At 64.2% G+C, this 113,965-nt stretch carries 101 protein-coding genes, 1 tRNA gene and 1 pseudogene (2 of these 103 only partly in view); 63 read left to right on the top strand and 40 right to left on the bottom strand.

Annotation, left to right across the window (positions count from 1 at the left end; genetic code table 11):
* The 8 genes from ACQY9S_RS01035 to ACQY9S_RS01000 all read right to left on the bottom strand — a co-directional run.
* On the bottom strand, window positions 1-320 hold the 5' portion of the coding sequence (locus tag ACQY9S_RS01035; RefSeq protein WP_428422718.1) for a VOC family protein. The gene continues 142 nt to the left of window position 1, outside the view; 320 of the gene's 462 nt are visible here — the first part of the coding sequence; the start codon lies at window positions 318-320; the stop codon falls past the left edge of the window.
* 21 nt (window positions 321-341) lie between these two features.
* Window positions 342-2,765, bottom strand: a complete 2,424-nt coding sequence (locus ACQY9S_RS01030; RefSeq protein ID WP_428425543.1) for an efflux RND transporter permease subunit — start codon at window positions 2,763-2,765, stop codon at window positions 342-344.
* Window positions 2,765-3,757 carry a WD40/YVTN/BNR-like repeat-containing protein gene (locus ACQY9S_RS01025; protein WP_428422717.1) on the bottom strand — a complete coding sequence of 331 codons (993 nt, stop codon included), beginning with the start codon at window positions 3,755-3,757 and terminating at the stop codon, window positions 2,765-2,767. Before ACQY9S_RS01025 ends, ACQY9S_RS01030 begins: the two co-directional genes overlap by 1 nt.
* Before the next feature lie 30 nt (window positions 3,758-3,787).
* Window positions 3,788-5,134: a DUF1329 domain-containing protein gene (locus ACQY9S_RS01020; RefSeq protein WP_428422716.1), complete on the bottom strand. Its 1,347-nt coding sequence runs from the start codon at window positions 5,132-5,134 to the stop codon at window positions 3,788-3,790.
* A 35-nt stretch (window positions 5,135-5,169) separates the two neighbouring features.
* Window positions 5,170-7,071 (bottom strand): DUF1302 domain-containing protein, encoded by a 1,902-nt coding sequence (locus ACQY9S_RS01015; RefSeq protein WP_428422715.1) that lies wholly within the window; start codon window positions 7,069-7,071, stop codon window positions 5,170-5,172.
* A 67-nt stretch (window positions 7,072-7,138) separates the two neighbouring features.
* Window positions 7,139-8,548: a coniferyl aldehyde dehydrogenase gene (locus ACQY9S_RS01010; protein ID WP_428422714.1), complete on the bottom strand. Its 1,410-nt coding sequence runs from the start codon at window positions 8,546-8,548 to the stop codon at window positions 7,139-7,141.
* Between the two features lie 62 nt (window positions 8,549-8,610).
* Complete coding sequence (locus tag ACQY9S_RS01005; RefSeq protein ID WP_428422713.1) at window positions 8,611-9,033, bottom strand: ester cyclase; 423 nt, start codon at window positions 9,031-9,033, stop codon at window positions 8,611-8,613.
* Between the two features lie 128 nt (window positions 9,034-9,161).
* Window positions 9,162-10,052, bottom strand: coding sequence for an NAD-dependent epimerase/dehydratase family protein (locus tag ACQY9S_RS01000; protein WP_428422712.1), 891 nt, complete (start codon window positions 10,050-10,052; stop codon window positions 9,162-9,164).
* Between the two features lie 130 nt (window positions 10,053-10,182).
* Between ACQY9S_RS01000 and ACQY9S_RS00995 the strand changes: the two genes are divergently transcribed.
* Window positions 10,183-10,869 (top strand): TetR/AcrR family transcriptional regulator, encoded by a 687-nt coding sequence (locus tag ACQY9S_RS00995; RefSeq protein WP_428422711.1) that lies wholly within the window; start codon window positions 10,183-10,185, stop codon window positions 10,867-10,869.
* A gap of 198 nt (window positions 10,870-11,067) precedes the next feature.
* Here ACQY9S_RS00995 and ACQY9S_RS00990 read toward each other — a convergent pair whose 3' ends face one another.
* Together ACQY9S_RS00990 and ACQY9S_RS00985 are read right to left on the bottom strand one after the other, a co-directional pair.
* Window positions 11,068-11,559: an ATP-binding cassette domain-containing protein gene (locus tag ACQY9S_RS00990; protein WP_428422710.1), complete on the bottom strand. Its 492-nt coding sequence runs from the start codon at window positions 11,557-11,559 to the stop codon at window positions 11,068-11,070.
* Window positions 11,556-11,915: an ATP-binding cassette domain-containing protein gene (locus ACQY9S_RS00985; RefSeq protein WP_428425541.1), complete on the bottom strand. Its 360-nt coding sequence runs from the start codon at window positions 11,913-11,915 to the stop codon at window positions 11,556-11,558. The genes ACQY9S_RS00990 and ACQY9S_RS00985 overlap by 4 nt, the downstream gene beginning before the upstream one ends.
* 319 nt (window positions 11,916-12,234) lie before the next feature.
* Here ACQY9S_RS00985 and ACQY9S_RS00980 point away from each other — a divergent pair, with 319 nt between their 5' ends.
* From ACQY9S_RS00980 to ACQY9S_RS00965, 4 genes are all read left to right on the top strand, one after another.
* A complete protein-coding gene (locus ACQY9S_RS00980) occupies window positions 12,235-12,585 on the top strand; it encodes an ArsR/SmtB family transcription factor (protein ID WP_428422709.1) in 351 nt (116 codons plus the stop codon).
* 13 nt (window positions 12,586-12,598) lie between these two features.
* Window positions 12,599-13,093, top strand: a complete 495-nt coding sequence (locus ACQY9S_RS00975) for an SRPBCC family protein (RefSeq protein ID WP_428422708.1) — start codon at window positions 12,599-12,601, stop codon at window positions 13,091-13,093.
* A gap of 131 nt (window positions 13,094-13,224) precedes the next feature.
* Window positions 13,225-13,680, top strand: coding sequence for an SRPBCC family protein (locus ACQY9S_RS00970; protein ID WP_428422707.1), 456 nt, complete (start codon window positions 13,225-13,227; stop codon window positions 13,678-13,680).
* A 25-nt stretch (window positions 13,681-13,705) separates the two neighbouring features.
* Window positions 13,706-14,011: a YciI family protein gene (locus ACQY9S_RS00965; RefSeq protein WP_428422706.1), complete on the top strand. Its 306-nt coding sequence runs from the start codon at window positions 13,706-13,708 to the stop codon at window positions 14,009-14,011.
* 447 nt (window positions 14,012-14,458) lie between these two features.
* Here the strand turns inward: ACQY9S_RS00965 and ACQY9S_RS00960 are convergent, their stop codons facing one another.
* Window positions 14,459-14,716 (bottom strand): helix-turn-helix transcriptional regulator, encoded by a 258-nt coding sequence (locus tag ACQY9S_RS00960; protein ID WP_428422705.1) that lies wholly within the window; start codon window positions 14,714-14,716, stop codon window positions 14,459-14,461.
* Window positions 14,717-15,211: 495 nt separating this feature from the next.
* Window positions 15,212-15,922, bottom strand: a complete 711-nt coding sequence (locus ACQY9S_RS00955; protein ID WP_428422704.1) for a DUF1845 domain-containing protein — start codon at window positions 15,920-15,922, stop codon at window positions 15,212-15,214.
* A 518-nt stretch (window positions 15,923-16,440) separates the two neighbouring features.
* Between ACQY9S_RS00955 and ACQY9S_RS00950 the strand changes: the two genes are divergently transcribed.
* The 6 genes from ACQY9S_RS00950 (at window position 16,441) to ACQY9S_RS00925 (ending at window position 21,718) form a co-directional block, all read left to right on the top strand.
* On the top strand, window positions 16,441-17,019 hold the full coding sequence (locus tag ACQY9S_RS00950; RefSeq protein WP_428422703.1) for a hypothetical protein: 579 nt from the start codon (window positions 16,441-16,443) through the stop codon (window positions 17,017-17,019).
* A gap of 66 nt (window positions 17,020-17,085) precedes the next feature.
* Window positions 17,086-17,346, top strand: a complete 261-nt coding sequence (locus ACQY9S_RS00945; RefSeq protein WP_428422702.1) for a hypothetical protein — start codon at window positions 17,086-17,088, stop codon at window positions 17,344-17,346.
* Window positions 17,347-17,356: 10 nt separating this feature from the next.
* A complete protein-coding gene (locus ACQY9S_RS00940; RefSeq protein ID WP_428422701.1) occupies window positions 17,357-17,674 on the top strand; it encodes a hypothetical protein in 318 nt (105 codons plus the stop codon).
* A 68-nt stretch (window positions 17,675-17,742) separates the two neighbouring features.
* Window positions 17,743-19,392, top strand: a complete 1,650-nt coding sequence (locus tag ACQY9S_RS00935) for an ATP-binding protein (RefSeq protein ID WP_428422700.1) — start codon at window positions 17,743-17,745, stop codon at window positions 19,390-19,392.
* 22 nt (window positions 19,393-19,414) lie between these two features.
* Window positions 19,415-20,386 carry a DUF7146 domain-containing protein gene (locus tag ACQY9S_RS00930; protein ID WP_428422699.1) on the top strand — a complete coding sequence of 324 codons (972 nt, stop codon included), beginning with the start codon at window positions 19,415-19,417 and terminating at the stop codon, window positions 20,384-20,386.
* A gap of 267 nt (window positions 20,387-20,653) precedes the next feature.
* A complete protein-coding gene (locus ACQY9S_RS00925) occupies window positions 20,654-21,718 on the top strand; it encodes a DUF932 domain-containing protein (protein WP_428422698.1) in 1,065 nt (354 codons plus the stop codon).
* A gap of 315 nt (window positions 21,719-22,033) precedes the next feature.
* Here ACQY9S_RS00925 and ACQY9S_RS00920 read toward each other — a convergent pair whose 3' ends face one another.
* On the bottom strand, window positions 22,034-22,192 hold the full coding sequence (locus tag ACQY9S_RS00920; protein WP_428422697.1) for a hypothetical protein: 159 nt from the start codon (window positions 22,190-22,192) through the stop codon (window positions 22,034-22,036).
* 163 nt (window positions 22,193-22,355) lie between these two features.
* Here ACQY9S_RS00920 and ACQY9S_RS00915 point away from each other — a divergent pair, with 163 nt between their 5' ends.
* The 5 genes from ACQY9S_RS00915 (at window position 22,356) to ACQY9S_RS00895 (ending at window position 27,451) form a co-directional block, all read left to right on the top strand.
* Window positions 22,356-23,003 (top strand): FlhC family transcriptional regulator, encoded by a 648-nt coding sequence (locus tag ACQY9S_RS00915; RefSeq protein WP_428422696.1) that lies wholly within the window; start codon window positions 22,356-22,358, stop codon window positions 23,001-23,003.
* A gap of 66 nt (window positions 23,004-23,069) precedes the next feature.
* The gene (gene mobH, locus ACQY9S_RS00910) at window positions 23,070-24,734 is read left to right on the top strand and encodes a MobH family relaxase (RefSeq protein WP_428422695.1); all 1,665 of its coding nucleotides are present in this window, start codon (window positions 23,070-23,072) and stop codon (window positions 24,732-24,734) included.
* A gap of 1 nt (window position 24,735) precedes the next feature.
* Window positions 24,736-26,646 carry a conjugative transfer system coupling protein TraD gene (gene traD, locus ACQY9S_RS00905; protein ID WP_428422694.1) on the top strand — a complete coding sequence of 637 codons (1,911 nt, stop codon included), beginning with the start codon at window positions 24,736-24,738 and terminating at the stop codon, window positions 26,644-26,646.
* Complete coding sequence (locus tag ACQY9S_RS00900; RefSeq protein ID WP_428422693.1) at window positions 26,643-27,266, top strand: DUF4400 domain-containing protein; 624 nt, start codon at window positions 26,643-26,645, stop codon at window positions 27,264-27,266. The genes traD and ACQY9S_RS00900 overlap by 4 nt, the downstream gene beginning before the upstream one ends.
* A gap of 62 nt (window positions 27,267-27,328) precedes the next feature.
* Window positions 27,329-27,451, top strand: coding sequence for a hypothetical protein (locus ACQY9S_RS00895; RefSeq protein WP_428422692.1), 123 nt, complete (start codon window positions 27,329-27,331; stop codon window positions 27,449-27,451).
* A gap of 177 nt (window positions 27,452-27,628) precedes the next feature.
* Here ACQY9S_RS00895 and ACQY9S_RS00890 read toward each other — a convergent pair whose 3' ends face one another.
* From ACQY9S_RS00890 to ACQY9S_RS00875, 4 genes and pseudogenes are all read right to left on the bottom strand, one after another.
* Window positions 27,629-29,422 (bottom strand): UvrD-helicase domain-containing protein, encoded by a 1,794-nt coding sequence (locus tag ACQY9S_RS00890; RefSeq protein ID WP_428422691.1) that lies wholly within the window; start codon window positions 29,420-29,422, stop codon window positions 27,629-27,631.
* Window positions 29,422-31,560, bottom strand: a complete 2,139-nt coding sequence (locus ACQY9S_RS00885; RefSeq protein WP_428422690.1) for an AAA family ATPase — start codon at window positions 31,558-31,560, stop codon at window positions 29,422-29,424. The genes ACQY9S_RS00890 and ACQY9S_RS00885 overlap by 1 nt, the downstream gene beginning before the upstream one ends.
* A 340-nt stretch (window positions 31,561-31,900) precedes the next feature.
* Window positions 31,901-33,978: pseudogene (locus ACQY9S_RS00880) on the bottom strand (ATP-dependent helicase).
* Window positions 33,975-34,955, bottom strand: coding sequence for a DUF72 domain-containing protein (locus ACQY9S_RS00875; protein WP_428422689.1), 981 nt, complete (start codon window positions 34,953-34,955; stop codon window positions 33,975-33,977). The pseudogene ACQY9S_RS00880 and the gene ACQY9S_RS00875 overlap by 4 nt, the downstream one beginning before the upstream one ends.
* 60 nt (window positions 34,956-35,015) lie before the next feature.
* Between ACQY9S_RS00875 and ACQY9S_RS00870 the strand changes: the two genes are divergently transcribed.
* The 6 genes from ACQY9S_RS00870 to xseB are packed head-to-tail and all read left to right on the top strand — an operon-like array spanning window position 35,016 to window position 39,314.
* Entirely contained in the window at window positions 35,016-35,219 is a 204-nt protein-coding gene (locus tag ACQY9S_RS00870; protein ID WP_428422688.1) for a hypothetical protein, read from the top strand.
* A 6-nt stretch (window positions 35,220-35,225) separates the two neighbouring features.
* Window positions 35,226-35,666 (top strand): LexA family protein, encoded by a 441-nt coding sequence (locus ACQY9S_RS00865; protein ID WP_428422687.1) that lies wholly within the window; start codon window positions 35,226-35,228, stop codon window positions 35,664-35,666.
* Between the two features lie 8 nt (window positions 35,667-35,674).
* On the top strand, window positions 35,675-37,000 hold the full coding sequence (locus ACQY9S_RS00860; protein ID WP_428422686.1) for a Y-family DNA polymerase: 1,326 nt from the start codon (window positions 35,675-35,677) through the stop codon (window positions 36,998-37,000).
* Window positions 37,001-37,060: 60 nt separating this feature from the next.
* Window positions 37,061-37,405 (top strand): ATPase with chaperone activity, encoded by a 345-nt coding sequence (locus tag ACQY9S_RS00855; RefSeq protein WP_428422685.1) that lies wholly within the window; start codon window positions 37,061-37,063, stop codon window positions 37,403-37,405.
* A 29-nt stretch (window positions 37,406-37,434) separates the two neighbouring features.
* Entirely contained in the window at window positions 37,435-39,108 is a 1,674-nt protein-coding gene (gene xseA, locus ACQY9S_RS00850) for an exodeoxyribonuclease VII large subunit (protein ID WP_428422684.1), read from the top strand.
* Window positions 39,105-39,314, top strand: coding sequence for an exodeoxyribonuclease VII small subunit (gene xseB, locus ACQY9S_RS00845; protein ID WP_428422683.1), 210 nt, complete (start codon window positions 39,105-39,107; stop codon window positions 39,312-39,314). The genes xseA and xseB overlap by 4 nt, the downstream gene beginning before the upstream one ends.
* 153 nt (window positions 39,315-39,467) lie before the next feature.
* Here xseB and ACQY9S_RS00840 read toward each other — a convergent pair whose 3' ends face one another.
* Complete coding sequence (locus tag ACQY9S_RS00840) at window positions 39,468-39,767, bottom strand: hypothetical protein (protein ID WP_428422682.1); 300 nt, start codon at window positions 39,765-39,767, stop codon at window positions 39,468-39,470.
* 338 nt (window positions 39,768-40,105) lie between these two features.
* Between ACQY9S_RS00840 and ACQY9S_RS00835 the strand changes: the two genes are divergently transcribed.
* From ACQY9S_RS00835 to ACQY9S_RS00720, 24 genes are all read left to right on the top strand, one after another.
* The gene (locus tag ACQY9S_RS00835) at window positions 40,106-42,265 is read left to right on the top strand and encodes an SEC-C metal-binding domain-containing protein (protein WP_428422681.1); all 2,160 of its coding nucleotides are present in this window, start codon (window positions 40,106-40,108) and stop codon (window positions 42,263-42,265) included.
* 169 nt (window positions 42,266-42,434) lie between these two features.
* Window positions 42,435-46,250 (top strand): hypothetical protein, encoded by a 3,816-nt coding sequence (locus tag ACQY9S_RS00830; RefSeq protein ID WP_428422680.1) that lies wholly within the window; start codon window positions 42,435-42,437, stop codon window positions 46,248-46,250.
* Window positions 46,251-46,667: 417 nt separating this feature from the next.
* Complete coding sequence (locus tag ACQY9S_RS00825) at window positions 46,668-47,162, top strand: hypothetical protein (RefSeq protein ID WP_428422679.1); 495 nt, start codon at window positions 46,668-46,670, stop codon at window positions 47,160-47,162.
* 197 nt (window positions 47,163-47,359) lie between these two features.
* Complete coding sequence (locus tag ACQY9S_RS00820; RefSeq protein WP_428422678.1) at window positions 47,360-47,884, top strand: lytic transglycosylase domain-containing protein; 525 nt, start codon at window positions 47,360-47,362, stop codon at window positions 47,882-47,884.
* Complete coding sequence (locus ACQY9S_RS00815; protein WP_428422677.1) at window positions 47,881-48,579, top strand: OmpA family protein; 699 nt, start codon at window positions 47,881-47,883, stop codon at window positions 48,577-48,579. The genes ACQY9S_RS00820 and ACQY9S_RS00815 overlap by 4 nt, the downstream gene beginning before the upstream one ends.
* A 141-nt stretch (window positions 48,580-48,720) precedes the next feature.
* The gene (locus tag ACQY9S_RS00810) at window positions 48,721-49,065 is read left to right on the top strand and encodes a hypothetical protein (protein ID WP_428422676.1); all 345 of its coding nucleotides are present in this window, start codon (window positions 48,721-48,723) and stop codon (window positions 49,063-49,065) included.
* Between the two features lie 31 nt (window positions 49,066-49,096).
* Window positions 49,097-49,396, top strand: a complete 300-nt coding sequence (gene traL, locus ACQY9S_RS00805) for a type IV conjugative transfer system protein TraL (RefSeq protein WP_428422675.1) — start codon at window positions 49,097-49,099, stop codon at window positions 49,394-49,396.
* Between the two features lie 16 nt (window positions 49,397-49,412).
* Window positions 49,413-49,982, top strand: a complete 570-nt coding sequence (gene traE / locus ACQY9S_RS00800; RefSeq protein WP_428422674.1) for a type IV conjugative transfer system protein TraE — start codon at window positions 49,413-49,415, stop codon at window positions 49,980-49,982.
* Entirely contained in the window at window positions 49,966-50,829 is an 864-nt protein-coding gene (locus tag ACQY9S_RS00795) for a type-F conjugative transfer system secretin TraK (protein WP_428422673.1), read from the top strand. Before traE ends, ACQY9S_RS00795 begins: the two co-directional genes overlap by 17 nt.
* Window positions 50,826-52,250: a TraB/VirB10 family protein gene (locus tag ACQY9S_RS00790; RefSeq protein WP_428422672.1), complete on the top strand. Its 1,425-nt coding sequence runs from the start codon at window positions 50,826-50,828 to the stop codon at window positions 52,248-52,250. Before ACQY9S_RS00795 ends, ACQY9S_RS00790 begins: the two co-directional genes overlap by 4 nt.
* Entirely contained in the window at window positions 52,234-53,031 is a 798-nt protein-coding gene (locus ACQY9S_RS00785) for a DsbC family protein (protein ID WP_428422671.1), read from the top strand. The genes ACQY9S_RS00790 and ACQY9S_RS00785 overlap by 17 nt, the downstream gene beginning before the upstream one ends.
* Window positions 53,028-53,645 (top strand): TraV family lipoprotein, encoded by a 618-nt coding sequence (locus tag ACQY9S_RS00780; protein WP_428422670.1) that lies wholly within the window; start codon window positions 53,028-53,030, stop codon window positions 53,643-53,645. The genes ACQY9S_RS00785 and ACQY9S_RS00780 overlap by 4 nt, the downstream gene beginning before the upstream one ends.
* A 10-nt stretch (window positions 53,646-53,655) precedes the next feature.
* Entirely contained in the window at window positions 53,656-56,214 is a 2,559-nt protein-coding gene (gene traC / locus ACQY9S_RS00775) for a type IV secretion system protein TraC (protein ID WP_428422669.1), read from the top strand.
* 8 nt (window positions 56,215-56,222) lie between these two features.
* The gene (locus ACQY9S_RS00770; protein ID WP_428422668.1) at window positions 56,223-56,576 is read left to right on the top strand and encodes a hypothetical protein; all 354 of its coding nucleotides are present in this window, start codon (window positions 56,223-56,225) and stop codon (window positions 56,574-56,576) included.
* Complete coding sequence (gene traF, locus ACQY9S_RS00765) at window positions 56,573-57,124, top strand: conjugative transfer signal peptidase TraF (RefSeq protein ID WP_428422667.1); 552 nt, start codon at window positions 56,573-56,575, stop codon at window positions 57,122-57,124. Before ACQY9S_RS00770 ends, traF (ACQY9S_RS00765) begins: the two co-directional genes overlap by 4 nt.
* A gap of 10 nt (window positions 57,125-57,134) precedes the next feature.
* Window positions 57,135-57,476, top strand: a complete 342-nt coding sequence (locus tag ACQY9S_RS00760) for a hypothetical protein (protein WP_428422666.1) — start codon at window positions 57,135-57,137, stop codon at window positions 57,474-57,476.
* On the top strand, window positions 57,473-58,102 hold the full coding sequence (gene traW, locus ACQY9S_RS00755) for a type-F conjugative transfer system protein TraW (RefSeq protein WP_428422665.1): 630 nt from the start codon (window positions 57,473-57,475) through the stop codon (window positions 58,100-58,102). The genes ACQY9S_RS00760 and traW overlap by 4 nt, the downstream gene beginning before the upstream one ends.
* Before the next feature lie 41 nt (window positions 58,103-58,143).
* Window positions 58,144-59,121 carry a TraU family protein gene (locus ACQY9S_RS00750; RefSeq protein ID WP_428425539.1) on the top strand — a complete coding sequence of 326 codons (978 nt, stop codon included), beginning with the start codon at window positions 58,144-58,146 and terminating at the stop codon, window positions 59,119-59,121.
* Between the two features lie 31 nt (window positions 59,122-59,152).
* On the top strand, window positions 59,153-59,860 hold the full coding sequence (gene trbC, locus ACQY9S_RS00745; protein ID WP_428425537.1) for a type-F conjugative transfer system pilin assembly protein TrbC: 708 nt from the start codon (window positions 59,153-59,155) through the stop codon (window positions 59,858-59,860).
* 9 nt (window positions 59,861-59,869) lie between these two features.
* Entirely contained in the window at window positions 59,870-62,263 is a 2,394-nt protein-coding gene (gene traN, locus ACQY9S_RS00740; RefSeq protein WP_428422664.1) for a type-F conjugative transfer system mating-pair stabilization protein TraN, read from the top strand.
* A complete protein-coding gene (locus ACQY9S_RS00735; protein ID WP_428422663.1) occupies window positions 62,260-62,634 on the top strand; it encodes a hypothetical protein in 375 nt (124 codons plus the stop codon). The genes traN and ACQY9S_RS00735 overlap by 4 nt, the downstream gene beginning before the upstream one ends.
* Window positions 62,635-62,642: 8 nt before the next feature.
* Window positions 62,643-63,500, top strand: coding sequence for a conjugal transfer protein TraF (traF, locus tag ACQY9S_RS00730; protein ID WP_428422662.1), 858 nt, complete (start codon window positions 62,643-62,645; stop codon window positions 63,498-63,500).
* Window positions 63,501-63,517: 17 nt separating this feature from the next.
* Window positions 63,518-64,957: a conjugal transfer protein TraH gene (locus ACQY9S_RS00725; RefSeq protein WP_428422661.1), complete on the top strand. Its 1,440-nt coding sequence runs from the start codon at window positions 63,518-63,520 to the stop codon at window positions 64,955-64,957.
* Window positions 64,958-64,984: 27 nt separating this feature from the next.
* On the top strand, window positions 64,985-67,768 hold the full coding sequence (locus ACQY9S_RS00720) for a conjugal transfer protein TraG N-terminal domain-containing protein (protein WP_428422660.1): 2,784 nt from the start codon (window positions 64,985-64,987) through the stop codon (window positions 67,766-67,768).
* Here the strand turns inward: ACQY9S_RS00720 and ACQY9S_RS00715 are convergent, their stop codons facing one another.
* The gene (locus tag ACQY9S_RS00715) at window positions 67,769-68,104 is read right to left on the bottom strand and encodes a hypothetical protein (RefSeq protein ID WP_428422659.1); all 336 of its coding nucleotides are present in this window, start codon (window positions 68,102-68,104) and stop codon (window positions 67,769-67,771) included. It lies immediately after the preceding gene.
* Window positions 68,105-68,306: 202 nt separating this feature from the next.
* The gene (locus ACQY9S_RS00710; protein WP_428422658.1) at window positions 68,307-68,696 is read right to left on the bottom strand and encodes a hypothetical protein; all 390 of its coding nucleotides are present in this window, start codon (window positions 68,694-68,696) and stop codon (window positions 68,307-68,309) included.
* A 111-nt stretch (window positions 68,697-68,807) separates the two neighbouring features.
* Between ACQY9S_RS00710 and ACQY9S_RS00705 the strand changes: the two genes are divergently transcribed.
* Window positions 68,808-70,118: a hypothetical protein gene (locus ACQY9S_RS00705; RefSeq protein ID WP_428422657.1), complete on the top strand. Its 1,311-nt coding sequence runs from the start codon at window positions 68,808-68,810 to the stop codon at window positions 70,116-70,118.
* On the opposite strand, the gene ACQY9S_RS00700 is transcribed toward ACQY9S_RS00705, so the two are convergent.
* From ACQY9S_RS00700 to ACQY9S_RS00660, 9 genes are all read right to left on the bottom strand, one after another.
* Window positions 70,115-71,173 carry a hypothetical protein gene (locus ACQY9S_RS00700; protein ID WP_428422656.1) on the bottom strand — a complete coding sequence of 353 codons (1,059 nt, stop codon included), beginning with the start codon at window positions 71,171-71,173 and terminating at the stop codon, window positions 70,115-70,117. The two genes, ACQY9S_RS00705 and ACQY9S_RS00700, sit on opposite strands and share 4 nt — an antisense overlap.
* Entirely contained in the window at window positions 71,170-71,814 is a 645-nt protein-coding gene (locus tag ACQY9S_RS00695; RefSeq protein ID WP_428422655.1) for a hypothetical protein, read from the bottom strand. Before ACQY9S_RS00695 ends, ACQY9S_RS00700 begins: the two co-directional genes overlap by 4 nt.
* Window positions 71,804-73,819, bottom strand: coding sequence for an AAA family ATPase (locus ACQY9S_RS00690; protein WP_428422654.1), 2,016 nt, complete (start codon window positions 73,817-73,819; stop codon window positions 71,804-71,806). The genes ACQY9S_RS00695 and ACQY9S_RS00690 overlap by 11 nt, the downstream gene beginning before the upstream one ends.
* Before the next feature lie 210 nt (window positions 73,820-74,029).
* Window positions 74,030-75,121, bottom strand: a complete 1,092-nt coding sequence (locus ACQY9S_RS00685; protein WP_428422653.1) for a hypothetical protein — start codon at window positions 75,119-75,121, stop codon at window positions 74,030-74,032.
* Entirely contained in the window at window positions 75,118-75,786 is a 669-nt protein-coding gene (locus tag ACQY9S_RS00680; protein ID WP_428422652.1) for a hypothetical protein, read from the bottom strand. Before ACQY9S_RS00680 ends, ACQY9S_RS00685 begins: the two co-directional genes overlap by 4 nt.
* The gene (locus ACQY9S_RS00675) at window positions 75,783-77,702 is read right to left on the bottom strand and encodes a hypothetical protein (RefSeq protein WP_428425535.1); all 1,920 of its coding nucleotides are present in this window, start codon (window positions 77,700-77,702) and stop codon (window positions 75,783-75,785) included. The genes ACQY9S_RS00680 and ACQY9S_RS00675 overlap by 4 nt, the downstream gene beginning before the upstream one ends.
* 417 nt (window positions 77,703-78,119) lie before the next feature.
* Window positions 78,120-78,989, bottom strand: coding sequence for a hypothetical protein (locus ACQY9S_RS00670; protein ID WP_428422651.1), 870 nt, complete (start codon window positions 78,987-78,989; stop codon window positions 78,120-78,122).
* A complete protein-coding gene (locus ACQY9S_RS00665) occupies window positions 78,977-80,059 on the bottom strand; it encodes a type IV toxin-antitoxin system AbiEi family antitoxin (RefSeq protein ID WP_428422650.1) in 1,083 nt (360 codons plus the stop codon). Before ACQY9S_RS00665 ends, ACQY9S_RS00670 begins: the two co-directional genes overlap by 13 nt.
* A 283-nt stretch (window positions 80,060-80,342) precedes the next feature.
* On the bottom strand, window positions 80,343-84,320 hold the full coding sequence (locus ACQY9S_RS00660; protein WP_428422649.1) for a phosphoribosyltransferase-like protein: 3,978 nt from the start codon (window positions 84,318-84,320) through the stop codon (window positions 80,343-80,345).
* 741 nt (window positions 84,321-85,061) lie between these two features.
* Between ACQY9S_RS00660 and ACQY9S_RS00655 the strand changes: the two genes are divergently transcribed.
* Both ACQY9S_RS00655 and ACQY9S_RS00650 read left to right on the top strand, forming a co-directional pair.
* On the top strand, window positions 85,062-86,339 hold the full coding sequence (locus tag ACQY9S_RS00655) for a tyrosine-type recombinase/integrase (protein ID WP_428422648.1): 1,278 nt from the start codon (window positions 85,062-85,064) through the stop codon (window positions 86,337-86,339).
* Window positions 86,340-86,461: 122 nt separating this feature from the next.
* Window positions 86,462-86,749 (top strand): hypothetical protein, encoded by a 288-nt coding sequence (locus tag ACQY9S_RS00650; RefSeq protein ID WP_428422647.1) that lies wholly within the window; start codon window positions 86,462-86,464, stop codon window positions 86,747-86,749.
* Window positions 86,750-87,167: 418 nt separating this feature from the next.
* On the opposite strand, the gene ACQY9S_RS00645 is transcribed toward ACQY9S_RS00650, so the two are convergent.
* The 3 genes from ACQY9S_RS00645 to ACQY9S_RS00635 are packed head-to-tail and all read right to left on the bottom strand — an operon-like array spanning window position 87,168 to window position 91,007.
* The gene (locus ACQY9S_RS00645) at window positions 87,168-89,657 is read right to left on the bottom strand and encodes a S8 family peptidase (protein ID WP_428422646.1); all 2,490 of its coding nucleotides are present in this window, start codon (window positions 89,655-89,657) and stop codon (window positions 87,168-87,170) included.
* Window positions 89,635-90,663: an AAA family ATPase gene (locus ACQY9S_RS00640; protein ID WP_428422645.1), complete on the bottom strand. Its 1,029-nt coding sequence runs from the start codon at window positions 90,661-90,663 to the stop codon at window positions 89,635-89,637. Before ACQY9S_RS00640 ends, ACQY9S_RS00645 begins: the two co-directional genes overlap by 23 nt.
* Before the next feature lie 38 nt (window positions 90,664-90,701).
* Window positions 90,702-91,007 carry a helix-turn-helix domain-containing protein gene (locus ACQY9S_RS00635; RefSeq protein ID WP_428422644.1) on the bottom strand — a complete coding sequence of 102 codons (306 nt, stop codon included), beginning with the start codon at window positions 91,005-91,007 and terminating at the stop codon, window positions 90,702-90,704.
* Window positions 91,008-91,255: 248 nt separating this feature from the next.
* Between ACQY9S_RS00635 and ACQY9S_RS00630 the strand changes: the two genes are divergently transcribed.
* A complete protein-coding gene (locus ACQY9S_RS00630; RefSeq protein ID WP_428422643.1) occupies window positions 91,256-92,854 on the top strand; it encodes a hypothetical protein in 1,599 nt (532 codons plus the stop codon).
* Window positions 92,855-93,091: 237 nt separating this feature from the next.
* On the opposite strand, the gene ACQY9S_RS00625 is transcribed toward ACQY9S_RS00630, so the two are convergent.
* Entirely contained in the window at window positions 93,092-93,676 is a 585-nt protein-coding gene (locus ACQY9S_RS00625) for a hypothetical protein (RefSeq protein WP_428422642.1), read from the bottom strand.
* A gap of 50 nt (window positions 93,677-93,726) precedes the next feature.
* Between ACQY9S_RS00625 and ACQY9S_RS00620 the strand changes: the two genes are divergently transcribed.
* Together ACQY9S_RS00620 and ACQY9S_RS00615 are read left to right on the top strand one after the other, a co-directional pair.
* The gene (locus ACQY9S_RS00620) at window positions 93,727-94,710 is read left to right on the top strand and encodes an IS5 family transposase (protein WP_428422641.1); all 984 of its coding nucleotides are present in this window, start codon (window positions 93,727-93,729) and stop codon (window positions 94,708-94,710) included.
* 185 nt (window positions 94,711-94,895) lie between these two features.
* Window positions 94,896-95,978 carry an IS630 family transposase gene (locus tag ACQY9S_RS00615; protein WP_428421530.1) on the top strand — a complete coding sequence of 361 codons (1,083 nt, stop codon included), beginning with the start codon at window positions 94,896-94,898 and terminating at the stop codon, window positions 95,976-95,978.
* Between the two features lie 139 nt (window positions 95,979-96,117).
* Here the strand turns inward: ACQY9S_RS00615 and ACQY9S_RS00610 are convergent, their stop codons facing one another.
* The 3 genes from ACQY9S_RS00610 to ACQY9S_RS00600 all read right to left on the bottom strand — a co-directional run bounded on the left by ACQY9S_RS00610 (window position 96,118) and on the right by ACQY9S_RS00600 (window position 99,538).
* Window positions 96,118-96,363 (bottom strand): helix-turn-helix transcriptional regulator, encoded by a 246-nt coding sequence (locus tag ACQY9S_RS00610; protein WP_428422640.1) that lies wholly within the window; start codon window positions 96,361-96,363, stop codon window positions 96,118-96,120.
* A 518-nt stretch (window positions 96,364-96,881) separates the two neighbouring features.
* Entirely contained in the window at window positions 96,882-98,147 is a 1,266-nt protein-coding gene (locus ACQY9S_RS00605; RefSeq protein WP_428422639.1) for a hypothetical protein, read from the bottom strand.
* An 11-nt stretch (window positions 98,148-98,158) separates the two neighbouring features.
* Window positions 98,159-99,538 (bottom strand): hypothetical protein, encoded by a 1,380-nt coding sequence (locus ACQY9S_RS00600; RefSeq protein ID WP_428422638.1) that lies wholly within the window; start codon window positions 99,536-99,538, stop codon window positions 98,159-98,161.
* Window positions 99,539-99,600: 62 nt separating this feature from the next.
* On the opposite strand from ACQY9S_RS00600, the gene ACQY9S_RS00595 reads away from it, so the two are divergent.
* From ACQY9S_RS00595 to ACQY9S_RS00570, 6 genes are all read left to right on the top strand, one after another.
* On the top strand, window positions 99,601-100,257 hold the full coding sequence (locus tag ACQY9S_RS00595) for a type IV toxin-antitoxin system AbiEi family antitoxin domain-containing protein (protein WP_428422637.1): 657 nt from the start codon (window positions 99,601-99,603) through the stop codon (window positions 100,255-100,257).
* Window positions 100,254-101,126: a nucleotidyl transferase AbiEii/AbiGii toxin family protein gene (locus ACQY9S_RS00590; protein ID WP_428422636.1), complete on the top strand. Its 873-nt coding sequence runs from the start codon at window positions 100,254-100,256 to the stop codon at window positions 101,124-101,126. The genes ACQY9S_RS00595 and ACQY9S_RS00590 overlap by 4 nt, the downstream gene beginning before the upstream one ends.
* Window positions 101,127-101,335: 209 nt before the next feature.
* Window positions 101,336-101,956: a guanylate kinase gene (gmk, locus tag ACQY9S_RS00585; RefSeq protein ID WP_428422635.1), complete on the top strand. Its 621-nt coding sequence runs from the start codon at window positions 101,336-101,338 to the stop codon at window positions 101,954-101,956.
* 32 nt (window positions 101,957-101,988) lie between these two features.
* The gene (rpoZ, locus tag ACQY9S_RS00580; RefSeq protein WP_428422634.1) at window positions 101,989-102,192 is read left to right on the top strand and encodes a DNA-directed RNA polymerase subunit omega; all 204 of its coding nucleotides are present in this window, start codon (window positions 101,989-101,991) and stop codon (window positions 102,190-102,192) included.
* A 277-nt stretch (window positions 102,193-102,469) separates the two neighbouring features.
* Window positions 102,470-104,701 (top strand): RelA/SpoT family protein, encoded by a 2,232-nt coding sequence (locus ACQY9S_RS00575; protein WP_428425533.1) that lies wholly within the window; start codon window positions 102,470-102,472, stop codon window positions 104,699-104,701.
* A 64-nt stretch (window positions 104,702-104,765) separates the two neighbouring features.
* Window positions 104,766-105,956: a CaiB/BaiF CoA transferase family protein gene (locus ACQY9S_RS00570; protein ID WP_428422633.1), complete on the top strand. Its 1,191-nt coding sequence runs from the start codon at window positions 104,766-104,768 to the stop codon at window positions 105,954-105,956.
* 20 nt (window positions 105,957-105,976) lie between these two features.
* Here the strand turns inward: ACQY9S_RS00570 and greB are convergent, their stop codons facing one another.
* The gene (gene greB / locus ACQY9S_RS00565; protein WP_428422632.1) at window positions 105,977-106,537 is read right to left on the bottom strand and encodes a transcription elongation factor GreB; all 561 of its coding nucleotides are present in this window, start codon (window positions 106,535-106,537) and stop codon (window positions 105,977-105,979) included.
* 149 nt (window positions 106,538-106,686) lie between these two features.
* On the opposite strand from greB, the gene ACQY9S_RS00560 reads away from it, so the two are divergent.
* From ACQY9S_RS00560 to ACQY9S_RS00550, 3 genes are all read left to right on the top strand, one after another.
* Window positions 106,687-107,079 (top strand): DUF2946 domain-containing protein, encoded by a 393-nt coding sequence (locus ACQY9S_RS00560; RefSeq protein ID WP_428422631.1) that lies wholly within the window; start codon window positions 106,687-106,689, stop codon window positions 107,077-107,079.
* Window positions 107,080-107,209: 130 nt separating this feature from the next.
* Entirely contained in the window at window positions 107,210-107,752 is a 543-nt protein-coding gene (locus ACQY9S_RS00555) for a YcnI family protein (protein ID WP_428422630.1), read from the top strand.
* A gap of 101 nt (window positions 107,753-107,853) precedes the next feature.
* On the top strand, window positions 107,854-110,220 hold the full coding sequence (locus tag ACQY9S_RS00550) for a TonB-dependent receptor (protein ID WP_428422629.1): 2,367 nt from the start codon (window positions 107,854-107,856) through the stop codon (window positions 110,218-110,220).
* Between the two features lie 270 nt (window positions 110,221-110,490).
* On the opposite strand, the gene ACQY9S_RS00545 is transcribed toward ACQY9S_RS00550, so the two are convergent.
* On the bottom strand, window positions 110,491-111,279 hold the full coding sequence (locus ACQY9S_RS00545) for an SDR family NAD(P)-dependent oxidoreductase (protein ID WP_428422628.1): 789 nt from the start codon (window positions 111,277-111,279) through the stop codon (window positions 110,491-110,493).
* 168 nt (window positions 111,280-111,447) lie between these two features.
* A complete protein-coding gene (locus ACQY9S_RS00540) occupies window positions 111,448-112,776 on the bottom strand; it encodes a hemolysin family protein (RefSeq protein ID WP_428425531.1) in 1,329 nt (442 codons plus the stop codon).
* A gap of 62 nt (window positions 112,777-112,838) precedes the next feature.
* On the opposite strand from ACQY9S_RS00540, the gene ACQY9S_RS00535 reads away from it, so the two are divergent.
* Together ACQY9S_RS00535 and ACQY9S_RS00530 are read left to right on the top strand one after the other, a co-directional pair.
* Window positions 112,839-113,660, top strand: coding sequence for a symmetrical bis(5'-nucleosyl)-tetraphosphatase (locus ACQY9S_RS00535; RefSeq protein WP_428422627.1), 822 nt, complete (start codon window positions 112,839-112,841; stop codon window positions 113,658-113,660).
* Window positions 113,661-113,706: 46 nt separating this feature from the next.
* Window positions 113,707-113,796: transfer RNA gene (locus ACQY9S_RS00530), tRNA-Ser, on the top strand.
* Between the two features lie 59 nt (window positions 113,797-113,855).
* Here the strand turns inward: ACQY9S_RS00530 and ACQY9S_RS00525 are convergent.
* On the bottom strand, window positions 113,856-113,965 hold the 3' portion of the coding sequence (locus ACQY9S_RS00525; protein ID WP_428422626.1) for a hypothetical protein. The gene runs 121 nt beyond the window's last position; 110 of the gene's 231 nt are visible here — the last part of the coding sequence; its start codon lies beyond the right edge, outside the window; its stop codon occupies window positions 113,856-113,858.

The following is a 113,965-nucleotide window of genomic DNA, read 5'->3' as shown; positions in this document are numbered from 1 at the left end:
TGGCCGCGCAAGCGACGCTGCATCTGCCCCAGGTCTGTGGCGAAGAAGGCCAAGTGATCCACTGCGGCGCCGCCCCGCAGTTCCTGCGCACCGCGCGCGCCAAGGTACTCCGACAGGCCACTGGCGTGGCCGGGCTGCTGGCCGATGATGTGGACGATGCCGTACTCGGCCTCGTCGCCGCCGCGGTACAACCAAGCGCCGGGAAAATTGAACGGAGGACGATAGCCTTCAATGAAGCCAAGTACTTCGACATAGAAACGCTTGGACGCTTCGACATCGACGGTGCGGATTGAAAAGTGCGCCAGTTTGCAAATCGGCATTGATGCTCCCGAGATCAAAATTCATGCAGAGGACGCCGACGCCAGCCGTTGCCGCGTCGCCGGGTCGATGAGCCAGGCCGCGAGCGCCGGCACCAGCAAAATGGCGCCCAATAGGTTCACCAGGAACATGAAGGCCAACAGGATCCCCATGTCGCCCTGGAACTTCAGCGCCGACAGCGCCCAGGTGGCCACCGACAATGTCATCGTCACCGCCGTGAACACTGAAGCCGTGCCACGCTGCCGCAAGGCCTCGACAAAGGCGTCGCGCAGCGAAATGTCGGCGCGCTGGCGCATCGCGTGGGCCATGCTCTCGAACAGGTAGATGCCGTAGTCGACGCCCACGCCCACACCCAGCGCCACCACCGGCAGCGTGTTGACCTTGACGCCGATCCCCAGCGCCACCATCACGGCGTTGCACAGCAGCGTCACTAGCGCCAACGGCAGAATGATGCACAGCGTGACGCGCCAGGAACGGAACATCGCCAAGCACAGTAGGCTGACGGTGGCAAACAGCGCCAGGTTGACGTACTTGTCGGCGGCGGCCACCACCTCGTTGGTAGCCGCCATCACGCCCACGTTGCCTGCGGCCAGACGGAAGGTCACTCGGTCCGTGTCGCCGCCGCTCGCCTTGAACGCCTTGATGCGCTCGACGATGTGGGCGATGGTGGCCGCCTCGTGGTCGTTGGTGAAGATGGACACCACCATCGCCTTGCAGCCCGAACTGACGAACTCATTGCCCAGCCCATTGGCCACTCGCGCGCCCTGACCTAGTTGCGCCTTGTCTTCGGGGATCATGCGCCACTTGACGAAGGTCTCGCCGTAGGTCTGCTGAACCTTCTTCACCAGCCCAGCAATGCTGCGCACAGCAGCCACGCCATCGGTCTGGCGCATCTGGAATTCGAACTCCTCCAGTCGGTCGAGCACCGAGGGTTCGACACACGGCGCCTCGCTGTCCGGGCGGCCTTCGGCAATGACCTGCAGCACGTCCAGCCCGATGGCGTAGTCGTGCGCAATGGCTTGGAAGTCGCGGTTGTAGCGGGCATCAGGGCGAAGCTCGGGCACGCCCGTGCCCAAGTCACCAACCTTCAGGCCACTGGCCACCTGCCAGCCGGCCGCGGCCGCGAGCAGCGCCAGGACGACGGCCACGCCGGCCGGTTTGCGCTGGGCCAAGGCGCCGAGGCGCGGCCACAGGCCTTGGCCCGCAGAGCTGCGGCTCTGCAACTTGCTCACCTGCGCCTCGCTGAAGCTCTGGAAGGACAGCAAGATGGGCAGCAGGATCTTGTTGGTCAGGACCATGACCGTGACACCCAAAGTGGCAGTGATGGTGAGTTCCCTGACCATCTCAATGCGCACGAATGCGATCACCACGAAGCCCAGCGCATTGGCCAGCAGCGCCACCGCGCCGGGCACGAACAGACGCTCGAAGCTGCGCCGCGAAGCGCTCACGCCATCCTGTCCTGCCAGGGCCTCGGCCTTCCAGGCGTTGATCATCTGCACCGCGTGCGACACCGCGATCGCGAAGATCAGGAAAGGCACGAGGATGGACATCGGGTCCAGGGCCAGCCCGAGAAGCGGCAGCAGCCCCAGCAGCCAGACCACCGGGATGAGCGCGCAGACCAATGCGTATCCGCTGAGCATGGCCGAACCGCAATAGGCGTACAGCAGTGCCGCGGTGATGACGAAGGCGAGGGCGAAATACTTGACCACGCCCGAAGCGCCGTCGGCCACATCGCCAATAGCCTTGGCGAAGCCGATGATCTGCACCTGCATGTCGCCGTGTTCGTATCGGCGGCGGATGTCTTCGAGCTTGCGGCCCACGGCCTGCAGGTCCGGATGCTGGCCGGTTTCGGGGTCGCGCTCCTGCAGCGCGGCAACCACCATCGCCGCTGTCTGATCGGCAGCGACGATGCGGCCCACCCAGTCGGACTTCAGCGTGGCCGCGCGCACCTGCGCTAGGGCCGCAGGCGAACCGTCGTAGCTGGAGGGCACGAGCACGCCGCCTCGAAAGCCGTCTTCGACTACTTCGGTGTAGCGCACATTTGGAGTAACGAGCGACGTGACCGATCCACGTTCCACGCCCGGGATGAAGAACACCTCTTCGGTTAGCGCGCGCAGGGTCTTGATGAATTCGTCGGTATAGATGTCGCCGCGCCGCGTCTTCAGCGACAGCACGATCTTGTTGGCACCGCCAAAGGTGCCGGCGTACTCGCTGAAGGTACGCATGTACTCATGCTGCAGCGGAAGCATCTTCGAAAATCCAGCCGAGACCTGCAACCGCGCAGCGCTCACGCCCAGCAGTAGCGTCAGGGCGACGAAGGCCAGCAGCAGCGCCAAGCGGTGGCCGAAGATGAACTCGGCGCTGGTCCGCATCCAGGTGGAAACCGCGCCAGCGTGCGCACCGGAGTCGGCGTGGGTCTTGCCGAACTTACCTTGGGTCGTGGACATCACGGTGAAACCCTGCGTTCGCCGAGCGAAGCCACGCGCGCGCCCTGTTCGCCCACCATCAGCAGGCGATTCCCGCCCAAGGCCAAAACCTGCGCGAGGTCGCCGCCGCCGCCCACGCTTCCTTCGGGCTGAAAGCTGCGCCCGTCGTCACCGCTGACCTGCACCATGCCCGACGTGCCCACCAGCACGATGCGCCCGTCTTCCAGAACGCAGCCACCCATCACCGAGCGTTCGTCCACGAAGCCCGAGGCCACCCACGTGACGCCGCCATCTTCCGATCGGTAGACATGGCCACGCATGCCGTATAGAAGTACGGCCCCCGTCGGAGAAGCCAGCGCGCCGAACCATGAGCCTTGGTACGGCGAAGCCACGCGCTTCCACTGCACCCCATCGTCGGACAGCGCAAGCACCGAGGACTCACCCACCAACAGTTGCCTGCGGCCCACCGACTCCACCCTGGAGATGTGGCGGTCGAATTCGGCTTCGATGACCTGCTTGCGCTTCCAGGTCCGTCCCTCGTCGTCGCTCACCAGATACAGGCCGAAGGCGCCATAGGCCGCGACGCGCGACTCCGTAAGCCAGGTCACCCCCAGCAGAGAGTCCCGGCCAACGAAACTGGTCAGGTCGATAAGTTGCCAGTTGTCGCCGCCGTCGGCGCTGCGCAGCAGAGTTCCCCCGTGACCGACGGCCAGTCCAATACCGCCCTTGTTGAAGGCCAGCGCCGTGAGCGTGCGTGTGGTCGGCGTGCGGTGCGCGCTCCAGGTCGCGCCGCGATCGTTGGAAGACCAAACCATACCGCGCTCGCCCACCGCCACAAGGCGTGGACCCAGGCGAACCGCATCCATCAACAGGGTGCGATCTGCGCGCAGCGGCGATGGCCCACCGCTGCTCGACGTCGCAGGCCCGCCCGGCCCCTGGGCGCCAGCAATCTGTGCGCACGCCGCCAGCAGTGCCAGCGCCAAGCTCAGTGACTTCCACTTGCCCGTTTGCATGGTTGCATCCCTCCGAGGCAAAGCGCGGATCTATTGGCTGGCGCCGCTGCGGCGCATGGCGTCGGGCTGGAAGTCGGCCAGCTTGCCCTTGATGTTGAACCTGGGCGGTGCTTCCTGGCCGCCGAGCGCGGCGATGAAGTAACCCCCGTTCGACAGGTCGTGCCAGATATTGACCGCGTACCACATCACGTTGGCGTCGTAGAACTGCACCACCGGATGAACACCAACCCGCCATAGGCCGCCACGAGCATCGTATGCGTCCTCCCAGAGCACGCTCCAGCTGTCCTCGTCGACGTAGAAAGTCCGGCGGGAGAAGGCGTGCTTCTGGCCGGCCTTGAGCGTGGCATCGACCACCCAGACACGGTGCACCTCGTAGCGCATCAGTTCGGGGTTCGGCGAGCCGGGCTTGACGATGCTGGCGTAGGGAACCGACTTGTCCAGAAGCTTGTACGCGTTGTACGGCACCAGCATGGCCTTCTTGCCCACCAGCTTGAAGTCAAAGCGATCGGGCGCGCCGTTGAATGCGTCGTACTGGTCCACGAACCGCATGCCTTCCGTGTCGTCCGTGACCGAGTCGTATGCCAGATCAGGCGCCCGTCGCACCCTTCGCTGACCGGCGTTGTAGACCCAGGCCGAGCGCGCTTCCTTCACCTGATCCAGAGGCTCGTGGACCAACGTAGTGCCCCCCGTCATGGCCGCGGGCGCCACAATGCTCGAGACAAAGTACAGAAGCCGATTCGGCTCGGGCGCGTCCATGTTCTGGGAGAAGACTCGGCGCTCGACAACCTTGATGGCGTAGCTGTCGCCATTGGCCCGCACCGGGAACGACGCATAGGTTCGCTCGATCCCACCGCCGAGATAGCGCAGGTTGTGGTTCCAGATCACCTCCAACCCCGACTTCGGGAGCGGGAACGGCGTGGTCGAGCCTGCAACGTTGACGGGTCCAAACCCCTGGAGTTCGATCTTGGCAGCCTGCTCCTTGACCTTGTGGGCGATGGCAGCCGGCAGCGCCGCGGTGCGATGCGATGGATAGACCACCATCTTGAATGATTCGCCCCTGGCCAGCAGCGCCTGCGCTCCGAGCGGCAGCAACTCCTTGTACTGAGCAGCGTTCGCTTTGGTGATGGTGTAGAGCGGCTTGTCCGACGCAAACGGGTCAACGTAGCCCTTGCCTGAGACAAAGCCAGCCGGAGGGGAGGCCAGGCCACCGGTCCAGGCGGGCACGAGTCCGTCGGCGCTTGCTGCCGTCTCGGCGCCGGTCGGCGTGAGTTCGCCACCAAGCTTCGCAAGGTCGGCGGCAGCGGGGGCCGCCGAGACCGATCCCAAAGCCAGAAGGATTGCCGCGGTTGCGGAAACACGGAATGCGATGTTGTTCATGGTGACTTTCCTCTTGGAGCGCTGCGTGGTCCGCGTCAGAACTTGGTAGAAAGAGCGACGGAGTAGAAATCCCGATCGCGCATCGGATCGAATTTCGCCGAGTGGTTGAACGTCACGTAGCTGAGATCAAGCGCGAACCGTTTGCTGAAGTCCAGGCTCAGCCCTAGTGCAACCGTTCCGCGATCCTCGACGAACTGACCGTCGATGGAGTTGCCCTTCAGGTCGCGCTTGAGATAGAGTTTTCCGGTGGCTGTCACACCGCTTCCGAATACCTGGTTGTAGGTCAGCGCCATGAGCAGGTTGATGCCCGCAGCGAATCTTGTGATGTAGCCTTCGTTCTGGCAGCCATCCGGCTGCGGGTTGCCCGCGAAGCAGGTACCGCCCCCCAGAAGCGGATGCGCGCCGTTGCCGAAGATGAAGGCCCGGCCGTAGCGCAGGCCACCGTCACGGAAGTCCGGCACGTTGTTCCTCTGCATGGCGAACTCGCCCGCGACCGTCAGGTTCTGTGCGCCCAGAACCCCGGGGAACAGCCGCACGGCGTTCACCTGGAACTGCGTCACGTTGAACAGGTCGTAGCCGTGATAAAGGTTGCCGACGCCCTGAATCGCCGCTGCGTACCGTGGGTCTGCCACCAAAGGGCCTGCGCCCCCGACAAGACCCACGAGCAGGTCGTTGCCGTTGATCTGGGCTGGTACGTCCTTCTTGTAGCTCAGCTCGGCGCCCGTCGACCAACCACCGATCGTCGTCGTTGCGCTGACTCCGAAGATCTTCATGTGCCCGGGGTACTCCCAGACTGCTTCTCCGGAGGTCATGCCGAGGGGCTCAAAGGCCTTCACGGCCATCGCCAGACCGGCAGACTGCAGGATGGCCTGTTGGGCAGGGCTGCCGTTGGCTGTCGTCGTCCCGGTAATGGCGCTGATGATTGGCGTGCGAGGCACGACGCGCTGCGCATAGAGACCGAACTCGGTGTCGAGGGCCTTGACCGGGAATCGCATTGCCAGGCCAAACTGACCGCTCCTCTCCGGCTTCGATCCGTTGACCTGAGGCAGGTACAGGCCGTTCTGGATAGCGGCCGGATTGCTGCCGGCGATGGTCGCGCCCACGTTGCACCGCCCGACGTTCGGCGCGATGGCGTTTTCGTTGACACCGAAGTACTGCCCACAGCCAGGAACGGCGTAGCGCGCAGAGCCAAACTGCCAGAAGCCTTCGACCGACATGCCTCCGCTCAGCCCGAGGTTCGCGTACACCATCGGCACTGGCAGAAGGAATTCCTTAATTTCGGTGCCGGCGCCGCGATTTGCCGCCCCCAGGTCGATGGGCATGCTCTGGTTGATTCCCAGCGTGAACAGACTCTCACCCCAGTTCAAGACCTGATTGCCCACCTTCAATTGAAGAGGAAGCCCACCGACGTCGAAGCCCGAGTACACATACGCGTCCATCACCTGGATGGCCTTGAACCGGTCCGTCCTGTCCAGGCCCGAGTCGCTCAACTTGCCAGGTACGTATGGCGTTGGACGCTGCCCCTGGCTTCCGAAAGGAACATCGTTGTTGATGAGCGCGTTGTCGTACCAACCGCGGAGTCGGAGAAAGCCGCCTCTGTCCGCCTTCGCCAAGGACAGATCACTCGTGAACTTGGCGACTTGGGAGAAGGTGTCTCCCCTGTCGTAGTTCAGGTTGCCCGAGTCCGTTGTCGATCCACCCAGGCCCGCGCGATCTCCGGTGAGGCCACGGACAGCACCGTCTGCTGCGGAGTACAGGAGGCGATCAGCAGACCGAGCGCGCCAACTCTGACCGACCGCCAGGGTCGTGGTCAGGGTTCCGGACCACCCGTCAGGCAGTTCGAGGTCAGTGGCGTGCGCATGCCCAATGCACGCAAAGATCGCCATCGCGACGCAGGTGAACCTTGTGCCGGCAAACGTGTTATTTCTACTGGTCATGAATGTCTCCTGCTTGTGCTTGTCGCCTGGTCCATAGGACCGTGCTTTGTTTGGATCGAGCGCTGTGCTAGCGGGTCATGAAGTTCAGCACCCGGTCGGCCAACTTCCCGTAAGGCGGCATCAGCACGCTGAGACTCGACCACCGTGCCTGATGGAAGACCGGGCGCAGCTTCGAGAAGGTCAAGAAGCCCTCGTGGCCGTGGTAGTGCCCCATCCCCGATTCGCCAACGCCTCCGAAGGGCAGATCCTCCTGGGCCACGTGCAGCACGGCATCGTTGATTGAGACGCCACCTGACATCACACGCTCCAGGATCCGCGCCTGGGTGCTGCGCTGGTTGCTGAATGGATATAGCGCCAATGGCCGGGGCCGCGCGTTGATGTAGTTGATGACCTGATCCAAACTCTTGTAGGCAACAAGAGGAAGGATCGGCCCGAAGATTTCTCGGGTCATCAGCGTGCTGTTGTCAGGTGCTCCCAGAACGAGATGGGGTGCCATTCGGTGGCGCGCGTCGTCAAATGCTGGCCCTTCGAGCAGCGGAAGAACTTGCGCGCCCTGTTGTGCCGCCTCATCGAGCCAAGCCTTCAGGCGCTCGTACGCCTTGCGGTCAATGACCGATGTGTAGTCGTGCGAGTCGAGGCTCGGATAGCGTCGGCGCACGATTTCGTACGACAACTGGACGAAGCTCTCGACGCTACGCTCGGGTACGAACGCATAGTCCACCGTTGTGCAGACTTGGCCAGCGTTGAGATACTTCGCAAAGAGAATTCGCTCAGCCGCTGTTCGCAGGTCGAATTCATCCGTCACGATCGCCGGTGATTTCCCTCCCAGTTCTAGCGTCACCGGACAAAGGTTCTGCGCCGCCGCCGACATGACCGAGCGCCCAGTCGCGCTGGAGCCAGTGAACATGAGGTGGTCGAACGGAAGTTGGGCGAATGCGCTGCCCAGCCCCTTGGCGCCGGCGAAGAACTGCAGCTTGTGCGCGGGAAGGTACTTCGGCATCCGTTCGACAATGAGGCGCGACAAACCTGCAGAGTTCTCACTCATCTTCACCATGGCGCGGTTGCCCGCGGCGAGGACGCATGCCAGCGGGCCGAACGACAGGTTGAGCGGAAAGTTCCAGGGCACGATCACGCCGACGACACCAAGGGGCTGTGGAGTTACCCTGTTGCTCGCGAGTCCGTAGGCCAACCGGTCAACCCCGCGACGCTGGGTTCGCGTCCAACCCTTTAGCGACTTCAGCGCATGCTTGATCGCGGCGACCACCGGACCTATGTCAGTCAGAATCGTCTCGTGCCTCGACCGATGCCCGAAGTCCGCGCTGATTGCCGAGATGATCCCCTCGCGATGATCCTGAACGAAGGCCAGAAGACCTGTGAGGTCCGCCCTGCGCTCCGCGACGCTTGGATAGGGATGCTCCAGGAACGCTCTGCGTTGCACTTCAAGGGTTGCTTTGAGCATGCAACTGGTCTCTGTCATGTGAATGCCCGTTGGTTGTTCAATTGCCGGCGAACGCAGCGATCACGTCCTGACCACTCGGTTCAAACGAGGCCCAGTTGCTTGAGCAACCCAAACTTGTCGTAGATGATTTGCTGGTAGACGACCTTGCCGTCCTTGATCCGATAGTGAGAAGCGAACGCACCGGTGATGCGACGGTTCGTGGCCGGCAGCACGCTGCCGTCCGGCAGGGGCAGCGCACCGGTGTGCACGCCTCCCAGAGTGCAGAACTCCATGACCTCGTCGCCCTGTTCGACAAGGGCATGAACTTCGACGTAGTTGTCCGTGAATGCGCCCAGCCACGCCTGCTCGTCCCTGATCCGAGCCTCTTTGCCGACGACGTCGACATCAGGCGCCACATACCGGATGTCGTCGGCCCAGTACGCGGCAATGGCGTCCAGGTCTCTCGCGCGGAATGCTCTGTGCATCGCGTTGACGATGTCTGCGGGGCTGGCTGAGGCACTCATGTCTGTCTCCTTCTCTGCGAATCGATGTCCGGGATTCCGACGCTCAACACATTGCGGCTGCGTGGCTGTTGCTCCGCTATCGGCCGCCAAGCTGTTGGCGCTCATATCGGGTTGCGGCCGCGGCGCAACTAGCGCAGGCTCCGGAAGTAGTCGACCAGGGAGGGCCGACTGGGCACCCATCCCATCCGCCTTGCATTGCTCGCGCTGATGAGACTGTTTGAAGCAACCCCAAGGCGCCCGGCCTCGCCGTATTGCTTCAGGACATCTTCGACATCGAGGCCGACAGTCCCCTTGAGTCCCAATGCAGCGGAGATCAACTCCGCAATCTCCTTGAAGGAGTTGTGCCCGTTCTCTGCGAAGTAGATCGCCCCGCCCGGCGCGCGTACGTTGGCCAGCAGGTACAGATCTGCCAAGTCATCGACGTGCACATTGGAGTAGCGGTTCAGCCCCTTGCCGAAGTAGACCGCCGCACCGACCTGCTGCGACAGGGCCATGAGCTTCGGCAACTGGTCGCTGTGAGGATTGAGCCCTCGCCCCGTGCCGTAGATCATTCCCGGACAGATCACGATGGTTCGGACGCCTTTGTCGATCGCGGCTTGCCGGACGTATCGATTCAGGTCCACGCGCGCTCTTCTGTAGGGCACCGGCTCGAAGAAGTCGTCTTCGGTGTACCCGCCCGATTGACCGAACTCACCGTCCGCATGATCTGCCACGATGGATGAACCCGACGTGTGGATCAGGGTCTTGCCACTTCGCTCCAGGGCCGTGACCAACGTGACGACTGAAGCGGCGTGGTCAGCGCTGGCGGCGTTGACCACTAGGTCCGCCGCCTGCGCGCTTGCCGTCAAGAGTTCGGCGTCATCAAGCGACCCAGTGATGGGCGTGACTCCGCGTTCGCGCAGCGCGTTCGCCTTCTCTTCGGTCCGCACCAAGCCTGACACTTGGTACCCTGCGGCGAGCAAGGCGGTTGCTACGGTTCCGCCGATGTAGCCGGCCGCACCGGTGATGAACACTCTCATGAAGACCTCTCAGTTCCCGAACATGAAGCGCCCGCACCAAGCCGGCGCTCGATCGATGTACAGTAGATGATCGACCGATCAGTTACGGATTCTAAGTGATCGACCGATCAATTAAATAGGGGAAATACTGATGGCACCCGTCGAGCAACCGATCGCGCACGCCAGCGAGCCAGTCGAGCGGCAGGGGCGGCGCCGACTTTCCCCGGAAGACCGTGAGCACCAGATCGTGCAGAGAGCCATCGCGTTCTTCGCCGCGAACGGGTTCGAGGCCAGCACAAGAGATCTCGCCAAGGAACTGGGCGTTACCCAGTCTCTCCTCTACCGGTACTTTCCGAGCAAGGACGCGCTGGTCGATCGGGTCTATGAAGAAGTGTTCGTACGTCGCTGGAACCCCGAGTGGGAGGAGTGGCTCTCGGACTCAAGCACCCCCCTTGATGCCCGCCTGAAGCGCTACTTCAAGGACTACGCGCGCTTCGTTCTCCGGGGCGAGTGGGTCCGGATATTCATGTACGCGGGCCTTTCGAAGCGGGGAATCAACCGCAAGTACTTGGCCAGGCTCCGCGAGCGGCATTGGCTTGTCATCGCCCAGGAGATGAGGCGCGAGTACGACATACCTGAGCCAGCGACCGAAGATGATCTAGAAGAAGAGATAGAGTTGGTCTGGGCCACGCACGCCTCGATCTTCTATGTCGGCGTGCGCAAGTGGATCTACGACCTCCCGACCCCGAAGCGCCTGGACCACATCATCGACATGCGCGTCGACGCGTTTCTGGCAGGCGCGCCGACCGTATTGCGCGCGGCCCGCACGACGAAGTAGCTGCCGAGCCTCCGGCAGATTCGAACCCGGGGCTCGATTCTCAATTTACCACTTGATCACTTACCGAAAGGCAGCGGAACGCGCGAGGCCGACGAGCCCGCCCCTGCCGTTCGAACAACAGATGGGGCCTTTGGCGCCGCGCGGCCACTCACGCGATCACTCGCTGCGAGTCCCGATGTTGCTTGACGGCGCACTAGGCTAGGTGCCGAGCGCCCCCGCCCCGATCAGGGTCATGGGTGCCGCCAGGCCCAGCGAGCGGGCGAACGACAACAGCTTGCGTTCGCCACCGCTCAGGTTGCCGGAGCGCTGCGTCAGTCGCTTGACCAGGAGCGGAAACTTCGCGAATGCGTCGGCGTACCGCGCGGGGTTGCGGTCAGGCAGGTGTAGCCAAAGGTTGTCGGCGACGCTCAACTCGCCGAACACGACGTTCTCCTGTAGTGCGTAGGCGATGCCCAGCCCGAGGCGGCGGTGGGATTCAACCCCTGCGAGATCTCGGCCCTGCCATGTCGCTCGGCCGCCCGCCAAGGGCAAGAATCCGGAGAGCGCACGCATCAACGTGGTCTTCCCGACCCCGTTTCGCCCAAGCACGCCCAAGACCCGCCCCGGGTCCACCCGGCCGCTGATGCCTCGGACCACCATCGTGTCGCCAGAACCGCAGACCACCTGCTCGAACGCGAACGCACCCATCATTTGTGTTCCCCGGCGTAGACCGCCCGTACCACGGGGTCGGCCTGGACCTGAGCGAGCGGGCCCTGCGCAAGACTTCGCCCCTGGTGGAAGACGAACACCTCGCCGCCCATCGCAGCCACCGCGCTGATGTCGTGTTCGATCAACAGCGCCGCGGCGCCGATGCGGCGCACAGCCTCCTGGATAGCCTTGATCATGTGGTGTGTCTCGGCAGGCGAGAGACCGGCACAGGGTTCATCAAGCAGCAGCAGCCGCGGCTCCGGCAACACGGTCATCACCAGTTCCAGCGCCTGGCGGTGCCCCTGTGACAGGCGGCCGGCCGGCGCATCCCGCTCACGCTCGAGATCCGGGAAATGCACCAGCAACTCGTCCAGCAGACCACTGTGCCATCGATGCGGTGCGCTGCTCAGCGCGCTCGCTCCGTGCAAGCGACCGGCCCAGAGTCCATGGTCGTTGGCACCGAGTTCAGGGGTGGGCCGTGCGTACCGCTTCAGAGTCGGGTACCGCCGGTTTCTGCAACAGCGTGCCGCTGCACGCGCTAGATGCCTGCTGCGGCGGGCACGTATCTGCAGTCAGGAGTCCGAGCGACTGAGCCGCGGCGTGCGGCCTAAAGCTCTGCGGGCTCTCCTCTTGCAATCCGCCGTTGCGAGCGCTATAGTGAACCACATGGTTCAGTATATGAGTACCCACCTGGATACCTCCTTTGCCGCGCTCTCTGACGCCACCCGACGTGGCGTTCTGGAGCAGCTCGGGCGCGCTGACGCTTCCATCACGGACCTGGCAGGGAAGTTCCGCATGACCCTCACGGGCATGAAGAAGCACGTCGGCGTCTTGGAGCAGGCGGGGCTCGTCACCACGGAGAAGGTCGGGCGCGTGCGGACCTGCAAGCTTGGTCTGCGTCGACTGGAGGAAGAGGCGATGTGGATTGAGAGGTACCGCCAGCTCTGGGACGCACGCTTCGACGAGTTGGACAAGGTTGTCGAGGAATTGAAACTCAAGGAGAGAGTCGATGGACGCAGAAAGAAGTAGTCAGCCAAGCCCCATGAAGAATCGAACGTCGGTGGAGCGGAAGTCCCAGCGTGAGCTCGTCGTCACGCGAACCATCAATGCCCCGCCGCGCATCGTGTTCGAGGCGTGGACCAAGGCCGAGCTGTTCCAACGTTGGTGGGTCCCGAAGTCGTTTGGCCTGACGCTGCTTTCCTGCGAGCTCGATGTTCGCGTGGGCGGCGTGTACCGCCTCGTGTTCCGCCACCCTGCTGCCCCGGAGCCCATGGCATTCCACGGCAGATACCTCGAAGTAGTGCCGCCTTCGCGCCTCGTCTGGACCAATGAGGAAGCGGGCGGCAACGGGCAGGTCACCACGGTCACGTTCGAGGAAAGAGCCGACAAGACGCTGCTCGTCATGCACGACCTCTATCCCTCGAAGGAAGCGCTCGACGAAGCCATTGGCTCCGGGAGCACGAGTGGGATGGACGAGACGTTCAACCAACTCGACGAACTCCTCGCCGCCATGGGCGCGAGCCAGGGTCGGTCATAAGTCGCCGATCGGGCTCCGGCACCTGCGATCGCGCGCACGGATGATTTCGATTCTGTTGCAGCTCGCTCGTCGTGAAGTCGAAGCCCCTCGGGCCCCTTAGTGCGTCTTCAGCAAGCCGAACGGAGCAACTCATGCCAGCACTCAAGCGACTTCAGTGGTCGATAGACATTGCCGCACCGGCATCCAAGGTCTACCAAGTGTTGGTCGGCCCCGAGAGCTACAGGCAGTGGACGTCGGCCTTCGGCGAGGGCCTGTACTTCGAAGGCTCGTGGCAAAAGGGCCAGCGAATTCGCTTCTTGACTCCGCAGGGGCATGGAGTGACCTCGGAGATCGCCGAGAGCAGACCGAACGAGTTCATCTCGATCCGACATCTCGGCTACATCGCCGACAACGGCGTTGAAGACACGAGCAGCGAAGCCACCCGCGCTTGGGCGCCAGCCTACGAGAACTACACCCTCACGGACGCGCCGCAGGGAACGAAGCTGACTGCCGACCAGGACATCACGGAGGACTTCGAAAGCATGCCGGAAGCCTGGCCGAAGGCACTGGAAAAACTGAAGGCGCTGTGCGAGAACCGCGCTCAGTGACGCCTAGAGGCTGCACACATGCCTCATGACCGACATCAAGTTTCAAAAGAGAAGGGGCGCCTTGGCTAAGTACCTGATCTCCTTTCCCAGTGCGGCAATGGTCGTGCCCGACGGCGATTGGGAGGCGGTGGGCCGCGACTCGCACGCCGTGATCGACGAGGCAAAGGCCGCCGGCGTCTACGTCTTCGGCGGCGGCATCGACGAAGCCGTGCCGCCCGCGCTCGTTTCGGCCGACGGCGCAGTCGCCGAGGGTGGCTACCCGTGGGCGCCCCGGCTCGACGGCGGCTTTACCGTGCTCGAACTACCCTCGCGTGAGGAGGCGGTCGCATGAGCCGCGCGGATCGCGAAGGCTTGCCGCTGCGACCAGGAACTGCGCGTCTTTCAATTCGACTCACAGTCCTGAAGGCTGCGGGTTCGCCGGCATAGCGGTGGCTACCTGTTCAATCGCCGTTTCGATTTGCGGCGAATCCTCCTGCGTCTGACACAAGCTGCCTGTTATTCCGTCGCTCACCCATTGCACCTCATCCGCACGGCTGAACCATCTTGCTGATCGGGACACCAGTTGAGCAGACCACGCCGCAAAAGTGAGCGCGGCATGGGCAACAAGCTTCGCCTAGTGACGCTCCGCCGGGCGCGCGGCGCTTTGTTCCTCGCATTCGTAGCATCGCCCGCGCGGACGACTGGACTCACTGCAGTTCAAGATGGGGAGGGCCACAGTTCACGAAGGACGCGGTGCCGGCCTGCGCCGTCTGCTACGCACTGAAGGCGAACTCGACGCTCAAGAGGCGATCGACTGCTGCGCGATCCATTGCCGAATGTCCTCGGCCCGCCAGACGGTGACTCGCTCGGAGAGTTTCACAGGCTCGGGAAAAGTTCGTGCCTGGATGCGCCGCCACAGCGTGGACTTAGAAATGGGCACGAAGGCCAGCACCTGCGGCTGGCGCAGGAATCCCGTCTCCGGCAGCACGGAGGGGGCGCGGGATACGGGAAGCACCACCTTGGCATCGGTGGCAGGAATAGAAGTAGTCTTAGGCATGATCTGGTCTCGGCGCGGCTTTCACCGATGAAAGACATGACCTGCTCTTTCGCGGCCGCATAGGTCAGAAGTGCGCGAGCCGCCAGGAACGCGAAACACCAGAGCGCACCGTCGGCGTTCCGGGCACGCGGTGCTGGGATGAGCGATCGGATGCAGCCACCCGCAGCATGGCGAGGGCTCATCCGAAGGTACAGGGAGCGGCGGCAACACGATCCGCGGGCACGTCGCAATGCGCAGAATGCACGTGGAACCGTTCAACGCAAGGCAGGTATCGACTGCGACGCCGCTGCGGGAGCAGCGGAGGTGCGCGCGGACTGCGCGAGCCGCCACGCCGGACGACTTCTTGACACCTTAGTCGAAGTGGTGGGCCAGCTCAAGACAGCCGGCGCCGAAAATCCCGCAAGCGCCTGGAAGGTGCCGCCGTTGTGCATGGCGAATGCTGCGGCGCCATTCCATGCGGTGGGCACACGCTGCTATTCGCTGGATTCAATCACGTCAAGGCGCTTGGCCGAACTGCGCGCCGCAGTCTCCTGCACCATCAGCGGTCGCATCAAGGGCTGGGGTGTCCAACGTTGCCTGCTCCAACGTCACCTCGCCCTCTTCAGCTTCCGCATACTCATGAGCTGCCAGCGCATTCATCCGCCGCCGCAGACCCATCGCGAAATTGCGCGTGCCGTTGGCCACGTCGCGCACCTGGCGCTTCAGCGCGGCGCGCTGGATGTCTACCTGCTGCGTGGAGAGCACTTCGTGGATCTCGAGCGTCTGCAGCAACGGCATCAGCTGATCCAGTTTGCCCAGCACCTCCAGGAAGCGCCGGCCGCTCGACGACAGCACGCCCACTTCGACGTCCAGCGGCACGGTGTCGTAAGTCGCCGCACTGGTGATGCCGTGCGCCTTGAACAAAGCCTCGGCACCATCAATCGCCAGATTGAGCTTCTCGCTCACAGCCTCCGTCTGTGCGCGTATCGCCGCCTCGACCTGCGCGATGTCGTCTGCTCCCAGTCGCGTACGCGCGATCACGGAGATGAAGTGAGCATTGAGCTGCTGGGTGTTGAACAGCCGCACGAAGAAGCGCTTGCCCTCGGCGCTGGTGAAGCGCGTCGGCATCTTCAGGCTGGCGGCCTCTACACGCCGAAAGTCGGCCTTGGTCTCCTTGGCGAGGATGCGCGCATTCACGCCGCCCTGGTCCACCTTGACGATCTGCATGTCCGTCATGTTCAAATCTCCGCGCGTTGAAGCCCAGGGTGAATGGTGTGAACGCGGCGCTGCACTCGCCACGAACAATGGCGCGGACTTCAGTGGGTTTTCGGGATCAGGGGCTTGTTGACGCACTTGGCCTGTTGACCTCACGGTGGCGTCCCGCTACCTTGGCGCCATGCAGCAGCTGGCCCTGCATTCGAACAAGGCAAGCCCTGGAGATTCATCGGTGTTGCGTAGTCCATGGGTCGATCCCGACCCGATGGCGATGCGCAGTGACCGCACGTGTGACCGTGCCAGTGTTGTGACGCCATCGAAGCGGGCTTTCGAGGCGGGGGCGTCGTCTTGCCTCCCTGCCCTCTCGCCGAAAGCTCTCCCTGATCGGTAGCTGGCCCGATCCAGGCGGTTCATTCCGCCACCTGCGCCAGCCCCTGAGTCTCATTCCATAGCGTCGGCGTTCGCCGGCATTTCGTCACCCCTGGGGGCATGCGCCCTCAGCTGAGATGCGTGTCGCCCCCAATTCCTTCATGGAGGCCACGATGCTGTACCCCAACGCATCGCTCGACGTCGCCGGCCCTGCCTCCGCTGGGTTGGCTTTCACATCGTTCGCCGCACCGTCGCACCGGCCCTCAGCCAGAGCGCCGGACATTGCGGGCGCTGATGCCCTGTTCGACGACGACACATCACCCGTCGAGTGGAGCGAGGAAGACCTCGTCTTCCTGCACTGGCGGCTATTGCAGGAGGTCAGCCAGCTGGCCGACCCGGACACGCCGCTGGAAGAGAAGTTCGACACCTTGCGCTGGGTCTTCACCGAGCGCGAGAAGGACGGACGCCCCTTCTCGTTTGTGAGCTGCCTGCGTGTCGTCGGTTGCAGCCCACTGTCGCCGATCGCCTATTGCGGCTTGGTCGATGCGGAAGAACTGCGCAACCACATCCGCACCCGCGTAAGGGCCTGGCTCGGTGAAACGCTTGCGCGCTATCCCGACTGGGTGCGCGAAGCCATCGCCATCAACCCCGCGTGGATCGAGGCGCGCCTGGCCAAGAACCCGCAGTGGATCAACGAGCAGCTCAAGCGGATGTCCACCGAGGGCGACCTGTTCGCCTGAAGCCATCCATCAACCCATCGGGCCTGCGCTGTATGCGCAAGGCCGCCCCTTCATCAAGGAGTCCCCATGTCCACTCTGAAGGACACCCTGTGCCTGCTGGCGATCCTGGTCGCCTACGGCATCGCAGGACGCATGGACCACGACGACGCGGTCATGCTGGAAGAGGTACGGCGGGCAGCGGCACTGGCCGACTGCACGGCAGACGAGATGCGCACGACCCATGGTCCGCAGGAGCAGGACAACGATCTGCGCTGCGATCCACGCGATGACGGCGCCGATGCGAACACACCGAACGGTGACGTGCCCTGCACATCGCCTGCGCTGTGAGGCGACCGCCATGCACACCCATGCGCATTCAAGCGACAAGACGCCTCGTCTGTTGGCCGTTCAAACGCCGGAAGACATCGAGTTCCTCGTCAAGGAAAGCGAAGTTCTCACCGGCCAAGCCGGCCGCACCTTCGTCATTGCGGGTGCCGACTGGTTGATCTATCGCGTGCACTGGCAGCCGCTGGGTCTGAAGGTCGAGCGGCTCGACAGCCAAGGCCAGGTCCTGAGCATCCAACACCTGCTGCTCTGGGAGTTCCTCGAACACCACCTGATGGAAGCCCAGGCCGCCAGCCAGTTGTTCACGCCACCAGTCCGCCGCCCCGGCTGACCACATTCATCCCCTTGGCGGGCTGGCCCCGCCGGGGCCGCGTTCCGCCTGCACTCATGGAGTCCATCATGCAGATACAGGTTCGAATCAATGAGGAAGGTGCGTTGCGCAACCAGCGCTTTGCCTTCACCGATCGCTTCACGCTCGTCAGCGAGCTGTTGCAAAACGCCCGCCGCGCCGGCGCGACGTGCATCGAGATCCACTACGACGCGGCAACGCAGGTGCTGCAGGTCAATGACGATGGCTGCGGCCTCACCGATTTCCAGAAGCTGCTGAGCTTCCACGAGTCGGGCTGGGATGCAGCCACCTGCGCCGAGGAACACCCCTTCGGTGTGGGCTTCTCGAAGTGCCTGTACGCGTCCACACGTTGCATCGTCACCTCCGGTCGCCAAAGGGTCGACATCGACACCGCGGCGGCACTGGCCAAGTCAAGCATCGAGGTGGAGCAAACCACCGACGCTGACGCGGTGACCGGCACGCGCATCGAACTGCATGGCGTGGGTCTGCCCGACCTGGGCGCGCGCGTCGAGACCTTGTGCCTGGGTTTCGCAGTCGAGGTGCTGTTCAACGGCCAACCGCTGGCGCGACGCTTTGCGCAAGAGCGCATGGCCATGACGCCCAGCGCCATGGGCATGGTGCATCTGGCCGGCACGAGCGACGGCCAAACCAGCAGCGACACGATGGTCTTCCTGCAAGGCTTCTGCGTCCTCAAGCCGACCTGTTGCAACCTCGAGCGGGTCAACGTCGTGCACCTGGACTCGCGCCAGTTCATGGCACGCCTGCCGGATCGCGACAAGCTGATCGACGAAGACGTGCAGCGCCAGCGCATCGACGCCGAACTGAAGAGTTGCTGGCGCGCGACCTTGGAAGTCGCCAAGACCCAGCTCTCGCCCGAGCGCTTCGTCGACACCTACTACGCGGCAATGCGTGCCTGGGGATACCTGGACCTGATGAACGATCTCGATGTGTTGCCGGCCTGGCTGTGCGACGCCATCGCGGGCTATCCGATCCAGGACGACAGCGGCCAGCGCGAGTATGCGCAGCCCGTGGCCTCCGCCCCGACACGTGCCGACATCGAAAGCGGCGCCGCGACGCTGGTGGCCTTGGACTGGGTCAACGACGAGAACGCACCACGCTGGATGATGGCGCGTGCCAAAGGCTGGTTGGTCTTCGACTGGATCGGCCTGCATGCGGACCACTGGGTGCGGCGCCATGTGCGCTTTCTGGAAAACGAGTTGGCCGAGGTCGAAGCCGTGTCGGAGCAGTTGCGCACCGTGCTGGAAGGACGCTGGGTCTGGCCCAACGTGATCCTGTGCGAAGCCGTCCGCGTTCGGATCGGCGATGACGTCGCCGAGATCACCGACGCCGGTCTCTGCCACGACGGTGCGATGTACATCCCTGCGGGCGAAGGCTCCGGCGAGCCGGTGCGCCAGCTCTCGTCTTTCACCGACGAGCACGATCAGTTCCTGGATTTCGACATGGACGCTGACCGTGACGCGCTGGCGGACCTGATCCGTCACCTGCGGGCGGTCGATCCGGTGCAGACCTTGGACTCGCTGTTGCAGGAGCTGCGGCTGGGCAAGTACCCCTTGCTGCACGGCAAGACCTTCCAGCTGACCGTCGGTGTGGGTTCGGCGCCCAGCCATTCCATCGAACTGCTGGAGCAGGCCGAGGGCACGGTGTCGAACGGTGCGGGAGGTTCTCATGCAGAACCTTGAGTACGCCGCGCGCGTCGAGGAGGTGAAGCGCCGCGCCCACGGACGCTGGACCGAGATACTGGCCAGCCTGGGCGTCGAAGAGCGCATCCTGAAGCGCCGCAACCTGCCCTGCCCGCTGTGCGGTGGCACCGACCGCTTCCAGTACACCGACAAATTCGGCGAGGGCAACTACCACTGCCGCCACTGCGGCCCGGGCGGCGGCTTCAAGCTGCTGCAGGCCATCAAGGGCATCGACTTCAACACGGCGCTGCTAGACGTCGAGCGATGCGTCGGAGCCGTGCTGCCTCTGCTTCGCACGGTGTCCACCGAACCGTCGGCCGAGCGCATGAAGACGCTGGCCAAGCGAATCTGGGATGAAGCCAGGCCGGTGATTGCCGATGACGAGGTCGACCGCTATCTCGCGGGTCGCGGGCTGGGTTTGGCGTCGTACTCCAAGGTACTGCGCCTACACCCTGCCCTCGGCTTCTACGAGAAGGATGGCGCGGGCAAGTCGCGCAAAGTGGCCGAGTACGCTGCCATGCTGGCTTGCGTCCAGGGTCCGGACGGGCACGCGGTGACGCTGCACCGGACCTATCTCAAGGACGGCCGGAAAGCCGCAGTGCGCGAGGCGAAGAAGGTGTTGTCGTCCGGGATCAATAGCGCCGCTGTGCGGCTGTTCGAACCCACCGATGAGCTCGCGATCGCCGAGGGCATCGAGACGGCGCTGGCGGTGCACTTGGCCACCGGCAAACCGGTATGGGCCGGGCTCAACGCCGGCAACCTGGAGAAGCTGTGGTTGCCGGACTCGGTGCGCCGCGTGTGTGTCTACGCGGACAACGATGCTGATGGCCACTTCGACGGCCAGGCTTTCGGCTTCGCGTTGGCTCGTCGGTTGAAGAAGGAGGAACACCGCACCGGCCCTCGGGAGGTGCAGGTGTTCGTCCCCAAGGAGCCTGGCACGGACTGGGCCGATGTGTGGTGCGCGAAGCTGCAAAACAGCCGGCGCGCGGCATAGTCGTTGATGGCGGTGCGGTCGAGGGACCGCACCGGCCTTTTCAGCAGCACTTCGCGTTGGCGTGGTGCTGGTGACAAGGTTCTCCCGCTGGTAGCTGTCAAACCAGGTCGCGCTCGGCGCGGCGAAGACAGCCCTGGAGTTCTCGCGCGATACCCATCGCGCCTTCGTGGATCGGCACTACCGATCCGTCATCAGCCCTTGCGGGGATGTGCCTTCCCGCAAGCGGGCCGCGCCATTCCCGCTTCAATTTGTTGATTGGAGTTTGATATGAGAAGCGGACGTTCTCTCGTGAGCCTGGCGCAGGAACTGGAGCGCCAACTGGCATCGAAGAAAGACTTGGTGGTGCCGTCGTCGCTGTTGCAGCACGACACCGACGACACGGGCGACACCCGGATCGTCATCGAGGAAGGCGGTGTGCCGGCGCGCTACGGCGTCACACCGCTGGCGCGCCGGCAACTCGCCGACAAGCTGAAGATTCCGTATGCGTACTTCGAGCGCATGCGCGGCGAGCAACCCGTGCTGCTGGATCGCAACGTCAACACCTGGCTGCAGAGCGAGGATGACCGGCGCATGATCCGCACGCTGGACGGCAACGTGCGTGCGGTGCTGTCGGATCGCTATCGCCGGCTCGACAATTTCGACCTGGCTGAAAGCGTACTGCCGATCCTGCAACAACTGCCCGAGGCGCGTTTCGAGTCAGTCGAACTGACCGACACGAGGATGTACCTCAAGGTCATCACGCCCCGCCTGAAGTTCGAGATGGCGCCCGGCGACGTCGTTCAGGCCGGCGTGGTGGTGTCCAACTCCGAGGTCGGCCAGGGCACGCTGTCGGTGCAGCCTCTGCTGTACCGGCTGGTGTGCCGCAACGGCCTGATCGCCTCGGACCGATCGCTGCGCAAGACCCACGTCGGTCGAGCGCTGGGTACCGACGATGAAGCCATTCTGGTCTTCAAGGACGACACCTTGCGCGCCGACGACAAGGCCTTCTTCCTGAAGGTGCGCGACGTCGTGCAGGCGGCGGTGTCGGAAGCAACTTTCCGGCAAACGGTACAGAAGCTGCAGAAGACGCTGCACATTCCGCTCGTCGGTGATCCGGTCAAGACGGTCGAGGTACTGGCGCAGCGCTACACGCTGAATGACACGGAGCGCTCCGGCGTGCTGCGTCATCTGATCAGCGAAGGCGATTTGTCCGGCTACGGGCTGGTGAATGCCGTGACCCACTTCAGCCAGGAAGTCGAGGACTACGACCGGGCCACCGAGTTCGAGGCACTGGGCGGCAAGCTGATCGAGTTGCCAACGGATGAGTGGAAGGGGCTGGCACAAGCCGCCTGATCTGACTCGGTTCCGAATTGGGAGGGAGGGCCGCTTTGGCCTTCCCTCTCTTGTCCCGCGACGGCGAACGCCACCGACCCAACAACGCAAGCGGCAACGAATCGGGGCGGTTTTGCATGGCGATGAGGTAAGCAATTGCACGAGCCGCCCAGGGCCATTGATCGACGCTCTGGTGCCGGGATATGCTGGTCACGCGCACTGTCATGCGCACCACTTGCTCGGAAGAGCGCGAACCCCAGAGATCGCAACTATCGACCTTGTCCGTTTCCGCGCCCATGCGTGGGCCACCATCAGGGAGAACAACAGATGCCACGCTCAGATGTCGAATCGACCAACCTGCACATGCTCAACATCATTCGACTGGGCATCGAGGCCGACCGCGTTGGAACCAGCAGCAGATTCGCGCTCAGCGCGGTTCTCATCGAGCGCCTTCGTAGCCTCACCCAGGAGCAGCTCTGGGCCTTCGTCGCGCATATCGGGCAGTCCACGCTGTTTCCGCCTCGCGAGGACCTGCTGGCGCTCCTGAACGCCCCTGTGCCCCTCGCCGGCCCACTGGCTGCAGTGCGCACACCCCGACCCGCGCCGCCACCGTCGCCCCCTGACACCTCGACTCCGATCACGTGAGGGAACGACCCTCATGCCCACTCTGGTTGATCGCAAGTTGAGGGCCGTCCAACTTGCCAAGGACTGCCGCGATCTTGGAGCCCGCGCCCGCACCATCCACCACGTTACAGGCCTGCCGAAGCCCGAACTGAAGCGCCTGCTGTTCCCAGACTCGAAGGCCTTGCCGCGCGGCCGTGCACCCAATTCACCCGAGTGGTATCACGGAGCCAACCTGCTGTACCGGGCCGAGTCGTCAATCGTCATCTCCGTCTACCGGCGCCTGCGCAAGAGCGGCTTCTCCGCGGGCCAGACTTTGGTCAGCGCGTACCGACACTATCGAAGCGTCTGCGACTGCTCCAGCCGCATCAGCTTTGATCGGGCGTTCGATCTCGCCTCGCACGCCGATGGAATTTGGGTAGCCAAGGACTCGGTCTTCACCATCGCGACTTGTTCCTTGTGCGGCTGCCAGTTCCTGGCAGCCCAAGGCAGTGCACCGAGCAACAGCGACGACTGCCCGTTCTGCCAACTGGTGAAACGCTATGCCTGCGACCAGCGTGTACAGGCCTCGTTTCCGCCGCGTTCGCTCGACAACCCATTCGACGTCCAGTTGTCCGTCATGGCCATCGTCTGTCCCGGTCATCAGCACCCGCATGGAGCCGATGGCGAAACGGGGCCTCAATAGGCAGCCCTTCGGGGCGACAGGCAACGCGTCGAGTCGAAGAATGCCTTCGGACTTCCGGAGGTGTCGATGGTCTTCCCCCAAGCAGCAGCCCAGAGCGCACGCAGCGCTTTTCCGGCGTCCGACCCCGGGTTCGCGCCTGCGAGCACAGACGAGTTGCTGGCGCAGAACGACGATTTGATCGCGCGCATCAAGCTCTGCTACGGCGCGGATCGCGACACCTACGACCGCGACATCCTGACGCTGATGCGGCGCTACGCCGCCTACGTGCATCTGCTGCCGGCCACAGCCGACAACTACTTCAGCCAGCCAGGTGGCCTGCTGCGCCTTGGACTCGAAGCGGCCTTCTTCAGCCTGCAGGGAACGGACGCGCACATCTTCTCAGGTCGCTCAACGATCTCGGTGCGCCGGCAACTGGAGCCGCGCTGGCGGCACGCCACCTTCATCGCCGGCCTGTGCTGCGAACTGCATCGCGTTCTCAGCCACGTGATCGTCACTGACACCCAGGGCGAAGAGTGGCCCTGCTATCTGCAACCGCTCGCTGGCTGGCTCGCCGCACGAAGCGCGGAGCGCTATTTCCTGCGCTGGCGACCTCAGGCGCATGAGACACGCGGGCTGGGCGTCTTCGCGCTGCCGCATGTGGTGCCGCTCGAGGTGCTACAGGATCTGTCGGTTGACAACGCGGTCATCGTGCCCCAACTGATGGCCAGCATCGGCGGTGTAGCGCTGTATCACGAGCGCAATGTGCTCGACGAACTGGTGCGGCGTTCGCTGGCACTGGTGATCGACCGCAACCTCGCCGGCACGGCCGACCGCTACGGCTCGCCGCAATTCGGCTCGCACCTGGAGCGCTACCTGGTCGATGCCCTACGGCGGCTTGCCAGCGGACATTCGGCTTGGATTCCCAATCGAGAGAGATCCCGGGTCTGGTTTGGCTCGGACGGGCTGTTCCTGCTGTGGCCAGGTGCCGCCGAGGACGTTTACAAGCTGCTGGAATCGGATCAGCTGGCCGGCATTCCGAAGGCACCGGAGACCGTGCTTGAACTGCTGCTCGCCGCTGGCGTGCTGGCTGCCCAGGATTCGATGCAAGCCACCTGGACCATCCAGCCGCCTGGTGCCAAAACTACCCTAGAGGCCGTCAAGCTCGCGTCACCGGCCATCTTGTTCTCTGGGATCGATCCCGCGCCCGTGCCGCTCGAGAAAGCGCTCGCGCGCAAGGACGGAGCGGTGGATGAGGAACCACCTGCACCGGCGCCCACCGTCAAGGTGGGAACGCAGCTTTCATTGATCCCCCCTTCACCGGCGACACCGGCCACGCCGGCAGCGCAGACAACGCCAACCGCGCCACCCGAGGCAGCGCCGGCACCGGCACCGCCCGCGCCGCCGGCCACCCTCGCGCTGCGCGCACCACTGCGGCTGAACCCGGTGGTGCGTGATGCCCTGACGGTCGTCGTGCACACACTCAACCACGCGGCCGGCCCTGCGCAGTGCTGCACCGTGGCCACCGGCATCTTCATCCCCCTGTGCGAGCTCGAACGGCGCGGTGTGCCGCCTTCGCTGACCTTGCGCGCCCTGGCCGACGTTCACATGTTGGCCACGGTCGACGCCAAGGGACCGCCTACCCTGACACGCGACTTCAACGGCACGCCGACCGTGGGGCTGGTGCTCGATCCACGCTTCGTCGACGGGCTGGATCTGGAAGGCTTCGCCCTGCCCGAATCCGAGGGCGCCTGACATGCTGGTACGCCGCTACGAGATGCCCTGGCGGCGCGCCTACGAGCTCTACGCCGGGGGCGTGTGGGCGCTGGCGCTGGTGTTCTTCGTGGCCGTTGGTGCGACGGGCCAGTTGCCCCGGCCGTTGGCGCTGCCCTTGTCGGTGGTCTGTTTCGCCATGGCCCTGCTGCGCGTGACGCAAGCGCTGGACACCCTGGTCCTGCGGGCATCGCTGACCGGCCGGAGTATCCAGGTGATCGGCACGAACGAACTGGCACAGTGGTGCCAGAACCCGGTCGATGTGTTCCTGGGCTTCGGGTTCGAATGGCAGCCGGTGCACTCGCAGCGGCTGTATGAACTCGCCAAGATCGACTACCGGGATTTCGCGGTTTCACCGCGGCTGCTGCGCTGGCTCGGTCATGACGTCTCACCGCAGCCCGACGCCGAGATCGGTCTGCCCTACATCCACGGCGTCGAGCCTCGCGAAGTTCCCTTGCATCGCCCGCTTCAGAACTTCGAGGGTGGCACGCTGCTGGTCGGCACCACGCAGTCCGGCAAGGGCGTCGCGTTGGCCAGCCTGGTCACCCAGGCGGTCCGGCGCGGCGACGTGGTGATCGTCATCGACCCGAAGAACAGCCGCCGGCTCAAGCGTGTCGTCGAACGCGCTTGCGAGGACTACCGCGAGCCGGACACCTTCATGGAATTTCACCCAGCGTTTCCCGAACGAGGAGTGCGCCTGGACTTCACCTTCAACTGGCAGAAGCCCACCGAAATCGCGTCACGCATCCAGTCCATCATGCCGCCAGACACGGCGGGTGCGTTCTCGGCCTTCGGATGGGACGCGGTCAACGTCGTCGTGCAGGGCCTGGTCGAGTTGGAGGAGCGGCCCAATCTCGTCAAACTGACCAAGTACATCGAGGGCGGCATCGAGCCGGTGCTCGAGGGGACGCTGCGCCGCTTCTACGACGAGGCCCTCGGAGCGGGCTGGCGCGAGCGGCCCGACATGAAGAAGTTGCTGCAAGATGCTCAGCGCGGCAACATCAAACGCCCCTCCGAGGCAGCGAGCAACGATCTACTGGCCTTCGTCGCCTACTACGAACACCACATCGCGCAGAGCCAGCGCGGCAAGGTTGTCGACGCGCAGGTGCGCACCTTCCGGCACAACCGCGAGCACTATCAGAAGATCACGGCCAACCTGCTGCCCGTGCTGTCGATGCTGACCTCGGGTGACCTGGGTCGTAGCCTGTCACCCGACCCGTTCGATGCGGACGATCTGCGGCCCATCGTGAACTTCGAGAAGGTCGAGCGCGCCGGCCACGTGCTCTACATGTGCCTGGACTCACTGCCCGATCCTTCCGTCGCTACCGCAATCGGTGCGCTGGCATTGGCCGACCTGGCCGCGCGCGCAGGCATGCGCTACAACCTCGGTGGCTATCGGCGCATCTCGCTGTTCGTTGACGAGGTGTCGAACGTCATCAACCAGCCGCTGATCGAGATCCTCAACAAGGGCGCCGAGGGCGGCATCTTCACGACCTGCGCGATGCAGACGCTGGCCGATCTGGCCAAGCGGCTCGGCAGCGAAGATGCCGCACGCATGGCGCTGGGCAATCTCAACAACCTGATCGCACTGCGCTCGAAAGACCGCCCTACCCAGGACTTCGTCGTCGAGACCTTCGGCAAGACCGCCATCCACACGATGCGCGTCGGCCTGAGCAGCGGCGGCGACGCCCACCTGGGCGATTTCTCTTCGAGCTACTCGACCCAACTCACCGAGAGCTTCGAGGAGATGGTGCCGGCCGACGTGCTGGGCAAGTTGCCGAACCTGCAGTACTTCGCGTCGGTGTCGGGTGGACGGATCATCAAGGGGCGCTTCCCGATCCTGAACCCGGATTTCGATCGACCTGCAGCGACCGCGACCGGTGGACAGCCATGATTCGGATCGTGGCCATCGCCTCGCTCATGGCGTTGCTGATCCTGGTGCTCTATCTGCCGTCGGCCCACCCGCCGGAACGCTTCGTCGCGCAGTTGCGGGTGGAGCATGGACAAACTACTCGGTTCTGGAGCGCGCAGCATGCCGAGAACATTCTGACGCGCACGCTCGACGCTCAGAACTCGGCCGGGCAGTTCAGCCCGATTCCGAACTTGCGCCAAGCACCCGATCCGAGTCGCATCGATTCGGCCGTTGCCAGCGAGATGTCGGCGGTCAACGCGCGACTGTTCAACAGTCCCTATTTCCGATCGATCGACGCCCTGCTGTTGCTAGCAACCTATCGCTGCTTCATGCTGCTCGAATGGCTGCCGTGGCTGGTTGCCTTCTGCGCGGCCGCGCTGTTCGATGGCGCCGTTCTGCGCGCGGTCAAGGCCAAGCAGTTCGCGCATCACGATCCGGAGATGTTTGCGCTGCATGTCTGTGCGGCCATCGTTGTGGCGTGCGGGACGGTGATTGCGTTGGTACTACCTGTGACGTTGCCGGCGCTGCTGTTGCCGGGGGTGCCGGCCGGCATTGCGGTGTTCGCGGCGGGGGCGTTGGGAAATTTTCATCGCCGCGGGTGACTGGGCAGAGCTAGATCGTCTACCTTGGCGTCGTTGCAGCTGCCGGTCGCGGATGACCGTTGATGGCCGGGCCCGACCGCCTGGTCGTCGACGCCGAACGGCCGATGAGTGATCGCAGCAGCCATTCCCGGCTGGCTGACCGCAATCCGCCCCCGACCTACCGCACGGGCTTCACCGGGGACTGACTCTGGACGACCCAAAGCGGGCTTCCGTGGCCTGAAAAAGCGGCCTTCCAGTGCGCCGCCCATCGGCGCTTCAAGCTCGCGTCCTTTCAGTGTGCTGTCGCGGCCTCAGTTGAACCTGTACGCGACCCGCCGCAAGGGACTGGGGTCGCTGTACTTCAGCCTGACCGTTGCCCCGCATCAGACCACGTCATAGTTGAAGGCGCAGGCCGCTAGGCTCTGGGTCGGCAGATAGACATCGTACCGCCCACGCGGCCGGCCGGTCTCGGAGAAGAGATGCAGGTTCTTCCTCGCTCTCGACCCGATCACGTACAGGAGCTTTCTCGCACTCTGGGGGCCGTTCTGGTCATTGAAGTGAGGAACCATGCCCTCCAGGAGAGCAAACGCTACGACCACATCGAACTCAGCTCCCTTCACGCCGTGAATCGTCGACACCGTGATTCCGCTGCGGTTCTGAAAGACACGCCTGAAGAATTCGAGTTCAGCGATGCCAGCAACGCCGTCGTTCTGCAGGCGAGCAACGCGCCGTGCGGAACTCTCGAAGAATGCGGCATGGTGGTCCCGCAGTTGTGCGATCTCGGGATACTGAACGCCCAGGCGCAGGAAGACCTCATCAAAGTACAGTCTCAGATACTCGAGGCCTGCTTGCTCCTGGATGTCTATTGCGTTTGACTCCCGGAGGAGCGCTTTGGCGGAGAAGTTCGACGTGTCCACACCGACTTGTCGAAGATCGCGAAGCACCTCCTCCACCCAACGCAGGCGACGCGTGTACATGTCGGGGGACGGCTCGGTCAGAGCAACCCGCGAAAGCTTGTACCAGAAGTTCTCTGTATCTCTCGCAAACGGCACCATGCCGGGACCGTCGAACTGGTACTCCGGCAGTGTGGCAGCAAGGCCACGTGTCATCGTCGCCAGGTGCACCCACTGAGGCGCCAGCACGCAAACCTCGTGCGGCGGAACCTCCAGGTTCTCGATGTTGTGGCGAACAAGTCTCGCGATCTCCTCTATCAGATCGGCGCGCCCAACGTGGGTGTTGTACGAGATAAGGCTTGGATAGTTCTGATCCTCACCACCCGGTGCTATCTGCGTGTTGGAGACGTTGAAGTTGCCGAAGTACTCGATGATTCGGGCTGACGACCGATAGTTGAGCGAGAGCTGCTTCGGCGTGATCTCCAGGTTGGTCAACGCGCGCAGGTCCGCTAGCTCTATGGGGTAGCCACCAAGCGAGCCATAGATGCCCTGGTTGGGGTCACCCACCATGAAGAGTCGCGTAGCTCCTGCGCCGGAACGCAGGATCGAAGCGATGATCGAGTACTGAATTTCCTTGGTGTCCTGGTACTCGTCGACGAGCACCATCGAGAACATCTGGGACAGCAGACGGCTGATGGCGGGTATGCGTTCCACGAGCTTGCACGCATGCCACAGCAGCAACTCGAAATCTATTTGTCGATTCGCTTCGAGCGTCCTGAAGTACTCCGCCAGGATTGCATGCAGGCTGTGGTGTTTTACCGGATTCGGGCATCCGAGGTGATAGCCGTCATGCGCGAAGTAGTATTCGCAGTCGAAGGTGTTGATCCGCTCTCTGGCATAGGGTTGGCAGAGCTGCTCGAACAACAGCTCCTTTTCATGCTGATCGATGATGCGATAGCCGTGAGCTAGAGCCGGCTCATAGATGCCATAGGGCTTGATGATCCACTCAAGGCAGAAGGCGTGAATCGTTCCGATCCACAGCCTCGCAGTGTCGACCCCCAAGTCCTCGATGCGCTGCTCAATTTCATCGGCAGCGCGATGCGTGTAGGTAATGGCGACAACGAACTGCCGCTCCGATTGAAGTCGGGACAGTTCATAGGCGACCTTGTAGGTCAGTGTCCGTGTCTTGCCGCTGCCCGGGCATGCGATCAGGAAGACGCTACCCTCTTCGCGAACCGCCTCTGCCTGTTCCGGATTCAACTCTCTGGCAGTCCAGGCGAACATCACTCAACCGCCGCGAGAATGCCGTGAATCTGGTCGCCTGGAAGGCAAGGCCCCATCGCCGCCTTGAGCGTAGCAAGATCAATGGCACCTTGCCGGTACGCGGCCAGTCTCGCGCGCGCCGTGTCCGCTACTGCTTGTGGAATATCACCAGCCGCTAGCGCTTGAGCGGCGCGGTAGTCGTAGATGTTGAAGAACAGCTCGCTGCTAAGGGTCTGTCTTGCAAAGAAGACCGCATCCTTGATGTAGCCGGGCAAGGTCGTCCTGTGGTCGATCTTCTTGGACAGCAAGACGGCGAACCAACCCTTGCCTTGGTTCTCCGCCATGGTCAGCACCCTTCGTCCGAACGCTGCCCTATCTCCCGATGTGAGCTCGGCCTCGGCCGTCGCGATAGTCGCTGCCGAGGCGTACACGTCCGGCACGACCTTCTTGACGACCTCCCCATTGCCAGCGGCAATGAAGTCGACCTCAAATGTGTGTTCGGCGTAGCTGACCGACATCAAGGGATTGGGTGCCGCAAACCCGTCAAGGGCCACCTTCCGTGCCGCGCCGGAAACCTGTGAGGCAAGGCAGCGCTGCTTGTAAGTCGCCAGCGCTGCCGGGTCGCCCGCCACTGGCGTAGTGTCGATGAATGCAGCGTCGAGGTCTGTGATGATGCTGCAGCGCTTGCGGATTCTGGTCTCATGGAAGAGAACCGCGACATTCTTGAACCCAGTGCTGCGGATGTTGATCAGGCTTATGCCGAGCTCGTCGAGGCTAAGGCCCAGCACCTTCTTGAAGAGCACTGGAATCAGAATTTCTTCGGCATCTCCCTCGATGAGCACAACGCTCTTCGCAAAGAGCAAGTTGCTGCGCACGGCATCCAGATAGCGCTGCAGGCTACCGATCTCATCTGGCGACAGACCGGTCGCTGGCTGATAAGCCTCGCATGTCTGGCCGTTGCGGCCCAGTATGTTGACGCTCTGTATCTTGCTTACTTCGGAAATTTGCGTGGAGTGCGTCGAGTAGATGATCTGGGTATCTTCATACGCTATGCGATCAAACAAGGTCTTCTGGATGTGCGTATGAATGTGTGCTTCGGGCTCCTCAATGACCAGGAAGTTGGCGATCGCCTGATGCGCCTGCTGGTACTTGAACTCAAGTAGCTTCAGCGACAGGTAGATAAGGTTCGCACCGCCAAGACTGAGTTCATGAATGGCGCCCTCATAGTCTTCTTCCGACTCACCAACGAATAGGCGAAGCGACTGGAAGAGCTTCTCCGCTTCATCGGACAGTTCGGACTTGATGGATAGCGAACTCGGTGAGTAGGTCTCCCCGGCGGCATCCTTGATCGTGTCGCGAATGTTCGACCGAACTGTCTGTACGTCTTCGAGCTCTTCGATCGCCGTGTTGAGATCCAGTACCTTCTCCACGATAGGTGCCATCACAGCTGGGGCGATGTCACCGCTCTTCGCTTTGAGAAGCGTCAGAAGTGGATTGGTTCGGTTGTTGTGGAACTCGGCTACCACGTCACGCAGCGCCTGAATAAAGGTGAAGGACACTTCCTTCGCGACCGAGAGATAGACCGGGACGCGCGCGCCCACTCGAGGGTCGTCGACCTCAGGACGAAAGATGCAGGCGTCGAAGTCGCCTACAAGCTCCTTATAGACCGCGGGATTGCAGAAGTCGGCTTCGCTCCTGCCCGTGAACAGCGTCTCATAGTCGGCGATGGTGATGGTCTGGCGGATCGCCGTAAGGCCTGCCATGTCCCAGTCGTCGAGCTGCGCGAGCTTCAGCCTGAGCTCCTTCTTCGGACGGAAGATCAGGTTGTATGTCGCACGGCCGATTGGTCCGCCCGCGACAACGCCAGTGCCGTGCAGGAAGAGCGCCTGAATCGCTTCGTCCGGCCCGATCTCGTCGAACTCCAAGCTGATGATGATCCAGTGCCCGCGCCAGTCACCCAGCCCGCGATGGAAGTCCGACTCGTCCAGCCTGTGGGCCGAGCGCAGCATGTCGTCATCGAGCAGAAGCCGGATTGCCCGAAAGAGGTTCGTCTTCCCCGAGCCGTTCTCGCCTATGACGGTGTTGACGCCCTCGGTGAACGTCAGCGTCGTACTCGCAAAGTTTCGGTAGTTGACAAGCCTGAGCTTGGAGATGTGCATCGCGAGAGGGCCCTCCCGTTTGGCTCTTCTGCGGTAGTCGCGCGACCGGCTACCCGCTCCACTATAGCAACGCCGTCCTCCAAGGGAAGCGTGATCCAGTGTGCGCCGCCTCGGACGGCAAGTACTCGCTCCTTACCGCTCTCAACAACTTCTGCTGTTGGCCGCGCCTTGCCATACGAGGCCGTCGAGTGACAGTCCGCTCGGCGTCACATCGCTGGCGCTCGTCGAGCCAGACTTGAACTCACCGACGGGTCGATTTGACGCCTACATCAGCGTCCGTTTCTTCAACACTTGCACTCAACCCGTGGCCGGTGACACCGACCGATTGAAGCGAGGAAGGCTATCGCCACATCGTCCTGAACCGCTCCCGCAGATCCAGCGCTCGCAGTGCCTCCTCGGCCACGATCGGCTGCGATCCGCCCGTCGTCGGCGCGACCACATCGAACGTGCGCGCCACCGCAGGTGAAATGAAGCGCGTCAGCGCCGCGTACATGTGCCGGTCTCCGAAACGCCCCTGCTGCGTGACGTAGAAGCGCTGCGGCACCAGCAGGTGCAAATGCTGCTTGGCCCGTGTCATCGCGACGTAGAGCAGTCGTCGTTCCTCTTCGATCTGGGCGGCCGAGCCGGCGGCCATGTCTCCCGGGATGCACCCGTCGACCACGTTCAGGACATTGACCGACTGCCACTCCTGTCCTTTCGCCGAGTGAATCGTCGACAGGATCAGGTAATCCTCGTCGAGGTGGGGCGTGCCGGCTTCGTCGCTCGTCGACTGCGGCGGATCGAGTGCGAGTTCGGTCAGAAACCGTTCCCGGCTCGCGTAGCCCCCGGCGATCTGTGCGAGCTGCGACAGGTCTGCCTGACGGCACCCGCGCATCGTCGTAGAACCGCTCCAGCTGAGGCAGGTACCAGTGCTGCACCTGCTTCATCTCTGCCGGCCAATCCGACCCGGACCGAAGCGCCTGCAACAGGTCTGTCAGCGCGCGCCACTCCTCGCGTGCGGCGGGTGGTGGCTGGAATGACATCAAGGCCTCGCGCGGCTGTGACGCCGCGTCCCATCGCATCCAGCAGGCGCCGGGCGCTTGCCGGGCCGATGCCTGCGACCAGCAACGCCTCCCTGAAACCCGCCAGACGGTTGCGCGGGTTCTCCGCCCAGCGCAGCACGGACAGCACGTCCTTGACGTGCGCCGCTTCCAGGAACTTCAGGCCGCCGAACTTCACGAACGGAATGTTCCGCCGCGCCAACTCAAGTTCGAGCGTCGCGCTGTGGTGCGATGCCCTGAAGAGCACCGCCTGGCCCTTCAGACGCAAACCCTGCTCCCGGTGCGCGAGGATCCGCTCGGCCACCCAGCGGGACTGCGCTGCATCGTCCTCGACCGTGACCAACTGCGGCTTGTGGGACGAGGCGCGATCCGTCCACAAGTCCTTCGTGAAGCGCTCGGCAGCCTCGGCCATCACCGCGTTCGACGCGGCGAGGATCGGCTGCGTCGACCGGTAGTTGCGCTCGAGTGTGACGACCCGTGCCGGCACCGGGAACTGCTGCGGAAACTCCAGGATGTTGCGTACCTCGGCGGCGCGGAACGAGTAGATCGACTGCGCGTCGTCGCCGACGACGGTCACGCCGCGGCCATCGGGCTTGAGCGCCTTCAGGATCGCGGCCTGAATGCGATTGGTGTCCTGGTACTCGTCGACGAGGATGTGGTCGAAGCGACTTCCGACATGGATCGCCAATGCGGACTCGGCCATCATGCCGGCCCAGTAGAGCAGCAGGTCGTCGTAGTCGAGCACCTGTTGCCGCTGCTTCTCGGCGGTGTAGGCGGCGAAGAGTCGCCCGAGCTCGTCGAGCCAGTCAATGCACCAGGGGTAGCTGCCCGTCACTACCTCCTGCAGGCCGGCCTGGCTGTTCACCGCACGCGAGTAGATTGCGAGGCACGTGCCCTTCATCGGAAAGCGCTTCGCGGCGGCGGCCAGGCCGCACTCTTGCCGCACCAGCGCCATCAGGTCCTCGGCATCGCCGCGGTCGAGGATGCTGAACGACTCGCTCAACCCGATCCGGGTGGCGTACTGGCGCAGCAGCCGCGCTCCGATGCCGTGGAAGGTGCCGGCCCACGGCAGCACCGGCGGCGTGCTGCCCGCAGGCAGGCCGAGCGCGAGCTGCAGCAGCCCGCCGGCGCGCGCGACCATCTCGGCGGCAGCGCGCCGCGAGAAGGTGAGCAGCAGCAGGCGCTGCGGGTCGGCGCCGGCGCACACGAGGCGCGCGACCCGCGCAGCGAGCGTCTTGGTCTTGCCGCTGCCGGCCCCCGCGATCACCAGCAGGGGCCGTGCCTCTTCGGCATCACCCAGACCATGTTCGACGGCGTCGCGCTGGGCGTCGTTGAGCTCCGCGAAAGGGTCTCGCACCTCAGGCACGGACGAGGTCATGGCGGTCCGGCCTGGCCGAGAAGCCGCCGCTGCTTCCTCTCCAGCGCCCGCGCGGCGCGCACGCCCTGGTCCTCGTGGTTGACGTTGAGCAGCACGACGACATCGAACGCCTTGTCGACGAGCCCGTCGATGCCGCGGCTGAGCTCGTCCAGCTCGGCATCGGCGTACTCGTAGTTGAACCGCTCCGACGAGGCCACCAGCCCCTTGGCGTCCCAGGTCTCGGCGTTGCGGCCGTGCAGGCGCACCAGCGCGAGCTGCGGATGGGTGACCTCCCAGACGCCGTGTGCGTAGTTGCCCACGCCCTGTGGTTCGTCGACGATGGTGTGCACGACCCGCATCGCGCGCAGCCAATCGAGCGTCTCGGCCGCTCGTTCGGTGCCGAACCAGGTGGCGTTGCGAAACTCGATCGCCACGAGATGCCCCGCCATGCGTCGCACACACGCCTCGACATGCGCTCGCCAGGCCGCCGTGTTGGTCACCCACGGCGCGAACTGGAAGTGCACCGCGAGCAGCTTGCCCGCGTCCTTCAGCGGCGCGACGGCCAGGATGAAACGCCGCCACACCTCGTCGAGGATCTCCTCGGGCAGGTCGGCGTAGTAGTGGTTGCGCTTGCCGGCCTTCAACTGCGGCAGCGCGGCGGCGATGTCGGGCGGAAAGACCTGCGGCGGCGTCTGATGCCCGGTCAGCAAGCGGAACGCCTTGATGCTGAACCTGAAGTTGGCCGGCGTGCGCTCGACCCAGCGCACGGAGTTCGCCGGGTCGGGCATCGCGTAGAAGCTGCTGTCGACCTCGACGATCGGAAAGTTCAGGGCGTAGAAGCGCAGGCGTCCTTCGGGCGTGCCGGTGCCGCGCGGGTAGAAGGCCTTGCTCTTGATCAGCGACGGATCGCTCCAGCTGCACAGGCCGATGCGCACGTTGCCGCGCCGGCCGACGGCCTGCGGGGACGTGTCTTCACCGAGCAAGTCGTCGCTCGCCATGTTGAATCCAGAGCTGGATGGATATACAGTGTAGCGCCGAACCTCGTCAGATCCTCCACCATGAACGCCCCGCTGCTGCCCGAGGTTCTTCTCGGCATCGATTCGTCCCAGGAGCCCCAGCTGCCGCTCGCCTCCGAGGGCGTGCTGCGCTATGTCTGGCAGGGCCGGTTCGGCGCGATGTTGATCGAGGTGAAAGACGGGGTCGCGTTCGTCAACGAGCAACGGGTGGAGCCGCATGTCGCGCCCGCCCAGCCTGCGAAGTAGGCGGCCATGCAGGAAGAACCTTCATTCCGCGAAGGCGTTCGCGTCGGCCGCAGCAGCACCGATGCAGCGCCGGCTGCGCGGGCCAGCGTCGCGATCGGCTTCGGCTCGCCGGCGAACGATTCCGGCGTGACGCGGCTCGATCTCAACGACATCCTCGTCAGGAGCCCACAGGCCACCTTCCTGATGCGGGTGGAGGGCGACTCGATGCGCGACGCCGGCATCGATGACGGCGATCTGGTGCTGATCGATCGTGCCGTGACGCCGGCGCATGGGCACGTCGTCATTGCCGTGGTCGAGCAGGAGTTCGTCTGTCGGCGCCTGGTGAAGCAAGGCGACCTGCGTCTGCAGGCGGCCAATCCAGCCGTCGCGGACATCGTCCCGGCCGAGGGCGAAGGGCTCGAGATCTGGGGCGTGGTGACCACCGCCATCAAGTCCATGACGGTCTGAGGCGATCGATGTTCGCGCTCGTCGACGTCAACAACATGTACGTCAGCTGCGAGCGCGTGTTCCGCCCATCGCTGGTCGGTCGCCCCGTCGTCGTGCTGTCCAACAACGACGGTGCCTGCATCGCCCGCAGCAACGAGGCCAAGGACCTGGGCATCGAGATGGCGCAGCCGTGGTTCCAGGTGCGCCACCTCGAGCGCAGCGCCGGTCTCATCGCGCTGTCGGCGAACTTCGAGCTGTATGGCGACTTGTCCAGCCGCATGATGACCTTGGCCGCGCAGTACGCCCCGCGCCAGGAGATCTATAGCATCGACGAATGCTTCCTCGACTTCGAGGGTGTCGGCGGCGATCTCGTCAGCATTGGCCGTGACCTGCGGGCGACGGTGCTGCAGTGGACCGGCCTACCGACCAGCGTGGGGTTCGGCCCGACCAAGACGCTCGCCAAGCTTGCCAACCACGTGGCGAAGACCGCCGATCGCAAGCCGGGCAGCTACCCGACGGCGCTGGCGCAGGTCTGCCACTTCGGCGCGATGTCGCGCGGTGAGCTCGACGACGTGATGCGAGTCACCGCCGTCGGCAACGTCTGGGGCATCGGCAGGAAGATCGGTGCGCGGCTCAACGACGGCGGGATCCGCACCGTGCTCGATCTGGTCCACGCGGACGTGGCCGCGCTGCGCCGGCAGTTCAGCGTCGTGCTCGAGAAGACGGTGCTGGAGCTGCGCGGCACATCGTGCCTGGCCGTCGACGATGCACCGTCGGCCAACCAGCAGATCATGTGCTCGCGCTCGTTCGGTGCGCCGGTCACGGACCTTTCGTCGCTCACCGAAGTCGTGAGCCAGTTCGCCTCGCGCGTGGCCGAGAAGGTCCGCCACCAGCAAAGCGTCGCCGGCGCCGTGCACGTCTTCATCACGACGAGCCCGTTCCGCAAGAACGACCGGCAGCACAGTCCGAGCGTGACGATGCCGCTGGTCCGTCCGACGGCCGACACCCGCGCGCTCATTGGCGCCGCGGTGCATGCGCTGGAGGGCATGTACCGATCCGGTTTCAACTACGTCAAGGCCGGCGTCATGTTGGTCGACCTGCGGCCGCAGGGACAAGATCAGGGGGAGCTCGACCTCTTCACCGGTGCCGGTGAGCAGGAGCCCGTGGCCTCTCGCCAGGACCGCTCGCGTCTGATGGGGGCACTGGATGCCCTGAACCGACGCTTCGGGCGCGGGGCGGTCGGCGTCGCGAGCGCAGTCCACCAGGCGGCCCACAGCAGCCACATTGCAAGGCAGGAACGGCGCTCGCCACGCTACACGACCCGGCTGGACGAGGTTCCCACGGCGAGGGCCTGATGACGGGCGCTACTGCAGGACACAAAGGCTCCGAGGACTGGCCGCTGCAAAATGCCCACCATGTCCGATGAAAGCCAGATCGTCGTCCCACCGTCATTCGTCGCGCTCTTCGTCGAGCCCGGACGGGTCAAGCCGAACGCCTCGCGTCAGCATATCCTGGAGCGCTACGAGCTCTGCGAGGACCTGGCGACGATGCTGATGGACCACGCGAAGAGCAAGCTGTGGGAGCTGGGCATTACGGAAGCGGATGTTCTCGAACGCATCCATCGCGGCTTGCTGAAGGACGAAGCAGGGGACGGAGCAGGCGTCGAGGGCGTCGAGGCAGGGTGGGTGACCCGAAGGCTGGCCGAACTGCTCGACTGGGACTGCCCGGCATTCGAGGCGGGGCCAAGCCCGCGCGGCTGACCGGCTTCGACGTCAGGACGAGTCAGCGCATGCCGCGCACCTATCTCAAGGTCCCGTTCCAGCAGAAGGACGCCGCCAAGTCCCTCGGCGCCCGCTGGGACGCGGCCATCGGTAGCTGGTACGTCCCCGAGAACATCGACCCCGCGCCGTTCACGGCCTGGCTGTCCGGCAGCCTGCGGGCGGTCGCGACCGCGCCCCCGAGCGCCACCGCGCTCACGGCATCGGCTCCCGGCACGGCAATGGCGGTGCCGCAGAAAGGCGTCCCGCTCTCGCAATTGCTCGCCGGCGTCGCGAGCGCGGTGGCGGCGGCGTATCGAGGCGGTGTGTGGACCACCGTGGAGGTCACGGAAGTCAAGACGCGCAGCGGCCACGTCTACTTGGACCTCTCCGAGCGCGATCGCGATGCAACGCTGATCGCGAAGGCCACCGGCACGATCTGGGCCAGCACGGCCAATCGAATCCTGCCCGAGTTCGAGCGGGCCACCGGCGCCACGCTCGCGCCCGGCATCAAGCTGCTGCTGCGGGCCAGGCCGGTGTTCAAACCCCAGTTCGGCTTCAGCCTCGACATCGACGCGATCGACCCCGACTACACGCTCGGGGACCTCGAGGCCCGCAAGCGGGAGATCCGCGCGCGCCTGCAGAGAGAAGGCATCTTCGATGCTCAGAAGCAGTTGCCGGCGCCGTGGGACTTCAACGCCGTGCTGGTCGTCGCGCCGGACGGCGCGGCGGGGCTCGGCGACTTCCAGGCCGAGTCGAAGCGGCTCTCGGCACACGGCGTCTGCGAGTTCGTCTACGTCCACAGCCGTTTCCAGGGCGAGGGCGCCGCGGCCGAGATCGCCGGCGCCCTTCGGGCGGCCCTCGACGCATGGAACCGGGACCACAGCGAGCCGCCCGATGCGGTCGTCATCATCCGCGGCGGCGGCGCGGTCAACGACCTCGCCTGGCTCAACGACCACGACCTGGCACGGCTGGTCTGCAACCTGGCGGTGCCCGTGTTCACCGGCATCGGACACGAGCGCGACAGCACCGTGCTCGACGAGGTCGCGCACACGAGCTTCGACACGCCGAGCAAGGTCATCGCAGGCATCGAGCAGGTCATCGTGCGCCGCACGCGCGAGGCGTCGGATGCCTTTCGGACCGTGGTCCAGGCCGCCGGGCTCGCCGCTCAGAGGGCCCGGGCGGCGGCCCAGCGGCTTGATGCCGAGGTGCGCGCCGGCGCCGGGAGGCACGTGGAGTTCGCGAAGCGCAGGGCGGCCGCACTGTTCGGGGACGTGAAGGAGGTCTCGGTGGCCTCGATTCACGAGGCCAGGATGCTGATCAGGGAGGGCGCCGCGGCGGTCCGCCAGGGTTCGGCACAGGCGGTGACGACGGCGCGGCGCGAGTCCAGGGTCAACGTCGACTTCGTGTTGGAACGCGCCGGCAGCCACACGATGCGTGCGCGCGCGGCGGTTGACGCGTCGTTTGCCGTGATGTCGCAAGGCGCCCGGCAGGCCGTTCAGGATGCCAGGAGGAGCAGCGAAGCGCTGATGCGTGAGATCGCTGGCCAGGGGCCGCAGAAGACACTGGGCCGGGGGTTCGCGATCGTGCGGGATACCAGCGACGGCCCCGTGACGCGGGCTGCGCAAGTGGCACCAGGTCAGGCGGTGTCGGTGCAGTTCGCCGACGGATCCGTTCGAGTGAAGGTTGATCGGGAGAAGAAATGACGACGACGTTCAAGGAAGCCTACGGGACTTTGCAGAAGCATGCGACGACGCTGCGCGAGCAGAAGGAACCCAACATCGACGACCTCCTGCAGGTGGTCACGGAATCGGTGAGTGCCTACAGGGTGTGCCAGGAGCGGATCGATGCCGTCGAGAAGGCGCTCGAGGCGGCGCTGAAGGACGGTGAGGGTCTGGGTGCCGGTGCGTAGCTCGTCGGCACCTGAAGGCGAGCGCAGTGCGCACCCGCAGTGATGGCACGGGCGCTCCACGGCGGCCACGGCGCATACTTGGTGCCGTTCGTTGGAGAGGATGTTGATGGACAAGCCCGCCCGCACCGGAGACAACTTCGGGCGATGGTGCAGCTAAGGATGGATGTGCTGCCCGAGGTACTGCGTCGACTTCGTTGCGTTCGTCGGCGAATTGCTGACCAACGCATACGCCAAGGCTCGCCGAGTTCGCCTCGTTCTCGACAACCTGAACATCCACTTCAGAAAGTGCTTCGACGACGTGCTGGCAAACACGCGGCGGCCATGCTCTTGCGCCGGGTGCAATTCCACTACACGCCCAAGCACGCGAGTTGGCTGAACATGGCTGAGATCGAGATCGGCATCCTCAGTCGTCAGTGCCTGGACCGGCGCGTGGTCAACCGACAACTTCTTCATAGCGAGGTCGTTGCCTGGCAGCAGGCTCGAAACGCTCAGCAGCGAACCATCGAGTGGAAATTCACTCGTCAGTCCGCTGGGGGAGAAGGCGGGTGTCGGCAGCAAAGCTGCCCGCCGGTGCCGGCGTCCCAGCGGTCGTGGACGACCCACAAGCGACTTCCACAGCCCTGAAGTCGGCGACCCGAAGCTGCCATTCGAAGTCGCAGATAGGCGAGCAGCGCAGTCTGCCTACGCCGTGCATAGACGTCACTTGCCAGTGTGGGAAACGAGCTGGGCAGCCCATGATCGGGCGGTCGGTGGAAGCTGCGACATGATTGCAATGTTTCACGGGGCCATGGGTGGCGAAGACGATGCGAGCTGAGCAAGAAATCTTTGACGAGCTGGCCGGCCTCTGCGCCTCGCCCGGCTACGCGCATGCCATCGCCTATCTCTGCTCCCGCGACAACATGATCCGGTACTCGGGCGAGATGAAGGCCGAGGATATGCAGCACCTCTTCTCGAAGAGCCGGCTGATCCGTACCGAGACATCGACCCTCATCGGGCTGATGCTCAAGAACCCGATTGACTACACGCTCCCGGCACCCCCGGTCCTTGAAAAGTACATCGAAGCCACGGAAGCTCTGCTGGAGGAGATCCATCACACGATGACGGCGTCGTTTTGGCAGGACATTGATCCTGCCAAGATCGCCGAACCAGGTTTCAATCCCTTCACCAACGGCGCCGCGCTGCGCGAACCGATTTTCTATGGCGGGGAGTCCGCCTACAGCTTTCAGTACCGTGATTTCTCCCCTGCCAAGTACGCGAATGATGACCCTTGGCTCCTCGCCAACAAGGGCTTCTCAGTACAGGATGCCCGCAATGTCGTCCTTGCCGTGTCGCGATTGCAGGATGAAAAGGCGATCCGAGTCATGCGCGCCATGCACGGAACGCCCCAAGAGACATGGACCTTCCTGCCCGGGAATGCGTTCTCGGTGCAAGAGGTCGCCGACTTCGGGCACATCGATCCGACAATCGTCGATAAGGTCCTATCGGCATTTGCCGTTCCGCCGGGCGCACACAACGAGCAGTTCAAGGCGCTGCACGATTTCAATATTGCCAACGCCAGTCCACTCATCCGCATGCCGGATGGCAACTTGCTGCTCTTCCACATCTACAGCCTCGTGGAAGCGCTGTATGAAGCGCCGTTCTACTGGATGGGTGCTGACAAGGCCTATGTCAGCACCGCCATGCAGAACCGCGGCGTCTTCACCGAGCAGTTTGCGGTCGAGCGCCTGCGGCAGGTCTTCGGCGCGGAGAACGTGCTTGCCAACATCGACATCTATGAGTCAAAGGACACCAAGCTCGCTGAAATCGACGTGCTGGTGCTGTTCGGCAATCGTGCCCTGGTCCTGCAGGCCAAATCCAAACGCCTGACGCTTGAGGCCCGGCGCGGTAATGACCTCCAGATCAAAGACGACTTCAAGAAGAGCATTCAGGATTCCAGCGATCAAGCCTATCGCTGCGCGAAGCTGATCGAGGAAGGCAAGTGCACATTCAAAGACGCCGCCGGCAATGCCGTGACGCTACCGACAGGCCTCAAGCGAATCTACGTGATCTGCCTGATCTCAGATCACTACCCGGCTTTGAGCTTCCAGGCCCGACAGTTCCTGAAGTTCGCGGCGACCGACACGATCTCGCCGCCTTTCGTCACGGACGTTTTCGCGCTCGACGCGATGACCGAAATGCTCAGCTCCCCGCTGCATTTCTTGAGCTATGTGGATCGCCGGACCGGGTACACCGACAAGCTGATGGCGTCGCATGAGCTGACGATCTTGTCCTACCACCTCAAGCAGAATCTTTGGGTAGAAGACGAGCATGACATGGTCATGCTGGAGGACGACATCTCCGCCGACCTCGATCTGGCGATGTTGGTTCGGCGTGAGGGCATCCCAGGCAAGGGCACCCCTGAAGGCATCTTGACGCGGTTCAGCGCGACGGCCCTGGGGCGCATGGTCAAGGCAATTGAAGCCAGGCCTGATCCCGCAACTATCGACCTTGGCTTCACGCTGCTGACGCTCGGCGAGGACACCGTGCTTGAGGTCAGCGCGGGCATCGATCAGCTTGCCAAACAGGGCATCGCTGATGGCAAGAATCACGATGTCACCGTGGGCCTGGGCAGTGGTGGCACCGGCCTCACGATTCACTGCAACGACGACCCGATAGAAGTTGCCGGACCGACGCTGCAAAGGCACTGCCATGCCAGGAAGTACACCGAGCATGCCCAGACCTGGTTCGGGGTGTGTGTGCGGCCAAGCGATCAGGCGCTGCGCTTCGGGCTCAATCTGGACTTCCCATGGGAGCAAGACGACGCCATGGACGCGCTGACGAAGAACATGGGCAAGCCGGGCAACTTGAGGGCCTTGCTCCGCGAAGCCGCCAAGGCGCGAGTCAAGGTCGGCCGCAATGCCCCCTGTCCCTGCGGCAGCGGCAAGAAGTACAAGAAGTGCTGCCTGAGCTGACGCTACTGGTCAGCCAGCCACCGAGTGTTCTTCAGGCAGTCAAGTTTCGCTGGGATCTGATTGATCGTCGCGATCCCTGGCGGAGCACAGTTCGGTATGTCCGAGTAGCGTTGAGGACCGACAGGGGTAATGCCAAGGTTCGAAGGGGCCAGTAGCGCAAGGAAAACGAATGCCAAAGAGTTCGTCGCGTAAGCGAAAGAAGCAGCGAACGGGCCGACCGCGGGAGCTACGGCAGGACGAGCTGGTCAGCTCTGATGCTCCTGATGTCGAGTTCGAGAGGCGGCGGGACGCGCTGCGGGAGTTCCTGTGCCGGTTCAATGCTCTCGATGTACTGGTATCCATTGGGGTGTCGGAACTGTGGCTGCCCAATCGGTCGAGCCAGGTCAAACATCTGCTTGCTTTGAACATCGCCCTGGCGACGCCAGAGCCAGCGTTCGCCCGGGATGTACGACTCGCGACCTACGAACAGTTTTGCGAGTTCCACGCCGAGCTTCAGCGGCTTCTGCCGCGGTTCCCCATGATGGAGGACTTCGTCACGGAGGCCGATTGGGGCGAGGTGTGCGTGGAGACGCCTCAAGGCTTTGCTCCGGCCTTCTACGGCGGCAGCGTCGAGCGAATACCCGACTTCATCGAGGCGTTCCGGGTTCTGCGCGGTGACGATCCCCAGGCGCTCGGTGACATGCATCTCGCACTGGCAATCCAGGGACACATCATTCGTGGAGTAGATGCAGACGCTGTGGGTCACAGGGAGCACATCGACCCTGGTCACTTGGAGACGCCAACGGCCGAGTTCTGGGGCGCATGCAGTTCGGCACTGCTGTCGACTGCGGATGCGCCATTCGCTTCGTTCGACACTGCCAGCCCGTCCCTGGTAGCGGCAGAACTTGGCTTTCTGCGGCAGCCCCGGAGCTTCGCAGAGTTTGGCAATGCCGTGATGACGGGCTCAGTCGTGCCCGTGCTTTCCGTCAGAGTCGGCTCGCGGCATGTGCCGATTTCACTCAGGAGCGGCCCAAGCGTCGTTGTGGATCACTGGGATGCGGCCCCGCCGGCAGCTTCTCCAGCACGAGCACTGAACCTGAGTCGCAGGGTCGCTCGATTCGTGTCTCTAAGGCTCCGGGACCGCGAGTTGATGGTTGGGCCTTTGGAGCTCCCATTTCAGATCGACGGTCGGGACTGGTTCGTCGCCGCTGCATTAATGTGCGGCGACAGGATCCAACTCGTCGTTCCGGTTCAGCCGCAGGACCTTCCAGCAGTCGGGCACATTGAGAGCCGCCTGAAGCGGCTTGCGAGTCAGCCGAAGCGCTGGGGGTTGCTGCTCCGAGATCGCGGTCAGGTCGTGAAGTTTCGCGGAGCAGATGGATCGCGTCCCACGGCTGAGCACTTCGACGTCTTGGCGGTCCTGGCTAAGGTTGGGACCGCACCCTATCGAATCGTCTCGCCAGGGAGGAAGGTTCGGGTGCTGGCGTTGCCAGACTTCGTCACCATCTTCGACTCGCTGGAGGACGTCGATGAGTTGCGGCGCTTCTGGGGCTACGTCGACGGGCTCAATCCAATCGTCGGAGGCATGAGCGGCATCGCAGACCACTTTGCGTCGTTCCGCGACACCGACGAACTGCTGATCGGTGGCGCGACGCAGCCTACCTTCATCGGTCTGGATCCGCATTGGAATTCGAGCTGGCGCTTCAAGGTCCTCTCCGAGTTCTGGGGGCGCGCGCCTCACCACTTCCCCGATGGCAAGGCCACCTGGGTGATCGATGAGAAGAGCGATGGCCTCACGGTGCTGAGAGCCAAGGGTCCGCTAGCCCTGGCCTGGTCTGGTAGCGCAGGTACGTGCACCGTACAGGCCATTCTCGAGGTCAGTGACGACGTGGATCCGGCCAATGGCCGCCTTGTCGAACTCTTCGTGCATTGCCTGGCGGATGCGACAACGCAGCGAAGCGCTCTCATCGACAAGAGCGAACCCTTCCTTCGCGATCACATCGTCGTTCGTTGCCATGCCGACCCCGACACGTTGGTGGAAGCGGATCAAGAGCCAAGGTCTGAAGTTGCGTCGCGTCCGTTGCTTAACGGCTGGAAGATTGAGCCCGCAAGCCGCAGTGACGGCTTGGTGGTCTCTGTGCGCGTCAATCTTGCGCGCCTCAGGACCAAGCTCGACCAGGCGAACGACGCATCCTTTGAAGCGGAGTGCCTTGAGAGTCTGATGGTCGGAATCTGCGGTCTACTGGGCGTTCCACCGTCGCCGGAAGTGTTGGGCCTAGTCCGGGAGACAGCATCGAGGCAACCGAGGTTCAGGATGCAGACGACACGTCGCACTGTCGACGTCCCGGAGCATGCCGACCCCGACCTGCCAAAGCCTCAGCAGTACAAGCTGGCGCGGCGCGCCCTTGCTTTAGTGCTCAAAGACCAGGGAGTTGGGGCTCCGTCCAGGCATGAGCTGGAGCCGGCGAAGCTCGTCATCAACGGCGCGCGCGATGCGCTTCGCAAGCTCGTCCACGAGCGCATCGCTTGTTTCGACCGAAGCAAGCTGCTTCTCTTCTGCATCGCACAGCATGATCAGGTCACCGCGAAGTATCGGCACGAAGTAACGAGACTTCAGCTGAGCATGAAGCACCAGGTTTCGTTCGATCGAACGGAACTGCTCGCGAAGGCGCACGAGGAGCTGACCACTGCTGGCAGGAACTATCGATACCTGTTGGAGTGCTGCCTCAGCTTGCCAGCCGTCGGAATTGCCACCGTGCGATCGGAAGATGTCGTGCAGCTGATAGCCGATGTCGACTGGTTGGCAGTGTTGTATGGCGCAAGCGATACGTTGCACAACGACATCGACGTGGGCGGACTCGAAGTGGATGACCAATTCATCCCGACTGTGTTCTTCTCTGAGGGGCGCGAAGAGCAGGAGCGGCTCTTCCTTGAAGAATTTGCAGCCGCAAAGCTCGGGATCGACCTCAACGAAGATGATGAAGTGACCTCTGAGCAGGAGGATGGCGTCAACTTGGAAGCAATCAACGACGCCTTCGCCGCCGACGTTGGCTTTTCACTATCGAATCTTGCCCAGACTTTGGCAGTGCTGTCACGCTGGTACTCGGCGGGTGGCGCGCAGGATCTGCAGTTCTGCTACCGAGAGTCCCCCGCGGCTGTTGCGAGCAAACTTGTTGAGAGGCTGCCAGAAGTCACCATGGGTACGGCTGAGCGCATAGTTGAGTTCCTGACTCTGGACCCGGCTGGGATACGAAGGTTGGCAGGCAAGGACACTGACGAGCCGGATGTGCCGACCTGGGAGCACAACAAGCGAGTCCATCGGTACCTCATCCGACCTCTGGTGAAGGTTCAAGAAGACTTGCTGGCCTGGGGTGCCGCGACGGTCAAGCGGAGTTCGGCCATCTGGTTGGGAACCCTCACCAATGGGTACCTGCCTGCCGACTTCGCATGGCCGAACGTCATATCCCAAGTCAGAGGCATCAAGGCCAAGCTCGAAGCGAAACTCGAAGTTAGGGCCTTTGAGGTTTGCTCGCGAGCGACGCCGTTTGCGATCCATGGCATTGACTTCAAGCGGCGCTTTCCGAAGGAAGGGTTCGATGACGTCGGTGACTTCGACGTCTTGGCCTACTGGCCAGCACGCAATCTTTGGCTCAGCGTGGAGTGCAAGTACAACCAGCCACCGTTCTGTCTGAAGGACGGGCGAAGGCTGCGAGAGCGGATCTTCGGTGCTGGCAAGGACCACGGCCAGTTCCAGAAGATCGAAAGACGGCGTGTCTTTCTTTCCCAGAACGTGGCGCAGCTTCGCGAGCTTCTGAAGTGGCCGGAAGGTGCGGCAGGGCTCGAGCCGAGGTTCTTAGAGGTGTATGTCAGTCGAGACATCTACTGGTGGATGAGAAATCCGCCATACGTTGTGCCGACAGAGTTTGTGCGAGTCGACGCACTCGACAACTGGCTCCGCTCACGCGTTGGTGCGGCAGCAGACTTAGGGCGTGTAGACGGGATGTGAGGCCCTGATGGATTCGAAAAGATTGGCCGCTCCGATCTCTGCCAGCGACCGGTTGGACTGCCCCCAAGCAGCCGGTCGCGAACGACTCTTGATGGCCGTCAAGCGAAGGCCACCTGACGTGTGTGAGCGGCTGCTCGATCGCACATAGCGGGCGCCCGGGTGACATCAGAGGACATCCGGATTGGCCACGGCCGACTTCGCTTGGTCACCACCAACTGCTTTGATTTGACAGGTTCAAAGGAACACGTGCTAACCAGCATCGAAGCTCGGTACATCGGACGCTCCTCAACGCGACACTGATCCCGAAACCCCCCTCACAAACGTCCCATTCAACGCAGACGCGCCCGGCCTCGCCCCCTACCCTTCGTTCATGCACTCGCAAGAGCAGCCCAAGACATCCGAACCGAGGTTAGCGCCATGTTCACTGCTACGTCGACAACGCTGCAAGACCTGCCGACTTCAACGTCTCAGCCAAAGCAATCCGACGTAGTCGAAACCCGCCTCTGGCTGGACGAGCACGATTGGCTCTACGGTCTGCTCCGCAACGAAGCCAACGTCTCACCAACGTTTCGGTTCCCGGATCTCATCAGCGCCAGCGTCTCGCTGGTCTTCACGCGCGACGACGCCGCGCTGCGCATCTTTCGGTTCCTCGGCGCGGAGCTCGTGCTGCGCCCTGCGCAAACAGCGCGTCGTCGCGAGTCGATGTGGCGCGCACAGTACGAGCTGCTGCTCGCGCTGCAGCGCTCACCGGCGAACCGCCATCCGAATCCGAAGTTCCAGCTCGACCAGTTGACCACTGCCTGCGTGGCCCTGAGCTGCCAAGCCGATGCCTCAGGTGGGGCCGTGCTGCGACAGGCCCGCGTCAACATGGCGCGCCGCGCCGCGCAGGGAACGGCTGCACCGCCGAACTGATACAGCGTCCCGGGAAGACCTCGCGCCGCTCCGCTTCTCCACCGCACACTCACCCGCACACCACCCGCTCCCACCACGCCTCGGCCCTGCGCCCGGGGCCTACCCGAACCCGACCTTGGCCGGCACCGCCGGTCCTGACATCGCCGCGTGCGTCGTGCCACGACGCGCGCACGTATCGGTCTTCGCTGGGGTGAGTCATGCGAATGCGTGCTTTGCTGGGACGGGTGTTGCTGCTGGCGTTGCCAAGCCACGCCTTCGCATGCTGGGACGAAGCCGGCCAGCGCTACGGCGTTTCGCCGCAGCTGCTCTATGCCATCGCCCGCGTCGAGTCCGGGCTGAACCCGCAGGCCGTCAATCTCACGCACCGCCAACGCACAGGCAGCTACGACATCGGGCTGATGCAGATCAACAGCTCGAACCTGCGGGCGCTGGCACGCCACGGCATCAGCGAACGCGACCTCTACGACCCCTGCACCAGCATCCATGCCGGCGCCTGGCTGCTGGCGCAGACCTTCAGCCGGCAAGGCGTCAGCTGGGACGGCGTCGGCGCCTACAACGCCGCCTGCACGCAGCTCAAAGGCCCGGCTTGCCAGGCCGCCCGAAGCCGCTACGCGTGGCAGGTCTATCGACGCCTGCCGGGCGCTCAGATCGCAACGGTTCAAAACGCGAAGCTTGATCAGTCGGCGCGTCCACCGATCCTCACCGCACGGGTGTCGCCGTGAGCCGCAGCACGCACGTGTACATCGCGGCCGCATTGGTTGGTGGCCTGTTGCTGACCGCTTGCAGCCTGCTCAATCCCGACCGCCAAGCATTGAGCAAGCCACACGCCGCAGTGGCTGCGCCGGCGCTGCACATCAGTCAGGTCGACTTCGGGCACGACGCCCGTTTCACGCGCTGCATGGAGCCGGCTTGCCCGTCGGTCACACCAAAGACGCTCGCGCCCACGCCTGCACCGGTCACGCCGACGCCCATCGTCGCAACACCACCCGCCGCCGCGAGCGCGGCCGTGATTCCGCGTCCTACCGGTCTCGTGACAACCGCTCTTCCAGCCGGGCCTCGGACCGCTGCTCCCCGTCGGCTGACTCTGCATTTCGGGACCAACAGCGCGGTCCTGACCACCGCGCACAAGGTCCTCCTGAGCAACGCCATCGGCGAGTTGCGGCGCACCGATCGCATCGTGATCGCCGGCCGCACCGATGACCTGGGCAGCGAGTCACTCAACGAAGCGTTGGCCCTGGCACGCGCGCTGGCTATCCGCGACCACCTTCTGGATCTGGCGCCCGACCTTCCCGCCCGGATCGGCATCGATGCCAAGGGCCGCTGCTGCTACGCGACGCCGAACGACTCGAACGCCGGCCGGGCACAGAACCGCCGCGTCGAGTTGGCCTACACGCCACGCGATGAAAGTGCGCCATGACGGCCCATCCGCACATCGCCTGCGACGGACCGACGCCACCGCGCTGGCTTCTCCCGGTGGCCGCGCGCGGCCCGCCTGCCGCGACACGAACCACCGCGCCACTCCCCCTTAGATCTCTTCTTCCTTCCTTCGGAGTTCTCCATGACCACTGCTGTTCTTCGTCCCCCAGTCTTCAATCGCAAACCGCTGGCCGCGATGGCGCTGCTGGCGCTGCTCACCCTCGGCCTGTGCGTCGCGATGCCCGGCTACGCGCTCGACCTGGTCGCCTTCACCGGCATCACCGGCCCGATGGTCTCGGCCTTGACACAGATCGCCGCGCTGGGCCCGGGCATCAAGGCCCTGGTCGGCTTCGTCGGCTTCGTCGTCGCTCTGATCTCGTTGTCCGCGTTGCGCAACTTCGGTCCGGTGCTGTTCTACGTGGGTCTCGCCATCTTCGCCGCCGTCGGCCTCGTGATCGCAGGCGCGATCATGGGCGCGGTGATCTGACGCTGCGGACTCGCAACCTCCCGGAGGCCGCATGCACGCCAACACCTACATCCCCAGGCGGCTGGACGACCAGTGGAAGATCGGCTTCTGGGACGTCGACGTAGCGGCTCCGCTGCTGTTCGGCCTCTTCATGGGCTACATGTCCGGCTCGAAGCTGTCCTTCGTGCTGTGCACGGCGGCCGGCTACTTCACCTCGCGTTGGATCGCCCGCATCAAGGCCGACAAGCACCCGGCCTTCGCGATGCACTGGCTGTACTGGCACCTGCCCACCAGCCCGATGACCGCGATGCGCGCCACGCCGCCCTCGCACCTCCGCCGCATGGTCGGTTGACACGAAAGCCCCCGCCATGGACTTCGATCGACTCAACGGCGACCTCAAGGAACTGCGGCGCCGCAATCGCGGACTCGGTCTGGCGGTCGGCGCACTGGCTGCGGGCCAAGTCGTTGCGCTGGTTGTGATCCTCAACCTGCTCGGTTCCGTACGGACGCTGGTGGTACCGCCCTCGATCAACAAGTCCTTCTGGGTCGAGCGTGACAAGGTCAGCAGCGAGTACCTCGAACAGATGGGCAGCTTCATTGCCTGGCTGGTGCTGGACGTGACGCCCGCGTCCATCGACTGGAAGAAAGACATCCTGCTCGGCTACGTCGAGCCCGAACAGCACGGGGCGCTGAAGACCCGCCAGGAACTGGAAGCCGCGCGCTTGAAGCGCATCAACGCCAGCACGGTCTTCATGCCCCAGCAACTGGTGCCCAGCGAGGACGCACAGAACGTCGTCGTCCGCGGCCGGCTGCGCACCCTCGTCAACGGCCTGGAGACCGCCAACGACCTCAAGGCCTACCTGGTCGAGTTCAGCTATGCGGGCGGCCGCATGCACCTGAAGACCTTCAAGGAGATCCCCAATGCAGCCCCTCGTTGAAGTCACGCCTCGTCGCGATCCCCGGTCGATGTCACTCGAACACCTGGTGATCCTGCTGGCCGTTGCGACAACAGCGCCGCCGGCGCTCGCCCTGCAGACCGTTGAGGCCCGCGATGGGGTCGCCGTAGAAGCCATCCTGTCGATCAGGGAAGCGACCCGCATCCGTATCGACGGTACGCCGATCACCGACGTGTTCGGCAACATCTATTCGAGCAACTGCGGCGCTGCGACGCCGGCGCTGACCAGCCCCAGCACTGGCATCGCGACCCCACCGGTCAATCCCGCCGGCGAGATCGTGCTCGAGTGCGACCGCGAGAAGGGCGAGATCTACGTCCGGCCTGTTGGCGATTCAAGCAAGCCGGTCAACCTCTTCGTCTCGTCGGCGCAGGCCACCTACACGCTGCTGCTGCGCCGCTCGGACACCCCGGCCGACACCATCGTCATCCGCGACAAGACGCCGCGTGCGGTGCAGGCCTCGGCCAACGTGGGCCAGGGTCCACAAGGCCCTTCCGCGAACCCCATCCGAGCGATGAAGGCCTTGCTGCTCGCGATGGCCTCGGATCGCGTGCCGCCCGACATCCGCGTCGATGAGTTGAACCGGCCGGTGCAACTCTGGGCCGAGGCGAAGTTCTCGCTGATGCGCCGCTACGAAGGGCGCGGCCTGGTCGGCGAGCGATACCAGCTGCAGAACGTGAGCTCGGCGGTGATGGTGCTCGCCGAGCAGGAGTTCGACCGCCCCGACAGTGCCAACACCGGCCAGGTCGCTGGCGTCGCGATCGAGCATCACAACCTGCGCCCCGGCGAAACCACCGCCGTGTTCGTGATCCGCCGTGGAGGTGCACGATGAACGGCGCCGTCCCCAAAACCACGGCGGCCCTGCGCGACGCGCTGCGGCGGGCGAGTGAACGGCTGTCGCCGAAGCAACGCCAGTACGCGATGCTGGGTGGCATCCTGCTCGTGGGCGTCGGGCTGCTGTGGCTCGTGTTCGCCTCAACCGGCGACAGCGGCAAGGACAAGGCCGGCAAGACCACCACGGGGACGCCCAGTGCCGTCACCAACATCGGCGTGATGCCACCCGGCCAGCAGGTCAACCCGGTGGATCAGTGGGTGGGCACCGCAGGCAGCAAGCTCGCTCAGTACGAGAACGAGCGCGAAGAACAAGGCCGGCTCAACAAGGATCGCCAGGCCTTCGAGGCACGCACGATGCAGCGCTTCGCTGAACTCGAGCAGCGGCTCACGTCGGCGGCACAGGCGGCGGCGACGCCTCCCGCTTCGGTTCCAGCGCCGGCGGCACCGCCACCAACGGCGGCACCGGGCCTGCCTCCGGCAGCCAGTTTGCCGCCGCCTCCGATCAGGTCGTCGTCGCCGAGCGGCGCCATGCCGCCGGGTGTGCCAAGTACGCCAGGCATGCCCTTCCCCGCACCGGCCCCAGCGCTCAACGCCGCCTCGACGTTCACGCGCGTCACGCTGAGCGAACGGACCAAGCCGGCGGACGGGACGGTTCAGGCCGCCGCGTCTTCGTCCGCAGCCGCCGAGGCACGAACCGTCTCGACCTTCCTGCCGGTGAGCTTCACGCGTGGCACGCTGCTGGGCGGACTCGACGCGCCCACCGGCGGGCAGGCCCAGTCCAATCCGCATCCGATCCTGATCCGCCTGTCGGACAACTCGGTATTGCCCAACCGCTTCCGCGGCGAATACCGCGACTGCTTCGTGATCGCCGCCGGCTACGGCGACATCAGTTCCGAGCGGGCCTACCTGCGCACCGAGAACCTGTCCTGCGTCCGCGCCGACGGTGCGACGCTCGAGGTCAAGATCCAGGGCAGCGTCTACGGCGAGGACGGCAAGGTCGGCATGCGGGGGCGCTTGGTCACCAAGCAAGGCCAGATGCTCGCCAACGCCCTGCTCGCCGGCGTGGTCAGCGGCATCGGCCAGGGCGTCGCCACCGCGTCGACCAGCTACAGCACTTCTGCACTCGGCACGATCGCCAGCGCTTCCGGAGCCGACGCCTACCGCGCCGGGCTCGGCAGCGGCGTGGGCAAGGCGCTCGACCGGCTCGCCCAGTACTACATCAAGCTCGCCGAGAACACCTTCCCGGTGATCGAGGTGGACGCCGGTCGCGAGATCGACGTCGTGATCACCAAGGGCGTGCGCATCGACGTGCCCATGACTGGGTCGGCCTCCGCCTCGCTCGATGCGAGCGGCGCTTCACGCCCCAACCCTTCCCCCGAAACCCGCTACCTGGAGCCTTCCAATGACGGCGACTACTGAACTTGCGCGCGTCTCATGGCGCGCAGCACTCGGTTGCGCCTTGCTCGCGACCGCCGTCCCGGCGGCCCAGGCCGCGACGCCCGACGAAGCCAAGCTGCTCGACCGGCTGCGCAAGGCCCATCCCGGCACGCAGTTCACCGCGGCGTCCCGCTCGCCGGTGGATGGCCTGTACGAGGTCTGGATGAACGGCAACGTGGCCTACGTTTCGGCGAAGAACACCCGCTACTTCGTGTTCGGCCGCGTGTTCGACACGCAGACGATGCGCGACTTGACCGGCCCTAAGCTGGCATCCGCCTCCCGGTCAGCGCCCTCGGCACAAGCCGACATCACGGCCGACAAGGTGGCCTTCGACCAGTTGCCGCTCGCCGATGCGATCAAGACGGTACGCGGCGGCGGGCAGCGCAGGCTCGCCGTTTTCAGCGACCCCAATTGCTCGTTCTGCAGGCAGTTGGAGCCCGAGCTCGCGAAGCTCGACGACGTCACGGTCTACACCTTCCTGGTGCCGTTTCAGGGCAGCGCCAAGCCGATCGCGATCTGGTGCGCTGCCGACCGTGGCCAGGCCTGGCAGCGCTACATGCTGCAAGGCGATTCGACGGCGCTGGGCACCGGTGCCACCTGTGAACACCCGGTCGAACGCAACCTGGCGCTGGCCCACAGGCTGGGTGTGCAAGGCACGCCGACGCTGATCTGGTCGGACGGCACGCGCACCGATGGCTACGTCGAGCGCGGCGTGCTCGAGGCCAGGCTGAGACAGGCCAGCGCGACGGAGTCGCGGCCATGAGGGCGCCCAATCACCTCGCCCATCTCTCGGTGCTCGTGAGTGCGGTGCTCGTGCTCCCCGGCTGCACCAGCATGTCGGGTCTGAGCGGCAGCTCGAGCTACGCCTGCAAGGCCCCGGAAGGCGTCACCTGCGACTCCGTGTCCGGCACCTACGCCAACGCGGTGCAGAACAACCTGCCCAGCCAGCGGCAGCGTCGCACTGCGCCTGGATCGTTCGAGCGCTCGGACTTGCCGCAGCCTTCGATGACGGCGGCGAGCGCGCCCGCCGTGACGGCGAGCCTCCCGCCCACCCCGGTCTCCTTGCGATCGTCGCCCCGCATCCTGCGCCTGTGGTTCAAACCTTGGGAGGACGCTGACCACGATCTGTACGACCAGGGCTACGTCTACGTGCAGATCGACGCCGGGCAATGGCAGATCGAGCACGTGCAGCGGCAGATTCGGGATGCCTACGCGCCGCTGAAGGCGCCGCCGCGTGCCACATCTGCCGACGGCAAGGACGCGACGCCGTTGCCCGCCCATCTCAAGAGCGCACCACGACCTCTTGGCGAGGGCACCTTCCCCGGCCCGCAAACGCCCACGGCCCCGGTACCGCGCGGTGTTGACACCACTGAGTGAGGACGCTCGCATGAACACCACCACCCTTCACCGCACCATTGGCCGGCCCGCGCACCCGCCGTTGTTCGGCTTCGGCCGAACGATCGACACACCTGCCGAGCAGTTCGCCGCCTGGCTGCCCTATTCCGCCTACCTCGCGGCCGAGAAACTCTTCGTCAACCGCGACAGCCTGGGTTTCATGCTGGAGTTGATGCCGCAGTCGGGCGCCGACGAGCGCATGGCCGAGGTGCTGATCTCGCTCTACGCCAACTGCCCACCGGGCACCGGGCTGCAGTTCCACCTCTTCGCATCACCGCACATCCGCGAGCAACTGCGCCGCTACGCCAACCTGCGCGTCGAGGACGTTGACCAGGCCGACAAGGCCCAGCACTGGGGCCGCCCTGCCCGCAACGACAACCTCTTCCGGCGGCTCGCGCGTCAACGCGTAGGCCACTTGCTGCACGGCGCCCAGCACTCGCTGACCACGGGCTTCCACTACACCATCCGCGACTTCCGGCTGATGCTGAGCGTGAGCCTGCCGGGCGATGCCGAGGACCTGACCCGGCGCGACGAGATCCTGACCTTGCGCGACTCGATCGGCTCGACCTTGCGCTCTGCCTCGCTGCCGAACCAGATCTGCGACGCGGCCGACCTGATCAACTGGTGCGCACTCTTCACCAACCCGGACCGCATCTCACAGACCGACGCACCCAACCTGCACTACGACGATGGCCGCGAAATCCGCGACCAGATCGTCGACTTCGACACCATCCAGGATCCCCACCCGGGTGGCCTGACGCTGTGGAAGGAAGGTGCCGCCGACGTGCTGGAGGCGCGCTTCTACTCGATCAAGAGTTTCCCGGAACGCTTCGCGCTGTGGCAGATGGGCTCGCTGATCGGCGACCTGATGCAGCCGGCGCTGCAGTACACCGCTCCCTTCTTGCTGACGATGGGCGTGCACGTGCTGGACCCCAACGTCACCAAGTCGATCGTCACCGCGAACCACGTGCGCGCGACGCAGAACGCCAAGAGCAAGATGGCCGACGTGATGCCCGACGTGGGCAAGAAGCTGCAGGACTGGACCGCAGCGGCCGAGGCCATCGACACCGGCGGTAGCCTGGTCAGCCTGTACCACCAGCTCGCCATCTTCTCGCCGCCAAGCCGCGCCGTGTCGGCCCACGAGACCGCCAACGCAATCTGGCGCGGGCGCGGTTTTCAGCTCAACGCCGACACCTACATGCACCGGCAGGCGCTCCTGGCCAGCCTGCCGATGACGCTGTCCGAGCGCTTCCACCGCGACCTGGCCAAGATGCGCCGCGTCTCGCGCAAGACCATGGCCAACGCCATCCACCTCGCGCCGCTGATCGGCGAATGGCGCGGCACGCGCACGCCGGCCCTGGTGTTCGGTGGGCGGCGCGGCCAGCTGATGACGCTGGACCTGTTCGACAACGACCTGGGCAACTACAACTTCGCGATCATCGGCGCGCCGGGATCGGGCAAGTCGGTGCTGATGAACGAGATGGCCTGGTCCTACCGCGCCATCGACGCCAAGGTCTGGATGCTGGACCTGGGCCGCAGCTTCGAGAAGCTGTGCCGCAAAGCCAAGGGCACCTACATCGAGTTCAAGCCCGATGTGAACATCTGCCTGAACCCCTTCTCCAACATCGTCGACATCAACGAAGACATCGACATGCTGGTGCCGGCCATCTCGAAGATGGCCTCGATGTCGCGGCCGCTGGACGAGGTCCAGTACAAGGCCATCTCGGCGATGGTGCTCAAGCTGTTCCGCGCGCACGGCAACGACCTGACCGTCACCGCGCTGCGCGATGCGTTCAAGACCGGGACGATCGAAGAGCTGGGCGTGCGCGAGGACGCGCGCATCAAAGACCTCGCGATCATGCTCAATCCCTATGCGAAGGGCGGCCAGTACGAGCGCTTCTTCGAGGGCCGCAACAACGTCGACTTCGCGAACGACTTCGTGGTCATCGAGAACGAGGAGCTGAAGCGCCGGCCCGATCTGCACGCGGTGGTCAACATCCTGCTGCTGCACCAGATCACCGGCGAGATGTATCTGACGCGCAACCGGCGCAAGGTGCTCTTCATCGACGAGCTCAAGCAGCAGCTCGGTGACATCGGAGCCGACGATCCGGTCAAGGCCGCGGTGGTCGAGGAAGCCGCGCGACGCGCGCGCAAGTACGGCGGCTCGCTCGGCACCGCGACGCAGAGTGCCGACGACTACTACGGTTCGGCACAGATGGAAGCGGCCTTCAACTGCTCGGATTGGGTCTTCCTGCTACGCCAGAAGCCCGAGTCCATCGAGATGCTGGACCGCAAGGGGCGGCTGTCGATGGACGAGGCCAAGAAGCGCCTACTGAACTCGCTGCGCACCGAGCCGGGCGTGTTCTCGGAGCTGTACATCTCCTCGCCGGTCGGCGAAGGCGTGGCACGCAACATCCTCGACCCGGCGACCCACCTGCTGTTCTCGAACAAGCTGGAGGACAACGCACCGATCGACGAGCTGCGGGCGCAAGGCCTGAGCATCGATGACGCGATCAGCGAACTGCTGCGCCGCCGGGGGCACGCGGTATGAGGGCCGCCATGTCCCTGGCGCTCCATGGCGCGGCGACCTTGCTCGTCGTGGCGGTGGCCATCGCCGCCTACGACCACTGGGTCGTGCGGCCGGCGCTGCGTGTCGGTCTGGTCGACGTCGGCGAGGTGTATCGGCAGAAGGAAGCCGAGTTCACCTTGATCCTGACCAAGGCCGGCTCCGACGACGAGCGCCAGAAGGCCATGGCGATGGCGCGCGTCTTTGCCCAGCGCCTGCCGCTCGCCCTGGAACAGTTGCCGCTCGAGTGTGGCTGCCTGGTCGTGCTCAAGAGTGCGGTGGCCGGCGTGACACCGCGCACCGTCGACCTCACGGCGCACCTCAAGCGCAAGGTGGAGGCGCCATGAACCTCACGGATTCCGCTCGGGTCCAGGCACTGGTCCTGCTGCTTCGCCACATGCGGCAACGCTGGTACCTCTACCTGCCCGTGTTCGCGATCTGGGGCTTTGCGTATGTGCGGCTCTTCGCGGACCCGACGCCACGGGTGCCGGTGCTGTTCAACTGGACGCCCAGCCTGCCCTGCCGCGTGGCTTGGCTGCAATACGGCGCCCACGAGCTGAAGCGCGGTGACTATGTCGTCTTCGCATTCGACGGCGAAGCGCAGCGTCAGTACCCTGGCCTGCACGGCCAGCCCTTCTTCAAGATCGTGCGCGGCGTCCCGGGCGACACCGTGACGGTGAACGGTCGCGTGGTCGCGGTCAACGGCGAAGCCGTCGGCACAGCCAAGACCCATACCTTCGACAGGCGCCCGCTAGACCCGATTGCCGCGACGGTGATTCCGGCCGGCCACTACTACGTGCAGGGCACGAGCCTCGACTCCTTCGACTCGCGTTACCGCGCGAGCGGCCTGGTGCGCGCCGACCAGGTGCTGGGCACGGTGATCCCGCTCTTCTGAAAGCCCCCCGATGAACCGCGTCCATCCCGTCCTCTTGTGCGCCTGTATCGCGATGCTGGCCAAGGTCGCCGCCCAGCCAGCGTCCGCACCATCGGATGCCGACATGCCGATGGCCGACTACCTCGGCCTGCTCAAGCAGATCGCACCCGCTGCCCGCGATGGCGCGCAGGCCTATGCGCAGGCGTTTCAGCAGCGTTGCGGCCGAGCACTCACCACCGCGGAGTTGCGTCGCGCCACTTCGGCGGGAAGCGGCGATCCCGTGTTGATGGGCATGATCCGCGCGAGCCAGGTCCGTGACGCCAAGGCGATCACCGAGTTGGGCCAGCGTGTCGCGTGTGGAGACCGGCGATGAAGTTTGCCGTGACTCCAGGCCTGGTCGTTGTGTCGCTGCTCTGTGGATCGATCGCGCACGCGGTCGATCTCGGCGCCATCGGTCCCACCTACGGCATCGCCGAACCGCATCTGCTGGCCGACATCGAACGCCGCTTGCGGGAGAAGGAGCGCAGCGGCGAACTGCAGCGCCTGATCGACGAAGCGCGCACGCGCGGGGTCGACGCCGTGCGCCAACCGGCACCGGTGGCCGGCGTGCGTGCGACCGACACGCCGCGCACCTTCTATGTCGACCCCAGCTTCACGCTCGACCGCAACATCGTCGATGCCAGCGGCCGGCTGCTCTTTGCGGCCGGCACGCGTAAGAACCCGCTGGAGGTGGTGTCGCTCAGCAAGCGGCTGCTGTTCTTCGACGCCAGGGATCGCCGGCAGGTCGCACGGGCGCGCGAACTCATGTCGAGCTACGAGGGGCATGTGAAGCCGATCCTGACGGGCGGCTCCTACCTGGACCTGATGAAGTCCTGGCGCATCCCCGTCTACTACGACCAGCAGGGCGTGCTGACCCGGCGCCTGGGCATCCGGCAGGTGCCGGCGCTGGTGTCGCAGGAAGGCCAGCGCCTGCGCATCGATGAGGTGGTGCTGCGATGAATGGCCGATCCTTTACCGTCCGGCTTGTTCTGGGCCTGGTGATGTTACTGAGCGGCGCGCTGTCGCACGCCTCGGACAGTCTCACGTGCACTGGCAAGTTCCCGAACCCGATCACCGACATCTGCTGGTCCTGCATCCTGCCGATCAGCATCGGCAGCGCGACCGTCGGCAACTTCGACGGCCAGGAAGACATCCCGAATCCGTCGAGCCCGGTGTGCAGTTGCGGGGTCAATCCGACCATCGGCCTGTCGATCGGGTTCTGGGAGCCGGCGCGCCACGTCGAGGCGGTGCGCAAGCCCTTCTGCCTCGCGTCGCTCGGCGGCGTCGATCTCGACCCGGGAATCAGCGCGCCGTCGGCAGCCCGGTTCACTCGTCCGGAGGGCGATGGCGACGGAGGCAGCTTCTACCAAGCGCACCTCTACATCAACCCGGTCCTGTACTGGATGGAGGTCGTCACCGACTTCCCCTGCCTGGAGCGTGGTTCCTTCGACCTGGCCTACCTGACCGAAGTCGATCCGCTGTGGAACGACGACGAGTTGACCTTGATCCTCAATCCGGAGGCCGTGCTATTCGCCAATCCGCTGGCCATCGCGGCCTGCGCAGCGGACTGCGTCGCCGCCACCGCGGGCTTCGGGATCGCCGAGATGTTCTGGTGCGCAGGCTGCCAGGGCGGCGTCTATCCGTTCGACGGCCACGTGCCCTACCACATGGGTGGCGTGCGCACGGCCGCACTGCTGGCCCAGCGCCTGACCGCCAAGATGCACCGCGAGCTGCTGGCCTGGGGCTGGCATGGCCAAGCGGGCCTGTGCGGGCCGTACTTCCTGCCCGCGATGGACAAGACCGCCTACAAGACCCAGCTCACCTACCCGATTGCCAACACCGGCAAGGACGGCGGCCGCTGCTGCCAGCCTTTCGGACGCAGCACGATCGTCTGGGGGGCAGGCAAGGAGTACCCGGTGCGCGGCGAGGACTTCGCGTTCATGTTGTTTCGCAAAAGGAACTGCTGTGTGGGCTACTGATCGCCATCGTTCCTGGGCTGCGTTGGGCTTGATGCTGGGCCAGGTTCTGGCAATCCACGCAGCGCACGCGCAGACGACGCCGACCGTCACCGAGGCGGACATTGAGCGCGCCAAGCGGTCGCAGCCGAGCATCACCGAACAGGACGTGCAGCGGGCCCGCGAACGCAATCGCATGCCGACGGATGCCGAGTTGCGCCGGGTGCCTGTGCCTTCGACGCCAAACATCGACGCGTTGCCCAAACCGGCGACGCAAGCTCCCGTGGACCTGGAGGCGCTCGCGCACGGCTTCGACGCGCAGACCGGGCAAGCCGCGCTAAGCCCGAAGGCGGGCCCGGTCCTGCTCGTCTTCATCAGCTTCGCAATGCCCGAAGCCACGCTCAGCCGACTGGTCGATCAAGCCGCCCGGACACAGGCGTCGTTGGTGTTGCGAGGCCTGGTCGACGGCTCACTCGTCCACACGGTCTCGCGCGTGCAGCAGCTGATCGGCACACGCAAGGTCGCGGTACAGATCGATCCGCAGGCCTTCGACCGCTACGCGATCACCCAGACACCGAGCTTCGTGCTGGTGCGCGACGGGACGCAACCTCAGCCCTGCGCTGGCGGTCTGTGCGTGCCCGGCAACGGCTTCGTCACCGCTTCGGGCGACGTGAGCCTGGACTATGCCCTGTCGTTCTTCCAGCGATCGGCGCCCGGCTTCGCGAGGGACGCGAGCGGCTTCCTCAAGCGACTCAAAGGTTGAGGGGCCACCATGCGCAAGCTCATCGTCTGGGTCACGCTGTTCTGCTTCGTCACGACGCAGACTGCTGCGGTTGCCGGGCCGCACGAAGAGGGCGTTGCCGCAGGCCAGGCCACCAATCCCGTCGCGCGCGGCAGCGTCACGGCGCCGAATGCCACGGCTGTCGTCCCCGGCTACACGACCACGCCGGCCGAGTCCGCCTACTACCGCCAACCCAATCTGGCGGCCCAAGGCAACGCGCGACTGGCCCTGTGCGCGACGATGCCGAATGACCCCGTGTGCCAGGCGCAGCGCGGCGCAACGAGTTCGGCCAACACGCCGCGCTCAGCGGTCAGCGCCAACGACCCCGCCGTGCTGGCCGCGCAGGCGATCGTGCGCAGCCCCTCCTCGGTGCTGGAAAGCCTCGCGTCCTACTACAACGGCTGCACGACCACGACGACGACCCAGCCGGCCGGTACGCAGATCAAGAGCTGCTTGCGCTACGTCGGGGTCGGCAACTACAGCTGCGCGAATACGCTGTCGGTAGGCATCGACCGCACGACGAACTGCACGCCAGGCGACTGGTTCGCTCACGCGGGCTCGGGCGGCACCGGACTCGACGCGCAGTGCACGCCGGACCGCCCCGAGACTGCTCAACACTTCCGCGTCACCCAGGACGGCTCGCCGCTGGCCTTCTTCGACGTGGACATGACGACGCCGGTCGTTTTCCCGCAGATGGTCGCGGTACTGTCGACCAACTACTCCTCGATGACGGGCCTGCCGATCCGCACGGGTGTCTGGGTGGCCGACAAATCCTGCGCCGGCACGACCTGCAGCCTGACCGCCATGATCGCCGCGGAATCGCAGGAGACCTGCACGGGGAGTGGTGATTCGGGCACCACCTGCACCAGCGTCGAGCCCTTCCTGAAGCGCTACGCCGCTTGCCGCGCCGGCACGCAAAGCGGCGACAACATCCAGGACACCGTCTGCCAGGGTGACAACGGCTGCACGTCCACCGTGCTGGACGTCGGCAAGTGCTACGCCCCGGCAGGAGGCTGGACGCCCTACCCCGGGATCGACATCACCGGCAGGGTTCCGGGCAACTACTGGAACATCGATGCCGACCGTGCGGTGGTCGGCTGGGATCCCAATCCGTCTTACGGTCCGATCCCGACGATGCGGCTGAGCTACACCAAGCCGCTGACCGCCGTCGCCGAGACCGACCGCTGGGACGATCAATGCCCGGCCTTGGCCGACGGCGGGCGCTGCACGGTCAGCTCGGCGTCGGTCTGCGTCGATGGTCCCGCCACCAAGATGGTCGACGGCGTCGCGGTGACGCGTGACTGCTGGCGGTACCAGAGCACGATGAGCTGCAGCAGCGCTGCGTCGCTCGACCAGTGCGCGCCACTGGTGGCTGGTGGCTGCACGCCGACCTCGACAAGCTGCCAGCGAAGCAATGCGGCGACCGGTGCGTGCGAGGTCTACGCCGACAGCTACAGCTGCCCCGTCGCGGCGCAGACCGTCACCAGCGCCAGCAACTGCCCTTCCAACGTCTTCTGCTTCCAGGGCAGCTGCTTCGACATCAGCACCACCAACGATGCCGACTTCGGCCGCAGCATGTCGATGCTGGAGGCGGCGCGCGAGTCTGGCGTCTACCTCGACACCGACCGCATGCAGGTGTTCAAGGGCGAACAGAACCGCTGTCGCGATCGGTTGCTGAAAAACTGCTGCTACAGCGACGGTGCCGGCGCCGGTATGACCAACCAGAGCCTGTTCGGCACGGGCTCGCGCCTGGTGTTCGATGTGCTGATGAACGCAGAGAACCAGCAATTTATCTACCAGGGCATGTCAGCCCTGCTGCTGGGCGGTGGGTTCAGCGGCACCTTCACGACCTACGGGGTGACCGTCGCGGTCAACGGCGCCGCACTGCCGGCGGGGTCGGTGGCCGTCTACGCCAGCGACAGTCTCGTCGTCGCGTTCGACCCCTGGTCGCTGGTGATCGCCGTGATCATCTACATCATCATGTCCATGATGTCCTGCAACGAGGACGAGGGCAAGCTGGCGATGAAGGAAGGGGCCAGGCTCTGCCACACGATCGGCACCTGGTGCTCCTCGTGCATCCGCATCCTCGGCGCCTGCGTCTCCTGCATCGAGCACACGACGTCCAAGTGCTGCTTCAACTCGATGCTCGCGCGCATCGTCAATGAACAGGGGCGCGCGCAGGTCGGCAAGGGCTGGGGCGGCGCCGAAAGCCCGGACTGCTCTGGCTTCACCATCGCGCAGCTGCAGTCGCTGGACTTCGCGGCAATGGACCTGTCGGAATTCTATGCATCGCTCGTGCCGGTTATGCCGGACGTCGGAGCACTGCAGACCAACAGCGCGGGCCGGGTACCCACCTGCTACTACGGGCAAGGGAGGTGCCAATGAGATCTCGCCTCACCTTGTTGGTGGTTGCGGCGGCCCTGTGCTCGCAGCAGACCCTCGCCCAGCAGCGCGTCTCCGTGTACGACGCGCGATCACTGCTGGTTGCAGCCATCGACGCCCCCGACGGCCAGGCGCACGGCGCCCTGACCGGTGACATCGCGGACGCGATCACGCAGCGTTTCAAGGGGACGACGCCGATCTACGTCGACGTGAGCACCGAGCGCCGCTACGCCCAGGCGGGCTGCAGTCGGCTGAAGGTGCGCTTCTGGCAAGACGGCGTGCAGCTGCCGGGTGCGCCGGCGCCGCGCCGCCAGACCATCGATTTCGGCATCAACTACTGCCGCGACGGCTTGCCGCCGAAGTCCTTGAACTGAGGTGCACGATGACGATACGCCACCTCCTCGCAACCGCGCTGCTGTTCGTCTCGGCGCTCGCGCAGGCCCAGGCCCAGCCTCGAGGGTTGCCGGATCGATTCTGGGGTGACGCCTGGCGCGGCTGGCACTTCTACGAGGATCCCGAACCCGAGTTTGAGCGCCTACCTCTTCCGCCACCCAAGGCCTCGGCGGCCACGCCCAAAACCAACTCGCCGACTCCAACGGCCAAGGCGCCGGAGCTCGTGGAGTTCGAGCGCCTGCAGAAGACGCTGGAGGACGTGCGCAACATCGCGATCATGCGGCCGACCGAAGGCAACGTTCGCCGCTACATGGAGCTGGAATCGCAGGTGGTCGCGCGGGCTTCGACCTTTGCTGACGTGGCGCAGCGCGTCGCCTGGTCCACGCCGGAACTCGATCCCACGCTGCAGGGCCGGCCGGTGAACGCCAAGGCGCTGGAGGTGTTCGAGCAGCAGCAGCTCGCGGACCGTTCGCGCTCGATCACGGAGCTGGGCCGTGACCACGTGCTGATCTTCTTCTTCCGCGGCGACTGCCCCTACTGCCATGCCTTCGCACCAACGCTGGAGGCATTCCAGGCCCGCCACGGCATCCGCATCGAGTCGGTGAGCGTCGACGGCGGCGCGATGCCGGGCTTCCCCGACGCACGTCGCGACAACGGCATCGCCACAGCGCTTCGAGTGACCCAGGTCCCCGCCGTCTACCTCGCCCAGCCCTTCAGCGGAAAGATCACACCGATCGGCTTCGGGGTCCTTTCCGAAGCGCAATTGCTCGAACGCATCACCGCCGTCTCGGCGCCTGGCTACGACGCCATGCTGCCCAGCGCCACACGGCAGGTCGCCCTGCCCTAGATTCCAAGGAGTGCCTCATGGCCCGCTCGCCTCTCCGTCGCGCCTGTATCGCCGTTGGGTCCCTCGCGCTGGTCCTGCAGCCCCCGTCGCTGCACGCCGGCGATCTGAACGCCGAGGTGAACACGATGTTCAACAACCTCGGCGCGATCGGCAACTACACCGCGCCCGGGGCCTTCCGCGGTCAGACCTTCAACACCTACACCGGTGGCAGCTTCTTCATGCGCTCGCCGAACAAGGTCTACCAGCTTGCCGCAATCCAGTTCCCGAGCGCCAAGGCCGGCTGCGGCGGCATCGACGTCTTCGGCGGCTCGTTCTCGCACATCTCGGCCGAAGAGTTCAAGAACATGCTGAAGAACATCACGGCCGCGCTGCCCGGCATCGCGTTCCAACTCGCCCTGGAGGCGGTCTCGCCTCTGCTGGGCGGGCTGACCAAGTGGGCAAAGGGCTTGGAGACCTGGATCAACAACGCACGCATCAACTCCTGCGAGACCGCCAAGGCGATCGTCAGCACGGCCGCGGAATCCGCCGGCTACAGCTCGCAGGAGACCTGCGCAGACCTGGCCATCGAGATGGGCCTGGAAAGTGATCGCGACGCCGCCCGCCGGCGCTGCGCCACCGACCGGCCGAGCATCCTCGCATCGGCCCGATCGTCAGGCGACGCCAGCGTGCGCAACAAGGCGCCCTTCGTCGGCAACCTGACCTGGAAGGCGCTGCAACGTACCGGCACCTACCTCGACGATCAAGAGCGCGAGCTGATCATGAGCATCGTCGGCACCGTCATCTTCTATCCCGAAGATGCGGCGCGCGATCCGGAACCGATCGCACCAACGATCACGTCGATCAGCCAACTGCTCTATGGCCAGGCCACCGGCACAGGAACCAACGTGACCCAGCACCTGCTGCGATGCAACGACTACACGAACTGCGACGTCGTGACGCTGAACACCGGCTACACCAGCACCCCCTTCACCGCGCTGGTCGAGAACATGATGCGCTCGATCGCCGACAAGATCGCGACCCGCACGGCCATCGCGAACAACTCGGCCGAGGTGGGGTTCGTGAACCAGACGACGGAGCCGGTCTACAAGATGCTCTCGATCGGCGCCAGCATCCCGGGTTCGGGCCTGAGCGACAGCCTGATCGCGCAGTACCGCGACGTCATCGCCGCCGACTACGCCTACGTCTTCCTGGAGCGCAACCTGCGCCTGGGTATGGCCGCGCTCGACAAAGACTACCTGCTGCAGCAGGGGCAACGCGAGCAGGCCATCGTGGTCAGGCAGCGGGCGCAGGCCGTACTGCAGCAGATCGCCCAGGAGAAGAACGCGCTGTACCAGAAGGTGGGCTCCTTTCGCGCCGTGTCCAGCCACCTCGAGCAACTCGAACGGCAGCTGCGATCCAGCATGCCGCAGCACGTGATGGACATGCTGGGCCACCAAGCGGCCTACCTCGCCCGCTGAATTCGTTCGCCACCCAGTGCACTCGCCATGTGGGAGATCTACGCCTACCAGAATGCCGACAGTCTGTTCGGCATCTTCAACGCGGCCGCTGCCATCCATGCGTCGAGCGACTATGCCGCCGCGCTGGCCGCGGTGGCCTTCTGCGGCTTCGTGGCCGCGCTGCTCGCCTACGCGTTTGCGCCGGAGAAGCTGCAGGGATGGAAGTGGCTCGCGACGGTGCTGCTGGTGTTCGGCATCCTGATCGTGCCGAAGGTGACGGTCGGCGTCGTCGACAAGACCGGTGGCTCGGCCGTCAAGGTGGTCGGCAACGTGCCCTTCGGCGTCGCGGTGCTGGGTAGCCTGACCAGCACGATCGGCCACACGCTGACGGGGCTGTTCGAGACCGCGTTCCAGGTGATTCCCGGCGTGGGCGGGCTGCCGGCCGAACTCACCTATGAGCAGCACGGGCTGATGTTCGGCAACCGGCTGATTCGCGATACCGGCAAGGTCGTGTTCCAGGATCCGAACTTCCGCACCGACCTGATCAATTACATCAACAACTGCACGATGTACGACCTGGTCGACGGCACGCTCGACCCGGCGACGTTCTCGGCGTCGGGCGACGTGTGGGCGTTGATGGCGACGCCCAACCCGGCGCGCTTCAGCACCTTGACCGGCGGCGGTGCGGTCAACGTGGATACCTGTCCGAACGTCTACACCAACCTCAATGGCCGGCTGCCGGCGCAGATCACCAAGATCCAGGGGCAACTCGCGTTTGCGTTGAATCCGACGCTGCCCGCCGCGACGGCCGCCGGCGTGATCGCCGGGCAGATCCAGCAGGCTTACCTGAAGAACAGCATCGCCGACGCTGCGGCCACGGCCGCCGACCTGATCCGGCAGAACGCGGTCATCAACGCGATCAACGACACCAGCAACATCATCGGCCAGAAGGTCAACGATCCGGCGGCGATGGTGCTGGCCGTCGGCCGCGCTCAGGCGACGGCGCAGCAGAACGCGACCTGGTTGAACTATGGCAAGGTGGCCGAGCAGGCGCTGCCGGTGTTCAGGAACGTGATCGAGGCGGTGACCTATGCGCTGTTTCCGCTGCTGGTGCTGCTGCTCCTGCTGACCAGCGGACGCGAGACGATGATCGCGTTCAAGGGCTACGCGGCGATCCTGATCTGGATTCAGCTGTGGCCGCCGTTGTACGCGGTGCTGAACTACATGGCTTCGGTGTACGCGGCATATGACTTGGCGGCCGCGGCCGATCTGGGGACCGGGGTCAAGGCCTTGTCACTGCAGACGGCTTCGACCATCTATTCGGGGGCGATTTCTGGGGAAGCGATCGTAGGGTATCTGGCGATCAGTATTCCGTTCATTGCGTGGGCAGCGCTCAAGCGCATGGAGAACTTCGGGACGGCGCTGGTGGGCGGGCTGTCCGGGCTGCAGGGGACGCTGTCTGGCAGCACGGGCTCGGCGGCGAGCGGCAACGTGAACATGGGCAACGTGGCGATGGACCAGATGCAGTTGGCGCCGAATCGGACTTCGGCGTTCATGGGTAGCTTGCAGAACGATTTGACGGGGAACACGTTCTCGTCGAATGCACTGACCGGGCGCACGGCGGTCAGCCTGCTGCGCAACCAGGGGTACGCATCGCGAGTCGTGTCGATGCGGGTGTCGGAGCAGGATGTCAGCGACGCCGGCCGTCAGGTCGTAGCAGCGCGAGGGGAAGCGGTCGCGGCCAGCACCGAGCGTTCAGCCGTGTTGTCAGAAGCGTTCTCGCGTGGATTGGCGAAACTCCGCTCGTCGCGCACAAGCAGCGCATCGACCTCGAGCACCTTCGAGCAGATGGGTGAGTCGCTGAACAGCTTGGACCAGATCTCGAAGAGCGTGGCGAATAGCACGGGTCTGTCGCAGTCTCAGGTCGCCAACATTGCATTCGGTGCTGCCGGACATCTCGGCATCGGGGGTCGTGCCGGACCTGTCAGCGCCGGCCTTGAAGCAGACGCGCGCGCACAGAAGAGCTATCTGTCTGGCCTTACTGCTCAGGAGCAAAAGGTACTAGGCAGCATGACCAGCGAACAGCTATCCGAGTTCAAGCAGTTCGGGGACCGGGTATCACGTGACACCAGCCTCATCGCGCTGTTCGCGAGCGATTCGCGCGAGGTCAGGGAGATGGCGTCCCGACTTTCATCAACCGTGGCGCGCTCGTCGCGCGCCGACGCCACGCTGTCCGAACGTACTGCATTTTCCGAACGAGTCTCTACAGCTCATGAGAAGGGCGAGGTGATCTCGATTGACATCGCCCAGGACCCGCACAACATTGAGATGTTCACACGCTTTGCCGAGCAGTACGGCGGCGACAGCGCAGCCGCTCATAGCCTGATGTCGGCCGAACTGGCCAGGCGGTCGCTGGTACCGAACCGCCAGTTCTCGGACGGCACAGCACTGCCCGTGTCGTTCGGCGACATTCGTGGCGAGCATCAACGCCAACGAGGGGGCCCAGAGCTCGTGCCCGACGTAACCGGTGCGCACCGAGCCGGCCAACAGAGGATGAGGCGATTTGGTTCATCGGAGGCAATGCGGCCCAACGCACCTACTGCCTCGCCAATGCGTGATGAGATCCGAAGTCGTCGCCAGGAAGTGCGCTCGCAGGCCCGTTCAGACCAAGCCGGCTTTGACGCCAAGTCCGAAGTCATCCACACAGAGGACGGAACACTTGCGTCACGGAAGTCCTTGCTCAAGCAATCAGCAAAGCAAGTGAAGGAGGATGCTGGGGCGACCTACGACAACGCGAAAGAAGCCGTGCGCGATCTTCTGAAGAAGAAGTAGTCAGCCGAGCCGGTCCGGATCGAACTGATGCTTGTCAGGCAAGCCGTCTGGCGGCTTCATGAACGGTGGGTACCCCTTATCCCGCCCATAGTTGGCCGCTAAATCGTCAGCGGAAGTCCCGTCACCAGTCAGCCCATCACGCCGGCGCCAACGATCATCACCGCCGACGGCGTTCACCCTGCTTCCGATGAATGCGATGGCAGCGCCAACAGGGGCGGCAAAGAGGACACCAACGCACATCATGACGATCCGGGTACCCCAGTCATCACGAGCGGCAGCCAGCAGGCCCGCCAGCGCACCTAGGACGAGGACTGCGGTGAAGACAAGCTTTCTCATGGTCGGCGATCCATGCGTGCAAGCGTACCTCAACGCTATCTTTTTTCAAGCCAGCTTGAGTCGCCAGACGCCAGCCGCATCAATTGACCTTGTGAGGTCGTTGGGTCGTTCCGACATTGAGAAGCACGCTCGTTGGAAGTCTTCTCAAGTTCGATGGGGTGATACAAGAGTTGCTCGAGACCAGTAGACCTTGCGACCCGCCTCAGCCTGTCCGCGATCTAGGCAGACCCGACTTGATGGCATCCAGCAGTTCACCACGCAACGCGTGGAGATCCAACAGGATCGTTGCAGTGCCATGGTTGGTGAGCTCGGACGTCAGTTGCCGCGCGCTGACGAGTGACACGACGTCGCCCGATGTAAGCAGGTATCGGGCTGGGATCTTGGACGCAGTGATCTTGGCATGCACCGGTCTTATCGTCTTCAGGGATGGTCGCAGCCGCAGCACAGATACACCTCGCGACGTCAGAGCGCGCAGAGCACGAAGAACGAGGATGTCGCCGAACAGGTATTTCCTGCGGCGGCCATGCTGACGCTGCCCCCTCGTAGGCACGGCGGGTAGCAGCACATCGGACCGGGCCAGGTAGTCGAGCATGTAGACGGACCAGCCACTGAGCTGTGCAGCGTCTGAAGCGGACCAGAGCTCTTGCTCCATATATTGAGTACTGTACATTACTCAGTATTTTTCAGGCGATACACTCCCCCCATGCAGACCAGCCTGAGCACAACGATACCGTCGATCCACCTGCGCCGACTGCGGTCGTGGATGAGCGCTGCCGATGCGTCCGGGCCGATTTCCACCAATCAGCCAAGCACGGGGCTGCCCTTCCAGAGGTGGTTCAAGTTCAAGGAAGCCTTCGCTCCGCAGTTGGTCTTGGACGTGCTCCGCGATAGCGAGCGCACTGGAGTCGAACGTTGCCTCGACCCTTTCGGGGGCTGCGGTACCACGGGGCTGACTTGTCAGTTTGCCGGCGTCCATCCGGTTCTGATCGAGGTCAATCCCTTCATCGCGGACTTGGCCGAAGCAAAGCTGGCGACGTACAACCCAGACGCGTTGAGCCGCGATTTCGTATTGGTGCGCGACAAGACCCGCGAGCGGCTCACCGTCGACATGCGTTCGCTTGCCGCCGCGCCCCAAACCCTGTGCGAGCCCGGCGACGGAGCGCGCTGGCTGTTTCCCAAGACCGTTCTGACGCGACTGCTTCAGTATCGCGAGGCGATTGAGCAGTTGGAAGACTTCACGAACCGCCGCTTACTGCGGGTTCTCCTAGGCTCCGTGGTGGTCGGAGTCAGCAACGCTACGGTAAACGGAAAAGGGCGCAAGTACCGCGGCAGTTGGATGGAGCAACAGCGCACCGCGAAGGACGTCGACCAGAACTTTCACGCGGCGTTTCTCAACGCCATCAGCGACATCCAGCGCTATGGTGTCAGGCCGACGCCTACCTACGAGTTGCTGCGCGGATCTTGTCTGCAGAAGATTGCTGACGTCGAACCCTGCGACCTGGCAGTGTTCTCGCCGCCCTACCCCAACTCCTTCGACTACACCGACATCTACAACCTCGAGTTGTGGGTCCTTGGCTATCTGAAAACGAAGGCCGACAATCGAGCCCTGCGCCAAGCGACACTCAGGTCCCACATCCAGGCGGGGGGCCAGTACAGCTATGTCACGGCCAAGTCAGCCATGCTACGCGAGTTGCTCCAGGATCTCTCGTCGCAACGCGATGAGCTCTGGGACGAGCGCCTCCCTGACATGGTTGGCGCGTACTTCGAGGACATGCAGAAGCTCCTGGCGCAGCTACGCACCACGCTGAAGCCCGGCGGCCGGGCGGTCATCGTCATCGGCGAAAGCTGCTACGCCGGCACCAAAGTTCGTGCGGGCCACATCACAGCGCAGATCGCGCGAAGCGCAGGCTTCAGCGTCAAGCGACACACGCGGCTGCGCACCATGCGCGTCAGCGCTCAGCAAGGCGGCGAGAGAGAGTTGGAAGAGCGGCTCGTCGAACTGGTCAACGACTAAGGGCAACCCGGCGTCGTCATGAAGTAGCGGCGAGAAGCGATCTCAACTTCTGCCGCACGACTCTCCACCTCCGGCATGTCCGCATCGACCTTGCGGCCGTCATAACAGCACAGGAAGGATGGCCCAGAGTATTTCTCTGCCTTTCTGTAGTCGAGTGCCTGCTGAATCCCCGAAAGCGCCCACTCCCGGTTCCACTTCGGCGACTTGTCTGGTCGGAGCACTTTCAGTTCCATGATGCAGACTTCGACCTCCCCCTCGGACGCAAGCGCGCCGTGCTGCTTCCATCGCAACAACCGTACGTCGCCTCGGCCCAAGTACGTGAAGAACTCCTCTTCGACCACAATGCCCTTGGGACGCACGGTGAGCTCGAAGTATCCGCGCAGCGAACCTTGGATCTGCTGCTCCGGGTGCGGGTTGAGTTGGCGTTCTTTGGCCTTGGCCCAAACTCGACATCGGCCCTGGTGCGGTCGAGTCCATTCCTCGTGGAACTGATCGAGCAAACCATCCACCTGAGAGAAGTCAAAGGCGGTGCCCGCGACAGCGCCGAACATCAGCTTCTCGCAATCATTGACGTCGGCCGATCCACGACGCACCATAGCCAAGCGCATCTTAGGAACGAACACCAACGCGACCGCACTTGCGTCAACGTTCTTGGACAGCCACTTCAATGCGTCGGACGCATCCTTGAAGGCAACTTTCCGGCGTGCGACCTTACGAAGGCCCAACGAACATGAATGGACCTGGCCGCCGACATCCTGATCGAAGAGCCCACGAAACGAAGGCGCAAGCTCCAACCCCTCTAGTAGTTCTTCAGCGTCAACATCGCCCGCGAAGACGAACAGGCACGCCTTGCTGGTCTTGATCTGCGATGCGTCCGCATGGTCCAGCCACTGCTGCATCCACTTGGAGGCGTCGTCGATGAACTGGTCCTCCGTGCTAAGCGGATCCTCCGTGCCGAGCCTCACTTCCCGGATGACTTTGAGCGCATCAGCCCTGCTGACGAGTCGACCAGCGGTGCCCGGACTGGTCGCGGGCTTCGGCGTTGCCTTGGTCATGCTGCCAGCTTCTCCAGGTACTTGAGGTACAGACGCAACTGGTGCTGGCGCCCTGGCATCGCGCCGGCGGGGGCAGTACTCGCGATCTCCGTGGTGGCGCGTTGAGATAATCTCTCGATAGGATTTCGAAACGAGATCACCGCGTACTTCGATGCCCAACTCTGGTTGTAGGTGAGGTCGTGATCGGCCGCGACGACTTCCGCCCCTTCGGCGACGGTAGCCATGGCTACACAGAGGTCGGTCAGGAAGTCGAGAACCAGCCTGCACCACTCGCTCTCCTCAATCCAGCGGGCGACCAGGCTGCGGCCGCCTTGCGACAGGCTGAACTTGACATCGAGCTGAAGATCAGTCGACTCGGTGCTCCAACGAAGGTCGCCCAGATTGATCAGGCCTTGAGCGGCCAAGCGCTCGACTTCGAACTGAGCGCCAGGGTAGTAAGGCCCCCGATCGTGCTTCAGCACGAACTCACTCGGCGGGGCCGTGTCGTAGAGATGCGCAAGGGTGTTGGAGAGGAACACCAGGCGATGGAAAACGGCGACCGGGAGCGGCGTCAGGCCTGCGACAGTGGCTGCGCGCATCAACAAGAGCATCCACGCGCGCAAGTGATCCTGCGTCAACGGGAGGTTGTGCTCAGCGAGCATCCAGCGCCTCCTTCAGCAGTCGGTTGTACGCGGCTTCCTCCTTCTTCAGCGACTTCGGCTTGGCGGCGATCTCCAGCAGGTTGATGACACGCCTCGGGATCTCGGCCCTGGGGGTTGAGCGACGCGTCTGCCCAAGGCCGAGAAGCGACCCAATCATGTTCTCCCGGTTCAGATTGCTCGACGCAATGACCGTGTGCCGTATCTTGGAGTTTTCATAGGTGAAGTCCCGGAGCATCCGACCGGCGCGCGCGACAAAGTGATGGTCAAGGCTAGCCTCTGGAGTTTCGATGACGAGCATCGTCGGCGCGCCCCGGTCCACAGCCGTACGCAGCACAGCCATGCGAAACGCTAGGTCCAAAAACTCCTTCTGCGACTCGGAAACCTGCGTAGCGGCTTCCCGTGTGCGCATCGTCTGCGACGTTGCCGAGCTCATCTTGACGATGAAGCTTGGGAACTCCATTTGAGCTCCTGACTGGCCTAGCGTTCGTCTGGTCAGCTGATATTCGAGTTGACAATCCTCTTCAAGAAATGTCGTCGCGAATCCGGAGAATTCACGACAGATCTGTTCCGCAACCTCTGAAATTCGGTCTCTAGCCTTACCGAGGAGAACCCGATACTGCTTGCGTTTCGATTCCCACTCACCACGCTGTTCATCCAGATCCGACTCTGCGGCAACGAGTTGCGCCCGAAGCGTTGCAGTCCTCTCGTCCTGCATAGGACCTTGCGCACGAAGGTCGGCGATGAGAGATGTCAGCTTGGCTTGCTCGCGCCACTCCTCGCGTTGATCTTCTTTGAGCGAACGCAGTTCCTCTCGACTCTGTTGTAGCAGCGAGCGCGTGCCCTCGTACTGAAGCGCGAGTTCACTGACTTGTCGCTCCAGCTTCTTCAATCGTGCCGGCGTGATCTCCGTCACCGCGTCGTCGCCGGCTGCCACTTGAGGAGTTTCGCAGACTGGGCACGCATTGACGGCCTGAAGGCGCCGCAGTCGCTCCTGCGCGTGGTGGACATCGCTGCCGCACACCAGGCAACCGTCATTCGCCAACAGACGACCCAGTGTCAGTTCTGTAGCGGCGGGTAGGCCAGGGAATGCATGTCGGAAGTATTGTTGTTCGACGTGACGGAGCTTCAATCGAGCCTCATCCAGCCGCTGCTCGCTCTCGAACTCCTCCTTCTCAAGGGTCTCGACGCGTTGCTGAAGCACCTCCACATTGCTCGTTGCCTCGGTGAGGTTTTCCTCTGATGCCGCTTGCCGTTCTTCCAGGACGACTAGCGAATCTGCGGCGCCGTCTTGAGGCGCGGCCGCCTCCTCCAGCAGCGCGAGTTCTTCGCGCAGCTCATTGAGATGCCAATTCCGGTTGCGAATCTTGCTGTCCAGTGCGTAGATCTCGTCCGACAGCTTGACGCAATTGCGGGACAGTGCCGCATTCAAGAAGAGGATGCGCAGCAACTCGAACTGGCCTTCCTCACCCCACAAGAGAGGAGACTTCTCTTCGAGGAAGAAGACCAGATGGCGTACGACGAAGTCGAAGTCCCAGTCGGACTGCGCGCCCGACAGTTCCTTCACGAGATCAAGGTACCGCTCCTCGTCCGGGTCTTGCAGCTTCGTCTTGTTGTGCCAGAGCTCCTTGACCTTGAGGTTCGCTAGGCTGCGCGTGATCTTGATGGTGTCCTGGCTGCCAAAGGCGAACTCCAATGTTGCTTCGGCGTCATGAATCGGCCCTCCGATGCGCGCAGCGAAGTACTCGAAGTTCTTGGTCTTCGTTCGCTCATGCCGTCCCGATCCCGGCCGCATCAGATCGGCCTTCTTTGGCGTGTGAGGACCTGTGAGCACCCACAGCATGAGATTCAGGAGCGTGGTCTTGCCAATGCCGTTGATGCCGACGATCACCGACATGCCCGGCAGCAGATCAACGCTGAATCCACTTCCGTCCCCTGACCCTGGATACAGGGCATAGTTCCTGACTGCCAACGAGCGCAGTACAGGGAACCGCACTTCACTGCTCATCCGCCTCCCCAAATTCTTCTTAAAACGCCGGTTTCGGCGACGTGCATCACACAGCCATCATGCGGTGGTACATGGCATCGTCCTTCGACGCGTCGCGCAAGGCCGACGCGTAGCTTGACATGGCGCCGACGGCGACCGGCGACGCGCGATAGGCTGTCCACCCTTCGGCTCTTGCAGAGCATCTGCTGGCTGCCGCGCTCGCGTTGAAGCTCAGTCATTTTCAAGAGGGTACTTCGCTTCTCGATATTCCGCATGCGTTGCAGGGATGTGGTACGGCAGGTGCCTAACCCCGAAGTTTGCCGCGTACGGATCCACGGCATCGTAGACCGGCTGCGACTTGACCGAGCAGAAGTCGTAGAGGCAAAGGTAGGCGCCATCCATCTCGCGGTCATCGCGATAGGTCGCTGTCTGCTGAAGGCCCTCGAGCGCCCAGCTTCGCTTGTCAGACTCGCTGAATTTGGTCAGCTTGACATCCTTGTTGGCCTTGTCCTTTGGCGTATGGACGTCCCGAATGGTCTTCAGCTCCAGTACAGCGCTCTGGTTTCCCCCGACCGTCTGCTTCGGAAAGATGGTGATGTCTGCGCGCCCCCTGCCTATGCTCTCTTCTGTCCTCACCGTGGCTACGTCGGCCAGTCGTGCCAAGAGGTAGAGCCACAAGTCGTCCTGCACAGCGCGCTCCGGGTTGTCGACCGTGACATGTCGCGCCGGCTGCAGCCACCACTTCTTTGTGTGGCATGCGAAGAGCTGGTAGAAGCGCTCCAACTCCGATTCGATCGCGCTCAAGTCAATGACAGTCGGAACGTTTAGGATCTCCCGCTCATAGTGTTTGTCATCGCCGTCAATGCCATCGACCCACACGATCATCTTCGACTCGGACATCAACCCCACTGCCGCCGCGCCAGCCAACCCGCTGTCGCGCATCGCCGTCTCGATGCCGGCCATGGCGGGAAACTTCTGGGGGTGAACCCGTCCACCAACTTCGGTGTTGCCAACCGCCAGCATGCCCGCGAAATCGTCCAGGTGCGAGTCACCCAACGTCGTGCGTGACGTCCAAGTGCCGTGCTGCTCGCCGAATGCCGCAACGTCGGGCACATAGACAAGCACACAAGGGGCGCCGAGCGCTTCGCCCTTCTTCCGTAGGTGTCGTGCGTGCTCGCTCAACGTGCGCACCCAAGCGTCTATGAACGCCTCTCGCGTGCCAGCGTCGGCAACCGAGACGGTGGAGGCCCCGGCGCTGACCACACTCTGGAGAACCGCCTCGGTGGCTGCGCCGATGGCGATGGATGAGCCTTTGCTCGTCATACGGTGGACATCGCCCGATCGAGGTACTCACAGTACAAGCGCACGCCATCGCGCGCCGCCCGCGGCTGAAGTGATCGCAGCTGTTCGATCAGGTATCGAGCAACATCCATGTTGCGGTTCTCGTCCTGCCATTCGGAGAAGTCGACAATCCGCCCCTCCAGGACCTCGTTGCTTCCGTAGTTGGCGTCGGCCGGTCCGATGGCAGTCTTGCTGCCCAGGAACTTCCCGAAGCAGGCCGACACCAACTCCCGGAAAAGCCGCGCCGTGCGCTGCGCTTCCTTGGCACTGTCGACGATGGACGCGTGAAGGTGTCTACCGTGAATCCCGAGCGAATAGTGCGCAGACAGGTGGCCTTTGGGCCCGAAATCGACGTGATCGATCCGCAGCACGCCGCAGAACGAGAGTCGGTCAACCTCTCGCTGGACGTCGGGATAGAAGGGGTAGGGCCCCCGCTTGAGCACCTGTCCGCGGACCCGAACGACCTCGAACAGAGGGGCCAGCGTGTTGGCCAAATACAGCAGCACATGCAACTGGGCGCTGGCCAACGGCGTCAGCCCCATTCTTGAGGCCTCTGCGATGCACAGGAGCACCCAGGCCTTCCATATGCCGGCATCGGCTGGCTGATCGACCCCAGTCGCCGGTGGCGCGCTCTCGGTGGCACTCATGGCGCGGCGTACCTCTCCGGGTAAATCGCCCGGTCTCGCTCGCTCTCGTAAGGCTGCCGGAACCGGTCCAACGCTGTGGTCGGTGCGGCGACCTTCAGGAGGTCCACGACGTGGAACTCGCGCTGATCAATCGGCACCGCCGGGGGAGGTGGATCGGTACTCCTGTCCTTGACCTGATCTTCGAATCGCTTGTCAGGATAGGCTCCGAACAGTGCCGGAATCATGTACTCGCGGTTGATGTTGGATGAGGCGATGAGGCGGGTTTGCGCGACTGCCTCCTCCTCTCTGGTTGCGAAACGTCGCAACAAATCCGCAGCGCGCGGCACGAACACCGAGTCCAGGCTGGCCTCCGGTGTCTCGAGGATCAGCATGCTGGGCGAGTCCGGCGCCGCGACTTCCAACAACGCCATGCGAAACGCCAGGTCGATGAACTCCTTTTGCGACTCCGAAACCGACTGACCCTGTTCCCGCACGGTCGCGCTCAATCGATGCACGCCAGACGTCAGTGCGGGGATGAAGTGCGGGAATGGAAAGCTCTCGGTCGACGAGCGCTGGCCGATTCTGCTCTGTCGAGCCGTGTAGGCGATGCGGCAGGTCTCCGCCAGGAAGCCGCTGATGAAGCGGGCGAAGGCACTTTCGACCTGAGCCGAGACACCCTGCACGTCCTTGTCTATCGCCTCGGCGAGCTCGCGAAACTCCAATGCCAAGGTTTGCCGCTCCGCCTCGATTGCGTCCAACGCCGTTTGGAAGCTGCTCAACTGTGCGTGCACCTTGTCGCGCCGCTCCTTGGCGTTTGGCAGGCTATCGCCCAGGGCTCGCAATTGCTGCTCCAGAGACGATACCTCTGAGCTCGCTCGAGCCAAGCCACCAACGGTTTTCGCATAGTTCGCCTCAGCGGCCTTCAAGGGCTCCTGCATGCTGTTCAGTTCCTGCTCCAGCCGAACAATCGCAGCGCGTCGAATCTCGATGTTCTCGCCGGCGTACGGATCATGCTGCGGCTTTGTCGCATGCTCGATCGGACTCTCGCATACCGGACATGTGTTCATTTGCAGCTTGCCATTCACGCGACTCATTGCTTCTTCGGACCGCGTGCCGCAAATCAGACAGCCTGCCTGTGCCTCGAAATACGACAGCAGGTAGCGCGCCGCATCGGGAACCTGCGGAAAAAACGACTTGTAGAAGTCGTCGAGCTCGCGCGCCAGCACTGCACGCTGCTCAAACACCTCGTGCCCGCGTGTCTCGATCTGTTCGCGCAGCGAATCGCGCTCCTCGGCATAGCGCTCCTTTTCTTCGCGAAGTTGCGTAAGCTGCGTCAGCTGCTTGTGGAGTTGTTGTTGTACCCGCTCGAGGTGACCTCCTTCTATGCTGCTCGCCTGCTTCTCGTATTGTCGGCGACGGCTGCTCACGACTGCGAACATGTTCCGATACTCACTGTCCTTGCTGAGGAGATCGTTGAACACCTCGACGTAGCGCAGGCGGTTGGTCGCCTGATCGCCAAACAGGATGCCTAGAATGTCGCCCTGCGCCGCGGAGTCCCAGACGAGACTGCGGCGATCCTCGAGGAAGAAGATCACGTAGCGTAGGAGAAACAGGAAGTCATCGAAGGAGGCCAACTGCGACGCCTCGATGACTTGCTGCTGATACGCAGCCTCGAGCTCTGCTGCAGTGGCGTCGGGCCATTCACGGTTGTCGACTGACAACGACTTGAGGTCAAGGTTGGCGAGCGAGCGAAGCGTCTCGAACTTATGCTCGCCTATTGAGAACTTGGCGATGACCGTGGCATTGACCGCGTCATCCGGCACCCGCGCACGAAACCAATGCCGGTCGGCGGGAACACGACGCCGCTTCTTGTCGCCCAGGGCATCTCCTTGCGGAGAATCATAGGGGCCCGTGATCGCTCGCAGCAGGATGTTCAGCAGGGTCGTCTTGCCAAGACCATTGATACCGACGATCACATTCACGCCCGGCCGAAACGCGTGGTTCAGCCCGGGCTCATCTTCCGAACCAACGTAGAGCGCATAGTTCTGGACCGATATGTGGTCAAGAACCGGGAAGCGGACCATATGACTCCCTATTGAAGGCGGGCTCAACAGCCAATCGAGTACTGGTGCGTCGCTCAAGGACTCCTGCGCCGGCGCTCGGCGCCCCCGAATTTAGTGTATGCGCCAAGCGAGAGCGGAGTGCACAGTGAGGACCCCGAGGCACAGTTGGTCGACGCTGCAATGTGCCCAGATGTTGACGCAAGTGCCATCGGCTAGGACATGCGAATTTCTCGAGTCCCCGAAACCGCCGGATCGTCAGTTTGCGAATGGTGGTTGTTGCAGGCATTGCGCTCAGCCCCTCAGCCCAAGTGCGCGCAACCAGGCATCCACTTGCCCGAAGGCGTCCTGCTGCCATTGGTCGGGGGTGCGTTCGCCCAAGACCTTCGTGTCTTCAACGAATCGACGTACGCATGTCGGGCCGAAGCCATCTGCGGTATCGAACTTTGCGGCGATGAAGCCGTATCCTGCTGCGCCGCTGGCGTGATCAAGCAGCGGCCGGCAGTCGTCAGCAAGCGCCTCGGGGCCTCCGGGGTAGTTTCTTATGCAGTAGTAGATGTCGTAGGCGTCTTTCTGCTTGTAGCGCCCTTCGATGGCATGCCCTTTCATGGCGAGGAGCGCTGGGATCGAACAAACGGCGATCTCGACGCGGTTCGTGCCACCGGCGGGCATCGGGCCGGTGATCGCCACCAGTTGGTAGAACCGAAGAGCCAGATCCGCGCCGTCCGCCCTTTGCACCGCGAAGTCGCTGATCAGCGGCGGGACGTTCTTGACAATCTCAGCATCCCGAGGCATCAAGAAGTCGACGATGACGTCGATCTGAGCGCCGCCATCGTCCGTGGCGACCTGACGAACGAGTTGAAAACGCCGAAGTTCTTCGCGCTGTTGATACCCGTGACCCCGTAGCGCATCGATGAGCGTGGCGTATTCACCGTCGCCCAAGGCTTCTGCATCCAGCCCGACGTCCACATCGAGTGTGCCGACGTGCGGCATGTCTTCGTTACCGAGTAGCAGCCAAGGCACCGCACCACCAACGATGGCGAACTTGCCTTTGAAGCTTCCCAGGATTTGGCCGATCTCGATCAGCACCGTTTTCACAGCTGCCGTCGTGCGATCGTCGTAGTCGGCGGCTGACTGCGGTTCATTCGGAGTCATTTCGACCATGTCAGTTTCTCGCGTCGCAAGTGATCAGCCGCCTCCCGACCTCGCTCGCCGGCAACGGCCAAATCGAGATAGGTCTGAACCGGGCTGGTGCAGATTGCTCCGGGAGCCGGCTCGACAGTGTCGTGGAGCAGGCCTGGATCCTTGAGCAAGGTCACCACCACGTTCTCGCCTTTGGAAACTGAAGACAGCTTCAGCGCGGCGCGGAGCGGTTCGACACCGGCCTCGTCCGCATATAGGTATTGCGCGCCGGTGCGGCCATATGGTGCCAGCCAGTGCGCCGCCGAGAACGACGCGAAGGCCGCGTGTCTCATCGTGCGCTCCGAGCGAAGCACTCGACGGGCAGCTTCTTCGAACGCACCGCCATGCAGGGTTGTGTAGAAGCTCATGCGTTTGCCGGCCGGCGGATCGTAGGCATCTCGCCAGCCGTCCAACAACGCGTCGGGGTCAGACAGGAACAGGCCACCGTCGGACACCTTCGCCCATTCGCGGTCGAGCAGACTCGCGCGCACGTTGCTGACGTGGCCAAGGCTGACACCAGCATTCTGTGCAAGGTCGGTGACGCGCCAGGCTCGGATGGGGTCGCGAAGCATCACACGCAACACTTGCGCGGACTTCGGCTTGAACAGCGATTTGAGTTCGCGCCGCTCGACGGCTGGCTTGCTCGCGACTATGCGTTCGATGAAGACCGTATCGAACAGTAAGCGGGCATTGCCTTCGAGGTCGAGAAAGCCCACCGATTCCTCGCGACAGAGGGCCTGAGCTTCGGGCGACAGATAGGGCGCAATGAAGACGGGAGTAGCCTGCTGCGCGTGATGAACCATGTAGTTGCGTAACTGAAGCGCGGCCATCCGAACATGGCGCGGCTGGCCACTGGACTTCACTTCGCATACGAGCGTGTGGCGCCTGCCGGACACGTCGACATGTGCCACGATATCGACACCGCGATCTGGACTCAAGGACTCGTGTTCGATGTCCGCGAGCTTTATCACGGGCACTTGCTCTAACAGTGCCTTGAGCGCCGCGGCGGCGCTGTCCTCCAAGGTTTTCATTGAATCTTGGGCCTTCAGCATCCGTTGAAACTACCATGCACGGTGAAATTGTCAAGACGTTTTCACCACTTTTCCGTATTTCAACATACGCTGAAGGCGTCAATCGGGGTGAAACCGTGGACCAAACCCCCGAGCCGCGATAGTAAAAGAAAGATCAAGATGCCCAAGGGGCGGCACGTCAGAACGCGCCCGTACACCCCGAAGACCAACGGCAAGGCCGAGCGCTTCGCGCAGACCAGCCTGCCCAAGCGCCCGATGGGTGGGTCATCTGGGACCGCGGCGAATGCCCGCCGTGTGCCTCCTGCTAGGCGCGAGGGAACAGTGCCCTCCACGGGCGCTCGCCGACCACGCCGCTTCGCCAGAAGATCGGGAGCGTATTGTTGGGCGTGGTGTTGTGAAACACAACGAGCGCACCCATGTCGCCGTGGCCAAGCGGTGCGCGGGGGCTGAGCTCTCGGCCGAGCTGTTGGAGGATCTCCTTGGCGAATCGGCGCTCACTATCTTCGGCGAAGATATCGGAGCCTTCATCGCAGGCACGCAGGTCGTCGCCGAGCAACGTCGCCGCCACGACATCGACGCCAGGGAACGACTGACGCGCTGCCTCCAGCGCCTCCGGGAAAGCGAACATCACGTAGAGCGAGATCCGGTGCTCGCCAACGTAGCGTTGCCAGGTCGGCTCGCCAACTCGGGCCTTGAACTTCGTCATTCCCTCTACGAGGGTCTGCCCGGTCCCGGCAAAGTCGTCCGCAATCACCACCATGGCATCGGATTCCGCGTGGCTGCGCATCCATCCATCGAGTTCGGCCGCGGAAGTGCACTTGCCGGGTCGCAGACTCTTCTGCAGCTCGCGCGCCGTAGTCGCGCCACTCTTGTGGTCAGAGTCGAGATAGCCGAGCGCGAGGTTGTCGCGACGGTTGCGCACGATCTGCCAGGTACCAACACCAATCGTCAGCCGCCGTGCGTTGACCATCTCTTCTAGCCGTTGCAGGCCAAGGGCTCTCATGCCTTCGTTGATGAATCCCCGCTCAGCAATCCGTCGAAGAAGCAGGAATGCGATCTCGATGCGCCCGTCGTCGTCAAACTGTCGAAGCCACAACCGTATGTCCGCGACGTCCTTCTGTTTTCCGCAGTAGACCAGTCGCTGAGCGACTGCCAGCAGATAGTCCTCGGAGATCGGGAAGACGCCCGAGTCCACTGGCTCCACCGATGGCGCAGCACCCTCAGCGCCGGCCAGCTCGCGTCGGACCGTTGCCATGTGGTCAACCCACAGCGGCACCAACTTCGACACGGCGTTCTCGCCGAGCCATTCTCGGAAGATCGGCAACGCGACGACGAAGCCATCCCCGCTCTTCTGCGGGACCAGAACGCCGCGCCTGACAAGACGATCACACGCCCGGCGCAGGTCCGATCCACTGGCTCTGTCTTCGACAGCAATCGGTAGCGACTCCTGAATTTCCTGGATCTCCTCAAGGGCTTCGTAGCGTCCACCCATGACGGCAACGCAGCCCAGCGCGATGCAGTTCTCCGCACTCTCGCGCCGCTTCTCCAACACGTCGAGGACCGGGTTGTCCTCCCAAAGGTGCGCAAAGTTGGTCGGCCCCAACGCGCGCAGGAGCTGCTCGCGAACGGCATGCGTATCGTTGTCATCGATGAAGGTTCTGTGCTCCTGAAGACAGCGCTCAAAGACCTGGTAGCAGAAGTTGTGGATATAGAACGGGTTGCCGGCCGTGAAGTCGGTGATGAAGTCGATTGCTTCCGGCGCGAACTCGATGACCCCCGCGACGGGCTCCGCAATCAGTGCGCGGCAATCCGCTCGGCTGTCGATCCTGTCCAGCCGGATGTTGATCCACTTGTTCAGGTCTGACTGGTGGCGGCCGTAGATCGCTTCCATGCGCTCGCTGCCCACGAAGAAGAACGTCAACCCGACTTCCGAGATCGAACGAAGCGCCTTGACGAACTGCTTGCCGCGCTCGCCGGTGTAGAAGGCGGCATCAAGGTCGTCGAACTCGTCGATGATCACAAGGAATTTGTGCCCGGAATTGGCCGCGACAAGTGCTTCCGCGAACGGAATCAGCTTGCTCAGGCCTGCACCAAACTCCGCCTCGCTCGGGACCTGGACACTCGATCCGGCCTTCTGGACCAGGCGCTGCGCGATCAGATGGGCAATCTGCCCTTCGTGCAGGGACACCAACTCGCCCATTCGAAGCAGGACACAAGTGAAGTCCGGCCTGGCGCCTAGTTCAGCGGCCAAGACCTGCAGCAGCGAGGTCTTGCCGATCCGCTTCTGGCCCCATACGAATGTCGAGGCGCCGGCCATCGCGGCAAGTCGCAACTTGCGCAATGACGGCTCACGGCCATAGAGCCGGTCGGGCCGCCTGATCGGATTCAGGCTGTACGGCGGGCTGGCCAGCAACGCCTGCCAGTCGGGTTCCGTCACCTGCTGGGAGACCTCCAGGCGGTCGGCAACAGACGATGGCTTGCCTGCACTGGTCTGACACACCCATTCGATCGGCACGTCCAAGGTCTCACGCGCGGCGTCGAGCATCAGGCGAAGGCGGATGAGCTGTTCACCATTCGGAGGCACGTCGAATGGACCGGAGGGCTCCGCGACGGCCAGCCTAACGCCATCGGGGACACCCGAACGCCGCAGCGACACGTCGTGTGCATGTCCTCTTCCACGGTTCACGAGGGAGAACGACAGATTCAGCTCACTGCCCGCAGCGCGCAAGTCAGCCTTGGTGCTGTGATTCCGAAGGGCCAGCGCAGGCGCGAGAGCGACCTCGCCGCGCGAGGTGGCATCTTCCACCAGCGATCCGACATGATCCAACACCGGCTGCACGAGCGAGAGCCAGATACGGCTTCGTCGCCGAGGATCGTTGGCGCCCGGGCGCTGGATCCGCACGTTCTCGAGCATCTCTGGAGCTCGCCGGATCACTTCGACGTCGTCGTCTCGCTCGCAGGCCTCGCAGAACTTCCGAAACGCCGGTCCAATGAGCATCTCGAGGTCGCGCAGGAACTGACGCTCTGCGGGAACAACGAACGGCTGGAGCCGATGCGCAACCTTCAAGACATCGATCGACGCAGCCTTGGCGGTCGCAGGCGTCGTCCGCAAGAATCGACCGACGGAGGATGTAGCTTCCGAGAGGGAGTCGCCCAGCTTGACTAGTGCAGCACGACAGGTGTCGAGCGGCGATCGCTTTTCGACGCCGTAGGCAACGCTGACGTCTTCCCGAAGCCGGTATGCGAAGTCTCTCGCCGCATCGGGCAACTCGTCGGAGACGTCTTCGAGTCGGCTCAGCGCATTGACGAACGCGCTGGCCAGATTCGGGGCGGAGAAGGACTCGACTCGGCCCGCCAGTTCGCTCAGTGATTCCACATCCGGCACTGCCTCGCGCGTGCTAGCCCATGCACAGGTGACTTTCGCGAGCAGGCCATCGACCGCCGCATCCGGGGCTTCGGGCAGGCAGCGGGCAGTGAGTTCGCCGACCGTGAAAGCATCGCCACGATCTCTTGCGGTGGCCAGTTCGTCTTCGACGACTTCCTTTGCCGGCTCGGGGCCACCGATCGCTGCGGCCTCGTCGGAAGGCACAGCGGTCTGCTTGATGCGGGAGAAGAAGTCCTGCAGGCGCAGGCGAACGCGCAGCGACAGCTCACGGTTCCAGAGCTGTTGCAGTTCGGCCGGGAGGTAGCTCGTCGAAAGACCTTGTTCCTGCCAGCGCTGCGCGTTGACGAGCGCGATACCGGCCAGGGCTTGCTTGTGGGCCTCATGGAACGTCACGCGCCACTCGGCAAGCTCGACAGGCGTCAATGTCGGCATGCGAGGCTCAGCATCGCCTTGCTCGGCCGGCCGCGCGAGACCAAGGCCTTCGTCCCACACGTACGCTAGCCCGCTTGTGTAGTCGACGACGGACAGCCAGAGATCCGCCCGGATTCGATTTCCGAGCGGCGGCACTGCGGTGCCTGCAGCGGCCGGGCGCCCAACCTTGGCTGTTGTGGCCGCAGCTACTTCGACTCTGGGATTGTCGCTCTCGACCGGGGCTATCAGCTCCACCGACACCTTTGGGGACTCGCCGGTCAGCCTCAACTCGGGTCCTAGCAACGCGACGAAGGCTCTGAGGTCCTTCGCGCCGAAGTCGCGCGGCTGAAACCTTCGATCCGTGATCTGCAGCAGCCGGTTGTTAAGCACGGCCAGCGTCATCACCTTGGTTTGGGGCCCGTACTTCTGCTGCGCCTGCAGAAATGCCGCCCGCGCCAACTCCATGGCTTGCGCCCTGGTCTTCATGCCGCCGCCCCCTGGATGCACTCTCAGCAGGTCCGAGCGTCGTCGGCTCGGTGATTGCTACATTCTGTCACTGAGCCGTGGAAGAGACTCGAGAGCCTCCTTGGGGTCTACTGAAACGAGGTTCATCGAGGATTCGAAAAGTACCCGACTGATAGACTGATGACTTCGAGCTTCGCTGGCCGGTTCGCTCCACATTCGGCCCAACAGGTCTCACTGCAGCGCAGGTTTCGTGTGGGGTAAATCGTGGGGTTCAGCTACCAACATGACGCCAAAGATCCATGTAAATCAACAGCCTGGAGCTGATCCCGAGCTTCAGGTGCAAAACATTGAATGACGTCCCATACAAGGCCACGCCGTCCCAGGTTTCCGATTTACCCGCCACTTTTCAGCAGCCTTAGGATCCCGCTCGTCCGGATGGCGCGTCATGTAGTGTCATCTCGTCTCACTGAAGCGCAAGCGTTCTGTCGGGTAGGTCATTGAAGACAGCGCCGTAACGGCGCGGCGCTGGGAACTCGGCATGCGGTGTCCGTAACCCACGGGGACCAGCCGACCACCTCGCAGCAACAGTCTCTGCCTTTTCGCCCCGAATCCGCCCTCGTGGGCGGGCGTTTGCGAGTGGAGATGACCGGCCAGCCGTTGCGCACCTCGCCCCCCGACGCGACCATTCCCATTGATTTTCCCCGTCGATTGGCTCGCCGCAGGCGAGACAGTCGCGCGCAGCACTGTTTTGTAAGGGCGACCATGCCACTCATTGAACAAGGGGCCAAGGCGGTCACGGACCTGGCGCTGAAATCCTGGCTGAATGCAGGGCCGGTCGACCGAAGCGTCGGGAACGGCTTGATGTTCGTGGCCTCCGATGCCAGCGCGAGGACTGGCCGCGCATCCTGGATCCTGACCTACCGGTTTGGCGGCCGGAAGAAGGAGAAAGTGCTTGGCCGGTACCCGGAGATCTCGCTGAGGGAAGCGCGCGAGATTGCCCTGCGCGACAGAGCACTTATCCAGCAAGGCGTGGATGTTGCTGCCGTGAAGCGTCGCGAGAAGTTGAAGGCTCGTGAGACGCATAACGTTTCCGCCCTCGCCCGCCTTTGGTACGAGCGGGAAATCGAACCCCGGTACAAGCACCCCGAGAGCGTCGAAGGGGTGATTCGCCGACACATCAAGCCTGTCATCGGACGATTGCCCGTCGAGGAGATCCGCCCTATCCATATCGACGATGTGCTCATGCGAATCGTGTCCGCCGGCGCGCCGACGGTGGCGAACGATGCCCGACGCTACCTGCATCGAATGTTCCACTTCGCCGTGCGGCGCAAGTGGATCGAGCTGAACCCTGTCTACGGTTTCAGCACCTTCGACGCGGGCGGCACCGAGAAGGCAAAGAGCCGTTGGCTGACCACCAAGGAGCTGAATACTCTGGCCGAAGCGATGCGTACAACGCCAAACTTCGGACGCCCCAACGAACTGGCTGTCTGGCTGCTACTCGCACTTTGCGTACGGAAGATGGAATTGCTTTCCGCCGAGTGGTCAGAATTCGATCTGCCCAACGCGGTCTGGACGCTGACGCCCTCGCGCACCAAGACCAACTCGGCCATCCGAATCCCGTTGGCCGCGCCCGTCGTCGAGTGGCTTAACGAACTCAAGGTGTTTGCATTCGGCAGCGGCTACCTCTTCCCGGCACGGAGGCTGGTGCGGGAGCGACTTGGCACGCCGCACGCGAATCGACATCCTCATGTGAGCCCAGACACGCTGAACGTCGCGCTCAAAAGGCTGCCGCTGACGGACCTGGAGCAGTTCGCCGTACACGACATGCGCAGAACGGCCCGAACGCACATGGCCTCTCTCGGCATCGACCGGTTTGTCGCCGAGCGGGCGCTGAATCACAAGCTGAAAGACGTCGAGGGGGTTTACAATCAATACGACTACTTCAATGAACGGAAAGCTGCGCTGGACCGATGGGCCTCGCTCCTGGCGCAGATTGCAGTGCTGCGCGTGACCTCGCCTGCGAGTCCCGTAGCCGCGTAGATGGGCACGTTCACGGAGGGCTGCCCTGGCGCTCACGTTCGAATCAAAGGCTGGTAGGCCCCCATCAGTAGCGTTGCGTAGGCACGACGTGCGATCAAGAGCACTGACTCTAAGATGAGCACATGCCGCGCCGTTCCCACCAACCCAGCCAGCTTCGTTTCCTCGCACCGCTGTGCTGGGGTGCGCTGGCCTTTACGTTCGCGTTTGCGGTTAGCGGTATCCAAGACGTCATTTGCGGCCTGATGCTGAAGGGTGCTCCTTGCCCCGCGATTTTTCCTGATTGGGTGGGCTTCGCGGTGTTCGCGACGACTCTGCTTTCCGTAGCAGCGAGTGCGCACCGCTACTGGCTCGACTTCCATCGGGGCGAGTACTACCTCGACTGCGAAGATCCGCACTGGCGAGATCGCTAAGACCGCTGTCGGAATCGGTGTCAGCCAAGAACGCTGCCTGATGGCTCCGCCATGCACCGCTACGCCCACACTCACACTGGAGTGATGTCCTGCGCCTTTGAACGCTGAGAATCCGTCCCAAGGTCGACCCGGCTCGCACTTGAGTGTGACCCGCCACTCGATTGGGAAGCCCTACCTCGGCAAACAAGGGCATGAGCCAGTGAACAGCGCAAGGTAGGCGACCCGCTGTCGCATTGATGTCGTGCCCAGTCAACTTGCACCAACGCTGCCTGCCGCGGAGTGGCAAACCCTGACATCCTCTCGTGCCGCCCCTCCCTCATCAATGGCATGGGCGATCGACGAGGAAGCTGTTCGTGGCTGAACACTTCTTCGACCTCACCACGGACGACTAACCCGAGGTCTTGGAACAGGCTCCCGCTCACACGACGATGCCGACCTTGTTGGCGACCACGCTGTAGAGGTCAACATCGACCTGGTCGGTTCGCAGCGACACGATCAGACTATAGCGAGCCGGCAAAGCGTAGCGCTCAAGGGCCGGCCGCGTGCGCCACCACCCGGCCGACGGGTATACGGCGATAAAGCCTCGACTCGCGAGATCGACCGCCGTGCCTTCCCACACGTCCTGATGAAGTGAGCCTCGATGACGCCGGCGATCGCCGAGGTACCAATCGGCATCGCGGGGATTCGCTGCAGCCCCGTCGTCCTCTTGCTGAGCCGCAGCGTTGATTCGCGCCACGAAATCGTCGGTGGTGAGGTCGAGTGGCCGTTTGACGTCGAACCGCAGTCGGTGCGAGGGGTAGTGGAACTTCGATGCCGCTCCGCGCGCCGAGGGATTGGGCTCGACGAAATACGAGAGGGTCACGCGCATCTGGACCTTCGCATCCTGCAGCGCCTCCAGCTCCTCTTTGGGCCAAGGCAGCTCGTGCAAGTTCATGTCGCGGCTGACGACGCCTCGCTTGCCGTCCTTGACGTAGGGGTGCACCACATCTTCCACCACCAAGGTGAGCGAGTTTCCCGCGCTCCACAGCGCCCGCTGAAGGTCGGGCACGCCCCAACCGCAGTGCCGAATCAGGTTGACGTAGTCCTGCTTGCTCGGCGCACCAGCCTCTGGGAGGAACATTTGCCGCATTGCCGGCGTCCATTCGGCCGCATGAACGATGAGCGCGCGGCCCGTTTCCGGTCTGAGCTCGGGATATGCCGCCATGATCTGCGCGGCCATGCGCGCGCACAGCGCGGACGCCGCGCTCGTCGCGTTGGTAGTGGTGAACAGCCTTTCGTCAGGCACGTTGTGGGTGGTCAACAGGTTGAGCGATGGAACGCCGGCGGCGCCGAGATCATCCTTGCCCACGTTGCCGCCTTCCAGCACAACGTCGGGCTTGAGCGGCCAGGCGCTATCCCAGGTCCGCGATGTGGTCGTGTACGGACTCAGACCGCCCTCTGCCGCGATCGCCGCGAGCGTCGCAATCTCCGTGTCCGTCTTGTGTGTGCAGGCGCCAACCGTCAGCGCATTCCAAGCCTGGCCCGGGTCGTGCACCAGGTTCGTCGACAGGCTGTCGGGATACGCCATCCAAGCATCGTGCTCGCGCGTATTGCCAGCAGCCAGCACGAAAAGCCGAGGCGACTCGCCTCCGCCGTCCACATCCACCGCCAGACGGTCGAGCATCGCGGACCATGAAGAAGGCCGTCCACGATCGCGATAGTCCGAGGCCGTGACGGCAGTCGTAAACACGCGCTGGCGATCCGGTTGTGCGATCTCTGGTCGACTCACAGCCTCCGCGAACAAGTATGCGTGGTGCCTTGCATCTCCCGCGTTGGCGCCTTCGACAGGCGTCAGCTTGACCGATTCAAGCCGATGCGACACCACCACTGGCGCAGCCTGCCCAACTGCATCAGTGAGATCGCCATAGGCTGCCAAGCCAGCCAGCCCAGTACCGTGGTTCGCCAAATCGTCGACCCCCCAAGCCGGCTCAACCGTGTGCTGGTCAACCGCCTCGAGGACGGGCGCCAACATCGGATGCCCGCGATTGACTCCCGAATCCAGCAGACAGACGTGCGGCGCAGCGGCCCCGGCCGCCGGCCATTGGGCATGCGCCAGGAGGTCGTTCATCCAGGCGCCCTGCTCTTCGACACCCATGCCATCGAAGAACTCGGCAGTGTCCTTCGCCCGGCGCAACTCGGCTACGCAGTTCAGCAGCATCACCGCTTGCCCGAACTGCGCCTGGGATCCAAACATCAGGACCACCGTTCGCTCCGGAAACTGAGCCTGGTGCGCACTGACCTCGCAACCAGCTGCCTGCGCGAGCGCGCGGAAGTCAGCTACCACCTGCTGTCGATCACCGCGCACCGGCAGCCACACCTCCCACCAGAAGGCAGCCGTCGGATCGGCGGGCAGCAGTTCAACGTCGTCGGTCCAGAGCGCGCGCAACTCGGCACGACGGATCGCCGAGATCGTGTTGATCAGCGCCTTGTGATCCAGCGAACGATCGCCCTTGCCCTTGCGGTCGGCCAGGTAGTCGACGATGTATCGCTCGAAGTGCTCAAGCTTTCCGTCGGGGACGAAGACGTTCGCGAAGGTCACGTCACCCGCTTTGCGTACGCTCAGGAGTTCGATCTTCTTCGCGTCGTTCGCCAGACTCTGGAATGCGAGTTCAACGTCGGGCTGCCCTTCGAACTCGATCTGCAGGCCTATCCCGCTTTCCAGGCCACGCTCACGCTGAGCTTGTGCGGTCTCGGCGGCAATCGGCTCCAGCACCTGCAGTTGCCCTCGCAGCACCTGCCCGTGCGCCTGGCGGTCACGCTCCGGCAGAGCCTTGGCACCGCCCCCAGGACTGTGAGCAGTGAACCCCAGGGCTTGGGATGTATCGTGAAGGACGAGGTGCGCCCGCTTATCGGCTGGCGCTTCCGGCATGGTTCACGGGCTTGTTGTTTTGTTCTAGCTTGTGGCTCAGCCGACGCCGCTCCTCAAGCGCGCGCGCCAGCGCATCCACTGGCACACGTTCTCCTTCGTGCATGACCACCTCCTTGATCGCCTCGTCCACGGCCCGTCGAATTTCGGCGTAGCTCAGGCCACTGGCCTTCGTTGCGAGCGACTTGAGCGGCAGCGGCTTCGGCGCGAAGCGTGCAAGTCGCGAGCGGATCAGCTCGCCAGCTTGGTCGGCCGTCGGCAGGTGGTACTCCAACACATCGTCGAAGCGGCGGAACAGCGCGTAGTCAAGAATCTCGGGATGGTTTGTCGCTGCGACGATCAGGCTGTGCGACTGGTCGTGCTCAATCATTTGCAGGAAGCTGTTGAGCACGCGTCGAATTTCGCCGACGTCGTGTGCCAACCCGCGCTGTGAACCGATGGCGTCGAACTCGTCGAAGAAGTAGACGCCACGTACCTCGTTGATGGCGTCAAACACTTGACGCAACTTGGCTGCGGTTTCACCCATGAACTTGGTGATGAGAGCATCCAGCCGCACCAAGAACAAGGGAACACCGAGCTCTCCGGCCAGCACCGAAGCGGTCATCGTCTTGCCGGTGCCGGGTGGCCCTACGAGAAGAAGCTTGCGACGTGGCGAAAGCCCGTGCTCGCGAATACGCGTGTTGAGCCGCTGCTCCTTGAGGACACGCTGAATCTGCTCGACCTGCGTCGCATCTAGGACCATGTCGGCCATGCGGCTCTTCGGGTAGCTGACATGCAGCAAGTTGGCCAGCTCGCCGCGTGGCTTCGCCAGCGGGAGGAGTCTGCCGGTCTCAGACGGAACGGCACGCGCTTTCGCCGCGTCGATCATGTCGCGCAGCTCCTCGGCCAGTTTCCCGTGACCTACCTTCGCCTCGTGTGCGGCAACCTGCATCGCAACGGAATAGAACTGGCCGTCGTCGCGGTTGATATGTGACTTCACCAACGCCTTCAATTGGTCAGCGCTTGCCATCACAGCCCCCCTTCTCGATGAACACAGGCGCATCAAATCTAAACACGTGCTAGCTCCTTGCCTGGCGGGCCGGGCATCGACGCGGCAGCCGCTCGTCGGAGTTCCTCAGTCAATCGGCGATCGATCTTGCCCAAGTCACCGCTGTCGGCCGCCATCACGAACAACACGCCAACCGGCACATGCAGCGCATCCGCGATCCTCGTGATCGTCGACAGCGTCGGGTCGCGCTTGTTGTTCTCGAGCATTGATAGGTACGAGACAGAACAATCAGCCGCGAGTGCAACTTGACCCTGCGATGCGCCTCGTTGCTGGCGACACCAGCGAATCACTTTTCCGATGTTCATGGGACCGCTCTGACCACAAAACTTGTCTCTTGCTCTCACTGCCACCCAGGACATCTGATTTTACCATTAGTGAAATTTGTGGGCCAGCCAAGAACATCTTCGAGGGGGAAGCGGCCGGCCTTGAAGGCCTGGACAGTGCACACACGGGGGACAATCAGCGCCTCGAGCTGCCTCTCATCGCCGCTGGAGTACTCATCGCCCCTGACGGAGCCTGTTGGTCGCGCAGCCTACTCGTCGGACAATGGCACATGGCGAGAGACGACTTCTCGAAGAAGGTGATCGAGCGATTGCGGGCACGCGTCGCGCACCGCTGTTCGAACCCGGACTGCCGCGTCCCCACCGCAGCAGCGGGCGCACGCCCCCTGGAGGTCAACAATGTTGGGGACGCTGCACACATTCATGCGGCGTCTCCAGGCGGGGCACGCTACCTGGCATCGATGACCGGAACCGAGCGTCGAGCGATTGAGAATGCCATCTGGCTTTGCGCAGTTTGCGCGAGAAAAGTGGATCGCGATGTCGATCGGTACACAGCCGAGACTTTGCGCCAGTGGAAACAGCAAGCCGAAGCTCGTTCCGTTCTCGAACTTGGAGCGCCACTACCGACCGCCCGCGACGCGACGGATCTGCTCGCACTCGCAATGACCGGACAGGCGACCAAGTTCATACCTACGGCGATCAACAACGTTCACTTGACGACAGCGAACGTCCTGGAGTCCATGGACCCACGCTTCCGAGTTGAGACACGGTATCGCGATGGCATCTCGACGATTGCCCTTCGCGCGCGCGAGACTGTCGACGTGTCCATGGAAATACCTGCCGAGCACGTGACGGCATGGCGCGCAGCGCTCTCTCGCATGGTGCACCACGCGTTGCCGGTGACAGTGCCAATGCAAGGCGTGAGTGTTTTTGGGTCGCCGATTTTGGAGGCGGCATTCGGCGCAGCAATCTCCAATCCCAAAGCCAAGCTGTCTATCTCGCCAAACGGAATCAGTTCCACCGTCAAATTGGTGATGTTCGATCCGGAATCTCAGCAGCCCTTCGTGCTCGACCACCTCTCGGGTAAGGCCTACGTCGGTGAGTCAACCGCACGTTTTGTCGGCCAATGCTGCGACAACCTGGTCAAACTCACCCTTGTGGTGCCGCTTGAAGAATCGGATGACGGCGCAACGATGACGGTGGAACTGAGCCTCAGCGGCTGGGAAGGTGTGGATGTCCTTCAGCTTCCCTATTTCGACAATATCGCTCAGCTCTGTGCCGCGCTCGGATCGGGATGGGGAGCCGCGTTAGACATGGAGGTGCTGGGACGCCAAACCCTCCACGGAAACCTACGGGCGGCGCCCGCCTGCGACTACTACCGCGGGCTGAACAACTACATGGGCTATCTGGGTAGAGCTCGATCGCTTGCACGACACACTGGGGTCAAACTCCCGCTCACGAGCGACCTGTTTTCACGCGAACAACATGTCGAACTGGAACAGGTTGTTGCCATCTTCGAGGAGCGCTATGTCTTCGATCGCCATCAACTGCAATCCCCGCCCGTGACCAAAGTGATCGCTGACGATGGCATTAGGAATATTCGCAGGTTCGTGGATGAGCCGGACAGGCATGACATCGTTTGCACATTTGCCGAGCAAGAGATCGAAGTGTTCGGAAGACGTGTACCTCTTCCCATGGTCGAGGCGGAACTCACCGGCGTGCGTCCCCGTGTCGACGTCGATGTCGAGACAGTGAAGGAAGGGGACATCGTCTCGGTCAGTTGGGAGCCGGACGACGACTTTCGGTGCGTATACCGCTTTGTAGAAGGTAAAGCGCCTCAGAGGACGGATCAGACGCGCACTGCGGGATGAATTCCGACTGTGGGTCTGCAGCGCCCAACTCAATGTCGCGCCAGTGGCGAGAAGCGCATGGCTCGAAGCAATCGAACGAACTGCCTTGACACTGAGGCAACGCACTCTGCATCCCGGGCGGAGTGACCTGGAGTTGCCGAGGAAGCGGCCTGGAGACCGACAGGCCGGCCTGAGGAGACTCAGTAACCCATCAGCCGTTCGGGAAAGGCCCGCGTGCCGCGGGGCTGCTAAGGCGAGTCATTTGGACTTCGGCACGTTCCTGCCGCTTTTGTCGCGATGCTTTTGCACATACGCCAGATACGCGTCATCAGTTCTCGCTTGGTTCGCCACTTCGAACAAAGGCAGCAGGCTCTGGCGCACATCGTCAAAGATTGCGTGCTCGGACTCCTCGTGTACGCTTCTCGAGCAAGCCTCAATCTCCTGAAGTATCGACTCCTGACGCTTGGTGCCCATCTTGTCCCATACGCTGGGTCGCAGATACCACTGGTCCGTTCCATTGATCATCCAGGACTCGACCATCGAAAGGAACTCCAAGGCGTGCTGCATCCATCGTTTCTCGTAGGCGATGAGGTCACTTTCATCATCGGCAACGCCGACGACGAATGTGAGGCTGCTAGTGGCGTGCGGCAGCAGGCCCATGACGAAGTGCAGGCGTCCGCCCTTCCCCGACAATGGCCTCGGAATAGAGGCAGCTCCCGACAGACCAACCGGCAAGTCGACGCCCACGTCAAACGCGCGTACCGCCAACCCGCTCAAGTCGGACCTGAAGACCGCCGCTTCAAGCGCCGGCACAAGCTTCGACTCTAGGGAAGGTCTGAACAAGTGCATGTTTCTTGCATGATCGAAGCAGGTCATTGACGGAGCGCGCAACGATGAGCCAGATCAGTTTCTCGGATGCTGAGTACGCCGGCAAGCGCAAGAAGACGCGGCGCGAGGTGTTCCTCGAAGAGATGGAACTGGTCGTGCCGTGGAAGGCGCTGCTGGGCCTGATCGAGCCGCACTACCCGGTCGCCGGCCGAGGCCGTCGGCCGTACCCGCTGGCGGCGATGCTGCGTGTGCATCTGATGCAGAACTGGTTTGCCCTGAGCGACCCGGCGATGGAAGAGGCGCTGTACGAGATCGCCTCGCTTCGCACGTTCGCGCACCTGAGCCTGGCCGAGCCGATCCCCGACGAGACGACGATCCTGAACTTCCGCCACCTGCTGGAAGCCAACGAGCTGGCCGATGACATCCTCAAGGCCGTCAACGCACATCTGGCACGCAAGGGCTTGCTGCTCAAGAAGGGCAGCATCGTGGACGCCACCATCATCGCGGCGCCGAGCTCGACCAAAAATACCGAAGGCGAACGTGACCCCGAGATGCATCAGACCAAGAAGGGCAACCAGTGGCACTTCGGCATGAAGGCGCACATCGCGGTCGATGCCGACAGCGGCCTCGTGCACACCGTCACCACCACGGCAGCCAACGAGTCGGACGTGGAACAGATCGCCGATCTGCTGCATGGCAAGGAAGAGAACGTGTGGGCCGACTCGGGCTACCGCGGCGCGCAAAGTCGCGTGGCCCGAGACGATCTGCAATGGCACATCGCAGGCCGGCCCAGCGACATGGCCAAGCTGCCCGAGGGCCGGGCGAAGGAGCGGCTCAAGAAACAGGAGCACAGCAAGGCCAGCGTGCGCGCCAAGGTCGAGCATCCGTTCCGGGTCATCAAGCGCCAGTTCGGACTGACGAAGGTCAGGTTCCGGGGACTGGCGAAGAACACCGTGCACGTGGTCACGCTGTTCGCGTTGTCGAACCTGTGGATGGCGCGAAAGAAGTTGATGGCGATGGCGGGAGTGGTCCGCCCGCAGACAGCATGAGGCGCGAGAAAAGCGGCGCAATGCGCCTGAAACGCTCGACGCTTCGTCGCTCTTGCGCATCGATGCAGTTCAAACGGCCGAACGCGATTGCGTTTGCACGTTGTTCAGACCTTCCCTAGTGTGGTGCGCGTGAAGTAATAGAACTTACTTGCGCCGGCATACTCCAACCGCCCAGGAGGTGGGCGATGCGGGTTGCCAAGAAGATCGAGTTGGATGTGCAGACGGAGCGGGAGCTTCGTGCGCTGTCGCAGCGCAAGCGCATCGAGGTGCGGCTGCAGCAGCGCGCGCGCATCGTGCTGCTGGCGGCCAAGGGGATGCAGAACAAGGACATCGCCGCGGACGTCGGCCTGGACAGGCGGCAGGTGGCGCTGTGGCGAGCCCGCTTCCTCGAAGGCGGCATCGAAGCGTTGAGCAAGGACGCGCCGCGCTCCGGGCGCCCGGACAGCGTGATGGCCGAGATGGAGTCGCGCATCGTGCAGACCACGCTGCACGAGAAGCCGGCCAATGCCACGCACTGGAGCACGCGCACGCTGGCTGAGCACCTGGGTGTCGGAGCGACGACCGTGCGGACTGCGTGGCGCAACAACGGCCTGAAGCCGCATCTGAGCCGTACCTTCAAGGTCTCGCGCGACCCGCGCTTCGAGGACAAGCTACTGGACGTTGTGGGCCTGTACCTGAACCCGCCCGAGCATGCGCTGGTGCTCAGTTGCGACGAGAAGAGCCAGATCCAGGCGCTCAACCGCACGCAGCCCGGCCTGCCGATGAAGACCGGGCGAGCGGGCACCGTCACCCACGACTACAAGCGCCACGGCACGACCACGCTGTTCGCTGCGCTGAACACACTGGACGGCCGCGTGATCTCGATGTGCCAGCCGCGGCACAGGCACGAGGAGTGGCTGAAGTTCCTGCGCCTGATCGACCGCAAGACGCCCAAGGGGCTGACGTTGCATCTGGTCGTGGACAACTACGCCACGCATAGCCACCCTGAGGTTCAGGTCTGGCTGGCCAAGCACCCGCGCTTCGTCATGCACTTCACCCCGACCAGCGCGTCATGGTTGAACATGGTCGAGCGATTCTTCCGCGACATCACCGACAAGCGCATCCGCCGCGACAGTTTCACCAGCGTGCCCGAACTTGAGTTGGCTATCGACCTGTACGTCGCGCAGCACAACATCGAGCCTAAGCCCTTCATCTGGACTGCCTGCGCTTCCGACATCTTGGCCAAGGTCACGCGAGCAAAGGCAGCCCTGGCAGCAGCCTCAAGATAAGTACAGAACAGCACGGCGCACCACACTAGCAAGGATTTCACCCAGTATGTCGATTTCAGCGACCGCTGGAACAGCCTGTCCAAGTGAAATCTGACGTCAGCCAATGAACCTAAGCACGGGCGTGAGTTGGATTGAACGTTCAGGCCTGTCCGCTCCTGTTCTCGATCCACAGCCTGATGTCTTCGGCCCGCCAAGCGGTGATGCCCGGCGTCAGCTTCACCGGCGCGGGAAACGTCTTAGCTGCAACTTGGCGCCACAAAGTTGACCTCGAAAACGGGATGAAAGCGAGTACCTGTTCCTGTCTGACAAAGCCGGTATGCGGCAGAGAGGGGACGGGATGAGATGGATTGTTCTGGGCCGAAGCCTTCGGGGAAACAGTAGTCATCTCGCCATTCTGCGCATCAGAAGAGGAGCGCCCTGCGTTCGGACTGTGGTAGCGACGCCGCGGCCGCCGCGTTTGGGCTCGTGGTAGCAGGCCCCGAACTTGTTTCGTATAAACGTTGACCGTCGACTTATGACGAACAAACGGAACACATCAGCGCATCGCGCGCGTGCCCGCACGGGGGATTCGTGCGCGGACGCTGAACTCCCCATCGCAATGCTTTCCGGACGCTCGTGGTCATATCGTGGTGTAGCTCCATGGTCTGCTGTGCAGCAGACCCTAGCAAGTCGCCGTCCCGGGCCAGTCGAAAGACTGCTGAAACCGTTCTTAAGCTACATATGAACTGCTTCAACCATCATGCGCTCGGCCGTACGGGTCGTTCCGGTCACTGCCGCAATGGCATCGTGGCGCGTGACCTGCATAGATCGCCCGGCCTGAACGCTGTCTGGGTCGCAAAGCCAACCCAGAGCCCACGGCCTCCAGCGCCACTCGACACTTGAATCTGCGCAAATCCCTCGGAGTCATCGGTCGGCATCGGGCCACCACAACGGCCTTTCGCCACCCGCGGCCTCTGTACGAATGGCGTGCATGAGGCTCTCGATCGGGTCGGACAAATTGCTGCACACAAGAGTCAGCCATTCGCGCACGGCTTCGTCGGTCTCATCCTGAACACGCGCCTCCATCTCAGCCACCACACGCCGCAAGCTCAAGAATTCGTCGTAAGCCTTGCCCGCGGCCCGCGCTCGATCGGCTTGCGCATGGCGAGCCGCCTTCCGATCGGCGATCAGCTTCTGCGCTGCGAACCACACGCGACTCTCCTCCGCTCGCTTCTCCGCGGCGACCTTGCGCTCCGCCTCTTCGGCTTCACGAACCTTGCGCACCTCGCCCTGGGCGACCAGCATCGCGGCGATGTCGCGTGCGATTGCCGGCAGCAGTTCAGCCAACCGCGCTTGGTTGCCGACCCAGGCCTTGGGAGACCCGAGAGGCCGCTCGATCTTGAGTTTGTAGGTGTCCTTGGCTACGTACTCTTTGTCGTCCCACGGACGCTGTGGATCCTTGCGGACGCGCGTCTCGAACTCCTCGGCAAACGACAGGCCGACCTGTTCGCCGCTGCCGTGAATCTCCACCAGGTGAGACCTGTTCCATTCGCGCGCCTCCACTTTGCAGCCCTGCGACTTCAGCGCGCGGATCAGCGCATCGTGGAAACGCAAGATCCAATCAATGTTCTTCAGGGTCGCGACGATGCGAAGGCATCCCGGTTCGTCCGGAGCGAACCGGCCGTTCAGCGTCCTCTGCGGTGCAAGAAATAGCAGTTGCGGCCGCCCCGGATGCCGCATTCGTTCCTTCTCCAACTCGGCCTTGCGCTTTTCAATCTTCGCGGCCAACGCGGTGAAGAAGCGCGCCGTGTTCCGAACCAGGTGGTCGCACCCATCGAGCGTTGGTCGGATCTCGGTGGGCAGAACTTCGACGGCAGACTTGGCTTCGCGCACCGTGCTCTGCGAAAGCGATGCCTGTGCTCGAGCCGTCTCGCGGCGCTTTGCTTCGCGGGGCGTGGGCGGTTCCCATACGCGTTCGTTGTCGTCTGGCCGGGGCAGCTTCGTTGATTTGACGGCCTGCCCTGCCGCGGCACGAGCCCAGTAGCCGCGAGCAGGGATGGGGATGTCGTGGCGCTTGCAGAGCTTGCGCAAGCCGTTGTCGGACAAGCCGAGCTCAGGTGCCAGTCGGCTGAGTGGCGTCTCCCATACCCGCCGGTACAGATCGGTGCGTGTGATGTCGCCGTTGCTCATCGTGCCCTCCCTCACGGCGCATCGGTCGACGGGGTAGCACCGCTCTCGGTAGGTCCGATGGACAACGCCGAGGCGGATGGGTCCTTCGAGAACTCGATGACGAAGCGATCGTCGTCTTCATCGACCCCACCGGGTTCAAGCCGGACCGCAGAGATGACCTCGCCGCGATCGAGACAAAGTTTGAACAGGTTTGCCCGACCTCTTGAGGCGTCCGTGCCGATCGCGTGCTGAAAGTGGTCCTGCGTCAGGCGTCCAGCCAACAATTCAAGAAGCGCACGTGCAGAGATGCTGATCGTCATTTTCGTTCTTCCACTCGTGATGTTGGTGCCGACGTACCACCCGCGACTGTCCGGCGCGTATGCCGCCTGCTGCTGCAATGAGCGGGCCTGGTAGCCCTCGAATCGTGGCCTCGGCAGCACAGAGGCCAGCCTTTCGAGTCCGCTCATCGTTACCTCGACCCCAGGACGAACGAAGGCACTCACCTGCCAAGTGAGCGGCTTGCGAGAAATCGACATGAAGTCCGGGTCTCGTCGAGGCGAGAAGACGCAAACCACGTCGAGACCGCACTTTGGCTGCGCTAGGAAGCTGTCGATGATCTGCCGTCCTGTGACCGCTCCCGGACTGCGCATGCTCTCGTTCAGGTGACGGAGCAGGCGGCTTCCAGCATCAGCCAGCAGCGCGCACCGAACACCCTGGAAATCCGCACTCCTCAACTGCTCAGCCTTGGCTTTGAGGGTTGAGTGCACCGGGTTGTCGGTCAGCGAGTACGCCTCGGCCGGCATCGTCGAGAAGAAGTTCGAATGACGGGACTGCTTGTGCTCGCGCCACGTGACCACCAGATCGGTCTTGCCGGCGGCTACTCGAAGAGGTGCTCGCTGCGCCGCCCTGCCCGCCGAGCCGATCCACGTGCGCAACTCAGCGGCGACGTCATCCGTCACCTTGAACTCGGGATCGACCTTTCGTCTGCGCACGTAGCCTTGAGGCGTGTAGCCGCTCTCCTCCCCAAAGTGAAAGTGCAAGTGGTGCCCCTCCCCGCGGCGGATCCGGTTGGCCGCTTCGCACAGCAAGCTCGCCGTGCGCCTCATCTCGTCCTCCTGCGCCAGGCTGGCATCGGAGATGGCTGCGATCTCGATGGCGGCGGGTCGCGGTGCAAAGAGCAGCTCGGAATAGGCGTCCGGCAGGCTCCCGAGCGCGAACCACGCTGGCTCGACTTCCACATCGCCGAGCTTGAGCAAGCCCCAGAGCAGCCCCAGTTCCATCTCGGCGGGCAACGCCTGCTCCACGCGCTTGTTCCCGAGGCGTTGCAGCAGATCCTTGCCCTTCGCCGCATCCAGGCGCGGAGCAAGATCGTTCAGCATGGACTGCAGGCGGCGGCGCGTGAAGATGGGCATGTCGAAAGCTGGCGGGATGTCAGAGCATGGCCAAACGTCAGTGAAACACGGCCGGCGACAGCATGTTCCTTTTATTCGTCGATTATAATTATCAGACGCCCTCATGGAACACAGTGACGCAACAATCTCATCCTGAACGGGTCCTCGACCTTGCGCGAACCAAAGGTCTGCTACGCGCGGGCGACCTGGATGCGCTCGGTGCTCCGCGGGTCGTGCTCAGCCGGCTCGCCGCTCGCGGGCAACTCGAACGAGTTGGCCGTGGCCTGTACCGTCTGCCGGACGCCGACGTGACGGAGTTCCAGGGCCTTGCCTCGGTCGCGATCAAGGCACCGCAGGCGGTGTTCTGCCTGCTCACCGCCCTGCAGTTCCATGAGCTGACGACACAGCTGCCGCGCCGGGTCTGGATCGCGATGCCGCGCGGCAGCCACGCGCCTCGCATCGACCATCCCCCGATCAAGATGGTCCAGTTCACCGGTGCAAGCTACTCCGAGGGCATTGAGGTCTTTGAGCGCGACCAGGCCCAGCTGCGTGTCTACAACGTCGCCAAGACTGTGGCCGACTGCTTCAAGCACCGCAACAAGATCGGTCTGGACGTCGCCCTGGATGCCCTGAAAGACGCGCTCGCCCAGAGGAAAGCCTCGATCGACGATCTGTGGCACTACGCCAAGATCTGCCGCGTGTCCAACGTGATGCGCCCATACCTGGAGGCGATCACGTGAGCAAAGATCTCGCCGCCTCGGTTCGGGCCCGCCTGTTGAACCTGGCCAAGGCCGAAGGCTCGGACTTCAACGGGGTACTGGTCCGCTTCGCGCTCGAGCGTCTGCTGTACCGCATGAGCCGCTCCGCACACGCAGACAACTTCCTACTCAAGGGCGCGCTGCTGTTCACGCTCTGGTACGACATGCCCCACCGGCCGACGCGTGACGTGGACCTGCTGGGTTTCGGGGCCAGCGACCTGGCATCTCTCGAGCAGACGTTTCGGGAAATCGCCGCCATTGAGGTCGACGACGGCATCGTGTTCGATCCGACTACCGTTGCCGCCCAGGAGATTCGCAAAGACGCTGGCTACGCCGGCGCGCGGATCATTTTCATCGCTGAGCTGGCGCGAGCGAAGTGCAAGGTGCAGGTCGACATCGGATTCGGAGACGCAGTGACGCCGGGGCCTGTGACTGCGTCCTATCCAGTCCTGATCGCAGACTTCCCTGCCCCGCAGTTGCGTACCTACCCGGTCTACACCGTCATCGCAGAGAAGCTCCACGCCATCGCGCTGCTGGGCATGTTGAACACGCGCATGAAGGACTACCTCGACCTCTGGGTCATGCTCGATCGCGAGACCTTGGACTCGGATTTGTTGGCAACGGCGATCGCCGCAACCTTCTCGCGTCGAGGCATGGCGGTGCCGGCCAACGCGCCGATCGGATTGGCCGATGAGTTCGCGAACGATCCGACTCGCCAGGCCATCTGGAAGGCGCTCCTCCTCAAGAACGAGATCGCGCCGAAGCCGCTGCCAGACATCGTGAGAGACCTCGCTGCTAGGCTGCACGATCCACTGGATCGAGCGCGCAAGATCTTCGGCGACGCGCAGTGAACCGTCGAAGCCGCTCGTTAGAATCATCCTGCTTGATCTTGTTTGGGCCGTACGGCAATCCGTTCATACAGTGCCATGAAATCTCACGTTTGATGGCGGTTTTATAGGCGGGTTCGGAGGTGCTGCAGAGATGGTTCCCTTGAAAAATCAACTGCTTGGAATCGATCCCGAGCTTCAGGTGCAGAACATCGAATGAGGCGCTGACACCGATGGACACCCCCGGCAACCTCTTCGTCGTCGCCGCCCCGAGCGGGGCCGGCAAATCGAGCCTGGTCAAGGCACTGCTCGAGCTCGACTCGCACCTCGCGGTCTCGGTGTCGCACACGACGCGCCCGCCGCGCGGCCAGGAAGTCGAGGGGCGCGAATACCACTTCATCGACGAGCCGAGCTTCCGCGACATGGTCATGGAAGGCGCGTTCTTCGAGTGGGCCGAGGTCCACGGCAACCTGTACGGCACCTCGCGCGTCGAGATCGAGCAGCGGCTGCAGGACGGCGAAGACGTCGTGCTCGAGATCGACTGGCAGGGCGCGCTGCAGATCAAGCGCCTGTTCCCGAACGCAGTGCTGATCTTCATCCTGCCGCCGAGCTGGGACGAACTGCTGCAGCGCCTGCAGCGTCGTGGTGAGGATCCGCCCCCCGTGATCGAGACCCGCATGAACAATGCCCGTGAGGAAGTGGCCCAGGCCAGGCACTTCGACTACGTGGTGATCAACGCGGTGTTCGAGACGGCCTTGTTCGACCTGAAAGCCATCGTTCACTCGCAGCGGCTAAAATACTCCCGTCTGCGCCGCAGCAAGGCGGCCGTGTTCCAGGCTCTGCACCTGGATTGACCTCCTACCTCTTTCCGCCCGGAGACCTGTCCATGGCCCGCATCACCGTCGAAGACTGCCTGACCAAGATCCCCAACCGCTTCCAGCTCGTGCTGGCAGCCACCTACCGGGCCCGCATGCTGAGCCAGGGTCACGCACCGAAGGTGGAGAGCAAGAACAAACCCGGCGTGACCGCGCTGCGCGAGATCGCCGAAGGCCATATCGGCATCGAGATGCTGCGCAAGGTGCCGGTGTAACGCTGGCACGACTGGGTTCGAGCCCGCGCCCCCTGGGGGAGGTCGCGGCTGCACCACGATCTGAGCGCCTGAGGCGCTGCGCTGAACCCTGACGGCCCGCCTTTTGGCGGGCCGTTTTCGTTGGCGCCGGGCGGACCGCTGCAACCAGCAGCCGCTGCCGACAGGGTCGTTTCGCGTGCCTCGCAGGTGACGGCGACGGGCAAGCTACCATGAGGACATGCCCTCGCGTGCCGTTCTTGCCGTCCGTAGAAAGCTGAGCCAGGCACTGCCGTCCTTCATGCTCGGCAACAGCGCCGTGGCCGAACAGGACGCCGCCACCAGCGACGCCGAGGCCGCCTCGTTCGCCGCCCTGACGCACAAGCTGTCCTACCTCGACGCTGCCGATATCAAGCGCGTGCGGGAAGCCTACAAGTTCGCCGACGAGGCGCATCTCGGCCAGTTCCGCGCCAGCGGCGAGCCCTACATCACGCACCCGATCGCGGTGGCCGGCCTGTGTGCCGACTGGAAGCTCGACGCGCAGGCCATCATGGCCGCGCTGATGCACGACGCGATGGAAGACTGCGGCATCGGCAAAGCCGAGCTGATCGAGCGTTTCGGCGCGCCGACGGCCGACCTGGTCGACGGCCTCACCAAGCTCGACAAGCTGCAGTTCAGCACCCGCGAGGAGTCGCAGGCCGAGAGCTTTCGCAAGATGCTGCTGGCGATGGCGCGCGACGTGCGCGTGATCCTCGTCAAGCTGGCCGACCGGCTGCACAACATGCGCACGATCGATGCGGTGCTGCCAGTCAAGCGCGAGCGCATCGCACGCGAGACGATCGAGATCTATGCGCCGATAGCGCACCGCCTCGGCCTCAACGAGACCTACCGGCAGCTGCAGGAGCTGTCCTTCCAGCAATTGCGGCCGTGGCGTCAGGCCGCCTTGAGCAAGGCGGTGCTGCGGGCCCGTGGCCACCGCCGCGACATCGTCGAGCGCGTGCAGCGCGACGTCGAGAAGGCCTTCAAGGAGGCCAAACTGCCGGTGCAGGTGTCGGGCCGCGAGAAGACCATCTACTCCATCTACAACAAGATGGACGAGAAGCACCTGAGCTTCGCGCAGGTCAGCGACGTCTTCGGCTTTCGCATCGTCGTGAACACCCTGCCGGAGTGCTACCTCGCGCTGGGTGTGCTGCACCAGCTCTACAAGCCGGTGCCCGGGCGCTTCAAGGACTACATCGCGATTCCCAAGGCCAATGGCTACCAGTCGCTGCACACGACGCTGGTCAGCCCGCTCGGCACGGCGGTCGAGTTCCAGGTCCGCACCGGACCGATGCACATGGTGGCCGAAAAGGGCATCGCGGCGCACTGGATGTACAAGACCCACGGCAGCGCCGACGCCCAGAACATCGGTGCGATGTGGTTGCAGTCGCTGCTCGACATCCAGGACGAGACGCGCGACTCGGCCGAGTTCCTGGAGCATGTGAAGATCGACCTGTTCCCCGACTCGGTCTACGTCTTCACCCCCAGGAGCAAGATCCTGGCACTGCCCAAGGGCGCCACGGCGGTGGACTTCGCCTATGCGATCCACAGCGATGTCGGAGACCATTGCATCGCCGCGAAGATCAATGGCGAGCCGGCACCGCTGCGCACGGCGCTACGCAGCGGCGATGCGGTCGAGATCGTCACCGCGGCCGGCGCCCGCCCCAACCCGGCGTGGCTGAACTTCGTGCGCACCGGCCGCGCCCGTTCGCGCATTCGCCACTACCTGAAGAACATGGAGGCCGAGGAATCGCTGCAACTCGGCCACAAGCTGTTGGCGCAGGCGATCCGTGCCGAGGGGCTGGCGCTGCCGGGTGGCGACGAGACCTCGGCCGGCGCCGAAGGCGCCGTGTGGCAGGCGCTGCTGCGCTGGAGCGGCACCAGGAAGCGCGACGAGCTGCTGACCGAAATCGGGCTGGGCAAGAAGATCCCGAGCATCGTCGCCAAACGCATGGCGTCTCTGCTCGCCGAGCGCGGCGCCAAACCCGATGCGCTGACGCTGACGATGGGCCGCTACGGCGCCGACGAGGGCATGCCCTCGCAAGGCACGGTCGTGATCGACGGCAGCGAAGGGGCGACGGTGCAGCTCGCCGAGTGCTGCCGCCCGGTGCCGGGCGACGCGATCGTCGGCTACCTCGGGCGCGGTGAGGGCCTGATGGTGCACACCGCCGAATGCAGCACCGCCAAGCGCCTGTTCGGCCGCGACAGCGAGCCCTGGATCACCGTCGAATGGTCCGAGGCGCCGCAGCGCAGCTTCGAGACCGCGGTGACGGTGCTGGTCAACAACGGCAAGGGCGTGCTGGCCCAGATCGCCACCGCCGTCAGCGGCGCCGAGGCGGACATCGTGCACATCGACATGGGCGACGAGCGCGCCACCGAGACCACCGAGCTGCGCCTGCTGCTGGCCGTGCGCGACCGGCTGCACCTGGCCGACACGCTGCGCGCATTGAAGCGCTCGCCGTCGGTGCTGCGGGTCGCGCGCGTCAAGCCCTGAATCCGCCGCCCGCGGGCTCGCGCCGCATGGGCAGAATGCGCGGTCGCACGGATGGGAGCAGACGATGCAGATCCTCGAAGGCATCAAGGTGGTCGAACTCGGCCAGTTGATCGCGGGCCCCTTTGCGGCCAAGACGCTGGCCGACTTCGGCGCCCGCGTCATCAAGATCGAGCCGCCCGGCAGCGGCGACCCGCTGCGCAAGTGGCGCAAGCTGCGCGACGGCACCTCGGTGTGGTGGGATGCGCAGTCGCGCAACAAGGAGTCGGTCGGCATCGACCTGCGCCAGCCCGAGGGCCAGGCCCTGGTGCGCGAGCTGCTCGCCGATGCGGACGTGCTGATCGAGAACTTCCGTCCCGGCACGCTGGAAGGCTGGGGCCTGGGCTGGGAGGCGCTGCACGCGCTGAACCCGCGGCTGATCATGCTGCGCCTGTCGGGTTTCGGCCAGACCGGGCCGCGGGCCGGCGAGCCGGGCTTCGCGGCGGTCGGCGAGGCCTTCGCCGGCCTGCGCCACCTGAACGCCGAGCCGGGCCGACCGCCGGTGCGTGCCGGCGTGTCGCTCGGCGACACCGTGGCCGGGCTGCACGGCGCGATGGGCGTGCTGCTCGCGCTGTACGGGCGCGACGCCCGCGGCGGCGAGGGGCAGATGATCGACCTCGCGCTCTACGAGGCCATGTTCAACCTGACCGAGAGCCTGCTGCCGGAATACGATGCCTTCGGCGAGGTGCGCGAGCCGGCCGGCGGTGCGCTGCCCGGCATCGCGCCGTCGAACGCCTACCCCTGCGCCGACGGTCGCTTCGTGCTGGTGGCCGGCAACGGCGACAGCATCTTCCGCCGGCTGATGCTGGCCATCGATCGCGCCGATCTGGCGGACGACCCGGCGCTGGCGCGCAATGACGGTCGCGCCGCACGTGCCGGCGAACTCGATGCCGCGATCGGCACCTGGACCTCGCGGCACGGGCTCGACGACGTGCTCGTCACGATGGCCGCGGCCGGTGTGCCGGCCAGCCGGCTCTACACGATCGCCGATCTGGCGGCCGACGCGCACTACCACGCGCGCGGCAACATCGAGCGCATCCCGGCGCTGGCCGGCGGCACGATCGCGGTGCCCGGCATCGTGCCCCGGCTGTCGGCAACGCCGGGCGCCGTGCACCACCGCGCGCCCCGGCTCGGCGAACACAGCGACGCAGTGCTGCGCGAGCTGGGTCACGGCGACGCGGCGATCGCCGCGCTGCGGGCGCGCAAGGTCGTCGGCTGAAGCCCGCGCCGCCGCCCCGCTCAGTGCACCGGGGACGGGTAGCGCACCGCGATCACCTCGATGATCTGCGGGCCCTGCGGCGTCACGAGCGTGACCTCCTCACCTTCACGCGCCTTGAGCAGCGCGCGGGCCACCGGTGAGATCCAGCTCACCTCGGCCTGCAGGTTGTCGGCCTCGTCGACGCCCTTGATCGTGATCGTGCGCTCGGTCCCGTCGGGCGCCGCATAGGTGACCGTGGCACCGAAGAACACCTGATCGCTGCCGTGGTGCAGGCTCGGATCGGCGATCTCCGCGATCTCGAGCCGCTTGGTCAGGAAACGGATGCGGCGGTCGATCTCGCGCAGGCGCTTCTTGCCGTAGAGGTAGTCGCCGTTCTCCGAGCGGTCACCGTTCTTCGCGGCCCAGGACACGGTCTCGACGACCTTGGGGCGCTCCTCGTCGAGCAAAGCCATCAGCTCGGCGCGCAGCCGCTCGAAGCCGGCCGGCGTGATGTAGTTCTTGCCGCCCGTCGGCGGCGCGGGCAGATCGAGGTCGCCGTCCTCGTCGGGCGCGTCGCTTTCCCTCGTGAAGGCCTTGTTCATGCCGGCATTTTCGCGCGCATCGGCCGAGCCCTTGCAGCACCGCCGCACAGGGGCCCCGCGGTCCACGCCGCCGCACATGCACCGGGGTGCCCGGCCTTGCGCAGCGTCCGCCTGCTCGATCCCCGCGCTGCGATTGCTAAACTGCAGTGGTGAACAGCGTGCGCCGTCATCTCCATTGGTTCCACTGCGTGGCGCTGTCGGCGCTGCTCGGGCTGGCCTTGGTGCCGACGCTGTCGCGCGCGCTCGCGGCGGGCGATGCAAGCGGTCCGTGGGCCGAGTTCTGCTCGGTCACCGGCATCCAGCCGCTGGCAGACAGTGCACCGTCCGACCCGGACTCCGATCCCGCGCGCGGGGCCAAGCATCTCGATCACTGCCCGCTGTGCGGCCACCACTGCAACATGCTGGCGCTGCCGCCGGCGCAGGTCGGCAGCGTACCGTTGCTCGTCGCTGCGTCGGATCGTCCGGCACTGTTCTACCTCGCGCCACGTCCGCTGTTCGCCTGGACGTCGGCGCAACCGCGCGCTCCCCCGGTCCTGTCCTGAACACGACGACGCAGCCGCCGGCGTGATTCGCGCCGGACCGTCCTGCGTCCGATCACCCTGGGGGCAAATCCGCCCCTGGGACACCGCATCCGGCCGAACGCCACGCGCCCGGCCGCACAGGACAGACACCATGCCTCCTCTTTCAATGGCCGCCGCACGGCGGCTGCTCGGCGTCGGCCTCGCCGGCGCATCGGCCCTCGCACAGGCCCACATCACGCTCGAAACGCCGGAGGCAGAAGCCGGCAGCCACTACAAGGCCGTGCTGCGCGTCAGCCACGGCTGCGACGGCTCAGCCGTGAAGGCACTCATCGTCAAGCTGCCTCCCGGCGTGCAGGGCGCCAAGCCGATGCCGAAGCCCGGCTGGCGCATCGACATCGAGCGCAGCCCGCTCGCCACGCCATACGCCAGCCATGGCCGCCGCATCACCGAAGACGTGTCCCAGGTCCGCTGGAGCGGCGGTCCGCTGCCCGATGCGCACTACGACGAGTTCGTTCTGACGGCCAGGCTGCCGCAGACCCCCGGCCGCCTCTATTGGCAGGTCAGCCAGATCTGCGAGCAAGGCCGCATCGACTGGGCCGAGGTGCCGGCCGCCGGCCAGTCGCCGCACGAACTGAAGAGCCCGGCTGCGGTGCTCGATGTGCTGCCCGCCGCGCCCACCGCCCACGTCCACTGAGCGCCCGCCCACGCGCGGATCGACTGGTCTGCGCCACCGCGGCACCGGTTCACCAGCCCACGCCAATTTCCAGAAGCCCGCAAAGCGGGCCGGAGACGAACATGACACTTCACACCCTCGCTGCGCTGCGCACCCACGCCGTGCGCGCCGCCATCCTGGCGGCATTTCCCGTCTCGCCGCTGCTGCCGCTCGCGGCCTGGGCCCAGATTGGTGACTCGACCATCGAGCCTGCCCCTCAGGAGGACCGCCACGTCGCCGGCAAGGCCGGCGCCGCGCGCACGCTCGAACGCGTGACCGTGACCGGCGGGCGGCCTTCGACGCTGCCGGTCGAGATCCCGACCACCACCGAAGGCATCATCGGCGCGCAGATCGAACGCAGCATCAATGCCTCCGACGCCTCGGACGCGCTGAAGTACCTGCCCAGCCTCGTCGTGCGCAAACGCAACATCGGCGACTACGACCACGCGGTGCTCGCCACGCGTGCCTCGGGCACCGGCAACAGTGCGCGCTCGCTGGTGTATGCCGACGGCATCCTGCTGTCCAACCTGCTCGGCAACGGCGCCGAGTTCACGCCGCGCTGGGGCCTGGTGTCGCCCGAGGAGATCGAGCGCGTCGACGTGCTCTACGGCCCGTTCTCGGCCGCGTACTCGGGCAACTCGGCCGGCGCCATCGTCGACTACGTGACGCGCATGCCGAATCGACTCGAGGCGCACGTCAAGCTGCAGGGCTTCACGCAGAAGTACAAGCTCTATGCGACTGACGAGCGCTACTCCGGCCATCAGGGCAGCGCGTCGATCGGCAGCCGCAGCGGTGGCTTCTCGTGGTGGCTGAACCTGAACCGGCTGGACAACGACGGCCAGCCGCTGGTGATCGCGCGACAAAGCCTGCCCGCGGGCACCGGCTCGGCGGGTGTGCCGGTGACGGGCGCCATACCCGGCCTGGACCACTTCGGCAAGCCGGTCGTCAACCTCGGCAGCACGGCGCAGACGCACACGCAGCAGGACCATGCCAAGTTCAAGCTGGCCTACGACCTCTCGCCAACGCTGCGCGCCAGCTACACGCTGGGCTACTGGCGAAACGATGCGGAGCGCACGGTGGACTCCTACCTTCGAGATGCATCAGGCACGACGGTCTACAGTGGCACCGTGAACATCGATGGACGCGACTACACGCTGCCGAACAACTTCTTCACCCCCAGCCGCGGACGGTTCGAACACCTGGCGCACGGCCTGAGCCTGAAGAGCAACACCCGCGGCACCTGGGACTGGGAGGCCACGGCCAGCCTGTACGACTACCGCAAGGACGAGGTGCGCTCGCCCGGCACCGCCGTGGCCCCACCAGCCTCCTTCGCAGGGGGCACGGGCCGCATCGTCGACCAGAGCGGCACCGGCTGGACCACGCTGGCGGCCAAGGGCATCTGGCGCCCCGACGGCCCGGCCGGCGCCCACATCGCCGAGTTCGGCGCCCAGCGCGATGCCTTCAAGCTGCGCAGGCTCGAATCCAACACGCCCGACTGGATCGCCGGGGGTGCGACCGCCGCCACCGCAGCCTTCCAGGGCGACACCTGGCTGACCAGCCTGTGGGCGCAGGACGCCTGGCGCTTCGCTCCGGCCTGGCGTGCCGTGCTCGGCGGGCGCCTGGAGCGCTGGCAGGCCGACAACGGCCGCCGCACCGTCGCGGCGCTGACCACCCCCTACGTCGAGCGTGACGAAACCTACTTCTCGCCGAAGGCGGCCGTCTCGTTCCAGGCCAGCGAGGACTGGGCGCTCAAGGCCTCGATCGGCCGGGCGGTGCGCATGCCGACCGTCAACGAGCTCTACCAAGGCGGCATCAACACGACGACCGGCCTGCCGACGCTGAACGACCCGAACCTCGAGCCCGAGAAGTCGCACACGACCGAGCTGACGGCAGAACGCGACCTGGGCAACGGCAGCCTGCGCAGCACGCTGTTCTTCGAACGCACCCAGGACGCGCTGTACACCCAGCCGACGGTCGGCGGCAACTCGGTACAGAACATCGACCGGGTGCGCACCGCCGGGCTCGAACTCGCGCTCCAGGCGACCGATGCCGGGCTGCGGGGGCTGGATGTCAGCAGCAGCCTGACCTACGCGGATTCGAAGATCACGCGCAACGCCGACAACCCCGCCAGCGTCGGCAAGCGCCAGCCGCGGGTGCCCGAGTGGCGTGCCAGCCTGTTGGTCAGCTACACGCTCGACGACCACTGGTCCGGCAGCCTCGGCGCGCGCTACAGCGGCACCCAGTACGGTCAGCTCGACAACTCCGACACCAACGGCTTTGCCTACCAGGGCTTCAGCCGCTATTTCGTGGTCGACCTGCGCCTGCAGTACCGTCTGGACAGACAGTGGCGCGCGAGTTTCGGCATCGACAACCTCAACAACGAGAAGTACTGGGCTTTCCACCCCTACCCCCAGCGCACCGTCATCGCGGAGCTGCGCTTCGATCTCTGATGCGCGATGCCGCGCCTTGCGGTTTGCTACATTGCGCCGCGCCGCAAGGAGCACGAACGCGCTTGAACGAGGTCGAGAAGGCAACCAGGCCTGCACGGTCGGGTCGTCGGCGCAGCGGACCGCGGCGCTGTTCCCCGGCGCCGAGGGTCTGGACGCCGCACTGGATCCTGCCGTCGCCCCTGCGTGCCCTGGCGCTGCACGCTCACCAACCGATCAGTTGCTTCTGGTGCCGGTGAGACGAAGGCTCGCGCCGGCGGTTGAGCCGTCGCTTCAGACTGCGGACTTGAGTACCCCGCCATCCACCCGCAGCGCCGCACCGGTGGTCGCCGAGGCGAGCGGGCTGGCGACGTAGGCCACCATCGACGCCACCTCCTCGGTGCTGGCGAAGCGCCGGATCAAGGAGCTCGGTCGCGTCTTCTGGAAGAACTCCTGCTCGACGGCCTGCGCCGACTTGCCTTCGGCCTTGGCGAGCGCGTCGACGAAGTCACCCACGCCCCGTGACCTCGTGGGTCCGGGCAGGATGCTGTTCACGGTGATGCCCGTACCGGCGACAGCCTCCGCGAGTCCGCGCGACACTGCCAGTTGCGCGGTCTTCGTCATGCCGTAGTGAATCATCTCGGCGGGGATCTGCAGTGCGCTCTCGCTCGAGATGAAGATCACGCGGCCCCAGTTGCGCTTCCTCATCGCCGGCAGGTACAGGCGGGCCAGACGCACACCGCTCAGCACATTGACGTCGAAGAAACGCCGCCAGTCCGCATCCGGGATGTCTTCGAACGGCTTGGGTTCGAAGATGCCCAGGTTGTTGACCAGGATCTCGACGCCCGGAAAGCGCCGTGCGACCTCCTCGGCGGCCTCCGCGGTACTCAGGTCACCGGCAAAGCCCTCTACCCGGACCGATTCGGTGCGCAAGCGCGCGGCGGCGTCGTCGACAGCCGCCTGGGTGCGGCCGTTGACGATCACGCCTGCGCCCTCGCGCGCCAGCGCTTGCGCGATGGAGAAGCCGATGCCGGCCGTGCTGCCGGAAACGAGGGCGAGCTTGCCCGTCAGTTGGAGATCCATGGTGAGCGTCCTTGAAAGATTGCGACCCGATGCATGGGTTGGGAGTTTCACAGGAACGCAGAACCCTGTTCGCGGTGCAGGGTTCCGTGCTGCGCTCACCAGCGGACACGGCGCGGCTCGCGGCGCTGGCTGCGCCCCCACGGCGGCACCGTCACTCGTCGAGAAGATTCAGGCTTCCGTGCCGGCGGTCAGCGAACCGGTCGACAGCTGGGCATCGTTCAGTCGACTCACCAACACCTTGTCGACTCGCTTGCCGTCGAGATCGACCACCTCGAAGCGCCAGCCCGCCCACTCCACCACGTCGGCCGTCTGGGGAAGGCGCCCGAGCAGCAGCATCGTCATCCCGGCCAGGGTGTTGTAGCGGCCGCGGTCTTCGTCCGGCAGTTCCTTCAGACCGAGCCGGTCCTTGAGTTCCGGCACGGGGATCAGGCCATCGATCAACCACGAACCGTCGTCGCGCTGCACGGCCCACGCGTCGTCGGCGGTGGGCGTCGTGAACTCGCCGGTGATGGCCTCCAGCACGTCGCGCAGCGTGATCACCCCCTGCACCTCGCCGTACTCGTCGACGACGAACACCATCTGCGTGGTCGAGCCGCGGAACTGCTCGAGCAATTCCATGCCGGTCAGCGTTTCGGGCACGAACACCGGCGGCTGCAGCCCTTCCGTCAGCGACAGTGGCTTGCCGCTGGTCACTTGCTGCAGCAGGTGCTGGGTGCCCACGACGCCAACCACCTCGTCAAGGCCACCGCGGCACACCGGGTAGCGCGAGTGATCGTGCGCGGCGATCACCGCGAGCGCCTCTGCAACCGGTGCCGTGCTGTCGAGCCAGGCGATCTCGCCGCGCGGAATCATCATCGAGCCGATCTGGCGCTCGTCGAGACGGAACACGTTGCGCACCATCTGGTGCTCATGGGCCTCGATCACGCCGGCATCGACGCCCTCTTCGAGACTCGCAGCGATTTCTTCTTCCGTCACCCCTCGGCTCTGCGTGTCGCGGATACCCAGCAAGCCGAGCATCGCGCCGGTGCTGCCCGCCAGCAGCCTGACGAAAGGGCGTGCGATGAAGGACAGGCCACGCATCGGCCGCGATATCACGCGAGCGACGGCTTCCGGATACAACTGCCCGACCCGCTTCGGCACCAGCTCGCCAAAGATGATGGTCAGGAACGTGATGATCACCACCACCAGCGCGAGCGATCCGATGTCGGCCGCCCGCGGCGCAATATCGAAGCCTTGCTTGAGCCACGCAGCCAGCGGCTGCGAAAACGCCGCCTCGCCGACGATGCCGTTCAGGATGCCGATCGAGGTGATGCCGATCTGCACGGTCGACAGGAAACTCGTCGGGTTGTCATGCAACTCCATCGCCGCCTTCGCTCCGGCGTCTCCGGTCTCGACCATCACCTGAAGGCGCGCCTTGCGGCTCGCGGCCAGCGACATCTCCGACATCGCGAACAGGCCGTTGAGCAGGATCAGGAAGACCAGTAAGAGAACGTCCATGCGGCGCGTCGCGCGAGGCTGCGTCACGAGTAAGTGGCCTATGAGCGTAGCAGAATCACCCCATGCTCTATCTCGTCGGTGACCTCCAAGGCTGTTGCGATGCATTCGACCTGCTGCTGGCAAAGATCGATTTCTCGCCCTCGCGCGACCGGCTGTACGTGCTCGGCGACCTGGTCAATCGCGGGCCACGCTCGCTGGAAGTGCTGCAGCGGCTCATCCGCCTGGGTGACGCGGCCACCTGCCTCCTCGGCAATCATGATCTGCACCTGCTGGCTGTTGCCTACGGTGTCCGCCCGCAGCACCGCAGTGACACGCTGACGCCCATCCTCGAGTCGCCCGCGCGCGCCGCCTTGATCGACTGGGTGCGCGGACGCCGCCTCGCAGTGCACGAGGAAGGCTGGCTGATGGTGCACGCCGGCGTGGCGCCCCAGTGGGATCTTGCGCTGACCTTGCAGCTTGCAGCCGAGGTCGAATCGGAACTCGCCGGCCCGCAGCTCGGCGACTTCCTGAAGGTGATGTACGGCAACGAGCCGACTCGCTGGAAGCCCAAGCTCGACGGCGCCGACCGTCTGCGCTTCGCCATCAACGTTCTCACACGCGTGCGATTCGTGGATGCGCGCGGCACGCTGGACTTCAAAGTCAAGGACGCCGCCGGCGAGGCGCCGAAAGGCCTGTACCCGTGGTTCGACGCGCCCGACCGGCTCACACGAGACCAGCCGATCGCTTTCGGCCATTGGTCAACGCTCGGCCTGGTGAATCGACCCGACCTGCTGGCGATCGACACGGGTTGCGTCTGGGGGGGCGCGCTCACGGCCGCGCGCATTGACGGGGGACGCCGTGAACTCGTCCAGGTCGGGTGCGAACAGGCGCAACGCCCCGACTGATCATTGATGGGAGGCCGGAGGACCCCGCCTTAGAATCCAGGCCGCTGGAAGCGTGGCCGAGCGGTTGAAGGCAGCAGTCTTGAAAACTGCCGAAGGGGTGACCCTTCCGTGGGTTCGAATCCCACCGCTTCCGCCACAGCGGACATGCGCTCGAAGCCGATCGGCGCGCCGCCCTGCCCCAGAGCCGCTGACCCCTCAGCGCTTGATGAATGCATCCTGCAACTCACCGGGCAACGTGGCGATTTCTTCTTCGCTCACATCCAGACCCCGGCGCAGGTCGAATGAAGAATGAAGCCAGTGGTCAT

The sequence above is a fragment of the Methylibium sp. genome (assembly GCF_965279545.1).
In the GTDB taxonomy this organism is placed as follows: Bacteria; Pseudomonadota; Gammaproteobacteria; order Burkholderiales; family Burkholderiaceae_C; genus Methylibium.
Note: the sequence above shows the minus strand (reverse complement) of the source record. Positions and strands in the feature narration are given on the sequence as shown.

Bases quoted from the DNA above. Each gene is read 5' to 3' on its own strand.
- ACQY9S_RS00900 (WP_428422693.1), top strand. From the start codon at position 26,643: ATGATTCGGATCGTGGCCATCGCCTCGCTCATGGCGTTGCTGATCCTG.
- ACQY9S_RS00630 (WP_428422643.1), top strand. From the start codon at position 91,256: ATGGCGAGAGACGACTTCTCGAAGAAGGTGATCGAGCGATTGCGGGCA.
- greB (WP_428422632.1), bottom strand. From the start codon at position 106,537: ATGAACAAGGCCTTCACGAGGGAAAGCGACGCGCCCGACGAGGACGGC.
- ACQY9S_RS00550 (WP_428422629.1), top strand. From the start codon at position 107,854: ATGACACTTCACACCCTCGCTGCGCTGCGCACCCACGCCGTGCGCGCC.
- ACQY9S_RS00865 (WP_428422687.1), top strand. From the start codon at position 35,226: ATGCAGGAAGAACCTTCATTCCGCGAAGGCGTTCGCGTCGGCCGCAGC.
- ACQY9S_RS00915 (WP_428422696.1), top strand. From the start codon at position 22,356: ATGCCCACTCTGGTTGATCGCAAGTTGAGGGCCGTCCAACTTGCCAAG.
- ACQY9S_RS01010 (WP_428422714.1), bottom strand. From the start codon at position 8,548: ATGACAGAGACCAGTTGCATGCTCAAAGCAACCCTTGAAGTGCAACGC.
- ACQY9S_RS00690 (WP_428422654.1), bottom strand. From the start codon at position 73,819: ATGAGCAGTGAAGTGCGGTTCCCTGTACTGCGCTCGTTGGCAGTCAGG.
- ACQY9S_RS00665 (WP_428422650.1), bottom strand. From the start codon at position 80,059: ATGCTGAAGGCCCAAGATTCAATGAAAACCTTGGAGGACAGCGCCGCC.
- ACQY9S_RS01020 (WP_428422716.1), bottom strand. From the start codon at position 5,134: ATGAACAACATCGCATTCCGTGTTTCCGCAACCGCGGCAATCCTTCTG.
- ACQY9S_RS00770 (WP_428422668.1), top strand. From the start codon at position 56,223: ATGTCCCTGGCGCTCCATGGCGCGGCGACCTTGCTCGTCGTGGCGGTG.
- ACQY9S_RS00980 (WP_428422709.1), top strand. From the start codon at position 12,235: ATGAGTACCCACCTGGATACCTCCTTTGCCGCGCTCTCTGACGCCACC.
- ACQY9S_RS00840 (WP_428422682.1), bottom strand. From the start codon at position 39,767: ATGAAGAAGTTGTCGGTTGACCACGCGCCGGTCCAGGCACTGACGACT.
- ACQY9S_RS00615 (WP_428421530.1), top strand. From the start codon at position 94,896: ATGCGGGTTGCCAAGAAGATCGAGTTGGATGTGCAGACGGAGCGGGAG.
- ACQY9S_RS00575 (WP_428425533.1), top strand. From the start codon at position 102,470: ATGCTCGGCAACAGCGCCGTGGCCGAACAGGACGCCGCCACCAGCGAC.
- traF (WP_428422667.1), top strand. From the start codon at position 56,573: ATGAACCTCACGGATTCCGCTCGGGTCCAGGCACTGGTCCTGCTGCTT.
- ACQY9S_RS00535 (WP_428422627.1), top strand. From the start codon at position 112,839: ATGCTCTATCTCGTCGGTGACCTCCAAGGCTGTTGCGATGCATTCGAC.
- ACQY9S_RS00545 (WP_428422628.1), bottom strand. From the start codon at position 111,279: ATGGATCTCCAACTGACGGGCAAGCTCGCCCTCGTTTCCGGCAGCACG.
- xseB (WP_428422683.1), top strand. From the start codon at position 39,105: ATGACGACGACGTTCAAGGAAGCCTACGGGACTTTGCAGAAGCATGCG.
- ACQY9S_RS00935 (WP_428422700.1), top strand. From the start codon at position 17,743: ATGCAGATACAGGTTCGAATCAATGAGGAAGGTGCGTTGCGCAACCAG.
- ACQY9S_RS01015 (WP_428422715.1), bottom strand. From the start codon at position 7,071: ATGACCAGTAGAAATAACACGTTTGCCGGCACAAGGTTCACCTGCGTC.
- ACQY9S_RS00870 (WP_428422688.1), top strand. From the start codon at position 35,016: ATGAACGCCCCGCTGCTGCCCGAGGTTCTTCTCGGCATCGATTCGTCC.
- ACQY9S_RS00750 (WP_428425539.1), top strand. From the start codon at position 58,144: ATGTTACTGAGCGGCGCGCTGTCGCACGCCTCGGACAGTCTCACGTGC.
- ACQY9S_RS00685 (WP_428422653.1), bottom strand. From the start codon at position 75,121: ATGACGAGCAAAGGCTCATCCATCGCCATCGGCGCAGCCACCGAGGCG.
- ACQY9S_RS00955 (WP_428422704.1), bottom strand. From the start codon at position 15,922: ATGCAGATCGTCAAGGTGGACCAGGGCGGCGTGAATGCGCGCATCCTC.
- ACQY9S_RS00645 (WP_428422646.1), bottom strand. From the start codon at position 89,657: ATGCCGGAAGCGCCAGCCGATAAGCGGGCGCACCTCGTCCTTCACGAT.
- ACQY9S_RS00920 (WP_428422697.1), bottom strand. From the start codon at position 22,192: ATGCGCGACGAAGGCCCAGAGCTGCTCCTGGGTGAGGCTACGAAGGCG.
- ACQY9S_RS00695 (WP_428422655.1), bottom strand. From the start codon at position 71,814: ATGCTCGCTGAGCACAACCTCCCGTTGACGCAGGATCACTTGCGCGCG.
- ACQY9S_RS00895 (WP_428422692.1), top strand. From the start codon at position 27,329: ATGGCCGGGCCCGACCGCCTGGTCGTCGACGCCGAACGGCCGATGAGT.
- ACQY9S_RS01005 (WP_428422713.1), bottom strand. From the start codon at position 9,033: ATGAGTGCCTCAGCCAGCCCCGCAGACATCGTCAACGCGATGCACAGA.
- ACQY9S_RS00555 (WP_428422630.1), top strand. From the start codon at position 107,210: ATGCCTCCTCTTTCAATGGCCGCCGCACGGCGGCTGCTCGGCGTCGGC.
- ACQY9S_RS00970 (WP_428422707.1), top strand. From the start codon at position 13,225: ATGCCAGCACTCAAGCGACTTCAGTGGTCGATAGACATTGCCGCACCG.
- ACQY9S_RS00945 (WP_428422702.1), top strand. From the start codon at position 17,086: ATGTCCACTCTGAAGGACACCCTGTGCCTGCTGGCGATCCTGGTCGCC.
- traL (WP_428422675.1), top strand. From the start codon at position 49,097: ATGCACGCCAACACCTACATCCCCAGGCGGCTGGACGACCAGTGGAAG.
- ACQY9S_RS00940 (WP_428422701.1), top strand. From the start codon at position 17,357: ATGCACACCCATGCGCATTCAAGCGACAAGACGCCTCGTCTGTTGGCC.
- ACQY9S_RS00660 (WP_428422649.1), bottom strand. From the start codon at position 84,320: ATGAAGACCAGGGCGCAAGCCATGGAGTTGGCGCGGGCGGCATTTCTG.
- ACQY9S_RS00610 (WP_428422640.1), bottom strand. From the start codon at position 96,363: ATGACTACTGTTTCCCCGAAGGCTTCGGCCCAGAACAATCCATCTCAT.
- traN (WP_428422664.1), top strand. From the start codon at position 59,870: ATGCGCAAGCTCATCGTCTGGGTCACGCTGTTCTGCTTCGTCACGACG.
- ACQY9S_RS00700 (WP_428422656.1), bottom strand. From the start codon at position 71,173: ATGACCAAGGCAACGCCGAAGCCCGCGACCAGTCCGGGCACCGCTGGT.
- ACQY9S_RS00680 (WP_428422652.1), bottom strand. From the start codon at position 75,786: ATGAGTGCCACCGAGAGCGCGCCACCGGCGACTGGGGTCGATCAGCCA.
- ACQY9S_RS00875 (WP_428422689.1), bottom strand. From the start codon at position 34,955: ATGGCGAGCGACGACTTGCTCGGTGAAGACACGTCCCCGCAGGCCGTC.
- ACQY9S_RS00860 (WP_428422686.1), top strand. From the start codon at position 35,675: ATGTTCGCGCTCGTCGACGTCAACAACATGTACGTCAGCTGCGAGCGC.
- traD (WP_428422694.1), top strand. From the start codon at position 24,736: ATGCTGGTACGCCGCTACGAGATGCCCTGGCGGCGCGCCTACGAGCTC.
- ACQY9S_RS00720 (WP_428422660.1), top strand. From the start codon at position 64,985: ATGTGGGAGATCTACGCCTACCAGAATGCCGACAGTCTGTTCGGCATC.
- mobH (WP_428422695.1), top strand. From the start codon at position 23,070: ATGGTCTTCCCCCAAGCAGCAGCCCAGAGCGCACGCAGCGCTTTTCCG.
- ACQY9S_RS00570 (WP_428422633.1), top strand. From the start codon at position 104,766: ATGCAGATCCTCGAAGGCATCAAGGTGGTCGAACTCGGCCAGTTGATC.
- ACQY9S_RS00655 (WP_428422648.1), top strand. From the start codon at position 85,062: ATGCCACTCATTGAACAAGGGGCCAAGGCGGTCACGGACCTGGCGCTG.
- xseA (WP_428422684.1), top strand. From the start codon at position 37,435: ATGCCGCGCACCTATCTCAAGGTCCCGTTCCAGCAGAAGGACGCCGCC.
- ACQY9S_RS00705 (WP_428422657.1), top strand. From the start codon at position 68,808: ATGCAGACCAGCCTGAGCACAACGATACCGTCGATCCACCTGCGCCGA.
- ACQY9S_RS00950 (WP_428422703.1), top strand. From the start codon at position 16,441: ATGGAGGCCACGATGCTGTACCCCAACGCATCGCTCGACGTCGCCGGC.
- ACQY9S_RS00620 (WP_428422641.1), top strand. From the start codon at position 93,727: ATGAGCCAGATCAGTTTCTCGGATGCTGAGTACGCCGGCAAGCGCAAG.
- ACQY9S_RS00780 (WP_428422670.1), top strand. From the start codon at position 53,028: ATGAGGGCGCCCAATCACCTCGCCCATCTCTCGGTGCTCGTGAGTGCG.
- ACQY9S_RS00735 (WP_428422663.1), top strand. From the start codon at position 62,260: ATGAGATCTCGCCTCACCTTGTTGGTGGTTGCGGCGGCCCTGTGCTCG.
- ACQY9S_RS00760 (WP_428422666.1), top strand. From the start codon at position 57,135: ATGAACCGCGTCCATCCCGTCCTCTTGTGCGCCTGTATCGCGATGCTG.
- traF (WP_428422662.1), top strand. From the start codon at position 62,643: ATGACGATACGCCACCTCCTCGCAACCGCGCTGCTGTTCGTCTCGGCG.
- rpoZ (WP_428422634.1), top strand. From the start codon at position 101,989: ATGGCCCGCATCACCGTCGAAGACTGCCTGACCAAGATCCCCAACCGC.
- ACQY9S_RS00650 (WP_428422647.1), top strand. From the start codon at position 86,462: ATGCCGCGCCGTTCCCACCAACCCAGCCAGCTTCGTTTCCTCGCACCG.
- ACQY9S_RS01025 (WP_428422717.1), bottom strand. From the start codon at position 3,757: ATGCAAACGGGCAAGTGGAAGTCACTGAGCTTGGCGCTGGCACTGCTG.
- ACQY9S_RS00925 (WP_428422698.1), top strand. From the start codon at position 20,654: ATGAGAAGCGGACGTTCTCTCGTGAGCCTGGCGCAGGAACTGGAGCGC.
- ACQY9S_RS00710 (WP_428422658.1), bottom strand. From the start codon at position 68,696: ATGCTCGACTACCTGGCCCGGTCCGATGTGCTGCTACCCGCCGTGCCT.
- traE (WP_428422674.1), top strand. From the start codon at position 49,413: ATGGACTTCGATCGACTCAACGGCGACCTCAAGGAACTGCGGCGCCGC.
- ACQY9S_RS00995 (WP_428422711.1), top strand. From the start codon at position 10,183: ATGGCACCCGTCGAGCAACCGATCGCGCACGCCAGCGAGCCAGTCGAG.
- ACQY9S_RS00785 (WP_428422671.1), top strand. From the start codon at position 52,234: ATGACGGCGACTACTGAACTTGCGCGCGTCTCATGGCGCGCAGCACTC.
- ACQY9S_RS00640 (WP_428422645.1), bottom strand. From the start codon at position 90,663: ATGGCAAGCGCTGACCAATTGAAGGCGTTGGTGAAGTCACATATCAAC.
- ACQY9S_RS00820 (WP_428422678.1), top strand. From the start codon at position 47,360: ATGCGAATGCGTGCTTTGCTGGGACGGGTGTTGCTGCTGGCGTTGCCA.
- gmk (WP_428422635.1), top strand. From the start codon at position 101,336: ATGGACACCCCCGGCAACCTCTTCGTCGTCGCCGCCCCGAGCGGGGCC.
- ACQY9S_RS00975 (WP_428422708.1), top strand. From the start codon at position 12,599: ATGAAGAATCGAACGTCGGTGGAGCGGAAGTCCCAGCGTGAGCTCGTC.
- ACQY9S_RS00885 (WP_428422690.1), bottom strand. From the start codon at position 31,560: ATGCACATCTCCAAGCTCAGGCTTGTCAACTACCGAAACTTTGCGAGT.
- ACQY9S_RS00990 (WP_428422710.1), bottom strand. From the start codon at position 11,559: ATGATGGGTGCGTTCGCGTTCGAGCAGGTGGTCTGCGGTTCTGGCGAC.
- ACQY9S_RS01000 (WP_428422712.1), bottom strand. From the start codon at position 10,052: ATGAGAGTGTTCATCACCGGTGCGGCCGGCTACATCGGCGGAACCGTA.
- ACQY9S_RS00960 (WP_428422705.1), bottom strand. From the start codon at position 14,716: ATGCCTAAGACTACTTCTATTCCTGCCACCGATGCCAAGGTGGTGCTT.
- ACQY9S_RS00725 (WP_428422661.1), top strand. From the start codon at position 63,518: ATGGCCCGCTCGCCTCTCCGTCGCGCCTGTATCGCCGTTGGGTCCCTC.
- ACQY9S_RS00670 (WP_428422651.1), bottom strand. From the start codon at position 78,989: ATGGTCGAAATGACTCCGAATGAACCGCAGTCAGCCGCCGACTACGAC.
- ACQY9S_RS00830 (WP_428422680.1), top strand. From the start codon at position 42,435: ATGCCAAAGAGTTCGTCGCGTAAGCGAAAGAAGCAGCGAACGGGCCGA.
- traW (WP_428422665.1), top strand. From the start codon at position 57,473: ATGAAGTTTGCCGTGACTCCAGGCCTGGTCGTTGTGTCGCTGCTCTGT.
- ACQY9S_RS00795 (WP_428422673.1), top strand. From the start codon at position 49,966: ATGCAGCCCCTCGTTGAAGTCACGCCTCGTCGCGATCCCCGGTCGATG.
- ACQY9S_RS00635 (WP_428422644.1), bottom strand. From the start codon at position 91,007: ATGAACATCGGAAAAGTGATTCGCTGGTGTCGCCAGCAACGAGGCGCA.
- ACQY9S_RS00855 (WP_428422685.1), top strand. From the start codon at position 37,061: ATGTCCGATGAAAGCCAGATCGTCGTCCCACCGTCATTCGTCGCGCTC.
- ACQY9S_RS00540 (WP_428425531.1), bottom strand. From the start codon at position 112,776: ATGGACGTTCTCTTACTGGTCTTCCTGATCCTGCTCAACGGCCTGTTC.
- ACQY9S_RS00715 (WP_428422659.1), bottom strand. From the start codon at position 68,104: ATGAGAAAGCTTGTCTTCACCGCAGTCCTCGTCCTAGGTGCGCTGGCG.
- ACQY9S_RS00600 (WP_428422638.1), bottom strand. From the start codon at position 99,538: ATGCCCATCTTCACGCGCCGCCGCCTGCAGTCCATGCTGAACGATCTT.
- ACQY9S_RS00595 (WP_428422637.1), top strand. From the start codon at position 99,601: ATGTTCCTTTTATTCGTCGATTATAATTATCAGACGCCCTCATGGAAC.
- traC (WP_428422669.1), top strand. From the start codon at position 53,656: ATGAACACCACCACCCTTCACCGCACCATTGGCCGGCCCGCGCACCCG.
- ACQY9S_RS00605 (WP_428422639.1), bottom strand. From the start codon at position 98,147: ATGAGCAACGGCGACATCACACGCACCGATCTGTACCGGCGGGTATGG.
- ACQY9S_RS00825 (WP_428422679.1), top strand. From the start codon at position 46,668: ATGTTCACTGCTACGTCGACAACGCTGCAAGACCTGCCGACTTCAACG.
- ACQY9S_RS00810 (WP_428422676.1), top strand. From the start codon at position 48,721: ATGACCACTGCTGTTCTTCGTCCCCCAGTCTTCAATCGCAAACCGCTG.
- ACQY9S_RS00890 (WP_428422691.1), bottom strand. From the start codon at position 29,422: ATGTTCGCCTGGACTGCCAGAGAGTTGAATCCGGAACAGGCAGAGGCG.
- ACQY9S_RS01030 (WP_428425543.1), bottom strand. From the start codon at position 2,765: ATGTCCACGACCCAAGGTAAGTTCGGCAAGACCCACGCCGACTCCGGT.
- trbC (WP_428425537.1), top strand. From the start codon at position 59,153: ATGCTGGGCCAGGTTCTGGCAATCCACGCAGCGCACGCGCAGACGACG.
- ACQY9S_RS00790 (WP_428422672.1), top strand. From the start codon at position 50,826: ATGAACGGCGCCGTCCCCAAAACCACGGCGGCCCTGCGCGACGCGCTG.
- ACQY9S_RS00965 (WP_428422706.1), top strand. From the start codon at position 13,706: ATGACCGACATCAAGTTTCAAAAGAGAAGGGGCGCCTTGGCTAAGTAC.